Origin of the sequence: Falsihalocynthiibacter sp. CO-5D18, from assembly GCF_041205445.1 — a bacterium.
Taxonomy (GTDB): Bacteria; Pseudomonadota; Alphaproteobacteria; order Rhodobacterales; family Rhodobacteraceae; genus Falsihalocynthiibacter; species Falsihalocynthiibacter arcticus.
In genome coordinates this window covers 1-115,343 of sequence record NZ_JBGFCF010000014.1, presented here as the reverse complement: position 1 = coordinate 115,343, position 115,343 = coordinate 1, and the positions used below count along the sequence as shown (strand labels likewise).

The 115,343-nt window shown below is 52.5% G+C and carries 103 protein-coding genes and 1 pseudogene (1 of these 104 running past the window's edge); 55 read left to right on the top strand and 49 right to left on the bottom strand.

Translation table 11 applies throughout. The features are described from left to right. Window positions 1–613, bottom strand: the 5' portion of a protein-coding gene (locus tag AB9F27_RS17225) for a glycosyltransferase family 4 protein (RefSeq protein WP_335584560.1). It extends 440 nt beyond the left edge of the window; the window shows 613 of its 1,053 coding nt (coding positions 1–613); it begins with the start codon at window positions 611–613; its stop codon lies beyond the left edge, outside the window. A gap of 229 nt (window positions 614–842) precedes the next feature. Here AB9F27_RS17225 and AB9F27_RS17220 point away from each other — a divergent pair, with 229 nt between their 5' ends. Beyond that, entirely contained in the window at window positions 843–2,084 is a 1,242-nt protein-coding gene (locus AB9F27_RS17220; protein WP_335584561.1) for a hypothetical protein, read from the top strand. On the opposite strand, the gene AB9F27_RS17215 is transcribed toward AB9F27_RS17220, so the two are convergent. Both AB9F27_RS17215 and AB9F27_RS17210 read right to left on the bottom strand, forming a co-directional pair. Continuing rightward, window positions 2,081–3,244, bottom strand: a complete 1,164-nt coding sequence (locus AB9F27_RS17215; RefSeq protein WP_335584562.1) for a hypothetical protein — start codon at window positions 3,242–3,244, stop codon at window positions 2,081–2,083. The two genes, AB9F27_RS17220 and AB9F27_RS17215, sit on opposite strands and share 4 nt — an antisense overlap. After that, on the bottom strand, window positions 3,187–4,437 hold the full coding sequence (locus tag AB9F27_RS17210; protein WP_335584563.1) for a glycosyltransferase family 4 protein: 1,251 nt from the start codon (window positions 4,435–4,437) through the stop codon (window positions 3,187–3,189). Before AB9F27_RS17210 ends, AB9F27_RS17215 begins: the two co-directional genes overlap by 58 nt. A 184-nt stretch (window positions 4,438–4,621) precedes the next feature. On the opposite strand from AB9F27_RS17210, the gene AB9F27_RS17205 reads away from it, so the two are divergent. Then, window positions 4,622–6,544, top strand: coding sequence for an alginate lyase family protein (locus AB9F27_RS17205; protein WP_369757958.1), 1,923 nt, complete (start codon window positions 4,622–4,624; stop codon window positions 6,542–6,544). Next, window positions 6,534–7,520, top strand: coding sequence for a sulfotransferase (locus AB9F27_RS17200; RefSeq protein WP_335584565.1), 987 nt, complete (start codon window positions 6,534–6,536; stop codon window positions 7,518–7,520). Before AB9F27_RS17205 ends, AB9F27_RS17200 begins: the two co-directional genes overlap by 11 nt. A 32-nt stretch (window positions 7,521–7,552) precedes the next feature. Here the strand turns inward: AB9F27_RS17200 and AB9F27_RS17195 are convergent, their stop codons facing one another. Together AB9F27_RS17195 and AB9F27_RS17190 are read right to left on the bottom strand one after the other, a co-directional pair. Then, a complete protein-coding gene (locus tag AB9F27_RS17195) occupies window positions 7,553–8,500 on the bottom strand; it encodes a hypothetical protein (protein WP_335584566.1) in 948 nt (315 codons plus the stop codon). Further along, on the bottom strand, window positions 8,500–8,763 hold the full coding sequence (locus tag AB9F27_RS17190; protein WP_335584567.1) for a hypothetical protein: 264 nt from the start codon (window positions 8,761–8,763) through the stop codon (window positions 8,500–8,502). Before AB9F27_RS17190 ends, AB9F27_RS17195 begins: the two co-directional genes overlap by 1 nt. 207 nt (window positions 8,764–8,970) lie before the next feature. Between AB9F27_RS17190 and AB9F27_RS17185 the strand changes: the two genes are divergently transcribed. After that, window positions 8,971–10,239 carry a nucleotide sugar dehydrogenase gene (locus AB9F27_RS17185; protein WP_335584568.1) on the top strand — a complete coding sequence of 423 codons (1,269 nt, stop codon included), beginning with the start codon at window positions 8,971–8,973 and terminating at the stop codon, window positions 10,237–10,239. Between the two features lie 40 nt (window positions 10,240–10,279). On the opposite strand, the gene ilvD is transcribed toward AB9F27_RS17185, so the two are convergent. From ilvD to AB9F27_RS17160, 5 genes are all read right to left on the bottom strand, one after another. Beyond that, complete coding sequence (gene ilvD / locus AB9F27_RS17180; RefSeq protein WP_335584569.1) at window positions 10,280–12,112, bottom strand: dihydroxy-acid dehydratase; 1,833 nt, start codon at window positions 12,110–12,112, stop codon at window positions 10,280–10,282. A 122-nt stretch (window positions 12,113–12,234) separates the two neighbouring features. Then, window positions 12,235–13,056: a 3-deoxy-8-phosphooctulonate synthase gene (gene kdsA / locus AB9F27_RS17175; protein WP_335584570.1), complete on the bottom strand. Its 822-nt coding sequence runs from the start codon at window positions 13,054–13,056 to the stop codon at window positions 12,235–12,237. Next, window positions 13,053–13,844 (bottom strand): manno-octulosonate cytidylyltransferase, encoded by a 792-nt coding sequence (locus AB9F27_RS17170; protein ID WP_335584571.1) that lies wholly within the window; start codon window positions 13,842–13,844, stop codon window positions 13,053–13,055. Before AB9F27_RS17170 ends, kdsA begins: the two co-directional genes overlap by 4 nt. Next, window positions 13,841–14,812 (bottom strand): KpsF/GutQ family sugar-phosphate isomerase, encoded by a 972-nt coding sequence (locus AB9F27_RS17165; protein WP_335584572.1) that lies wholly within the window; start codon window positions 14,810–14,812, stop codon window positions 13,841–13,843. The genes AB9F27_RS17170 and AB9F27_RS17165 overlap by 4 nt, the downstream gene beginning before the upstream one ends. A gap of 86 nt (window positions 14,813–14,898) precedes the next feature. Then, window positions 14,899–15,837, bottom strand: coding sequence for a glycosyl transferase (locus AB9F27_RS17160; RefSeq protein ID WP_335584573.1), 939 nt, complete (start codon window positions 15,835–15,837; stop codon window positions 14,899–14,901). 255 nt (window positions 15,838–16,092) lie between these two features. Between AB9F27_RS17160 and AB9F27_RS17155 the strand changes: the two genes are divergently transcribed. Together AB9F27_RS17155 and AB9F27_RS17150 are read left to right on the top strand one after the other, a co-directional pair. Continuing rightward, complete coding sequence (locus AB9F27_RS17155; RefSeq protein WP_369757957.1) at window positions 16,093–19,530, top strand: calcium-binding protein; 3,438 nt, start codon at window positions 16,093–16,095, stop codon at window positions 19,528–19,530. Window positions 19,531–19,778: 248 nt separating this feature from the next. Next, window positions 19,779–22,052, top strand: coding sequence for a M10 family metallopeptidase C-terminal domain-containing protein (locus AB9F27_RS17150; protein ID WP_335584575.1), 2,274 nt, complete (start codon window positions 19,779–19,781; stop codon window positions 22,050–22,052). Here the strand turns inward: AB9F27_RS17150 and AB9F27_RS17145 are convergent. The 3 genes from AB9F27_RS17145 to AB9F27_RS17135 are packed head-to-tail and all read right to left on the bottom strand — an operon-like array spanning window position 22,049 to window position 25,019. Beyond that, on the bottom strand, window positions 22,049–23,767 hold the full coding sequence (locus tag AB9F27_RS17145; protein WP_369755850.1) for a SulP family inorganic anion transporter: 1,719 nt from the start codon (window positions 23,765–23,767) through the stop codon (window positions 22,049–22,051). The genes AB9F27_RS17150 and AB9F27_RS17145 overlap by 4 nt on opposite strands. Before the next feature lie 13 nt (window positions 23,768–23,780). Continuing rightward, window positions 23,781–24,116 carry a TIGR01244 family sulfur transferase gene (locus AB9F27_RS17140; RefSeq protein WP_335584577.1) on the bottom strand — a complete coding sequence of 112 codons (336 nt, stop codon included), beginning with the start codon at window positions 24,114–24,116 and terminating at the stop codon, window positions 23,781–23,783. 18 nt (window positions 24,117–24,134) lie between these two features. Next, complete coding sequence (locus tag AB9F27_RS17135) at window positions 24,135–25,019, bottom strand: MBL fold metallo-hydrolase (protein ID WP_335584578.1); 885 nt, start codon at window positions 25,017–25,019, stop codon at window positions 24,135–24,137. A gap of 201 nt (window positions 25,020–25,220) precedes the next feature. Between AB9F27_RS17135 and AB9F27_RS17130 the strand changes: the two genes are divergently transcribed. The 6 genes from AB9F27_RS17130 to AB9F27_RS17105 all read left to right on the top strand — a co-directional run bounded on the left by AB9F27_RS17130 (window position 25,221) and on the right by AB9F27_RS17105 (window position 30,144). Continuing rightward, window positions 25,221–25,535 (top strand): metalloregulator ArsR/SmtB family transcription factor, encoded by a 315-nt coding sequence (locus AB9F27_RS17130; RefSeq protein ID WP_335584579.1) that lies wholly within the window; start codon window positions 25,221–25,223, stop codon window positions 25,533–25,535. Between the two features lie 80 nt (window positions 25,536–25,615). Further along, the gene (locus tag AB9F27_RS17125; protein WP_039000327.1) at window positions 25,616–26,134 is read left to right on the top strand and encodes an HdeD family acid-resistance protein; all 519 of its coding nucleotides are present in this window, start codon (window positions 25,616–25,618) and stop codon (window positions 26,132–26,134) included. A 65-nt stretch (window positions 26,135–26,199) separates the two neighbouring features. Then, complete coding sequence (locus tag AB9F27_RS17120) at window positions 26,200–27,042, top strand: YihY/virulence factor BrkB family protein (RefSeq protein ID WP_335584580.1); 843 nt, start codon at window positions 26,200–26,202, stop codon at window positions 27,040–27,042. Window positions 27,043–27,065: 23 nt separating this feature from the next. Next, window positions 27,066–28,478, top strand: a complete 1,413-nt coding sequence (gene cls / locus AB9F27_RS17115) for a cardiolipin synthase (RefSeq protein WP_335584581.1) — start codon at window positions 27,066–27,068, stop codon at window positions 28,476–28,478. Between the two features lie 103 nt (window positions 28,479–28,581). Then, a complete protein-coding gene (locus tag AB9F27_RS17110; protein ID WP_335584582.1) occupies window positions 28,582–29,307 on the top strand; it encodes a DUF374 domain-containing protein in 726 nt (241 codons plus the stop codon). Window positions 29,308–29,355: 48 nt separating this feature from the next. Continuing rightward, window positions 29,356–30,144 (top strand): DUF2189 domain-containing protein, encoded by a 789-nt coding sequence (locus tag AB9F27_RS17105; protein WP_335584583.1) that lies wholly within the window; start codon window positions 29,356–29,358, stop codon window positions 30,142–30,144. A 4-nt stretch (window positions 30,145–30,148) separates the two neighbouring features. Here AB9F27_RS17105 and AB9F27_RS17100 read toward each other — a convergent pair whose 3' ends face one another. Further along, on the bottom strand, window positions 30,149–30,937 hold the full coding sequence (locus AB9F27_RS17100) for a GntR family transcriptional regulator (RefSeq protein ID WP_335584584.1): 789 nt from the start codon (window positions 30,935–30,937) through the stop codon (window positions 30,149–30,151). Window positions 30,938–31,127: 190 nt separating this feature from the next. Here AB9F27_RS17100 and AB9F27_RS17095 point away from each other — a divergent pair, with 190 nt between their 5' ends. Genes AB9F27_RS17095 through AB9F27_RS17080 form a run of 4 tightly spaced genes read left to right on the top strand, consistent with a single transcriptional unit; the run spans window position 31,128 to window position 34,815 of the window. Next, window positions 31,128–32,099: a sialic acid TRAP transporter substrate-binding protein SiaP gene (locus tag AB9F27_RS17095; RefSeq protein WP_335584585.1), complete on the top strand. Its 972-nt coding sequence runs from the start codon at window positions 31,128–31,130 to the stop codon at window positions 32,097–32,099. A gap of 24 nt (window positions 32,100–32,123) precedes the next feature. Then, the gene (locus AB9F27_RS17090) at window positions 32,124–32,699 is read left to right on the top strand and encodes a TRAP transporter small permease (RefSeq protein WP_335584586.1); all 576 of its coding nucleotides are present in this window, start codon (window positions 32,124–32,126) and stop codon (window positions 32,697–32,699) included. A gap of 15 nt (window positions 32,700–32,714) precedes the next feature. Further along, window positions 32,715–33,992: a TRAP transporter large permease gene (locus AB9F27_RS17085; RefSeq protein WP_335584587.1), complete on the top strand. Its 1,278-nt coding sequence runs from the start codon at window positions 32,715–32,717 to the stop codon at window positions 33,990–33,992. A 52-nt stretch (window positions 33,993–34,044) separates the two neighbouring features. Next, window positions 34,045–34,815, top strand: coding sequence for an SDR family oxidoreductase (locus tag AB9F27_RS17080; RefSeq protein WP_369757956.1), 771 nt, complete (start codon window positions 34,045–34,047; stop codon window positions 34,813–34,815). Between the two features lie 96 nt (window positions 34,816–34,911). Here AB9F27_RS17080 and AB9F27_RS17075 read toward each other — a convergent pair whose 3' ends face one another. The 4 genes from AB9F27_RS17075 to ltnD all read right to left on the bottom strand — a co-directional run bounded on the left by AB9F27_RS17075 (window position 34,912) and on the right by ltnD (window position 38,712). Next, window positions 34,912–35,661: an SDR family oxidoreductase gene (locus AB9F27_RS17075; protein ID WP_335584589.1), complete on the bottom strand. Its 750-nt coding sequence runs from the start codon at window positions 35,659–35,661 to the stop codon at window positions 34,912–34,914. Window positions 35,662–35,745: 84 nt separating this feature from the next. Continuing rightward, entirely contained in the window at window positions 35,746–36,513 is a 768-nt protein-coding gene (locus AB9F27_RS17070) for a hydroxypyruvate isomerase family protein (protein ID WP_369757955.1), read from the bottom strand. A 6-nt stretch (window positions 36,514–36,519) separates the two neighbouring features. Next, entirely contained in the window at window positions 36,520–37,794 is a 1,275-nt protein-coding gene (otnK, locus tag AB9F27_RS17065) for a 3-oxo-tetronate kinase (protein ID WP_335584591.1), read from the bottom strand. A gap of 9 nt (window positions 37,795–37,803) precedes the next feature. After that, a complete protein-coding gene (gene ltnD / locus AB9F27_RS17060; protein WP_335584592.1) occupies window positions 37,804–38,712 on the bottom strand; it encodes an L-threonate dehydrogenase in 909 nt (302 codons plus the stop codon). A 134-nt stretch (window positions 38,713–38,846) separates the two neighbouring features. Between ltnD and AB9F27_RS17055 the strand changes: the two genes are divergently transcribed. Continuing rightward, window positions 38,847–39,860 (top strand): LacI family DNA-binding transcriptional regulator, encoded by a 1,014-nt coding sequence (locus AB9F27_RS17055; RefSeq protein ID WP_335584593.1) that lies wholly within the window; start codon window positions 38,847–38,849, stop codon window positions 39,858–39,860. A 108-nt stretch (window positions 39,861–39,968) separates the two neighbouring features. Next, a complete protein-coding gene (locus AB9F27_RS17050) occupies window positions 39,969–41,096 on the top strand; it encodes a BamA/TamA family outer membrane protein (RefSeq protein ID WP_335584594.1) in 1,128 nt (375 codons plus the stop codon). A 13-nt stretch (window positions 41,097–41,109) separates the two neighbouring features. Here the strand turns inward: AB9F27_RS17050 and AB9F27_RS17045 are convergent, their stop codons facing one another. After that, complete coding sequence (locus tag AB9F27_RS17045) at window positions 41,110–42,018, bottom strand: rhodanese-related sulfurtransferase (RefSeq protein ID WP_335584595.1); 909 nt, start codon at window positions 42,016–42,018, stop codon at window positions 41,110–41,112. A 97-nt stretch (window positions 42,019–42,115) separates the two neighbouring features. Between AB9F27_RS17045 and pncA the strand changes: the two genes are divergently transcribed. The 3 genes from pncA (at window position 42,116) to pncB (ending at window position 46,389) form a co-directional block, all read left to right on the top strand. Beyond that, window positions 42,116–42,721, top strand: coding sequence for a bifunctional nicotinamidase/pyrazinamidase (pncA, locus tag AB9F27_RS17040; protein WP_335584596.1), 606 nt, complete (start codon window positions 42,116–42,118; stop codon window positions 42,719–42,721). A gap of 78 nt (window positions 42,722–42,799) precedes the next feature. Further along, on the top strand, window positions 42,800–45,034 hold the full coding sequence (locus AB9F27_RS17035) for an ATP-binding protein (RefSeq protein ID WP_335584597.1): 2,235 nt from the start codon (window positions 42,800–42,802) through the stop codon (window positions 45,032–45,034). Window positions 45,035–45,096: 62 nt separating this feature from the next. Continuing rightward, complete coding sequence (gene pncB / locus AB9F27_RS17030) at window positions 45,097–46,389, top strand: nicotinate phosphoribosyltransferase (RefSeq protein WP_335584598.1); 1,293 nt, start codon at window positions 45,097–45,099, stop codon at window positions 46,387–46,389. Window positions 46,390–46,395: 6 nt separating this feature from the next. Here the strand turns inward: pncB and arfB are convergent, their stop codons facing one another. The 6 genes from arfB to AB9F27_RS17000 form a co-directional block, all read right to left on the bottom strand. Continuing rightward, window positions 46,396–46,818: an alternative ribosome rescue aminoacyl-tRNA hydrolase ArfB gene (arfB, locus tag AB9F27_RS17025; RefSeq protein WP_039000309.1), complete on the bottom strand. Its 423-nt coding sequence runs from the start codon at window positions 46,816–46,818 to the stop codon at window positions 46,396–46,398. A 285-nt stretch (window positions 46,819–47,103) separates the two neighbouring features. After that, on the bottom strand, window positions 47,104–47,730 hold the full coding sequence (locus AB9F27_RS17020) for a queuosine precursor transporter (protein ID WP_335584599.1): 627 nt from the start codon (window positions 47,728–47,730) through the stop codon (window positions 47,104–47,106). A gap of 91 nt (window positions 47,731–47,821) precedes the next feature. Further along, on the bottom strand, window positions 47,822–48,718 hold the full coding sequence (locus tag AB9F27_RS17015; RefSeq protein WP_335584600.1) for an esterase-like activity of phytase family protein: 897 nt from the start codon (window positions 48,716–48,718) through the stop codon (window positions 47,822–47,824). Continuing rightward, window positions 48,691–49,563, bottom strand: coding sequence for a penicillin-insensitive murein endopeptidase (gene mepA, locus AB9F27_RS17010; protein WP_335584601.1), 873 nt, complete (start codon window positions 49,561–49,563; stop codon window positions 48,691–48,693). Before mepA ends, AB9F27_RS17015 begins: the two co-directional genes overlap by 28 nt. Then, entirely contained in the window at window positions 49,560–50,930 is a 1,371-nt protein-coding gene (locus AB9F27_RS17005) for an MFS transporter (RefSeq protein ID WP_335584602.1), read from the bottom strand. Before AB9F27_RS17005 ends, mepA begins: the two co-directional genes overlap by 4 nt. Window positions 50,931–50,991: 61 nt before the next feature. After that, the gene (locus tag AB9F27_RS17000) at window positions 50,992–51,531 is read right to left on the bottom strand and encodes a thioesterase family protein (RefSeq protein ID WP_335584603.1); all 540 of its coding nucleotides are present in this window, start codon (window positions 51,529–51,531) and stop codon (window positions 50,992–50,994) included. A gap of 137 nt (window positions 51,532–51,668) precedes the next feature. Here AB9F27_RS17000 and AB9F27_RS16995 point away from each other — a divergent pair, with 137 nt between their 5' ends. The 3 genes from AB9F27_RS16995 (at window position 51,669) to yaaA (ending at window position 54,845) form a co-directional block, all read left to right on the top strand. Further along, window positions 51,669–51,956 (top strand): YggT family protein, encoded by a 288-nt coding sequence (locus tag AB9F27_RS16995; RefSeq protein WP_335584604.1) that lies wholly within the window; start codon window positions 51,669–51,671, stop codon window positions 51,954–51,956. A 66-nt stretch (window positions 51,957–52,022) separates the two neighbouring features. Then, the gene (recQ, locus tag AB9F27_RS16990) at window positions 52,023–54,074 is read left to right on the top strand and encodes a DNA helicase RecQ (RefSeq protein ID WP_335584645.1); all 2,052 of its coding nucleotides are present in this window, start codon (window positions 52,023–52,025) and stop codon (window positions 54,072–54,074) included. A gap of 3 nt (window positions 54,075–54,077) precedes the next feature. Continuing rightward, window positions 54,078–54,845: a peroxide stress protein YaaA gene (gene yaaA, locus AB9F27_RS16985; protein ID WP_335584605.1), complete on the top strand. Its 768-nt coding sequence runs from the start codon at window positions 54,078–54,080 to the stop codon at window positions 54,843–54,845. Here the strand turns inward: yaaA and AB9F27_RS16980 are convergent. Then, window positions 54,829–57,111, bottom strand: a complete 2,283-nt coding sequence (locus tag AB9F27_RS16980) for an ATP-binding protein (protein ID WP_335584606.1) — start codon at window positions 57,109–57,111, stop codon at window positions 54,829–54,831. The two genes, yaaA and AB9F27_RS16980, sit on opposite strands and share 17 nt — an antisense overlap. Window positions 57,112–57,269: 158 nt before the next feature. Between AB9F27_RS16980 and AB9F27_RS16975 the strand changes: the two genes are divergently transcribed. Together AB9F27_RS16975 and pbpC are read left to right on the top strand one after the other, a co-directional pair. Next, window positions 57,270–62,714 (top strand): alpha-2-macroglobulin family protein, encoded by a 5,445-nt coding sequence (locus AB9F27_RS16975; protein ID WP_369757954.1) that lies wholly within the window; start codon window positions 57,270–57,272, stop codon window positions 62,712–62,714. Further along, entirely contained in the window at window positions 62,711–64,765 is a 2,055-nt protein-coding gene (gene pbpC / locus AB9F27_RS16970) for a penicillin-binding protein 1C (RefSeq protein ID WP_369757953.1), read from the top strand. Before AB9F27_RS16975 ends, pbpC begins: the two co-directional genes overlap by 4 nt. Before the next feature lie 11 nt (window positions 64,766–64,776). Here pbpC and AB9F27_RS16965 read toward each other — a convergent pair whose 3' ends face one another. The 4 genes from AB9F27_RS16965 to AB9F27_RS16950 form a co-directional block, all read right to left on the bottom strand. Further along, window positions 64,777–65,952, bottom strand: a complete 1,176-nt coding sequence (locus AB9F27_RS16965; protein WP_335584608.1) for an acetyl-CoA C-acyltransferase family protein — start codon at window positions 65,950–65,952, stop codon at window positions 64,777–64,779. A gap of 72 nt (window positions 65,953–66,024) precedes the next feature. Beyond that, a complete protein-coding gene (locus AB9F27_RS16960; protein ID WP_335584609.1) occupies window positions 66,025–66,804 on the bottom strand; it encodes a metallophosphoesterase in 780 nt (259 codons plus the stop codon). A 94-nt stretch (window positions 66,805–66,898) separates the two neighbouring features. Continuing rightward, complete coding sequence (serA, locus tag AB9F27_RS16955) at window positions 66,899–68,494, bottom strand: phosphoglycerate dehydrogenase (RefSeq protein WP_335584610.1); 1,596 nt, start codon at window positions 68,492–68,494, stop codon at window positions 66,899–66,901. A gap of 84 nt (window positions 68,495–68,578) precedes the next feature. Further along, the gene (locus AB9F27_RS16950; protein WP_335584611.1) at window positions 68,579–69,721 is read right to left on the bottom strand and encodes a phosphoserine transaminase; all 1,143 of its coding nucleotides are present in this window, start codon (window positions 69,719–69,721) and stop codon (window positions 68,579–68,581) included. Window positions 69,722–69,876: 155 nt separating this feature from the next. Here AB9F27_RS16950 and serB point away from each other — a divergent pair, with 155 nt between their 5' ends. Together serB and AB9F27_RS16940 are read left to right on the top strand one after the other, a co-directional pair. Then, entirely contained in the window at window positions 69,877–70,755 is an 879-nt protein-coding gene (serB, locus tag AB9F27_RS16945; protein ID WP_335584612.1) for a phosphoserine phosphatase SerB, read from the top strand. Continuing rightward, window positions 70,748–71,506 (top strand): TSUP family transporter, encoded by a 759-nt coding sequence (locus AB9F27_RS16940; protein WP_335584613.1) that lies wholly within the window; start codon window positions 70,748–70,750, stop codon window positions 71,504–71,506. Before serB ends, AB9F27_RS16940 begins: the two co-directional genes overlap by 8 nt. On the opposite strand, the gene AB9F27_RS16935 is transcribed toward AB9F27_RS16940, so the two are convergent. After that, window positions 71,503–72,498, bottom strand: coding sequence for an asparaginase (locus tag AB9F27_RS16935; protein ID WP_335584614.1), 996 nt, complete (start codon window positions 72,496–72,498; stop codon window positions 71,503–71,505). The two genes, AB9F27_RS16940 and AB9F27_RS16935, sit on opposite strands and share 4 nt — an antisense overlap. Before the next feature lie 201 nt (window positions 72,499–72,699). Between AB9F27_RS16935 and AB9F27_RS16930 the strand changes: the two genes are divergently transcribed. Together AB9F27_RS16930 and rlmN are read left to right on the top strand one after the other, a co-directional pair. Beyond that, on the top strand, window positions 72,700–73,239 hold the full coding sequence (locus AB9F27_RS16930) for an invasion associated locus B family protein (RefSeq protein WP_039000292.1): 540 nt from the start codon (window positions 72,700–72,702) through the stop codon (window positions 73,237–73,239). 124 nt (window positions 73,240–73,363) lie between these two features. Further along, window positions 73,364–74,563 carry a 23S rRNA (adenine(2503)-C(2))-methyltransferase RlmN gene (gene rlmN / locus AB9F27_RS16925; protein ID WP_335584615.1) on the top strand — a complete coding sequence of 400 codons (1,200 nt, stop codon included), beginning with the start codon at window positions 73,364–73,366 and terminating at the stop codon, window positions 74,561–74,563. A 35-nt stretch (window positions 74,564–74,598) separates the two neighbouring features. On the opposite strand, the gene AB9F27_RS16920 is transcribed toward rlmN, so the two are convergent. Then, window positions 74,599–75,444, bottom strand: a complete 846-nt coding sequence (locus tag AB9F27_RS16920) for a TIGR00730 family Rossman fold protein (RefSeq protein WP_039000289.1) — start codon at window positions 75,442–75,444, stop codon at window positions 74,599–74,601. A gap of 90 nt (window positions 75,445–75,534) precedes the next feature. Between AB9F27_RS16920 and dapD the strand changes: the two genes are divergently transcribed. Further along, window positions 75,535–76,362 (top strand): 2,3,4,5-tetrahydropyridine-2,6-dicarboxylate N-succinyltransferase, encoded by an 828-nt coding sequence (gene dapD, locus AB9F27_RS16915; RefSeq protein ID WP_039000288.1) that lies wholly within the window; start codon window positions 75,535–75,537, stop codon window positions 76,360–76,362. 60 nt (window positions 76,363–76,422) lie between these two features. Here the strand turns inward: dapD and AB9F27_RS16910 are convergent, their stop codons facing one another. Further along, on the bottom strand, window positions 76,423–76,713 hold the full coding sequence (locus tag AB9F27_RS16910; protein WP_039000287.1) for a DUF1330 domain-containing protein: 291 nt from the start codon (window positions 76,711–76,713) through the stop codon (window positions 76,423–76,425). 132 nt (window positions 76,714–76,845) lie between these two features. Between AB9F27_RS16910 and AB9F27_RS16905 the strand changes: the two genes are divergently transcribed. Beyond that, window positions 76,846–77,193, top strand: a complete 348-nt coding sequence (locus AB9F27_RS16905; protein ID WP_039000286.1) for a hypothetical protein — start codon at window positions 76,846–76,848, stop codon at window positions 77,191–77,193. Here AB9F27_RS16905 and AB9F27_RS16900 read toward each other — a convergent pair. Both AB9F27_RS16900 and AB9F27_RS16895 read right to left on the bottom strand, forming a co-directional pair. Further along, a complete protein-coding gene (locus tag AB9F27_RS16900; RefSeq protein ID WP_335584616.1) occupies window positions 77,190–78,293 on the bottom strand; it encodes a Hint domain-containing protein in 1,104 nt (367 codons plus the stop codon). The two genes, AB9F27_RS16905 and AB9F27_RS16900, sit on opposite strands and share 4 nt — an antisense overlap. 36 nt (window positions 78,294–78,329) lie before the next feature. Then, entirely contained in the window at window positions 78,330–79,907 is a 1,578-nt protein-coding gene (locus AB9F27_RS16895) for a Hint domain-containing protein (protein ID WP_335584617.1), read from the bottom strand. A gap of 308 nt (window positions 79,908–80,215) precedes the next feature. Between AB9F27_RS16895 and dapE the strand changes: the two genes are divergently transcribed. The 5 genes from dapE to AB9F27_RS16870 all read left to right on the top strand — a co-directional run bounded on the left by dapE (window position 80,216) and on the right by AB9F27_RS16870 (window position 85,981). Beyond that, a complete protein-coding gene (dapE, locus tag AB9F27_RS16890; RefSeq protein WP_335584618.1) occupies window positions 80,216–81,361 on the top strand; it encodes a succinyl-diaminopimelate desuccinylase in 1,146 nt (381 codons plus the stop codon). Then, the gene (locus AB9F27_RS16885) at window positions 81,358–81,780 is read left to right on the top strand and encodes a GNAT family N-acetyltransferase (RefSeq protein ID WP_335584619.1); all 423 of its coding nucleotides are present in this window, start codon (window positions 81,358–81,360) and stop codon (window positions 81,778–81,780) included. Before dapE ends, AB9F27_RS16885 begins: the two co-directional genes overlap by 4 nt. Then, window positions 81,777–82,361, top strand: coding sequence for a TIGR04282 family arsenosugar biosynthesis glycosyltransferase (locus AB9F27_RS16880; protein WP_335584620.1), 585 nt, complete (start codon window positions 81,777–81,779; stop codon window positions 82,359–82,361). The genes AB9F27_RS16885 and AB9F27_RS16880 overlap by 4 nt, the downstream gene beginning before the upstream one ends. Window positions 82,362–82,404: 43 nt before the next feature. Then, the gene (gene rnr, locus AB9F27_RS16875) at window positions 82,405–84,669 is read left to right on the top strand and encodes a ribonuclease R (RefSeq protein WP_335584621.1); all 2,265 of its coding nucleotides are present in this window, start codon (window positions 82,405–82,407) and stop codon (window positions 84,667–84,669) included. A 175-nt stretch (window positions 84,670–84,844) separates the two neighbouring features. Further along, window positions 84,845–85,981: a lytic murein transglycosylase gene (locus AB9F27_RS16870; RefSeq protein ID WP_335584622.1), complete on the top strand. Its 1,137-nt coding sequence runs from the start codon at window positions 84,845–84,847 to the stop codon at window positions 85,979–85,981. 31 nt (window positions 85,982–86,012) lie between these two features. On the opposite strand, the gene AB9F27_RS16865 is transcribed toward AB9F27_RS16870, so the two are convergent. Then, complete coding sequence (locus AB9F27_RS16865; protein ID WP_179946761.1) at window positions 86,013–87,053, bottom strand: LacI family DNA-binding transcriptional regulator; 1,041 nt, start codon at window positions 87,051–87,053, stop codon at window positions 86,013–86,015. Between the two features lie 296 nt (window positions 87,054–87,349). Continuing rightward, entirely contained in the window at window positions 87,350–88,684 is a 1,335-nt protein-coding gene (locus AB9F27_RS16860) for a FliI/YscN family ATPase (RefSeq protein WP_335584623.1), read from the bottom strand. Window positions 88,685–88,767: 83 nt separating this feature from the next. Between AB9F27_RS16860 and AB9F27_RS16855 the strand changes: the two genes are divergently transcribed. From AB9F27_RS16855 to AB9F27_RS16815, 9 genes are read left to right on the top strand one after another with little or no spacing between them, the layout of a single operon-like run. Continuing rightward, window positions 88,768–89,151, top strand: a complete 384-nt coding sequence (locus tag AB9F27_RS16855; RefSeq protein WP_335584624.1) for a FlgB family protein — start codon at window positions 88,768–88,770, stop codon at window positions 89,149–89,151. Between the two features lie 16 nt (window positions 89,152–89,167). Next, entirely contained in the window at window positions 89,168–89,560 is a 393-nt protein-coding gene (gene flgC / locus AB9F27_RS16850) for a flagellar basal body rod protein FlgC (RefSeq protein WP_039000275.1), read from the top strand. 11 nt (window positions 89,561–89,571) lie between these two features. Further along, on the top strand, window positions 89,572–89,859 hold the full coding sequence (fliE, locus tag AB9F27_RS16845; protein WP_039000274.1) for a flagellar hook-basal body complex protein FliE: 288 nt from the start codon (window positions 89,572–89,574) through the stop codon (window positions 89,857–89,859). Window positions 89,860–89,862: 3 nt separating this feature from the next. Continuing rightward, the gene (locus AB9F27_RS16840) at window positions 89,863–90,129 is read left to right on the top strand and encodes a flagellar biosynthetic protein FliQ (RefSeq protein WP_335584625.1); all 267 of its coding nucleotides are present in this window, start codon (window positions 89,863–89,865) and stop codon (window positions 90,127–90,129) included. Between the two features lie 3 nt (window positions 90,130–90,132). Then, the gene (locus tag AB9F27_RS16835) at window positions 90,133–90,846 is read left to right on the top strand and encodes a flagellar hook-basal body complex protein (protein WP_335584626.1); all 714 of its coding nucleotides are present in this window, start codon (window positions 90,133–90,135) and stop codon (window positions 90,844–90,846) included. 17 nt (window positions 90,847–90,863) lie between these two features. Next, window positions 90,864–91,649 (top strand): flagellar basal-body rod protein FlgG, encoded by a 786-nt coding sequence (gene flgG, locus AB9F27_RS16830; protein ID WP_039000270.1) that lies wholly within the window; start codon window positions 90,864–90,866, stop codon window positions 91,647–91,649. Beyond that, window positions 91,646–92,068, top strand: coding sequence for a flagellar basal body P-ring formation chaperone FlgA (gene flgA / locus AB9F27_RS16825; RefSeq protein ID WP_369757952.1), 423 nt, complete (start codon window positions 91,646–91,648; stop codon window positions 92,066–92,068). Before flgG ends, flgA begins: the two co-directional genes overlap by 4 nt. Before the next feature lie 10 nt (window positions 92,069–92,078). Next, window positions 92,079–92,807, top strand: coding sequence for a flagellar basal body L-ring protein FlgH (gene flgH / locus AB9F27_RS16820; protein ID WP_335584627.1), 729 nt, complete (start codon window positions 92,079–92,081; stop codon window positions 92,805–92,807). 15 nt (window positions 92,808–92,822) lie between these two features. Beyond that, entirely contained in the window at window positions 92,823–93,335 is a 513-nt protein-coding gene (locus AB9F27_RS16815) for a flagellar basal body-associated FliL family protein (RefSeq protein ID WP_335584628.1), read from the top strand. A 195-nt stretch (window positions 93,336–93,530) separates the two neighbouring features. On the opposite strand, the gene AB9F27_RS16810 is transcribed toward AB9F27_RS16815, so the two are convergent. The 6 genes from AB9F27_RS16810 to mgtE all read right to left on the bottom strand — a co-directional run bounded on the left by AB9F27_RS16810 (window position 93,531) and on the right by mgtE (window position 99,729). Further along, window positions 93,531–94,709, bottom strand: coding sequence for a DNA glycosylase AlkZ-like family protein (locus tag AB9F27_RS16810; RefSeq protein WP_335584629.1), 1,179 nt, complete (start codon window positions 94,707–94,709; stop codon window positions 93,531–93,533). Between the two features lie 178 nt (window positions 94,710–94,887). Further along, the gene (locus AB9F27_RS16805; RefSeq protein WP_369755812.1) at window positions 94,888–95,859 is read right to left on the bottom strand and encodes a zinc transporter ZntB; all 972 of its coding nucleotides are present in this window, start codon (window positions 95,857–95,859) and stop codon (window positions 94,888–94,890) included. A 52-nt stretch (window positions 95,860–95,911) separates the two neighbouring features. Then, window positions 95,912–96,955 (bottom strand): succinylglutamate desuccinylase/aspartoacylase family protein, encoded by a 1,044-nt coding sequence (locus AB9F27_RS16800; RefSeq protein WP_335584631.1) that lies wholly within the window; start codon window positions 96,953–96,955, stop codon window positions 95,912–95,914. Then, window positions 96,955–97,860, bottom strand: coding sequence for a 30S ribosomal protein S6--L-glutamate ligase (gene rimK / locus AB9F27_RS16795; RefSeq protein WP_335584632.1), 906 nt, complete (start codon window positions 97,858–97,860; stop codon window positions 96,955–96,957). Before rimK ends, AB9F27_RS16800 begins: the two co-directional genes overlap by 1 nt. Window positions 97,861–97,897: 37 nt before the next feature. Beyond that, window positions 97,898–98,332 carry a RimK/LysX family protein gene (locus tag AB9F27_RS16790; RefSeq protein WP_039000261.1) on the bottom strand — a complete coding sequence of 145 codons (435 nt, stop codon included), beginning with the start codon at window positions 98,330–98,332 and terminating at the stop codon, window positions 97,898–97,900. A 23-nt stretch (window positions 98,333–98,355) separates the two neighbouring features. Beyond that, the gene (gene mgtE, locus AB9F27_RS16785) at window positions 98,356–99,729 is read right to left on the bottom strand and encodes a magnesium transporter (protein ID WP_335584633.1); all 1,374 of its coding nucleotides are present in this window, start codon (window positions 99,727–99,729) and stop codon (window positions 98,356–98,358) included. A gap of 80 nt (window positions 99,730–99,809) precedes the next feature. Between mgtE and AB9F27_RS16780 the strand changes: the two genes are divergently transcribed. From AB9F27_RS16780 to AB9F27_RS16760, 5 genes are all read left to right on the top strand, one after another. Continuing rightward, window positions 99,810–100,091, top strand: a complete 282-nt coding sequence (locus tag AB9F27_RS16780) for a hypothetical protein (RefSeq protein ID WP_335584634.1) — start codon at window positions 99,810–99,812, stop codon at window positions 100,089–100,091. A gap of 92 nt (window positions 100,092–100,183) precedes the next feature. Continuing rightward, window positions 100,184–100,810 carry a paraquat-inducible protein A gene (locus AB9F27_RS16775; RefSeq protein WP_039000259.1) on the top strand — a complete coding sequence of 209 codons (627 nt, stop codon included), beginning with the start codon at window positions 100,184–100,186 and terminating at the stop codon, window positions 100,808–100,810. Further along, window positions 100,786–101,430, top strand: coding sequence for a paraquat-inducible protein A (locus AB9F27_RS16770; RefSeq protein WP_369757951.1), 645 nt, complete (start codon window positions 100,786–100,788; stop codon window positions 101,428–101,430). The genes AB9F27_RS16775 and AB9F27_RS16770 overlap by 25 nt, the downstream gene beginning before the upstream one ends. Then, on the top strand, window positions 101,427–103,511 hold the full coding sequence (locus tag AB9F27_RS16765) for an MlaD family protein (protein ID WP_335584636.1): 2,085 nt from the start codon (window positions 101,427–101,429) through the stop codon (window positions 103,509–103,511). Before AB9F27_RS16770 ends, AB9F27_RS16765 begins: the two co-directional genes overlap by 4 nt. A gap of 2 nt (window positions 103,512–103,513) precedes the next feature. Continuing rightward, on the top strand, window positions 103,514–104,077 hold the full coding sequence (locus AB9F27_RS16760; protein WP_335584637.1) for an ABC-type transport auxiliary lipoprotein family protein: 564 nt from the start codon (window positions 103,514–103,516) through the stop codon (window positions 104,075–104,077). A gap of 54 nt (window positions 104,078–104,131) precedes the next feature. Here AB9F27_RS16760 and AB9F27_RS16755 read toward each other — a convergent pair whose 3' ends face one another. From AB9F27_RS16755 to AB9F27_RS16730, 6 genes and pseudogenes are all read right to left on the bottom strand, one after another. Then, the gene (locus AB9F27_RS16755; RefSeq protein ID WP_335584638.1) at window positions 104,132–106,363 is read right to left on the bottom strand and encodes an NADP-dependent isocitrate dehydrogenase; all 2,232 of its coding nucleotides are present in this window, start codon (window positions 106,361–106,363) and stop codon (window positions 104,132–104,134) included. A 288-nt stretch (window positions 106,364–106,651) separates the two neighbouring features. Next, a complete protein-coding gene (locus AB9F27_RS16750) occupies window positions 106,652–107,029 on the bottom strand; it encodes a hypothetical protein (RefSeq protein WP_335584639.1) in 378 nt (125 codons plus the stop codon). Further along, window positions 107,022–108,119, bottom strand: coding sequence for a flagellar biosynthesis protein FlhB (locus AB9F27_RS16745; protein WP_039000254.1), 1,098 nt, complete (start codon window positions 108,117–108,119; stop codon window positions 107,022–107,024). The genes AB9F27_RS16750 and AB9F27_RS16745 overlap by 8 nt, the downstream gene beginning before the upstream one ends. Next, window positions 108,116–108,883, bottom strand: coding sequence for a flagellar biosynthetic protein FliR (locus tag AB9F27_RS16740; protein ID WP_335584640.1), 768 nt, complete (start codon window positions 108,881–108,883; stop codon window positions 108,116–108,118). The genes AB9F27_RS16745 and AB9F27_RS16740 overlap by 4 nt, the downstream gene beginning before the upstream one ends. 8 nt (window positions 108,884–108,891) lie before the next feature. Beyond that, window positions 108,892–110,922 (bottom strand): flagellar biosynthesis protein FlhA, encoded by a 2,031-nt coding sequence (gene flhA / locus AB9F27_RS16735; RefSeq protein ID WP_369757950.1) that lies wholly within the window; start codon window positions 110,920–110,922, stop codon window positions 108,892–108,894. A 434-nt stretch (window positions 110,923–111,356) separates the two neighbouring features. Then, window positions 111,357–111,600: pseudogene (locus AB9F27_RS16730) on the bottom strand (IS3 family transposase); the annotation flags it as partial. A 291-nt stretch (window positions 111,601–111,891) separates the two neighbouring features. Here AB9F27_RS16730 and AB9F27_RS16725 point away from each other — a divergent pair. The 4 genes from AB9F27_RS16725 (at window position 111,892) to AB9F27_RS16710 (ending at window position 115,110) form a co-directional block, all read left to right on the top strand. Beyond that, entirely contained in the window at window positions 111,892–113,427 is a 1,536-nt protein-coding gene (locus AB9F27_RS16725; protein WP_335584642.1) for a flagellin, read from the top strand. An 80-nt stretch (window positions 113,428–113,507) separates the two neighbouring features. After that, on the top strand, window positions 113,508–113,885 hold the full coding sequence (flaF, locus tag AB9F27_RS16720; RefSeq protein ID WP_039000250.1) for a flagellar biosynthesis regulator FlaF: 378 nt from the start codon (window positions 113,508–113,510) through the stop codon (window positions 113,883–113,885). After that, the gene (gene flbT / locus AB9F27_RS16715) at window positions 113,882–114,289 is read left to right on the top strand and encodes a flagellar biosynthesis repressor FlbT (RefSeq protein WP_335584643.1); all 408 of its coding nucleotides are present in this window, start codon (window positions 113,882–113,884) and stop codon (window positions 114,287–114,289) included. The genes flaF and flbT overlap by 4 nt, the downstream gene beginning before the upstream one ends. Beyond that, window positions 114,286–115,110 carry a DUF1217 domain-containing protein gene (locus AB9F27_RS16710; RefSeq protein ID WP_335584644.1) on the top strand — a complete coding sequence of 275 codons (825 nt, stop codon included), beginning with the start codon at window positions 114,286–114,288 and terminating at the stop codon, window positions 115,108–115,110. The genes flbT and AB9F27_RS16710 overlap by 4 nt, the downstream gene beginning before the upstream one ends. The last annotated feature ends 233 nt before the right edge of the window (window positions 115,111–115,343 follow it).

Genomic DNA, 115,343 nt, shown 5'->3' with positions numbered 1-115,343 from the left:
GCTGCACGGGCAGACCAATTTGCACCAGATGATCCGCGACATTGATAAGATCAGGCACGCCCTTTGCCTCTGATACGGTTCCCACATAAACGAGGCGACAAACCTCTGAACTCCGTGTCGGGGGGTTTTCCACGATGTTCTCCCCATCCACAAAGTTCGGAAGATAGGTGACCTCAATATCGGGAGCGATTGACCGAATAAGGGGAATATATTCCCGCCCCTCAACAGAAACCACGTCGGCCAATTTTATGCAGCCGTCAAAAAGTTTACGATATGTTTTCCCAAAACGTGCGCGATCGCTCGCTTTGTTTCCAGCTCGCAAATCCAAAACGATGCGCATTCCAAGGCGTTTTGCACGACGGATCAGAAGGAACTCTGGTAGAATAAACTGCTTAAATAAAGGGGTGATGTGAAAAGGTATTGCGTTGCCTTTGGCCTGCCGTTGGTTCAATTTTTTGCGCAGCGCTAGAAAATTCAGGAAGTAAGAAATTGCCCTTGGAAGGAAACCTTTCCCGAGAGTATCCGGATAGACATACTCATCCACGTGACAGCCCGCAGCTTCGAGGAGGGAAATTGTGCGACGATTTGCTGTCTCATATCCACCACGAGACACACCTTTTTTCGGCGCTATAGGACCGCAAAGTATGCTGTGCCCCGGGAGTCCAGAAGTATTCACTATTTACCAGTCCTAAATGTTTATACGCTCTCCCTCGCTTTGGTCTCAAATTCCCTCCATAATAAAGGGTTACTTTGGCGACAGGGCAGCATTGTTCTATCTCTTCTCCTTCTGGTTGTATATTGTTAATCCGTGAATGCGTAGCGTTGTTTGTAGTTAGGGCGAAATGAAGAATTCTTTGGTTATTTCGTCGATTACTCTCATGGGAATTCGTGCATTAGGTGTCGGGGTGCAGCTTGCGACGACAATCTTTTTAGCGCGAAACCTAACCCTCTTGGAAATGGGGCAGTTTGCTTTGATGTACGCCGCTCTCGGGCTAGTGCGCGCAATTGGGTCCTTTGGAGTTGATCAAGCATCAATGCGTCAAATCGCAGGGACCATGGATGGCAGACGAGTTTCCACGGTGGCGCAAAAGTTGAGCCTCGCTGGAATTGTGATTGCAATGGCTTCGGGTATCCTCATTTCCATTTGTGTCCTATGCGCGCAAAAGTTAGGTCTTCTGGGTGCCCAAAACGCTACTCTTTTTGCCATGGCGGCACCGGCCTATGTGTTGATTGGTCTTTTGGTAGGACAGGTAAGAGGGTTGGGGCACAATTTGGCTGCCCAAGTGCCAGAATCAATCGGGCTTCAGCTCTTTATTTTCTTGGCACTTATGCCTGCCTATTTGAATGGAACACTGAACGGAAACGACACGTTACATGCACTCTTGTGGGCAGGATGGCTCACATTGGCGATTCAAATTCTCATCCGTTTTTTCATTGGTGGCGGCCCGATCGGGAGTGTAGATCGTGCATCCATTAAGGTATTATTGAGCGATGGATGGAGCATTTTTCAAGCGCAAATATTTACGGTTTTGGCGATGCGTGCCCCCATATTTTTGGCGACAGCTATATTGGGTGCGGGTGGCACGGCCATCATCGAGGTTGCTCTTCGATTTGGCACCTTACCGTCCCTTCTGACAAGTTCCGTTGGCGCAACGTTCAGCCCTGCCTATGCGCGCTTGTCAAAAGATAACAATATTTTGGGTCTCAACAAGGCACGCAAACAAGCTGGATTATTGGCTGGAATTCCCTCCTTCGTTTATGTCCTTTTCTGCACGTTGGGAGGAGGCGTACTAATTGGGTGGGCTTTTCCAGCTTCCTATAGCGCTGCGGTTTTGCCAATTTCCCTCATCGCATTTGGCTCGTTTCTAAATGCGGCGTTTGGGCCCGCGAGCAATGTGTTTCTGATGTCTGGACAGGCAAAAATTGTCCGAAAATATTCAATTCTGCGACTTGTTTGCGTTGTCGTGGTATCGTTCTTGGCGGGGCCGATTTGGGGGAGTGCCGGAATTGCAATTGCAATACTTCTGGGCTTTGCCCTTCGGGATCTAGGGCTTAGTTTGGTGGCGCGCCGCAAAGGTTTTTAAACGGTTTTGCGCTCAAGGTACGCCTGTCGAGCCGCGCCAAATGCAAACAGCAAGAATGCCGAATTTGGGCGAGAAAGATACGCGTTAGAGACACATGACGCCGCAAGAAGCGCGAGGCTTAGAGCGAGAAATGCCCCCTGATTTCGCAAGCCCACTAGCAGCCAGAACCATAGGAATACTATCAGGCCGAGTACCCCGCCGCCCCAAAGAATCTTTAGAACGTCGCTGTGGGAGTCCTTCTCATCCCACCACCAAGTAGAGGTTTTTAAAAGGTCAGAACCAGGCCCCGTACCAAACAGAAGCGTTTGAAGGTCGCGCTGATTAAGTAAGTCGAACCGCTCGCCGTAATTGCTCAAGCGGCCACTAGAAAACTGGTTGAAAACGGACAGGTCAATTGTCATGGCGACTGCTGCAATGGCGACGAGCGTAACAGCACAGAGAACCAAAATTACAGAGCGGTTATGCCGCAAAAACGGGTTCGACAAAAGCATCTCAAAGCCGAGGTAGAAGAGCAAAAACAAGATGGGTGTACGCACACCATTCCCATTCAACAGGAACAAGCACACGAGCGCGAAGAGGATAAACCAAACGGGTTTGAGCCTCTCGGACTTATACAAAAACCAGAATAGGAGGAGCGTGCCAACGAGCGCATAGCCAGAGGCATGGAGGTTTGTCGAAAACGGTGCAAAACGTTGGCTATTGTTTAGGAAAACGTTTGGCAAGAAGACTGCGTGAAGCGCCGCCGACGCGAGTATGGAAAATGCACAAATGGCAAGAAGCGCAGGGGAGATTTCGCGGCGGCAAATAACGAGCGCAATGAGGGCAACATAGGGGGAAAGTTGCCGGACTGCCGCAAGGATGGATGCTTGGTTTTGTGTCTGCGATACTTGCTCAAGGGCAAGGCCGACAAGGCCCATGAATACAAAAATACCGACTGGTAGAAACAAAATAAGGTCTTTGCGATCGCCTGTGCGTTGGAGATAGGCGACAATCGCAAAAATGTAGAGCAGGTTAATTCCGCCTGCCAAAACCAGACGCAATGCTGCCGGAAAATAGTCAAAACCGAGCAGCAGGAAGAGCTGTGCGCCGATTGCGACGTTGATCATTTGTTCAAGACGCGAAGGTAGGCCGAAATGAGGGATGAAATTTGGTGCGGCCACGCAAATTTTCTCTCGACCCGTTCGCGCCCGATGACTCCCATTTCCGCCCGTCGGTCAGGATTATCCAAGAGGTCCTCGATCTTTTGCGCAAAATCTACGATGTCGTTTGAAAGCGCATAGAGCGAACTTTCACCCGCCGAAAAACGCCCTTCGGTCACATCGAATTGCACGATGGGTTTCCCAAAAGCCATGTACTCTAGAATTTTATTCATCGTGGATTTATCGTTCATCGGGTTCACGCGATCAGGGTTTACACAGATCGCGGATGTGGAAAGAACTTCGAACAACTCTTGATCCGGCGCGCGTCCGGCGAAGGTGACGTAATCCTGAAGCCCCATGTCGGCGCAGAGGTTTTTCAAATCATCAAGGGCAGGCCCGCCGCCAACAAGGACGAATTGGATATCGTGCCGCCGTCGATCGTGGACCAAATACCGCACGGATTCCAGCAACAGATCAATGCCTTCCTGTTCGCCCATAACGCCAACATAACCGACAACATAGTCACGCCCGTTTTTCCACGACTCCACGGGGTCGACAGATTTAACACGCGTGAGGTCAGGACCAGAGCGAACGACAAAAACGTCATCGGGGGGCATTTTCCCGCGCTCGATTGCGATGCGTCGATAGCTTTCGTTGGTGGCAATTGACACCGACGCGCTGGCAAATGTGACACGTTCGAACAAAACCATCAGCTTCCAAAAGAAACCGCGCTTGTTGAATTTCGCCTCATAGAGTTCAGGGTTAATATCATGGTGATCGAAAACAAATCGCCGCCCAAGCAGGCGAAATTGCCACGCGACCAAGAAGATGAGATCGGGGGGGTTGCATCCGTGAATGACATCAAAACCGTGCTTGAAAAGGATTTTCCACGCGAGGTAACTTTCCCAAAACAGCGCGGCCCCATATTCAACCAAATATCCTAGCGCCCCTTTTGCATCCAAAGGGAGGCTGTGGCGATAAACATGGATACCCTCAATCTCTTCGTACCGTTTGTCGAACCCTTTTCCAGTTGGGCAAATGACGCTTACAACCGCACCTGCTGCCTTAAGGGTGCGGGCTTCGAGCCAGACGCGTCGATCAAAGGGAACGGGGAGGTTCTCGACGATGATGAGAACTTTGCGCTCTTTGAGGGGCGCGCAAGCCTGCAACTCTTCGAAAGAGGTAAAAGCGGGGGATTGGGTGGGTTCTGGCATTTATGAGACGGTCACATATTTTTAGGGAACTCTACTTAAGGTATAGTCAATACATCTCTAGATTGATATTTATTCTTTTTCGTTTGACTGGATTTCTCAAGTTTTGCGGTAAAAGTATCTAGAGGTGCATGGGAATAGCGAATTGTCGTCAAAATTGAGGTGGTACTTTGACCGGTTAAAGTCGATGTCTCCCAGAGAAGTTGTGCATCGGATGAAAGAGCATTCTCTGCGCCGGCGTGGGCGCACTTTTACGCTTGAAGCCGGTGATTTTGGAACCCTCGCCCTTTTTGAGTTTTCCCAAGAAACGTTTGTAGAAGTCACTAAGAATTGTTGGCAAGAATGGCAAACAGAAGTCGAGCGTGCGCGGGTTGGTCGCTGGCACTATCTTGGGTGCACATGGGATCCTGTGCCTCTTGCCGACTTATGGCACTTTGACCCAGTAAGTGGCGAGTATTGGGAGCGCGAAAAATACTGTTTCGACGTCGCTTATCGGCATCGCCCTGATCGCGGCGACATTAAATACACATGGGAAATGAATCGGCTGCAAATTTTGCCCGTTGCTGCTGCGTTATTTCGAGCGAAAGGTCAGAAAGAAGACCTGCGGTTTTGCCTCGAAGTGATGGAAAGTTGGATCGACTCCAATCCGCCTTTTCTAGGGGTGAATTGGAATTCCGGCATCGAACTGGCCCTTCGAATTATGAGTTTTACGACGGCGGTTTCGCTTCTTGGACAAGAAAATATCCCCGAAAACCTAAAGTTAAAACTTGTCAAAACATTGAACGCTCATTTGGTTTGGCTCAACAGGTATCCGTCTAAATATTCCTCCGCGAATAACCATTTGATCGCCGAACTGTCAGCGACCTATATCCTTGGTCGACTGATGCCGCGTCTAAATAAGGCGAAACTCCTTGCGGACAGGGCTTTCGTTGAGCTCGGCGAGCAAATATTGTGCCAAATTCACGAGGATGGTGTCGGGGCCGAGCAATCCCCCACCTATTCCTGTTTTGCGCTAGAATGGGTGCTGCTTGCTCTAAACATGGCGCGCCATCAGGGTGAAAAGTTCGAACCTCAAGTTATGAACCGTTTAAAGTCTTCGGCCAAACATCTGCGCTGGATGATGGATGAGGGCGGAAATGTTCCGCGCATTGGGGATGATGATGAGGGGCGGGTCATTCTTTCAGGTGGTGCGCGGGAGGAGGATTATGTGCGAAACATCCTTTCTTCTTTGGCAGAAATTGCAGATTGTCCAGAGTATGCGCCACTCAAGGATCGCGCCCACTTACGTCAGATTTGGACGGGCCGAGCAGCATCGGCAGGACCATCACCTGAAGGAGCGGGTTTTTTCGACGAGGGTGGCTACAGTGTTTTCCGACATTCCGGGAAGGGGCTCAGAAGCCTAATCGCGCTTGACCATGGTCCCCTCGGGCATCTGTCGATTGCGGCGCACGGGCATGCCGATGCGCTTTCAGTTTGGTGGCATCTCAATGATCAACCCGTGTTTGTTGATGCGGGAACGTATCTATATCACTCGGGTGGTGAGGCGCGTGACATGTTCAGAGGGACCATGCAGCACAACACGCTCTGCCTGTCCTCCAAGGATCAAAGTAAAATTTCGGGTGCGTTCAATTGGTCCAATCCCGCGCGTGCAAAGCGTGTGCCAATGTCGCAGACGGCGGGCGGGTTGTGTGCTGTGGGGCGACATGATGGCTATAAAAAACCCTTCGGCGTCATCCATGAACGCAAATTAGCCCTTGATGCTCCATATGGTTATTCAATCCGCGACCAATTGCTGGGAACACCAAAAAAGGGTCTCAAAGAGGTGTGTTTGACTTATGTTTTACATCCCTCGATCGCTGTCAATTTAAGAGAAAATGGCAGTGTAGATTTGCTACGGGATGGGAAAAAAATTGCTGGTGTCGAGCTTTGGTTGCGACCTGATGATACGCTTCGGCGCTCCGGATCCCGCGTGCATTTTTTGATTGAGGAGGTTGCCTATTCGGGTAGCTTTGGCACACGAGAAACGACGTGTTCCCTTAGAGCGCGCTTCGCTCCAAACGACCTGAAAAGCGGCTGGCTGGAAACAAAGGTTTCTATTGATGCCGCCTAATTCCACATTCGTAAATGATCCCATCGTCATCGTCGGGCAACCGCGCAGTGGCTCGACAATTTTGACCCGCCTGCTCAATGAAGACCCTTCAGTGTTTATCGTTAATGATTTCTATGTCCTCCAAAAAATTGATGCAGAAAACCTATGGGAACCGTTGACCAGCGACGAGGCATTTCGGGTTGCGCAATGGGTTTACCGCATTTTGGAAATTCGCAGCACACAAGAAGTTGGTAAAACACTTGAGCAACCGATCCACCTTTCGCTGGATAACCTTGGCGAGGTTAAGCAACTTGTGTGTGCAGAATGGCCGGATTTTCTGTTGTGGAGCGACGTGCTCCACATGATATTTGAGCGTGCGGCGACTCTCGCGGGGGCGACGCGCTGGGGGTGGAACACGCCTCAGGACCACCAACATTTGGATCGTATTTACGCGGGCTTTCCGCAAGCTTTGGTCGTCTGTCAATTACGGCAACCAAATGCGGTCTTGGCGTCCTATAAAAATGTCGAGGGGTGGTGGCATGATCGGCGGCGCTATAACCCAGTGGTGTTGGCGTACGCATGGAAAAAAGCCGCAGCCAGCACGGAATTCTGGCTGAAAGAGAAGCCGGAACAGTTTCAGTTTATCCGCTACGAAGATTTGGTGGGTGATACACCCAAAACAAGTGAGGCCTTCGCAAGGTTTTTGCGATTGACAGCCCTGCCAAATTCTCTCGAAGGTTTGGGGGAAAATTCCTCAATGAGTGGCACAAAACCGAAGAAAAATGTAACTGGGTTGGAAAGCCGATTGGCGCAGAAAATATGTGCAGAGTCAGCGACACGCCTTGGATTTCCGGCGGCGGCAATAATTGGGATCAGAATGTCCGATTTTGGCGCGGCCCTCTACATCGTTAAAAACTCAACGTCTCTTCTGTTTTCAGAATACCTTTTTAACAACGATAGGCGGCGTCGTCTTTTGAATTTGGCCTTCAAAAAGTAGTTTCCAGCCCGCGTTTCTGCGAGCTGGAGTTATTAAGTTATCGATATTTTTCGTATGAATCCGTTTATGAATTCGCCACCCACGTTTCCACCGATATTCATCGATGAAACATGGGCTGCGCCCGGACCATTTTGCGACGTTACACTGCCCGCGCTTCCGTTCAAGCTTTCCGACCACTCGATCTTGAATTCAGAAGCGTTGCTCGTGAGCGTCATTGTGTGAATGCCCACGACTGTGCCGCCGCCAACTCCGGAATTCATGCCAAGGGTGCCAGCTTCGTTCCTGATTTGGGCAAAGGTGGCACTGCCCGCTCGAATACGCGAATAGCCAGCATTTCCGGACCACCTCGCAACATTCCCGACACCATTGCTCGCGAGAGAACCGTTTTGAAGCTGCTCCCATTCGATTGTGAAGGTCATGTTGTCAGGCGTAAACCAACCGAGATCATGGGGTTGGACGCGATCATAAGATCGCGTCACCGAAGTGGTTCCCGTGGCGATTGGTGAGGTGGAAAATGCGCCGTCTTCGAGTTGAACCCAAATGGGGCTTCCCGTCACCGCCAAGTCTACATTGCCCGATCCGGACAAAGTAAACGTGTCGCTTGAGCCTGCGGACGCAGAGGCTGACGCCGCTCCAGATAAGGAGGCTGATCCACCTGCGCCAACGGACAACGTATAGGTGCCCGCCGCCAATGTGACTGTTTGGTTGGTTGGCGCGAAGCTGGTTAGCAAGACGTTATTTCGGGCCTCTTCAATGAGGAGGCCTTGTGTGGAGAGGCGAAGGGTATTTGGAGCGAAAACGGTTCCGTCATTCAAACGGCCTTCAGTTGTACGCGTGCAGGCAAAAATATCCGAAATCTGAACGATGTTTTCGTTCAGAACGGCGAAACCTGTGGTGAAATCGCACAACATTTTCAACCCTTGAGTGTCGGGTTGTACGGCGGGCGCGTTCGGCCAAAGCGGAAGACCCAGACCGATCATTACACTAACCCCACCAAAGCAAGCGCGGTAGTGCCACTTGCCAATACCTTGGAAATACGCAGCGGTAAAATCGCACCGTTTGTGACGTTCTCAAACGTGACGGTTGTACCAGATTTCGTCACAGCAGTAATTGTGCCGCCTTGCCCCACAAAAAGGGCGCGGGTGACTTCGGGCAATTCGGATGTGTCATTGGGAACAATATCAAATGCATCAATTGCGGGGCCGTTTGAAACAGGTGCAATACCTTCGTAGCGGTCTAACATTTTGGAGTCTCCTGAGTTGAAAGGGATAGGTGTTTATATCCCGAGCGAGCCTAAGCGGTTGACAACGCAACGCTCGGTTGTGTTGCATTTGGCCTTCACTCTCGCAAAAGGAGAGTTAACAAGTTGCCACTAGCTCCTTTTTCGTATCCCTAATTCATCACCCACTGTACAAATTGAGGTGTTTTTACTGAACTTGGGGCCGTCACAATGCAGATTTCTATTTTCGGAATGGGATATGTCGGATTCACCGCAGCGTGTTGCATCGCAAGTGAGGGGCACACTGTCATCGGCGTCGATGTAAGCGACACCAAAATCACCGATGTTAACAATTGCATAGCGCCCTTTGAAGAGCCCGGGCTTCAGGACCTCATGGAGAAGTCCTTCATATCTGGGCGGTTATCGGCCACAAAATCGGTGGAAGACGCGCTGTTGGATGCGGATATGGCCATCGTATGTGTTGGTACGCCGAGCGGTATCGATGGCGCGCATGATATGCGATATATCGCGGATGTTTCCCGCCAAATCGCGACCAATATCGCCCGCACGGATCCTGTAAAAAAACTGACCGTAGTCTTTCGTTCGACCATGCGCCCCGGATCAATTCGCAAACTTGTGATACCGATTTTCAAAGCCAGCATGGGAGAAGCGTGGAGTGACAAGGTCGATCTTGTCTATAACCCCGAGTTTTTGCGCGAAGCGCAGGCAATTAACGATTACTTTAATCCGCCAAAAATTGTCATCGGTACGGCGGACGGACAACCGAATGCAGTCATGGACGAACTTAACAAAAACATTGAAGCGCAGGTTTTTGTTACGCAGTTTGAAGAGGCCGAGTTTACCAAGTTCGTGGACAATTCGTGGCACGCTGTGAAGGTTGCTTTTGCAAATGAGTTCGGGCGGGTTTGCCAGAAAATGGGCGTGTCCGCAAAGCAGGTGCATGAAATTTTTGTCTCGGACACTAAGCTCAACATCTCCCCGTATTACACCCGCCCGGGCGGCGCATTTGGCGGTTCATGCCTTCCAAAAGACGTGCGGGCGTTGCAATATATCGCAAGCGACGTTGGCGCGAATACACATTTAATCGACAGTCTCATTCGCTCTAACGACGCGCATAAAAACCATCAGTTTGACCACATCGTGCGCAACCTGACGCCCGAGTCCGAGGTGCTGATGGCAGGGTTGGCGTTCAAAGCGGGGACAGATGATTTACGCGAGAGTCCAAACGTTGATTTGGCGCGTAAACTCCTCGAGGCTGGGTTTCGTCTGCGAATTTTCGATCCCTGTCTTTCGCCTGAAAAATTACGCGGTCATAACTTGGGGTATCTTTATTCAACACTTCCCCAAATCGATTCACTCTTGATAAATTGCAAAGACGCAGAGGCGGGGAATTGGGAGCTTGTTATTGTTTCAAACGCAACAGGGCTTGCGATGGATTTGTCGAAATTTCAAACCGTGGAAACACATAGTATTGCATAAATAGGGTTGCGCTTCGACCGTCGAAGCGCAACCCGTTGTTTCATTTAACGACGCGAACAGCACCTTTTGCAGCACTGGATGTCAGAGCCGCATAGGCCCGCAGGGCTGTCGTGATCTTGCGTGGGCGTGGTTTGGACGGCACCCAGCCTTCAGCGTCCCGTTTGGCACGGCGTTCGGCCAAAACCTCATCCGAAACAGCAAGATTGACCGTCCGGTTTGGAATGTCGATCTCGATAAGATCGCCTTGCTCCACCAGTCCAATCGTTCCACCTTCGGCCGCTTCAGGAGAAACGTGCCCGATGGAAAGCCCAGAAGAGCCACCCGAGAAGCGTCCATCCGTCACAAGCGCACAGGCTTTGCCCAGGCCGCGGGATTTTAGATAGCTCGTGGGATAGAGCATCTCCTGCATCCCCGGCCCACCGCGTGGTCCCTCATAGCGGATCAAGACAATATCGCCCTTCGCCACTTTGCGGGTCAAAATGCCGGAAACCGCGTCATCTTGGCTTTCAAAAACATTCGCAGGGCCAGTGAATTTGAGGATCGAGTCGTCAACACCTGCCGTTTTCACGATACAGCCGTCTTCTGCGAGGTTCCCAAACAACACGGCCAAACCACCGTCTTGCGAGAATGCGTGCTCTGCTGAGCGCACAATGCCGGTTTCCCGATCATCATCCAACGCCTTGTAGCGCCGTGATTGCGAGAACGCGACCTGCGTGGGAACTCCGCCCGGTGCAGCACGGTAGAATTCGTGCACCGCTGCGTCGTCTGTGCGTTTGATGTCCCATTTATCCAAGGCCGCCCCAAGGGTGCCCGCGTGGATGTTGTTGACGGTTGTATCCAGCAATCCTGCGCGATCCAATTCGCCCAAAATGCCCATGATGCCACCCGCGCGATGGATGTCTTCCATGTGCACATTGGCAATCGAAGGCGCAACTTTGCACAAAACCGGAACGCCACGTGAAAGGCGGTCGATGTCGGACATGTCGAAATCGATTTCGCCTTCGTGCGCTGCGGCGAGCAAGTGCAAAACCGTATTGGTAGAGCCGCCCATGGCGATATCGAGCGTCATGGCGTTTTCAAACGCAGCTTTTGTGGCCACATTGCGCGGCAAAACGCTTTCGTCTTCTTCGTGGTAATAGCGGCGCGCAAGGTCAACGACCAAACGGCCCGCTTCGAGGAACAATTCTTTACGATCAGAGTGTGTCGCTAGTGCCGAACCATTCCCCGCAAGCGCCAATCCAAGCGCCTCGGTTAAACAGTTCATCGAGTTCGCGGTGAACATACCCGAGCAAGAACCGCAGGTTGGACAAGCAGAGCGTTCGATCGCAGCCACATCGTCGTCGCTCATGGTTTCGTCAGCTGCGGCAACCATTGCATCGACCAGATCAAGGGACCGTTCTTCGCCATCCAGCACCACTTTTCCGGCTTCCATTGGGCCACCGGAAACAAACACAACTGGGATATTCAACCGCAACGCGGCCATCAACATACCAGGAGTGATTTTATCGCAGTTTGAAATGCAAACCATGGCATCGGCGCAATGCGCGTTGACCATATACTCAACCGAGTCGGCAATGATTTCGCGTGAGGGCAGGGAATAAAGCATCCCGTCGTGACCCATCGCAATGCCATCATCCACCGCGATGGTGTTGAATTCTTTGGCAACACCACCCGAGGCTTCGACTTCGCGCGCAACCATTTGCCCCAAGTCTTTGAGGTGTACGTGTCCGGGAACAAACTGCGTGAAAGAGTTCACAATCGCAACAATCGGCTTGCCGAAATCGTCGTCTTTCATGCCGGTCGCACGCCAAAGGCCACGGGCCCCTGCCATGTTGCGACCATGTGTCGAGGTTTTTGATTTTAAGGGTGGCACAGCGCACCTGCCTTTCGAAATACTTGTTTGACGAACGGCAAATATCACTGCTCGCACCAGAAAACTAGGGGATTAGCAGTATTCGAGTTCACGGTTTAAGGAACACGCCCTCAGGACGGCAATTACTCTTTGGAAATCGCGTCGTAACGACGCAAGTTTGCAATCAGGGCGCCCATTTGATCAATCGGAATCATGTTCGGCCCGTCGCTTGGCGCGTTGTCCGGATCTTGGTGTGTTTCGATAAACAATCCAGCAACCCCGACCGCCACTGCCGCACGCGCCAAAACGGGCGCAAATTCGCGCTGACCGCCCGAAGACGTGCCCTTCCCGCCGGGTTGTTGAACCGAGTGAGTCGCATCGAAAATGACGGGGTAGCCCGTAGCGGCCATCGTTGGCAGGCCACGGAAATCGGTAACCAAAGTGTTGTACCCAAAGCTCGTGCCGCGCTCACACAGCATGATGTTATCATTGCCCGTACTTGCGATTTTTTCGGCGACATTGCCCATGTCCCAAGGCGCAAGGAACTGACCCTTTTTCACGTTGATCACCTTGCCAGTCTCGCCTGCTGCGAGGAGCAAGTCGGTTTGGCGGCACAAAAACGCAGGGATTTGCAAGACGTCGACAACTTCGGCGGCGATGGCGCAATGATCAGGAAGGTGCACATCGGTAATCACGGGAACATTAAACTCGCGGGCAATATCGTCCAAAATTTGCAAACCCTTGTCAACGCCAAGCCCGCGCTCTGTCCCGATGGAACTGCGATTGGCTTTGTCGTAGCTGGCCTTGAAAACGAACTTCGTTCCTGTCGGCTCGCATGCTTCAGCGATCTTCTCGGCCATCATGCGCGAATGCTCAAGGGACTCTAGCTGGCATGGTCCGGTGATGAGGAAAAACGGATTTTTACCACCAACTTCGATATCACCGATGTTTACGATCTTGCTCATAACTGGGCTCCTAGAACGGATTCAATGCGTGCGACATCTTGTGGATTGTTGAGTTCCCAAAATACCCGCCCCCTGCCGTCCACTTCAACACAGCGAATGGGGTGGCCGTTTTCCAAGAAACGGAGTTGCTCCAATCCTTCGAGTCTTTCAAGCGGGCCTGTTTCCCAACTGCCATAATCGGCGAGGGCATCGGGGCGATAGGCGTAGACGCCAACGTGATGGAAAACGGGGATTGGGTTTGGAATTTTATTAGGGTCGACATAAGGGACGACTTCCTTGGTGAAATACAGCGCGTCTTTGAATTTGTTAAAGATGGCTGTTGTTCCTCCAACGCGATTGTTGCGGCGGTCTTCGGTGAAAAGGGCATAGGTTTGGGCATCACAGCGCAGAACGGGCGTTGCCATACCCACGGAATTGTCACGCTCCAGCTCGTCGATGAGGGCCTCAACAAACCAAGGTGGGGTCAAGGGGGCATCGCCTTGCAAATTAACGATAATATCGGCTTCTAATCCTGCGTTTTGCATGGCTTCTGCGCAACGTTCTGTGCCGTTGGCGCAATTCTCGGAGGTCATGATAACATCGGCACCAAAGGCGCGTGCAGCCTCGGCGATCCGCTCGTCATCGGTTGTTACGAAAACTTCATCCGCTCCGCGTACTGATTTGGCGGCCTCATAGCTCATTTGAATAAGCGATTTTTGTGTGCCATCCGGCAATGTCAGTTTGACCAGTGGCTTACCTGGATAGCGCGTAGACGCGAACCGCGCCGGAATTAGAATAACTGTTTTCATGCAACCCCCGCCCGCAGGCAATCATGGATGTTTAGCACGCCGATTGGCGCATTCGTGTCGTCGACAACCAGAAGGGCGCCGATCTTTTTCGTATTCAAAACGCGCAGCGCTTCTTCTGCAAGGCTGTCGCCGCGGATCGTGACAGGATTGAGGGTCGCCACTTCCCGTGCGGTTTTCTCCATCAGCCCTACGAGGTTGCGGCGCAAATCCCCATCTGAAACCACCCCGATGAGGCGGCCGTTTTCTACAACGCCCGCAATCCCGAACCCTTTTGAAGTCATTGTCAAAATCGCTTCGGACATCGGGGTTTCGGCGGCGACAATCGGAACCGCTGTCCCACCGTGCATCAACTGGCTGACCTTGATGAGTTGTGCGCCAAGTTTGCCGCCGGGGTGATAGGTGCGAAAGTTCTCGGGCTTGAATTCCCGAAGTTCCATCAGGGCCACCGCGAGGGCATCCCCAAGGGCAAGTGACAGTGTTGTTGATGTTGTCGGCGCCATACCAATCAAGCAGGCTTCGGGCACATCGGGCAGGGTTAGGGTCACATCAGAGGCTGATCCGAGCGCACTCTCTGGCCGTTTTGTGATGGCAATCATTGGGATCGCGAAGCGGCGGGTGTGGGCGATTATGTCACCCAACTCAAAAGTTTCGCCCGAGTTCGAAATCAGGATGCAGACATCTTCGGGGCGGATCATTCCCAGATCGCCATGGCTTGCTTCCGAAGGGTGAACGTAAAACGAGGGCGTGCCTGTGCTCGCGAGTGTTGAACTTATTTTGCGCGCAACATGACCCGATTTTCCAATCCCAGAGAGAATAATGCGCCCCTCGCACTTGAGCATCTTTTCAACGGCAACATGGAATTCAGGCGTCAGGTTTTGGGCAAAATGAACCAGTGCTTCGCCCTCAGACAGCAAAACACGGGCGCCAATGGCATTGATTATTTCCGGAGAGAGGCGAGGTTGGGTCACGTTTGGTCCCTTGGTGCAATTTTTACCAGTTTGGCACGGTCTTAAACTCAAATGGGGGAAATCAACATAGGGTAAAAATTTCCCCGCTAGATTTTGCCAAGGGCGATGGCACTCCACATTGCGGCGTTGCTAAACTTAGTTTGCCGATAGACGCCAACTTTCTGCAGATCATTTAAGCGCGCAATCCCGCGCCGCCGTCGCGCCCGCGCAAACAGTGCAAGGCGACGTTGGTTTTCGGGGGTAAACCGATGCGCAGAGCGGCGCAGCGCGGCGATGTTGATATCGTTCCATTCGCTGAACCTGCCGTTGGCAACCATGCGCGTCCGCGTGAGGAGGGCAGCGGTGCCAACATTCGCGCCGATGAGATTGCCGCCATGTTGGCGATAATAAAGCGACGGTTCCTGATCAAAAATAACCTTTCCGCCCACACCTGTGATCATCTGATAAATCCACCAATCATGGGCCACAATTGCACCCGCTTCCAAGCTGGCGTCCTGCAGCAAATCAAGCGCGGCACGGTTCATCATGATCGTGTTTCCCGCCGCCACATTTTGGACCAACGCATGTGGAAACCCGAGGGTTCGGGCAGGCATCCGGGACAGTCGGAGCGACTTTAATTCGTTGTCACACCTTAGGGTCCGACTGCAGTAAATTGTTGGAATATCTGCGGGTTCGATTTCCAGCATATTACGGCTGCGTTCTATTTTTGCCGGAAACCAGACGTCGTCCTGATCCGAGAGGCAAGCGTAGGCGACATCGGGGCCAGCCAAGCGAATGAGCGAAAGGAAATTCTGAGCAAACCCCTCGCGAGGGCCACTTGCTAGCGTTACAGGGCCTTTGGAGAACCGCTCAAGTGTGAGACGCAAAAAAGCCGAAGGCTCCCCTTCAGAGTCGTCGCTGACGATCAAGGACAAGTCCTCAGCCACTTGCTCTTGAAAGCTCACCACTTGCTCCACGAGAGTCTCGCAAGGTTCATAAGTAGCCATCAAAATTGCGACCTGTTTATTTTCCGACTCTATCTTCAAGGACCGTTCCTGCGTTTGTAAAAATGAGCGGTATGCACGCTCGTTTCCGCTGTTCTAGCACAGGTTTTAAGCTTCAAAAAGGATTTGTAACACAGGGGGAACCGCCGACCTTAAAGGGCGTATTCAAAACGCATTTGTTAAGGATTGTTTGTAAATACCTTATGGGTGCCACATTTGGAAAACGTTTTGTTATCCATCTGGCCGCTATCTTCCCAGCATGCGTGTGGGCGCAGTATAACAAATGGGGTAGCCTGCGTGGCTTATTTCTCTTACAAAACAACGCTTTTGGGCGGCCATGAGAGCTATTGGTCGGGTATTTCCGACATGGCTGTTCAATGGAATGATGGGGTGGCATCGTTGTATGCGGCGTCCCAGGCTGGCAATGGCGTGACGTCTTATCAGTTGGGTTCTGGTTCGGATGCGCTTTTCCGAAGCCAGACTGCCTATAGTCAAATCGAAGTTCCTGGAGTTGCGACAGCACTTGAAACCTTCACAATGGAGGGCGTCACTTATGTTATTTCTTCGGGTTTGCAGGCTGATAATTTGCTGTCCTTCACTTATGCTTCATCGGGGGTTTTTTCGAAACTTGAGACTTTCGCTAGTGACGTTCCATTTGAGGCGAATTTGCGGGATGTAACTTGTGTCATGGTGGCAGATTCGATGTTTCTTTTCTCGTCGCACTCGGGCATTGCTGGCATCTCGATTTATGGAATTGATAGCGACAGAGTGATGACCCAAAGGGGGTCTGTAGCCTTGTCGAGCGGGCAGACGGGCGAAGATGTGGCGGGGATGACAACTCTCACCAATGCTTCCGCAACGTACCTTTTGGTCGGGTCCGCGTCGCTCGACAATGTCACCAGTTATCGTATTGGAGGCGACGGAACGCTTACATCCGTTGGAAGTATGGGCACAGAGCAAGGCCTTGGGATTAGCGACATTTCGGCGATCTCGACGGTCTCTAATAACAGTGGAGATTATGTCCTTGTCGCCGCAAGGGGGAGTTCGTCCATTTCCGTTCTGCGGATGTATGGCAGTGGAACTCTTGTGCCAGTCGATCATGTCATTGATGACCTCTCGACGCGGTTTCAGAATGTAACAACAATGGAAACCATCGTAAGTAATGGGCGCACCTATGTTCTGGTCGGGGGGGCGGATGATGGGTTGAGTCTGTTCACTCTTTTGCCTGATGGTCGGTTGCATCATTTAACCAGCATGGCTGACACCGTCCAAATGGCCTTGGAAAATATTTCAGCTGTGACGATGTCTGACCAGAACGGCGAGTTGCAAATTTTTGCGGCGAGTGGCGTGGAGGCCGGAATTACCCAGCTTACTGCGACAATTGGTGAGGTGGGAGAAACGCGAACTGGTACGGGTGGCAATGACACGATAACCGGTTCGGCCAGTGACGATATTCTGTTTGGCGCAAACGGAGATGACGAGATTTCGGGGGGTGCGGGCGACGATATTCTCATGGATGGATCAGGGGTGGATCAGCTGCGGGGCGGCGCAGGGCACGACACATTTATCCTGTCCGAAGATGGTCAACGCGACACAATCCTCGACTTTGATGCCACTTTGGACATTCTTGATCTCTCGGGATTTACGCTCTTCAGGAGCATCGAACAGCTTACGGTCACAATGACATCAAGTGGCGCACTGCTGACCTTTGGAGAAGAAGTGATCAGCCTTATGTCTGCCAATGGCCAGCCTATTTACCATTCCACACTCGCTGGAATGACGATCGTGAATGCGACCCATACTCCGGTCTCGTGGATTTTACCCGAAGGTGCGCGCAATGGCAGTGCAGATAACGACGTAATGGAAGGGTCTAGTGCTGTTGATATTCTCTATGGATTAGGAGGGGCTGATTTCTTGCGTGGCTACGGCGGCAACGACACTCTCGATGGAGGCGACGGGGATGACATTCTGGTCGGTCTCGCGGGGGCAGATTACCTCTTAGGGGGGCGCGGGGATGACACCGTGGCATATGTTTATGATGCCGCCAGCGGTGGCACATCTGGCGTATTGGTCAATTTGCATGTGGGCGTGGCATGGGATGGCTTTGGAAATAAAGACACAATTGAGGAGGTGGAAAACGTATCAGGAACCAATCAAGCCGATACGATTACGGGTAACAACGATGGAAATCGACTTTTTGGACTAGATGGCAACGACAAAATCTATGGCCTTGAAGGAGATGATCTTATTGCTGGCGGAGTTGGTGCTGATTATCTTCGTGGCGGCCTTGGAAACGACATGATCTATGGCGGAACTTGGGGTGACCAACTTTTTGGAGAAGCAGGGAATGATCTTCTCAATGGGTATTGGGGGAACGACTATCTTGACGGTGGAACCGGATATGACACCTTATTTGGGGGGGATGGCGACGACGTCCTTTCGGGAGGGTACCATCGCGATAAATTATACGGCGACGCTGGCAATGATCGGCTGTATGGCGGCGTTGGCAACGATGACGTTTTAGGAGGTTCTGGGAATGATCGATTGTATGGCGGCCAGGGGAACGACCTTTTGGGTGGCGGCTTGGGGAATGACACCCTGGTGGGCGAGGACGGAAATGACAGGCTCTATGGATCCCACGGGAACGATTACCTTCAGGGTGGCGACGGTTATGATTTCCTCTACGGTGGAGATGGCGACGACGCGCTTTCGGGAGGGTCCCTTCGCGACATAATGAACGGTGACGCTGGCAATGATCGCCTTTATGGCGGCCTTGGCAATGATGACCTCTTGGGCGGCACGGGTAATGACCAATTGTATGGCGGTCAGGGGAACGATCTCTTGGGTGGGGGAATAGGAGCCGACACCCTTCGGGGCGAGGATGGAAATGACAGGCTCTATGGGTCCCACGGGAACGACTATCTTCAGGGTGGCGACGGGTATGATTTCCTCTACGGGGGGAATGGCGACGACGCGCTTTCAGGTGGGTCCGATCGCGACATATTGAACGGTGACGCAGGCAACGATCGCCTTTATGGCGGCCTTGGCAACGATGACCTATTGGGCGGCGCGGGTAACGATCTAGTCCTCGGTGGCTATGGTTCTGACCTCATTGGAGGTGGCGCGGGCAACGACACTTTATACGGTGAAGCCGGAAATGACCGGATTTATGGCGGTGACGGGGTTGATCGGCTTTTTGGCAACGACGGGGATGATTTCCTTTTTGGCGGCGGCTCTCGAGCAGATGGAGGCGACGTGATCGACGGCGGCTCTGGCCATGATTATGTCAATGGCGGGTATGGAAATGACGTCATCATGGGTCGGGATGGCAACGACACGCTAAACGGCAGTGTAGGTTCGGACACGCTTTATGGCGGGGTCGGTAATGATCTTTTGGTTGGTGGGATCGGTAATGACAGGCTTCACGGCGGAATGGGTGCGGATAGGTTCTATCACAATAGCTATTGGGGGAACGGAACGGACACAGTCATGGATTATGATGGCAGGGAAGGTGATAGGTTGCTTTTCTCGCACGCGGCCTCAGAGAACGACTTTAGAGTTGTTCTGCAACACTCCAGTGAAACAAATGGGCAGCGCATGGGCAGCGATAATATTCGTGAGGCGCATATTGTTTATATTCCCACAGGGCAAACCGCTTGGATCTTAATTGATGGGGCCGCTCTGGATCAGATCAATATAAACTCCGCCGGTGCGACGTTTGACCTGATGAATTAACCTGCGAACGATGTTTAAAATGAGTGCCATAAAATGAGCAAACCTTTGACGTAATTTCGAAGGCAGAGAACTCTATCCTAAAAGTTGAACAATTTTGCTCAATTGGACAATGACTTACGTTTTTGCCAACGAAGGGCACTTACAGATCTTCGGAAACGTGTTTCGACTTCATTTTTTCGGAGAAATGCACGATAATAGGACCACCGCGGAACCAGTTTACGCACAACAAAGTATGAATGGGAATAGTTATGCCTGCGCTTCGCGTCGATCAGAATTCTGAGTTGGAAAGTGACATTGTCGATTTTGCAGCGCGATCTGAGAACGGTGATGCCGCGGGAAGCACTGCGACGACGGCTTTTCTGTCCGTCGGCGACACGTTCTCAGGGTCGTTGACCTCAGGTAGCGACAACTACGACTGGGTACGCGTTACATTGACCGCGGGGCAACGCTATACGGTTTCCCTTGATGGAAATACTTTGGACGACCCCTATTTGCGTGTTCATAATTCCTCGGGAACCGAAATCGCTGAAAATGATGATAGTAATGGCTACAATTCGGAACTCTCCTTCACAGCGACATCTTCGGGCACCTATTATCTTTCGGCAGGCAGTTATCAGAGTGCGTCATCAGGGTCGTATTCGCTGAATATAGAAGCCGAGGCCGCGCCGTCCATAGGGTCAATCAATGCGATGGCCGCCTATCTCACTGACGGGTATTGGAACGATACAGGGCGCAATCGGCATACGTTTGATACCAGCTCTTCCAATCAGATTTCAGTGGATATCACAGGGCTTTCTTCGGGGGCGCAGCAACTTGCGCGCTGGGCGTTTGAGGCTTGGGAAGCGGTTGCAAACATTGACTTTGTCGAAATTTCGGGTTCCGCAGATATTGAATTCGACGAACCCTCCTCAGGAGGGGCTTCTTCTGGTTATTCCGCCAGCGGGACAACAACGAACTCCGCGACTGTTTCCATAGACTCCTCTTGGATCGCGAGTTACGGCACATCCTTAGATAGCTATAGTTTCTCAACCTATCTTCATGAGATCGGGCACGCTCTTGGCCTTGGTCATCAAGGGAATTACAACGGCGACGCAGAATATGGCGCGGACGAAGAATTCAGCAATGACTCGTGGCAAATGTCAGTTATGTCGTATTTTGACCAAACGGAAAACACCGCCATTACGGCCAGTCGAGCTGGGGTGGTCACCGCCATGCGTTCGGATATCATAGCGATTCAAGACCTCTATGGAACGCCGGGTGCCAGTTCGGTGTCAGCTGGCAATACGACCTATGGGGTTGGCAACACGCACGGTGGATATATGGCGGACTTGTGGAATGCCACAGTTTCCCCCAACGCCTCAATCTATGGCGGAGATCCCATCACGTTCACGATCTATGACCGTGATGGGATCGACATAATTAACTTCTCAAACGATACAAACAATCAGCGTATAGAGTTGCGGGCTGGGTATGTTTCGGATGCCTTTGGGTTGATTGGGAATATAGCCATTTCAGCAGGGACGACGATTGAACACTACATAGCGGGGAGTGGCCAAGACAGAGTCACTGGGAACAGTGCTCGCAATTATATAGATGGACGCGACGGCAACGATGTCTTGATCGGTTACGGGGGCAATGACAGGCTCTTGGGTGGCAACGGAAACGATAGATTGGTTGGTGGCACCGGCAACGACCAACTGGAAGGCGGTAACGCCAACGATAGATTAGAAGGCGGCTATGGCGACGACAGGCTATTTGGCGGCTACGGTGAAGACACGCTTTTAGGTGACGATGGCAACGACCGGCTGGAGGGCGGGTATGCCAATGATCTTCTTGGCGGAGGAGAGGGGAATGATACCGTTCTCGGCGAGGCAGGTAATGACGACCTCTATGGCGCCAATGGTAACGACCTTCTTGGTGGCGGCGATGGCTCAGACGCTTTGCATGGAGGGAATGGAGCAGACCGACTTTATGGGGCTGATGGAAATGACGCAATCTACGGCGACGCTGGCAATGACCGCGTCTATGGTGGCGATGGGAATGACCTCATAGGTGGGGGCTCTGGCGACGATTTTGTATTTGGAGATGCCGGCGAAGATCGTCTCTATGGGGGCTATGGAAACGACACGTTGTATGGCGGCTCATACTCCGACCTCCTCGACGGCGGTCCCGGTAGTGACCTGTTTAATGGTGGCGGAAGCAGCGATGAAATCACTGGTGGATCAGGGGCAGATAAGTTTTACCACTCTGGAACTTCTGTCGACGGTCGCGATGTTATAACGGACTTCAACCACTCCCAAGGAGATCGTCTCTTTATGGGTGGAAGTGCGACACGCAGTGATTTTTCCGTTGTTTATGGCCATGCCAGCGACTCCAACGGCCGACTCGGCAATGACAACATTCAAGATGCCTACATCGTTTACTCTGGAACAGGGCGCGCCGTTTGGCTTCTTACCGACGGGGCACAAGTGGGTCACATGATTGTCACTTCAGACGGAGAGTCATTCGACCTCCTAGCTTAACCCATTTCTGCGGTGCGTAAAGTTAGCGTCGTTATCGCTTGATGTTGTGACAAAAATATTTGGCCGCTGAGTTTTTTCTGAAAATCAATGCGCAGAAGGCGATCCATAACGGGGCCTTTCACTTCGCTCAAGTGAAAGGTAACACCGGATGCTGCAAGCCGCTCGTTGATGGCCTCAAGTGAATGCAGGGCGCTCATGTCAATCGCGTTCACTGCGGAACAGAGCAATATCACATGCTTCAAATCTGGGCGCTGAGCGGCAAGGTCATAGATTTGATCCTCCAAGAAACGCGCGTTGGCAAAATACAGGCTTTCGTCCACTCGGAGCGTCAGGATTTCGGGGTGGATCTCAACTTCGTGACGCAAAATATTGCGAAAATGTTCGGTGTTCGGCACTTGTCCCACAATGGCCATATGGGGGCGTGAGGATTTGAACAGGTGTACCAATATGGACAGCACAACGCCTGAAGAAACGCCGATTTCAACGCCAGCTCCCAGTGTGATGACAATTGTCGTCAAAACGGCGGCAAAATCAGCTTTTGAGTAGGCCCATGTTTTTCTGAGGATCGAAAAGTCCACAAGACTCATCACAGCAACGATGATGGTGGCTGCAAGGGTCGCTTTAGGAAGAAAGAAAATAAGCGGCGTCAGGGCAAGGGCGGCAACGGCCAAGCCCATAGCGGTGAAAATCCCCGCGGCGGGCGTTTCGGCCCCAGCGTCATAGTTCACAACCGAGCGGGAAAAGCCGCCAGTCACGGGGAAACCACCGGTAAAAGCCGCTCCGAGATTGGCCGCGCCCAGCCCAATGAGTTCTTGGTTTGGGTCGATGCGTTGGCGCTTCTTTGCTGCCAGTGTTTGGGCCACGGAAATGCTTTCTACAAAACCAATCACCGAAATTAGAATCGCGGGTCCGATGAGGGCCGACAGTAGGTCTGGAGAGATATCGGGAAGGGTGAATGGCGGAAGGGATTGCGGGACCTCGCCCACAATTGCGACACCCATATCTTTAAGACCGAGCGCAAAGACCGCCACAGTGGTCAGGGCCACCGCGAAAACGGGTCCAGCTTTGGCGCCAAACTCCGCGCCCGTGGCCGACAGCCCTGCTTTCAACAGCAGAGGTTTAAGTCCCTTGCGGACCCAAAACAAAAATGCGGTGGCCAAAACGCCTAGGGTAAGGGTGATAAAGTTGGTTTGCGGCAGGCCATTGAAAAGGGAAGTGACAAGTTCAGGAAGGGTGTGTCCCTGCGCTGAAATGCCAAAGATATACTTGAGCTGGCTCGCGGCAATCAACACGCCTGAGGCTGTAATGAAACCGGAGATCACGGGATGCGACAGGAAATTGGCGAGGAAGCCGAGACGGAAGATCCCCATAAGCAGCAAGAAGCCGCCCGACAAAAAGGCGAGCGTCAGGGCTGCGATTGCATAGCCCGCCGTACCCGTCTCCGCGATGGCGCCAATGGACGCCGCGGTCATCAGGGAGACAACTGCAACTGGCCCTACGGCGAGCGCGCGGCTGGTCCCGAAAATGGCGTAAAGGATAATCGGGAGGATGGATGCATAGAGACCCGCTTCCGGTGGTAGCCCTGCTAGCAATGCGTAGGCCAACGATTGTGGGATCAACATGATCGTCACAATCAACGCGGCGACCATATCGTTGGAAAATGCCGTGCGGGAATAGGTCTTACCCCACGTGAGAATTGGCAGGTATCTATGCATGTTTTTGCCTAACTTAACTTTCCATTGCCTGTGTCCACAACGCCATCGACCGACCGCCAGAACGACAATAGGCGAGGACCGGAGTTGGCGTGTCGCCAAGTGCTGCTTTTAAATCTTTTGCCGCGGCCTCCGTGGGCTGACCGTTCACAATAGGGATATAGATCGCTTTAAGGCCAAGTTTTTGCGCGACGCGCTCAATCTCAACGAAGTTTGGTTGGTCAGAGCTTTCGCCATCGGGGCGATTATCTATGATTGTTTTAAACCCAAGTTCTGCAATTTTTTCCAGTTGGCTGGGCAACACTTGCTCACTCACAGAGAAAATCTCTGTGACTTTTCTGATGTTAGACACGTTTGGATCTCCTTGGATCTAGAGCTTGTTTACGGGCACTTTAAGCATGGGGTTGCCGTCTGGGTCGCGCGGAACTTCACCCGCCCGCATGTTCACTTGAAGCGACGGAATGATAAGTTTTGGAACTCCGAGCGTGGCGTCGCGTTCGGTCCGGAACTTCACGAATTCTTCCCGTGTTTTGCCTTTTCCGACGTGGATATTGTGTTCTTTTTCTTCGCCCACGGTTGTTTCCCAAGCGATATCGCGGCCATTTGGTCCGTAATCGTGACACATGAACAACCGCATATCGTCAGGCAGTTTCAATACTTTGAGGATGCTGTCATAGAGTTCGCCCGCATCTCCGCCTGGGAAATCAGCCCGTGCTGAGCCGCCGTCGGGCATGAACAACGTGTCGCCCACGAACGCAGCGTCGCCCACGACATGAACCATACAGGCTGGCGTGTGGCCCGGTGTGTACATCGCAAACGCGTTCAGGGATCCGATCTTATAGGTGTCGCCATCTTTGTATAGCGCATCAAATTGGCTACCATCTCGTTGGAATTCGGTGCCTTCATTGAAGATTTTTCCGAAGGTATCCTGAACCACCAAAATTTGGTCGCCAACGCCGATTTTCCCGCCAAGAATTCCTTGAATGTAAGGGGCGGCCGAGAGGTGATCGGCATGGACATGAGTCTCGATGATCCATTCAAGGTTAAGGCCGTTTTCGCGAATGAATGCGATGATTTTGTCCGCGTGCTCATAGGTTATGCGACCCGCAGCGTAATCAATATCCATCACGCTGTCGATGACGGCACAGGTTTTGGTGTCCGGATCTGAGACCACATAGCTGATGGTATTTGTCGCCTCATCAAAGAAGGCCTCAACATTTGTTTTTTGTTTCATATCAACGGGATAACCAGACATAGCGTCCTCCTAGTTCAGCATTGGCGCTTTTCCCAAATGGTCGAACCTCACGATAGTTTAGAAGTTCTAGTATTAAAGAGAGCGTTTTTGGGTAGAGACAACATTTGTTTTCTTACTTAGATACACAGAACGGCTTGCGTTTCGGCGTTTCTATTGATAAATACTTATATAAGCACTTGCGTATATACAAGGGGTAAATTCATGGATATCTCAATCAACGCGCTGGACGATCATTTGGACGCCGCAGCTCATTTAATGAATATGCTATCACAACCCGTACGACTCAAGGTTCTTTGTCATCTTTTAGGGAGCGAGAAATCGGTGCAAGTGCTCACCGAAATTTGCGGACTGTCTCAGCCTGCAATGTCTCACCATTTGGCAAAGCTACGCGCCGCAGAGCTGGTCAAAACACGCCGCGACGGGCAAACGATCTATTACAGCGTCGCCTCGAAGGAAGCTGAAGCCGTCTTATCTGTGTTGCACAAAATCTACTGTGCGCCGACTCAAATTACGTAAGCCTATTAGAATTGTCGCCTGACGAAGGTTATTATGCGCAGAGTCTGATTTAGGTTAAGTCCATCAAAAGGATATATAAAATGAAACATTGGTTATTGTGGTTTATAGCTGGTATCGTCCTCGTCGCTGGGGGCATTCTCGCACTTGCTAATCCCCTTGCCGCAACTCTCACGGCGACCGCAATCGCGGCGTGGTCGTTCCTGATCGGTGGCGTTGTGCAGCTCTATGCGGCGCTCAAACATGAGGGTACGGGTAGTAAAGTATGGCCAGCCCTTGCTGGTGGTGTGAGCATTGTGCTTGGCGTTGCCTTGTTAAATAATCCGTTCGCTGGGATTATCTCGCTTACCCTTTTGGTTGCGATTCTGTTTCTTGTGATCGGCATCACCAAGGTCGTCGTCTCATTCTCTCTCAAAGGAACGGGCGCTTTTTGGCCTGTCCTTATTTCGGGCGCGTTGTCGGTTATCTTGGCTTTGATGATTTTCTCAGACTTTCCTCAATCTGCCGTTACGATTCTTGGTGTGTTGTTGGCTATTGAGTTGATTTCAAGCGGCGTTTCCCTGATTATGATGTCTCTGAATAGCAAAGCCGCCACGGCTTAATACACTTCCCCCCTCGTAGCTCTGCTGCGAGGGGGGGGCGAAAGTTTTGACAATGGGCCCGACAAATGACAACTAATCAGGTCTTTCGAGCGTTCTTTATCGCTCTCAAAGATTTTGATGCTCGCGATGGTTGGATAATGTGCAGCCACGTTGCTATGGCCATTATGATGGCCATTTTTCCGTTTACGATCTTCCTGCTCGCATTGGCCAGTCAGTTAACCACAAGCTTGAATACCACTGAAATGATGGAATTGATTTTTGGCGGTTGGCCCGATGTCGTCGCCGAACCGATTATGCGTGAACTGCGTGCGGTTCTGGCCCAAGGCTCTGGGCAAACCCTCACATTGAACTTGCTCCTCACCGTTTTCTTCGCGTCGACGGGTGTTGATGCTATTCGCCGCGCGATTTCAAAGTCTTATCGTAGACCAGACCTCCGGCCCTATTGGCGCAAGCGGCTAACCTGCATATTGTTCGTTTTGTGTGGCACCATTACGTTGATTGGTGTGGCCGTCCTTCTTGTTGGCCTGCCGATCTACTTCTCGTACTTTCAGGATGTGATTCCAATTTTGCCGCTAGAAGTGCTCAATAACGAATTTTTGCGCGTGTTATTGGCTGCGACCCCCCTGATCTTCGGCGTTTTTGCATGCCATACCATTTTGACGGGCGCCAAGCGTTCGTTTCGGTCCGTATGGCCAGGTGTTTTGCTGACAATCGCGCTTTGGGCCGTTTTTGCAAAGCTGTTCACCTTTTATTTGGGGAATTTCGCGAACTATAGCGTGACCTATGCGGGCCTCGCGGGGGTGATGTCCGGGTTGATGTTTCTCTATCTCATTGCCGCCCTTCTGATTTTGGGGGCCTCTTTCAATGAAGCCCTCATTGAGCTTAAACAAAGCGAAAACCAAACTTAAACCGCAATAGGAAAGGGGTGGCGATGCTGGTGTTTCTCCTTCTAATCGGTACCATCGTTCTCTGGACGACGGCTATGCTTTTCGCCTATTTCGCGGTGGCGTCCGCGCGCACGCCGCAAGGGTCCGTGGCCTGGGTTTTTTTGCTCCTTGGTCTGCCAATGATCGGCATTCCAGCATATCTCTTTCTTGGGAATTTTCGCTTCAAAGGGTACATCGTTGCACGACGGGATTCCCAACGCGTTATTGCGAGGATCGCGGCATTCGCGAAGGAATTTGAGCCAGTTGGCGATGACGACAATGTCGGGTATCAAGCGTTTGAGAGTATCGCACAGGCCCCCATTGTTTCGGGCAATTCTGTGGAGATTCTTGTAAATGGGGCCGCATCATTTTCGAGTATGTTTGCCGCCATCGACAGTGCAAAAAGCTACATCCTCGTTCAGTTCTATATCATCAAAGACGATACCCTTGGCCGCGAGTTTAAACAGAAACTCATTGATGCCGCGCTTCGTGGTGTCCATGTGCGCCTCCTATTTGATGCGGTTGGAAGTTCAAAACTACCCACTGAATATTTGGCGGAACTCGAAGATAGTGGCATCGAGACTGTAAATGCCCATTCCCTTCACGGGCCACGCACACGGTTTCAAATCAACTTTAGAAATCATCGCAAAACTTTGGTGGTTGATGGTGTGATTGGGTTTACAGGCGGCCTCAATGTGGGGGACGAATACATGGGACGTGACCCCGCGTTTGGGCCATGGCGCGACACGCATTGCCGCCTGATCGGGCCTGTCGTGTTGCAACTCCAACTCGTGTTTTCCGAAGACTGGCACTGGGCGACAAAGCAGGTTTTGGGGGACAATCTGAATTGGTCACCCACACGTGCGCCCGAAAATATGGATGCGCTGCTTATGGCCACGGGCCCCGCGGATACCCTTGAAACAGGCAGTCTCTATTTCTGTGCCGCTATTTCCGCCGCGAAAAACCGGATTTGGACTGCCTCCCCCTATTTGGTTCCAGATGTTGATATTCTGACCGTCTTGAAGCTGGCAGCCCTGCGCGGAGTCGACGTTCGGATCATGGTACCCGAGAAGGCCGACCACTATCTTACATGGCTGGCGGCCTTTGCCTTTTTTGACGAATTGCGCGAGGTCGGAGTGAAGATCTTGAAGTATCAAGACGGGTTCATGCATCAGAAAGTTCTGGTCGTTGATGAGGCTATCGCATCAATTGGTACAACAAATATGGACAACCGCTCCTGTCGGTTAAACTTCGAGGCTACGGTTATGGTTTTTGATAAGCGAGCCGCGTGCGCCGTGGCGGCAATGTTGGAAGAAGATTTCACGCGTTGCAAAATGGTGGCCTATAACCTTAACGAGAAGTCGAGATTATTGCGCATCGGTGCGCCGATCGCACGTCTGTTCGCTCCGCTGCTTTAGGTGTGGCACGCCCATGAATGGCGTTCCCTTTCGCGGGTGTTTGACGTACCAACGAAGACTTCATAGGCACACCTTCCAGAAAACAAAAAACGCTCGGGGAAATATGTCGGGGAAAAAGAAGCAATCGCTTGGTAAAAAGATAGCAAACAGTCGGGTCTTCAACCGGATTGTTGCCAAAATTCTGGCTAACTATGTACGCTTTGTTTGGATCACGACCCGTTGGCAAAGCGAGGGGTTTGATGACATGCGCACGGCTCTTAAAAGCGGCCCGATCATCGTTGTTCTGTGGCATCAACGCCTCCTCATGGCGCCTTATCTGTTTGACCTCAAAGCGGGACGAATTTGCTCGCTAACGTCGGAAGCAAAGGGCGGGCGCATGGCTGGGCTCGTGCAAACCGAATTTGGATTTGAAACCATCGCGATGCCCAAGGGAGAGGGCGGTTTTTCTATGTCCCGCGAGGTTCTACGAAAAATGCGCGAAGGCGTTTCGGTAGGAATCGCGGTGGACGGAACAACTGGCCCCGCCCGCGTTGCCAAAACCGCGCCTTTGCTTTGGGCGCGCGCAACCGGTTGCCCGATTTTTGTTGCCGCATTTGCAACCAAGCGGCACAAGATTTTCGGAGCCTCATGGGATCAAGCGATGGTGGCGTGGCCGTTTAACAAAGGTGTTCGGTATTGCGAGCGGTGGCCGCACGATGTGCCGCGCAAAGTGTCAGAGGTCGAAATGGAACGTCTGCGGCTTCAACTGGAAGCCTCGCTAGACGACATAACTGAGCGTGTGGATGCAAAACTTGACATCAACGTGCCGCGAACGCGTCCTCACGATTGATTTGCGTCTAGTCGCAGGCTAGCCTTTCCCAAAGGGGATACGCTACGCATGCAGGATACACACGACAACCCACGGCTAGAGGCCTCGGACCCACCAGAAATTGGCAAAATTACCCTATTTGAGCTTCGGGCCTGTATTGCAATGGGCGCGAGTGATTTTAAACGGGCACCGCTTTTCGGTATATTTTTCAGTAGTTTTTACGTGATCTGCGGCATTATCCTCAGTGTCAGTGGCGCGGGGACATTTGCGTGGACTCTCATGCTTTCGCTTGGGTTTCCCCTCGTGGCGCCCTTTGCCGCGGTTGGCCTCTATGAGGTCAGTCGACGGCTTGAGGTTGGCGAGCCGTTGGGATGGTCGGATATTTTGGGCGTCGTTTGGCGCGAACGGGGGCGGCAAGTCCCATGGGTTGGCGCAATTCTGGTCATCATTTTCCTGTTTTGGAGCTTCTTTGCCCATATGTCGCTGGCCCTTTTTCTGGGCAATATGTCACTCACCAATATCTCGACCTCGTGGGAAATATTCGCGACACCCCAAGGACAGATGCTCATCGGATTTGAGTTTATCGTTGGCGGTTTGGTCGCGTTTCTGGTTTATGCCCTGACCGTGGTTTCCCTGCCGCTTCTTTTGGACCGGGAAATCGATTTTGTGACCGCAATGATTGTTTCCGTAAAAACCGTGGCCGAAAACAAGATCGTCATGTTGGTTTGGGCGGGGGTCATCGGCCTCTCGATGCTTGCGGCCATGCTGCCCTATTTCCTCGGGCTTTTTGTTGCGCTGCCGATCTTGGGGCACGCGACGTGGCACCTCTATCGTCGGGCGCTATATTTTCCCGTTTGAGGCCTTAAATATCGGCGAATTCATTCAAGTCGATGTCATGAATGAAATAATCGGGGTACAAATTTATCCCGACTGCGAAATGCAACTGTAGGCCCGTTAGGTGGGCTTCCATTGCTGCAACGGCGCCATCACCGTCGCCGCTTTCCATGGCTTCAATAATCGCCATATGTTCGTTCTCGACCATTTCGGCGCGTCGCTCTTTTGGAAGCTTTAGGGTTAAGCATCGATACCTGTCGATTTGCACTTTAACCTGTTGAATGAGCTTCCAAAGGCCGGGGAGGCGACCGATTGAGGCGATGGTCGCGTGAAACTCTTCGTCGACCAAATGAAGGGCGCTTATGTTCGCTCGGTCCGTAATTTCTCGGTGTCTCTCAACACAGGCCCGGAGACTCAAAATCTGGCTGCGTGTGGCCAAACGTGTGGCCGAGCGCACGGTCACCGCCTCAAGAGCGCGACGTGCAATAAGCGCTTCGGGGAGGGCGGAAACCGGTATCCTTGCGACGAAGGTTCCCGATTTCGGCACCACTTCAACCAGCTTCTCGTCCGATAAACGTAGGATCGCTTCGCGCACGGGTGTACGACTTACACCTTCGGTGAGCGCCGTTGCGTTTTCTGAAATTGGCGTGCCTGGAGGAAGCTCAAGGCTAATGATCTGAGCGTGCAGACGGTTGTAGATTGAATCCGAAATTGTGGAGGTTGAACGCTTGAGTAAGCCCATGCGGCCCTCTGGGGCAGAATTCGGCGCGCGACGGCGACGTTGGGCAGGCGAACTTGCAACAATTGGCTTTGCCATTTCTTCCCCTCCCAGGGTGATTCCTCAAAGCTTCTACACCAAGCCGCTCTTATTGAACAAAATTTTCCGCCTTGATTTCGTTAATAACTTGTATACTAATTATACTAGAAGCCGTCAAGAAACGCAGTAGCTCTGTTTTTTCTGGCGATTTGGATAGGCTTGGAGTTTTTCAAGCTAATGGGAGGATACAATGAAATTTACTAAAATCACGACGGCCTTGGCCGCAGGCGTACTTGCAATGACATCCGCGTCTGTTGCATTTGCGACGGAAACTCTAAAGTTTGCGCATGTTTATGAGATCGGTTCGCCGTATCATAAAAACGCGGAATGGGCCGCAGAAGAGATTGCTAAGAAGACTGATGGTCGCGTTGAAATGAAAGTCTTTCCAGCATCTTCGCTTGGGAAAGAAGTTGAAATCAACGAAGGTCTCGGCATCGGCGCTGTAGACGTTATCTATACGGGCCCAAGCTTTGTTGAGCGGTATTATGGCCCCATCGCAATTTCCGATTACCCATTCATCATGCGTGGATTTGATCACTGGGAATCCTATCGTGGAAGCGAACTCTTTGCTGAGCTGTCCGAAGGTTACCATGAAGCAACTGGAAACCAAGTTTTGGGCCTCGTCTATTATGGCCAGCGTCACGTGACATCCAACAAGCCAATCTTGGTGCCAGAAGACATGAAGGGTCTTAAGATCCGTGTGCCTAACTCACCGCTTATGTTGATGTTCCCGAATGCAGTTGGCGCAAACCCAACACCAATGGCGTTCTCCGAAGTTTATCTTGCCCTTCAGCAAGGTGTTGTTGACGCACAAGAAAACCCGCTTCCAACAATTCAGTTCAAGAAGTTCTATGAGGTTCAATCCAACATTAACCTTACAGGCCACATCCTAAACTCCCTTCTGATCATCGCTTCCGACGACGCTCTTGCGCGTTTGGGTGATGACGAAGCCGTGGTACGCGAAGTTCTTATTGAAGCTGCCAAGAGATCGTCGGACGAAATTTATCAAGCCGAGACAGATCTTATTTCTTGGTTCCGCGATCAAGGCATCACGGTCAATGAAATTGACAAAGCTCCTTTCCAAGCAGCTGTGAAACCATTGCTCACTGGCGACGGCGTTCCATACACTTTGGATCACTACAAGCGCCTCGGCGAGCTTTGATCTGAACGGATTGTGGGAACAGAAATGAACAATCCCAACGACAGTCAGGGCGCGCAAGACGCGCGCTCTGAATTCGTTTTCATGGACTCGGAAGTAGACATCTCGGATTTCGGCACTGCTGATTTGCCGGGTCTTATTGCCCTATGGGGTCTCTCAATTGTGGTTTTCGTACAGTTCTTCACGCGGTATGTGTTGAACGATAGCCTCGCTTGGACCGAAGAGCTTGCGCGTTATGTGCTTGTTGTTGTTGCCTTTTTCGGAGCAATTTCGGTAAGCCGTAAGGGCACGCATATTTTCCTCGAATTCTTCTATCGTTACCTCTCTCCTGTCGCGGGCAAATGGCTTACCGTCGCGATGGAGATACTGACGATGCTGTTTTGGGCCTTTATGTCGCTTCAGGCGTATAAGCTTGCTCTCAAAACAAAAACCAAAATGGCCTCGATGGAGTTTCCAAAGAACGCCCTTTATTACGCCGTCTCATTCAGCCTCGCTGTGATGGCATTGTATTCCCTTTGGTGGCTCATCCACAAAATCCGTCAGTCGCCAGAAGACGTCCTTCGTGAAATCGAAGAGAGCGCCTTGCATGACGTTCCAAAATAGATAGCGAGCAGCACTATGGCTTTGGCCCTTCTCTTTATTATTCTCTTTCTGCTCCTCATTGCAGGAGCCCCTGTGGCGGTTGCACTGGGTGTCGCGTCGCTTGCGTTCACACTCATTGATGGTGTGCCAAGCATGGTAGTTTTGCACCGTATGGTCGGGGGGATTGATAGCTTCCCGTTAATCGCAGTTCCGTTTTTTATCATGGCGGGTCACTTGATGAACTCCGCTGGTGTGACGACGAAAATTTTCGCCTTCGCACGGTCGGCTGTGGGCTGGATGTACGGGGGTCTCGGTCACGTAAACGTTGGTGCCAGCATCATTTTCGCTGGGATGTCGGGCGCAGCGGTTGCTGACGCGGGAGGCCTCGGGAACATCGAAATCAAAGCCATGCGTGAAGCAGGCTATGACACGGATTTCTCGGTTGGCATCACGGCCGCCTCCTCAACAATCGGGCCGATCATTCCGCCCTCACTTCCCCTCGTGGTGTACGGCGTTATTGCGGACACATCTATCGGACAGCTGTTCGCTGCGGGTCTTATCCCCGGTCTTCTGATGGCTTTTTCCCTGATGATCATGGTTGCGGTCTATGCGAAAATTCGCAACTACCCCCGCGATGACCGCTTTCGGTTGAACGTATTCCTGAAGGCATTTGTTCAAGCGATTTTGCCCTTGTTTACCCCGATCATCATTGTTGGCGGTATCCTCTTTGGCATCTTTACTCCAACCGAAGCCGCAATTGCCGCTGTTGCCTATTCCTTGTTCCTCGGGCTTGTTGTCTACCGGACGTTGAATTTCAAACGCATCCTGCGCGTTTCGATGGACACGGTTGAGACCACAGCTTCGATCATGATGATCGTCGCCGCCTCCACCATTTTCGCATGGATTTTGACGTCCGAACAGGTTGCTCAGTCCTTTGCAAACGAGTTGTTGGGCTTCACTGATAACAAAACCGCAATCTTGTTGATCATGATGCTGATTGTTCTGGTTGTAGGGTGTTTCATGGAAACAATTGCTGCCATTACAATTCTGACGCCCGTGCTTCTGCCCGTGGCGATGACGATCGGTGTTGATCCGGTGCACTTCGGGATTATCCTTATCCTGAACTTGATGATCGGCTTGCTCACCCCGCCCGTTGGTATGGTTCTCTATGTGCTCGCCAAAGTGTCGGATGTGCCGTTTGAGCGCTGCGTTGTGGCGACGGCTCCGTTCTTGGTTCCACTTATTTCGGTGCTCCTCTTGCTGACGTTCATTCCAGAATTGTCGATGTGGCTTCCAACCAAGCTTTATCGTTAAATCATTAGGTGGCGTGATCGTCGCCTCTTAAAATACCTCAGAAAGTTGCAAAATGTCTTCTCTACCTTCGTTCGACCTCACGGGCAAAACTGCCCTCGTCACTGGCTGTAAACGCGGCATTGGCAAAGGCATCACAGTCGCGCTCGCGGCGGCTGGCGCGAACATCATCGGGGTCAGTGCCTCGCTTGAAAAAACAGGCAGCGCTGTTGCCAAGGAAGTCGAAGCCCTTGGCCGCACCTTCTCGGCCTACCAATGTGACTTCAGCGATCGCAAAGCTGTCACCGCTTTTGCCGCAACCGTCCAAGCGGACCATCCCACAATTGATATTTTGGTGAATAACGCGGGCACAATAAAACGTGCCCCAGCCGCTGAACATCCCGACGAAATGTGGGACGAAGTCATAGAAGTTAATTTGAACGCCCAGTTTGTTCTTAGCCGCGAAATCGGGAAAAACATGGTTGCGCGCGGTTCTGGGAAAATCATCTTCACCGCTTCGCTTTTGACCTTCCAAGGCGGCATTACCGTTCCCGGTTATGCAGCATCCAAAGGCGCAATCGGGCAATTAACCAAAGCTCTGGCCAACGAATGGGCGGGCAGAGGCGTGAACGTCAACGCCATCGCACCCGGCTATATCGCCACCGACAACACCCAAGCCTTGCAGGACGATCCGGACCGCGCGCGCTCCATTCTTGAACGCATTCCCGCGGGCCGTTGGGGCCAGCCTGAAGACTTCGCTGGCCCTGCGGTCTTCCTCGCATCCGACGCTGCGAATTATGTGCATGGCACAGTCCTAACCGTTGATGGCGGTTGGATGGGTCGTTAAGCGCCCCTTCCTGACACATGCAAAAAGGGCCGCGATCAACTCGCGGCCCTTTTTGTTGAATATGTCTGCTTCACGGTTGTTTAAGCAGGTTTTCCCCTAGCAAGTATAGTTCATCCCAAGGCGTCCACCATCGACGTAGATCGTTTCGCCGGTGATATAGCTGGCCTTTTCGGAAGCCAAAAACGCCACCACATCGCCGATTTCACGTGCCGTACCGAGGCGCTTAAGCGGCGTCCGTGACAGCAGTGTTTCCATCGCTTTCGGATTGCCATTCACGCTTGACAACATTTCGGTGTCGATGGATCCGGGTCCAACCGCATTGACGCGAATGCCGTGAGGGGCCAACGCAAGCGACGTCGCTTTTGTCATCTGCATTACGCCACCTTTGGACGTGCAATACGCGACGATGGTTGGGATCGAGACCACCGCATTCACCGACGACATGTTTACAATCGCGCCTTTGATGCCATTCGCGACCATGGTTTTCGCTGCGCGCTGTGTGGCAAGGAAAACGCCAACCGTATTGATGCTCAGAACTTTCTGGAAATCCTCAAGCGAGGTTTCAAGGAAGTCGGAAGGGATCGACACGCCCGCGTTGTTTACAAGGATGGAAACGTTGCCAACTTCGGCTTCGATTTTATCAAACATCGCGGTGATTTGCGCGGGGTCGCTCATGTCGCAGGTAATTGCTACGGCGTCATTTCCCAATTCCTCGGCGGCTTTCTGCGCGCCTGCTCCGTTAATATCGGCGACAACAATCCGTGCACCATTCTCTGCAATCGCTTGGGCGCAAGCAAATCCGATGCCTTGGGCACCACCGGTAATAAGGGCAATAGGGCGTGACATATGAACTCCAGTTTTTGTGTTAGGGGGTATCGATGAACCCAACTTGTGCGCATGTCAATGTTTGTTAAGAGCGCGGGTGTGCGTCTAAAACAAAGTCCCGTTTTTGAGCCAACCAAGGCCCGCGTCGGTGGTCGCGACGGGCTTGTATTCCGCACCAATGGCACCGCCATAGCCTATCTTGCTCAAGTGCATAAAAATATGGGCATAGTTCACTTCGCCACAATCAGGTTCGGAGCGCGCGGGAACGGAGGCAATCTGAACATGGCCGATAAGCGGTAGAAGCTTGATCAAACGGCGGCTCAAATCCCCCTCCATTATTTGCACGTGATAGCAATCAAACATGAGTTTGAGATTAGGCGCATCAACCTCCGCGATAATGGCCGCAGCTTGAGACGTGGTTTGCAAAAAGTAATCTGGCGCATCATAGGCATTGAGGGGTTCAATCAGAATTGTGATCCCCCGCAAGGCGGCTTGGGTACAAGCATATTTCAAATTCTTAACGAAGCAATTATGCGCCGCATCTCCCCTCGCAAAACCCGCCATCGCATGCACATTCGGCGTTCCGATTGCCACGGCATACGAAAGCGCCTGATCAATCGAAGCGCGGGCTTCGACCTCCCGCCCAACCAATGCCAAAAGCCCATTCATGCCCGCACCGCCTCGTGAAGTATTCAGGCCGAGCATGCGCATGTCGACACTTTCAAGCGTGGCACGCACGTCCTTTGCGTCCGTATCATAGGGCCAGTGGCATTCAACGGCGTCAAAACCCGCTATTTTCGCGGCGCGGATGGCCTCAAGCAGGGGCAGCTCTTTCCATAAAAAGCCAAGGTTTGCCGAAATAGGAAGTGCCATTGAGCCTCAATTTTCGTTTAGTTTTTCCAGCGCATCTGCGAAAAAGGTTTCACTGCCAAAGTTACCCGATTTTAACGTCAGCGCAATCTCATGTCCGTCACTCTCGCAATATGTCCACGGAACTCCTGGTGCAATTTCGGATCCGATGGTCAGGCGCGATACTTTTAACGCTTTCGTTACGGCTCCAGAGGTCTCTCCACCTGCCACGACAAATCGGCGGGTACCAGCGTCGCGTGCATCAATCGCTAATTGCGCCAGTGCATCCTCGACAATCTGGCCTGCCTTGGCAGGACCAAGCTTGTCTTGTGCGGAGCGTACGCCATCGGGGTCGGTCGTGGCATAGATCAGTTTGCTCGCGAACGGATCTTGTTTGGCAAGCCACGCACGGGCCGCGTCCACGCCGTTTGCTGCCAGTTCCAGCGGATCAAGCTGATAACCCCCGACCGTTTCCAAACACGCCGCAACTTGGGCGCGGGTCATTTTTGAACAGCTTCCCGAGAGAATAATTGCCCCTTCCGGCAGCACAGGTTTCTGCACCTTTTCGGCGTATGGCGATAGCGTGCCGTCCGCTAAATAGAGCGCGGGCAGGGGCATCGCCACGGCACTTCCCCCCGTCATGAGCGGCATGTGGCGGCAAGCTTCGGCGATGGTGTAGAGGTCCTCGTTCGCCACCGCATCAACCACCACATGGGCAATCCCGTCCGCGCGCAATTCTGCGAGGCGTGTCTTGAGGGCCTCCGCTCCCATTGCCACACAAAGCCGATTGGCCAGCCCAACCTCGCCCTGCACTTGGTGGGCGAGCAGGCGTACCAAATTGCTGTCACGCATCGGAGTGAGGGGGTGGTCTTTCATCGGGCTTTCCGCCAATGGCTGCTCCCCAACAAAGAGGTTCCCCATGAAAATACTACGCCCGTTTTCGGGAAACGCAGGGCAGTAAATTGTCTGGTTCGTTTGCAAATCGGCCATAAGCGCCTCGGCCACCGGGCCAATATTTCCCTCGGGTGTGCTGTCGAAAGTTGAGCAATATTTCCAGAAAAACCGCTTCGCGCCCGCCCGTTTGAGCCAGTCAAGCGCGGCCCGCGTTTCCGCGATGGCCTCCGCGACAGGGGCCGTGCGTGATTTTAAGGCGATCACTTCAAAGGCCGAGGTTTCGCATGTTTCGGGGGCCTCCTCAGGTAGGCCCATCCGCAAGGAAACCTTCACGCCACTTCGCGCCAACAGGCCTGCAATATCCGTGGCACCTGTGAAATCATCGGCGACACAGCCCAAAACAACGCTCATAATCTTCTCCTAATTTTGCCGGACATTCGGCAAGGAAACCCCGCCTTTTGCCGCGAGTATTTTGGCAACTGCTGCGTCATCTTCGCGGCCTAAACCGGCTGCGCTGGCCTCTTTGAACAGGGCCAAAGATGTCGCCGTCAGGGGCGTTGTGCATCCAAGGGCTTCGGCTTCGGAGGCGACTATCCCAAGGTCTTTGACGAAAATATCGACTGCCGAATGCGGGGTGTAATCGCCGTTAACGATGTGCGGCCCGCGATTTTCAAACATCCAAGACGTCCCCGCGCATGAGGTGATCACGTCATACAAGGTTTTCAAATCGATCCCCGCCGCCGCACCAAGGGTCATGGCTTCAGCGGTTGCAGCGATATGAACGCCTGCGAGAAGCTGGTTAATCATTTTGACTTGCGAGCCCATTCCGGGGGTATCGCCAAGGCGGAAAATCTTGGTGGCAATCGCGTCAAGGGCGGGCGCTACGCGTTCGAAATCAACTGGATCGCCCGCTGCCATCAGGGTCATTTCGCCACTCAAGGCTTTGGCCGCACCGCCAGACACGGGTAGGTCCAGCGCGCGCATTCCAGCGTCGGTAATCCGTTCGCAAAGCTCGATGGCATCATTGGGTTGCATCGTGGCGCATAGGGCGAAAATCGTATTCGGGCGCGCTGCCGCAACGGCCCCGTTTTCTCCGAACAAAACCGCTTCTGTCTGGGCAGCATTTACCACAAAAATAAACACGATATCCGCGTTTTTAACCGCCTCTGCAGGGGAAGGGGAAGTCGTGCCGCCCTCTGCTTCAAACTTCGCCAAAACCTCGGACCGAATATCCACCCCGACGGTCGGAAGCTTCGCGCGCAAAAGCGAGATCGCCGCGCCCCAGCCCATCGAACCAAGGCCAATCACGGCTGTTTTGAGTTTTGCCATCCGACGTGCTCCAAATTTTGGTACCGATACCATTTAATGAATACATTGGGCGAGGGGGAACTGAAAGTCAAGGGTGTGTTCCGGTTGGTTTCTGGCTAAACTGCCTTAAAGTCGCTGTCGCATGAGGAGGTCTCGTGGCAAAAAAACGGCCAACACTCGCGGATGTCGCCTTGAAATCTGGGGTGAGCAAAATGACCGCGTCCCGTGCGCTGCGCTCGCCGCAAGGCGTTTCCAAGCAAAGCTATGAGTGCGTCCAAAAAGCCGCGCGCGCCCTTGGATATGTGGGCAACCCTTTGGCGACGTCCCTGTCCAATCGAGCGTCCGATTTGATCGGCGTGACCGTGCCCTCCATGACCAACGCCGTGTTTCCCGAAGTACTCAGTGGCATCGCGGAGGAAATCCAAGGCACGGGCTTGCAGCCGGTTTTTGGCGTGACAGAGTATGATGCCGAACGCGAATATCAAATCATCCGGCAAATGTTGTCGTGGCGTCCTGCGGGTCTGATTGTAACGGGTTTGGATCAACCTGAGGAAACGCGGACCTTGTTGCGAGAGGCCGAAATTCCGATTGTTCAGATCATGGATTTAGACGGCGATCCTGTGGATTGTTGCGTCGGGGTGTCAAATTTTGAGGCGGGAAAAGCGATGGCCGAGGCCATGATTGGCTGCGGGCGTCGAACATTTGGCTATGTGGGTGCGGTCGATGTTCGCGCACGCAAACGTTTGGAGGGATTTCGTCACGAACTTGCGGAACACGGCCTTGAGTTTATCGCTGAGAAAACCACCGACGCGGCCTCGTCCATGGTTTTGGGCCGCCGTTTAACCGACGAAATACTAAAAGAAAATCCAGCGCTCGACTGTCTCTATTTTTCGAACGACGACATGGCGGCGGGCGGGGGATTTTCCTGTATGGCGCAAGGCATTCCCATCCCCGACCAAGTGGCCATAGTGGGTTTTAACGGATTGGACTTTGTTCAGGCTTTGCCCTGCAGCATGGCAACTTCGATTTCCCCACGGCGCGGAATCGGCCAGCGTGCAGCAGCGTTAATCGTCGCCCGGTTGCGGGAAACCGAACGTCAACCCGCCGAAACTATACGGTTAACACCGCGTATTGATCTTGGTGCAATTTTATGGAAAAGCGGTGCTTAAGCCTAGAAATTCGACATAATTGTCCCTAGGGTCCGACCTAAAGAAATGAAGACCTGTGGACCTTGCAGGTGGCTTGTGACCGTTAGAGTAACTGAAAGACGACCGAAAATGCGTTTCAAAAATACTGCTTCAAGCATCTTGGCGACCGTGATCCTTGCGACCGGCGCACAAGCTCAGGATATTAGTTCATTAGGCGCGCCATCGACGGGCGCTGAAACGGATGTGGGTGACAAGGCAGAAACCTTCGGATTCACCCAGGGGAGTTTTGTCGCGGCGCCCATTCCTATTATGAACCCAACGCTTGGAACTGGTCTGGCGCTTGGGGCGGGTTATTTATTTTCTATGGACGAGGCATCTGCCGATTCCTATTTGGGGTTGGGCGGATTTAAAACGGACAATGGTAGCTATGGCTATGGCCTTTCTGGCGATATTGCATGGGACCAGAATCGTTGGAACCTAGGGCTTTCAATGGGGGAAGTGTCACTGAACTATAACTACTATCTCGATGGGAGCGACGGGCTTGTCATTCCTTTGAAACAAGATGGCAGATTGGTAAATTTGACCCTTAAATACGGGATCACCGATAAGGTGCTCATTGGTTTGAATACGGCCTATATCGAAACCGAAGTGGGCCTAAATAGTTCAGGTGATTTGCCGCCTATCTTGCAAGCAGACGCCAAAATGTCGATTTTAAAAATTGGCCCGACTTTCGAGATCGATAATCGTAATAATACCACCTACCCGACTGCAGGCTCGCATTTGTCGCTCAGCAGTACTTACAACACTCTTGATAGCGCGATCTTAGACAGGACCTACACCAAATCGATCGCAAAACTAGACAATTACACAAGCGTAAATGAGAATATGGTCGTCGCCTTACAAGGCACGGCGTGTAATGCCTCCGACGATGCCCCCTTCTTTGACCAATGCGGACTTGGCTCCGTTGATTCCTTCCGCGGGTTTGCGTTTGGCGAGGTTTTGAGCCACAGCTTATTGTCCCTTCAGGGCGAGCTTCGTGGCACCGTAACTGATCGACTTGGCTATGTTGTATTCGCGGGCCTAGGGAATGCAGCGTCTGATTTCTCAGGCATGTCGTCAGAAAACACGAGAGCTGCGGGCGGCGTTGGTTTGCGCATCCGTCTGTCTAAGAAGTTTCCAATGGATTTCTCAATGGATGCCGCGCGCAATGACGCGGGTGAGGATACGTATTACATCTATGTTGGTCAGCGTTTCTAGCGAAATCAATCGGCTAGCTATGGGCGCCGAAATGCCGTTCGCCACGTGCCGCCGATAGGGCAATCTGTTTTTGCCGTTCGCGGAACCGCGCTTTGCGATCATCTGAGGTGGTGTCGTAACACAAATGGCAACTCACCCCGTCTTCAAATTCTGGGCGCTTGGTATCTTCTGGCAAAACAGGTTGCCGACAGGCGTGGCACAAAACATGCGGCCCTTCGGTAAGCCCGTGCCCAATCGACACCCGCCCGTCAAAGACGAAACATTCGCCTTCCCACGTGCTATCATCGGCAGGGACTTCTTCGAGGTATTTCAGGATGCCACCCTTGAGGTGAAACACATCCTCAACCCCTTGCCCAATCAGGTAATTCGTCGATTTCTCACAGCGAATACCCCCCGTGCAAAACATCGCCACGCGCTTATTGTGAAAGCGATCCTTATTGGCTTCCCACCATGCGGGGAATTCGCCAAAACTCTTGGTTTCTGGGTCAATTGCGCCCTGAAACGTGCCAATGGCGACCTCGTAATCGTTGCGGGTGTCAATCACCACAACATCGTCTTGGGTGATCAGATCATTCCAATCCTTGGGCGCAACATAGTGCCCAACCGAGGCCGTAGGATCGACATCGGGTTGCCCCATCGTGACGATCTCTTTCTTAAGGCGCACTTTCATCCGCCCAAACGGCATCTCGGCCGCAGGGCTCTCTTTGTGCTCCAGCGTCGCACAGCCCGGAAGCGAGCGCAGATGCACCAGCAAACGGTCCACACCCGCGCGCGGTCCGGCAACCGTTCCGTTCACGCCTTCGGCGGCGATCAGAAGCGATCCTTTGATTCCCTCCTCGGCACAAAGCGCAAGAATAGGCGCGCGCAGGGCGTCGGGATCGGTGAATCGGGTGAAATGATATAAGGCGGCTACAACTGTCATGGGCGTTTAAATAAGCGCATGATGGCCCGCTCGCAAGGGCTACAGTTGACGCAGGCCAAATGGCCTCTTACCAATCCTAAAACGAAAGGTTTCCTCCATGCGCCCCGCCAATGAAGCTCTCCTTGTTATCGACGCCCAAAATGATTTCTGCCCTAAGGGTGCCTTGGCCGTCACGGATGGCGATACAATTGTCCCCCTCATCAATGACATGCTTGGCCAGTATCAAGCCCGCGTTTTCACCCAAGACTGGCACCCCGCAGGACACGCGTCCTTCGCAAGCTCTCACGCTGATAAAGCCCCGTTTGAGATGGTCGAAATGCCCTATGGTCCCCAAACCCTCTGGCCAGATCACTGTATTCAAGGCTCAAACGGCGCCGCATTCCACCCCGATCTACGGACGGACGCAGCCGACGTCATCATTCGCAAAGGCATGAACCCGTCCCTTGATAGCTATTCTGCGTTCTTTGAGAACGACCACGTAACCCCTACGGGCCTTGCGGGGTATTTGTCGGCGCGCGGCATTACCTTGGTGCGCCTTGTCGGATTGGCAACGGATTATTGCGTTTTCTACTCGGCCCTCGACGCGGCGGGCCTTGGGCTAGATGTCGAAGTGGACCGCGCAGCCTGTCGCGCCATTGATTTAGACGGGTCCCTGAAAGCCGCGGAGGCGCAGATGGTAAGTAAAGGTATAAAATTGCTTTGATTTTTCTACGAAAGATAAGTGATTTTTAAACTCTAGCTGGCAGGGTGCTCGTATATTGCGCATCGGAACCCAGCGGAAATGACCTCACCGGCTAAAACACCTACAGACGAACTCATGGAATTCGAGGCCCGCTATACGCCTGAAGGTCTCTTCCTTCGCTATGGCCGCGCGCGAGTGCGCGATTTTCGAAGCCGGCAAATTGTAACCCTTGGGGGATCTATTGCCCTTGCATGGCTCGTGTCCCCGTTCTTTGGGCTAGCCATGGCGGTTTTGGTTGTATGTGGCGAGGTGTTGGATTGCTTTTGTCTCTATCGCCTCACCAAGGCGGATTTAGCCCCAAAAGACCTTCCCCGGGCGCTAAAATTAAGCTCTGTGACGGCCTTTATTCAGGGATGTACGCTTGGGCTGTGTGTCCTTTCCACGTGGTATTCTGTTGCCGACGGGTCGACTCACTATTTTGCAATGATTTTCCTGACGAGCGCATCCATCAATGCTGGGCTTGTGTGGGAATATCACAAACGGGCGAGTAAAGCGCGGCTCTCGGTCTATGCCAGCGTCGCGATTTGGTTGAGTTTTTGGGACATTTTCGGGTCTTCAGGGATCGGAAATCCAAACCTATTGGACACGCTGGCAACGGGCATGCTGGCCTATATGACGTTCCTTTATATTAGCTATGCGAATTCCACCTTCAAACGGCGACTCGCGAATAGTAGGAATATTTTTGAACAAAAGAAAAAACTTGCAGAGATGCACGCGACCCTCATTTCAAAGGAATTGCATTCTCGGAATCTCGCATTGGTGGCGCAGTCTGCCAATGACAGCGTGATTATTTCGGGCCCTGACCGCCGGATTGAATGGGTGAACCCAGCTTTTACAAGAATTACCGGATACGATCGAGAAGAAGTTTTGGGCAGGAAGGTGGCCGATCTCCTGAACGGTCCAGAAACCGATCCGAAGACGTTAAAAGCCATCGCTGACGCGCTTGACCAACACAAATCAATTCGGGTTGAAATTCAGAGCCACACGAAATCGGGAGAGATCGTTTGGGTCGATGCGAATATTACGCCGATCATTGCCGAAAACGGGACTCTCGCCAAAGTGATTTCGGTGGAGCGTGACATCACACAGGCAAAAGAACGCGAGAAAGAGTTAGCTCTCGCAAAGGTCGCAGCCGAAGAGGGCGCGCGGACCAAGGCCAATTTTCTGGCAACCATGAGCCACGAAATACGGACACCCCTAAATGGGATCATTGGCATGGCCGATTTGCTTAAACAAACAAAGCTTGAAGGCGATCAAGGAAAGTATACGGATACGATCCTCAGTTCAGGCGAAGCGCTGCTGCGGATCATCAATGATATTCTCGATCTCTCCAAACTGGACGCTGGAGGCATTAAAATCCTGATGGAGCCGTTTTCCCTGTCTCGTTGTCTCACGGAGTCCGTCAATCTTCTGGCACCATTGGCGGAGGAAAAAGGCATTGGAATTAAAGTGGAGTTCCTCCCCGATACACCAGATTTCTTTGTCGGTGACGTTGGACATATCCGCCAAATCGTTATCAATCTTGTTGGCAACGCGATAAAATTCACGCCCCAAGGAGAGGTGGCCATTTGTGTCAAAACTCAACCCGTTGACGCAGGGAATTTAATTGAAATCGCCGTCAAGGATACAGGTATTGGGATTGCACCTGAGGCCCTGTCGCGGATTTTCGATGAATTTTCTCAGGCTGAAGAGGATACCACCCGCAATTACGGCGGTACGGGATTGGGGCTCACGATATCACGCAGATTTGCCCTTGAAATGGGGGGCGACATTCACGTCCAATCTACCATTGGAGTAGGGTCGTGTTTCACGCTGTCGCTCACGCTATCCGCGCACTCCGGTGTCGAAAACCTGCGGCCTCTGGAGGCCGCGCCCCTTTCGAATGTATTGGATCTACGCGATAAGCGTATCCTTGTCGCCGAAGATAACGGTACAAATCGCTTGTTAATCCGAAAAATGCTAGAGCGGCACGCGGGTGATCTTCAGTTCGCTCAAGACGGCATTGATGCCGTGGAGCAGTACAAAAAACACAGGCCAGAATTGGTGTTGATGGATGTTTCAATGCCTAAGCAGAACGGCTTACAGGCGACACGGTGCATTCGAAAATTTGAGGAAGAGGATGGATCGCGCGCAATTATTATTGCGCTTACGGCCAACGCTTTTAATAGTGACCGCGAAGAATGCCTAAATTCAGGCATGGACGGCTTCCTCACAAAACCGGTAAAAATGAAAGAATTGTTGGATTGCGTCAGCTTTCACATTGCACAACGCTAGTTCTAGCTTTTCGAATGGCGCCCTATGCCCTATCACAAAGGGAACTTAACGGGGGCTGAGCAATGGTCGATATCGCGTCACGTGTGTACAACCACAAATGGAAGATTGACCCGATCGTTCGGTCTTTGATTGACACAGATTTTTACAAACTGCTGATGTGCCAATCGGTTTTTCGAAATGAACCCACCGCAATTGTCACGTTTTCCCTTATCAATCGCAGCAAAAATATCCGTTTGGCGGATATCATTGATGAAGGCGAATTACGCGAGCAGCTCGACCATATGCGCAGCCTTTCCCTGAGCCGTGGAGAGAGCACCTGGCTGCGCGGGAATATGTTCTATGGGAAGCGGCAAATGTTTCGCTCCGATTTCATGGAGTGGTTCGAAAAACTCCGACTACCCGCCTATCATCTCGAAAAAACAGACGGGCAATATGAGCTGACTTTTGAGGGGACTTGGCCAGAGGTCATGCTCTGGGAGGTCCCCGCCCTTGCCATTTTAGTGGAATTGCGCAGTCGGGCCGTCACGGCGGATATGGGCCGGTTTGAACTTCAGGTTCTATACGCCCGCGCCATGACAAAAGTCTGGGAAAAAGTCGAGCGGTTGAGACATGTTGACGGCCTCAGGATCGCAGATTTTGGAACGCGCCGTCGCCATTCCTTTATGTGGCAGGATTGGTGCGTTCAAGCCATGCAGGAAGGTCTCTCGGAAAAATTTGTTGGCACCTCGAACTGCCTGATTGCCATGCGCCGCGAAGTTGAAGCGATTGGCACCAACGCACATGAGTTGCCGATGGTTTCCTCGGCTTTGGCTCCCGATGATGCGACGTTGCGCGAGGCTCCCTACAAAGTTCTTGCCGATTGGCATGAGGAGCATGAGGGAAATCTTCGCATTATTCTGCCCGACACATACGGCACAGAGGGATTTTTGCGTGAAGCTCCAGATTGGCTCGCCAGTTGGACGGGTATTCGGATCGACAGCGGCGATCCCGCAATAGGCGCAGAAATCGCGATCAATTGGTGGAAAGAACGCGGCGAAGATCCCACGAAAAAACTGGTCATTTTCTCTGACGGTCTCGACGTTGAGAAAATCATTGAACTGCAAGCAATGTTTGCGGGTCGCGTGCGCGTATCTTTTGGTTGGGGGACACTACTGACCAATGATTTTCGCGGTTTGGTTGAAAACGATGGCCTTGCGCCTTTCTCATTGGTCTGCAAAGCAGTCAGCGCCAACGGCCATCCCACGGTCAAACTCTCTGATAACCCTGCCAAGGCGATGGGGCCCCCCGAAGAGATCGCAAGATACAAACGGGTCTTCGACGTTGGTGAGCAAACAGCCTTTAATGTCGAAGTCTGAGGCAGGCTAGTCGTCTGTATTGACGCGCCCGCGTAGGGATTTCACCTGCCCACGCTGAACTTTTCCTTCAACCCGCCGCCGTTTGCTCGCGAGGGTTGGGCGTGTTTTGACGCGGTGTTTTGGGCGTTTTAGAGCCGCAAGAATAAGCTCTTTTAAGCGCTCTCTGGCGATCTCGCGATTGCGTGCTTGGCTCCTCGTGTCCTCAACGCGAAGGATGAGCGCGCCTTCCAGTGTCCATTTTCGACCTGCAAGGCGTTTTAGTCGGGTCTTGGCGTCCGCCGGAAGGTTGGGGCTGCGAGCCGCTTCAAAGCGTAACTCAACTGCCGTGGATACCTTATTAACGTTCTGTCCCCCAGGGCCGGAACTGCGGGTGAAACTCTCTGAAAGTTCCCAGTCTGCAAGAGTTATGGCTTCGTTGATAACTAACATGTGTTAAGGATTTCCTGCTCGGCCCTTTAGAGAGTTAACATGCACGTCGTTCAACGGAAAGAGCCCTAGTGAAACTCACTAGGGCTCCCCTCGAGAAGTGGAGGTGGCTAAAAGGGCGAAACAGAGCCCTAGAGCTGGATTATATTTAGAAGGACTGCCTCCTAAACATTTCCCCGCTCGTGACCTTAGCCATCTGCTCCTGTTTCCCAATAATCATAGGCACCTCCTTTCAAGTTGTTACGATAACTAGAAGCCTGCCACATATTTAGGGATTGTCAAAATGTTTTACGCTACATTTGGATGAAGTTTTGTAACAATGACCCGAAATGGCACCAAAGCGATTAATGCGAGGGCGAGTTTTACCGCCCAATCGGCGCAGGCCAACGACACCCACAAAGGCGCCGCCGCCCCAAATCCAAGGAAGGGGATGCTCTCCCATGCCCAACTGATCGCGGCATCAGATTCGGCGCCAAAAATCGTAATACTCGCTGCAAAAGCAATGGTGAAAAACAGTGCGGTATCCACCACGGATCCGACGAAGGTTGAAGCGAGGGGCGCTTTCCACCATTTCCCATCCCGAAGGCGATTGAAAATAGAGATGTCCAATAACTGGGCGACAAGAAAGGCAACCGCGGAGGCAACAGCAATTCTGAGGGCAACGAGGGGGCCGTATTCGCCGATGATTTGGGTTCCGATAAGCGAGCAAATAATGCCAACGAAGAAGCCCACGAGGACAACACGCCGCGCGGCGGAAACACCATAAACGCGGTTCATGATATCCGTCACAAGGAACGCAAGAGGATAGGTAAGGGCGCCCCACGTGAGCCAGTCGCCCAGCAAAAATTGCACTAGAATGTTACTGGTCACAACAATGGCAGCCATGGCGAGGACGCCAGGAAGAATTTTCTTCATGTTTTGATTCCGTTTTTTCAAGGTAGCGGAGACTCGGCCCCACACCTTGCGGGACGGGAGGCGTTTAACCAACGGAACCACAACTTGCAAGCTATTCCGTCAACGAATACTCGACAATTTCGCTGCGCAGAAAGAACTTGAAATTGTTGTCTGCGATCATGGTCAGGCGGGTATTTCCCAAAGCGTCGCGCCAAACGGACAAGCCTTCGAGGTTTCCGTGTTGCCCGAACGTGCTTTCCAAAATGACGTCTTCTTGTCCAAAATCATTCCCAACTATATCAAATCGACGGACACGGGATTGGAAACCCGCGAGCACGCTGAAGTTCCTTTCCAGCAAATAGAATTTTCCATCAGGCCCAAATTCAGCGTCCACAGGCAGGTATTTCCCACGCCTTTCTATGGTGTCGAATAATTTCCATTCGCCGTTGAAATAGCGAAAGACCGAATGCGGGTTTGTGTGTTTGGAAACCCCTTCTGCGAGGGTGAACAGCGCGCCGTTAGGGGCAACAGCCAGTGCCTCAAGCGCGCCGTTTTTTGGCAATTTCATAAAGCTTGGGGGCACGGGAATGTCGACGGCTTTACTCAACGTATTGCGATAGGACAACACGCGGGCTGGGCCCTCAAACGAAACAAAAATTTGCCCGTCTTTTCGCACGGACAACCCTTCGGAGTCATTTTCGGGCTTGAGAACGGGAAGCCCCTCCGTACTCAATAGGGGGGTGGATCGCTCGAGGACGACCTTTCGTATGACGTTGTTTTCGCGCAATAAATGACCAGAGAAGAAAGTACCGTGGTCCGTAATTGTCAAGAATTTGTCGCCAGATGTATCCAGCGAAAGTCCCGAAAAACCACCATTCTCAGGGCTGGTTTGCGGTACCAGAATAGAGCCGACATAGCGGGCTTTTGACGTGATACCGGTTGCTAAACCTTGAGAAAACAGGCCGACTAAGGCCAAAACCGCTATTGCGACGATAAAACTTGAGCGCATTGGCTGGGAAGGTCCGATAAAATGAGTTCACGACGTTTTTTAGGGGGCGGTGCGTTTGGATCGCGGGGCTCTGGCGCGGGAGGATTTAAAATGTTCGCAACCCATTTTTCGGCTTCCGCACAACCGTCCCCCTTTGGAGGAGGTGCTTGATCGACGCAGTTTTTCTCGCCTTTGGGGCAGGCAAGTCGTACGTGGAAATGATAGTGATGGCCGCCCAAGGGGCGAATTTTTCGCAACCAGTTGCGGTTGCCTTTTTCATCCTTACACATTTGCACTTTAGCTCCGGGAAACAAGAAAATCCGTGCAACCCTTTTGTCTTTTGCGGCTGCTTTTAGGATGTTGTGATGCGCTTGTGTCCAGCTCGAATTCACATAAGCACCTTTGTTTTTGCGCATCGAAGCCGGCGAAAGACTTTCGCGATCCTTGCGCGAGAGAGTCAAGTTTGCAGCGGGCAGCATCCATATATCCGCATCCAAACCAAGTTGATGGCTGACGTGCCCCGACGTCATTGGCCCCCCGCGCGGCTGGGACATATCGCCAACATAAAGGCCATTCCAGCCCGGTTGTTTTGCTGCAGTTTTTGACAGGTTCTCGACAAATTCAATCATATCCGCATGCGCCCAGTTGCGGTTCCGCGACAGGCGGATCGCTTGCCACGTTGGGCCAGTTTCGGGCAATTGCTGCGCGCCCGCAATGCATCCCTTGGAATATTCGCCAAAGGACATGGACTGATGATTTGTACCCGTTTTCTTGGCCCCAAAGAGGGCGCGCGCTTCGGGTTCGGCCGCCATACTCGGCGCAGAAGCGAGGGCGAGGATAACAGTCAATATGCCGCGCAATTTCATGCGGTTTGATCTCCTTGGGGTTTCACCCAGACTAACAGGACGAGGCCGATAATGAATAGCGCAATTAAGGGCGTTATCCCTATCCGCGCGTTTCCGCTTATGTCCGACGTCAATGCCACCAAAGCGGGCGCAAGGAAAGAGGTGGCTTTGCCCGACAGCGCATAAAGGCCGAAAGCTTCGGTGGCATGCAACGGGTTTGCATGGCGGACCATCATTGTCCGCGAACTCGCTTGCAACACGCCGCCCATGCCGCCAATGAGGCCGCCGCAAATGAAGAAAATAATGTCAGGTGCGCTGGAACCCTGCAAAAATTGGATGCCGAAAAGGCTCTCGCGCGTCATCGAAACCACAACAATACAAACGCCAATCAGGACGAGGATCGCGACTTTTAAAATGGGTTTTGGCCCCGTCCTTTGATCGATATGCCCGCCGAAATACGCGAAAATTGCCGCCGTGATGGCCCCCACAATTCCGAATATCCCGATCTGAATGATTGACCAATCCAGCACCGCTTTCGCATAGAGCGCCCCAAAGCCATAAAGCCCGTTCAGCGCGTCGCGATAAAACAGACTGCTGGTGAGAAAGGCAAAAAGGCTACTGCGTTGGGGCAAGGATTTAATGGTTTTCCATAGGGACCCAAGAGCGGTTTTTACGCCGCCCTCTGTTGCATTTTCGCGGGGTGTTTCACGTACCCAAAGGAAAAACGGGATCATCCCGATGATAAACCAAAGGGCGGTAAAAGGGCCGACAAACCGAGTGCCTTCACGCGCTCCGCTCTCAAGTCCGAACAGAGGTGAAATGCCCAAAAGAGTCACCCCCGCCGCATTCTCGGCAAAGAACAAAAGCATGATAAAAAGCGATATTACCCCGCCCCAATACCCAAGCGCAAACCCCGATCCAGAGATACGTCCGATGTCCTCGGGGGGCGCGAGGGTCGGCAGGATTGAATTGGTGAAAATCGTGGTGAACTCCGCCCCGATAAGGCCAATACCAAAAAACATCAGGACAATCGCGATGTTGAAATTGCCAGGATCGGCGAACCATAAGCCTCCAGCCCCCAAAACATACAGCACCGAAAACGTTTTAATCCAGAGCGTTCGCCGCCCCGAACTATCGGCAAACGCGCCCAAAACGGGGGCAGAAAAAGCGATAATAAGGCCAGTGATCGAAAGCCCGTATCCCCAATAGGCCTGCGCTTGGGCTTTTGCGGCATCGGGCGTCATGCCCGAAGTCATCAGCGAGTTAGCGACGATTTCCGCAAAATAAGGTCCGAAAATAAAGGTCAAAAGCAACGTATGATAAGGTTGGCTAGCCCAATCAAACATCATCCATCCCCAGATGCGTTTCTTCGCGGAAACCTCTGTCATGCCTATTCCTCTACGTCTTTTTCAAACAACTGAATAGAGAAGTGGCTCTTTGCGCAAGGTTTTAGAGGGCGTCCTGCATTGGTGGCCACGGGCGTTGACCTTCGGCACCCACCCAAGCGGCGACCCATTCTGGCATCGCGGGAGCAGCCGTTTCCACACCCATCGCCGTCATAACGCGATCTGTCGCAACAATCCCGTTGCGATCCGTTATCGCCATTCTGAACAGCGCATGGCTCGTACATTCGCCCTTATACCACATCGATTGCTCCAGAAAGATGAACCGCGCATCCCACGTTACAAGGCGACTGTGCATTTCGAGGCGGTCAAATGCGCGCACGCGGCGTCGGTACCGAACGCTCGATCCGGCAACCGTTAGGCCCCATTTCTGCGCCTTCAGCGTTTTCATAACGCCAGTACGTGTGGCCAATGGAATACGCCCAAGGTCATAAATCGAAAGGGTGCGACCATTGTTAAGCTCGAACCAAAAATCCAGATCCCAAGGCCAGCAGATGTGGTGCGAGACATGCGTTTCCCCAAGTTCGAGCGCGGGGGCATTTCGGAACTTAACGACTTCTTTGCCCATTCGGAAAAACGGATACATTGGGAACTCCTTTTTGCATTGGCTTGGCGCGTAACTGACCTATCGTCAATACCTACGTCGCGGCAAATCCACCTAAACTCTTGTCAGCGCGCGCTACGACCTTTACTTGAGGGAAACAAAGCAAAAAGGTTCGGTTCATGTCTTCACTCTATCAAATTCTAAATCTGCTCATCAGTGTCGCGTGGTACATCATGATTGCGCACATCATCATGAGTTGGCTGATTAACTTTCAGGTTCTGAATTTGCGCCAACCGCTTGTCGCGCAACTTTGGTTTGGGTTGAACAAATTACTTGAGCCGATTTACAGTCGAATTCGCCGTTTTCTGCCCGAAATGGGGGGGCTTGATCTCGCGCCGCTGGTTACCTTTCTCGCGCTGATCATCGTCCGCATTCTTCTTCAAAATAACGCAGCGCTTTTCTTCTAGGATCGCTTGCCCTTGCGCACAGCCTGTGGGATTGTGGTGACAACCAAAAAAGCAGCACCACAGGCCATGACCACCGCGCAATCGCTCCTCTCTTCTGTCTTCGGGTTTGATGAATTTCGACCCGGCCAAGAGGAGATCGTTGATGCCGTTACCAACGGCAAAAACACTCTCGCGATCATGCCAACTGGGGGCGGAAAATCGCTGTGTTTCCAACTTCCCGCATTGGTGCGTAGCGGTGTAACGGTTGTTATTTCCCCGCTGATCGCCCTTATGCGCGATCAAGTGCGTGCTCTCAAAGAGGCGGGGGTCGAAGCCGGAGCCTTAACCTCTGGAAACACCGAAGAAGAAACCGCACTGGTGTTTGAAGCACTGGATGCAGGCCGCTTAAAGCTGTTATATCTGGCGCCCGAACGGCTTGCGAATGGCGGCACGATGAACATGTTGCGCCGCATCGGCGTCAGTCTCATTGCCGTGGACGAGGCCCATTGCGTCTCAGCTTGGGGCCATGATTTCCGTCCCGACTACCTCAAAATCGGCGAGTTGCGGGAGCTTCTTGGCGTACCCCTCGCGGCGTTCACGGCAACTGCCGATCAAGAAACCCGCGATGAAATTGTCGAGCGCCTCTTTAATAATGTGCAGCCAGAAACCTTCCTGCACGGGTTTGACAGGCCCAATATCCACCTGAAATTTGAAGCAAAAGATGGCCCGCGCGGGCAAATTCTGGCCTTCGCCGCCGCACGCAAAGGCCAGCCGGGGATCGTTTATTGCGCCAGTCGTGCGAAAACCGAGGCCCTCGCCAGCGCCTTGCGCGATGCTGGCCACCACGCATTACATTACCATGGTGGAATGCAGGCCGATGATCGCCGCATTGTGGAAAGCCGGTTTCAGCGGGAAGATGGCTTGATCGTCACCGCGACCGTGGCCTTTGGTATGGGCATCGATAAACCCGATATTCGATGGGTCGCCCACGCAGATTTGCCCAAATCCATCGAAACGTATTATCAGGAAATCGGCCGTGCGGGTCGTGACGGGGCCCCAGCGGAAACCCTGACGTTGTTCGGTTCCGAAGATGTTCGCCTGCGCAGGACCCAAATCGACGAAGGGCTCGCTCCACCTGATCGGCGGATGGCGGATCATGCGCGTCTCAATGCGTTACTCGGATTGGCCGAAGCGCTGCGGTGTCGCCGTCAAAACCTGCTGTCCTATTTTGACGAGGAAAGCCAGCCTTGCGGAAATTGCGACCTATGTGAAACGCCCGCGGATATTTTTGACGGCACCATCGCGGTGCGAAAAGCCCTCTCCGCGATTTTGCGCACGAATGAATATTTTGGCGCGGGCCACCTCATCGACATCCTCATCGGGAATGTGTCGCCAAAAGTCCGCGAACGCGGCCACGACGCTTTGCCAACTTTTGGCGTTGGAAAAGAGTTCAATAAGCGCGAGTGGCAAGCGATTTTCCGGCAAATGATGGGGCATGATTTGGTGCGCCCCGACGCCGAGCGATACGGCGCCCTCCGGATGACCCAAGCGGCGCGCCCCCTCTTGCGCGACGAAACAACGATTGAGTTGCGGCGCGATCTGATCAAAAAGGCATCCGAAACGCGGACGCCTGCGATCAAACGCATGGTTTCCGATGAGGATGAACCGCTCCTCAGCGCGCTAAAAGCCAAACGCCGCGCCCTCGCCGAAACGGCGCGCGTACCCGCCTATGTTGTTTTTAACGACAAAACGCTTATCGAAATGGCGGAAACGCGCCCGAAAAATCTCGACGATATGGCGCGTATTGGCGGCGTCGGTGCGAAAAAGCTCGAAACCTACGGCGCTGTTTTTCTGGAGGTCATCGTTGGGGCGGCATCCGAAAATATGCACCCCTTGCGCCGAAAAATAGCGGGCAGGGCCTCGGGGGATGTTTTTGACAAGCTTGCCGAAACACAGGTTCGACTGGCGCGCGGCGAGTCTGGATTGGATAAATACCTAAGTTGCAGCACGTCCACGCTGCGCCATATAGCTGAGCGAAAACCGGCGTCGTTGGATAATTTAGAACGTGTGTCCGGTATGGGGGCGGTAAAAGCTGAGCGCTTTGGCCCCGCGTTTCTTGAAGTTTTGAAAGAAGATTGAAAAATGCTAACCGTAATCTCCCCCGCAAAACGTTTAAATTTTGATCCCATTGACAGCCCCGTGTCCTTTCCGAAGTTTCAGGAGGACGCTACCTCGCTCGCGGCCACCGCGAGTCGCCTTTCCGTCAAAAAGCTTCAAGAACTAATGTCTATTAGTTCAGATCTCGCCAAACTCAACGCGCAAAGGTTTCGCGATTTTGAACCGGAATCAACATTGGAAAACGCTAAACAAGCGGCCTACGCCTTTGCGGGTGACACCTATTTGGGTCTCGAAGCTTCGAGCCTAGATGCCGACGAGATGGATTTCGCACGTGGGCATTTGCGGATATTGTCGGGCCTGTACGGCGTGCTGGCACCTCACGATCTCATTCAACCCTATCGTTTGGAAATGGGCAGCCGATTAAAAACGCGCCAGGGAAAAACGCTGTATGCATATTGGGGGAGCCGAATTGCTAGGGCCCTCAATGATACCGCCCAAGCCAGTGGCAGCGATATCCTCGTAAATTGCGCGTCCAAGGAGTATTTCACGGCCGTTGATCAATCGGTGCTCAACTTGAAAATCGTGACACCCCAGTTTTTGGAAGATCGTCCTGGCGGGCCGAAAATAATTAGTTTTAGCGCCAAGAAAGCACGCGGGGCGATGGCGAGATTTGTTATTCAAAACCGTATTGAAGATCCCCAAGGCCTTCGCGATTTTGAAAGTGGCGGGTTTCTGTTTGCTCCTGAGCGCTCGACCCCTGAGCAACCCGTGTTTATTAAGCCAATGGCGTAGCTTCCAACGCCTCGGTTGGTAGTCGAATTGGCAAAGCACCATGAGGGAGGTGTTTCTCTATTTTTTCGAAAATAATGGCTTTTCGAAGGGGTTTGGTGGAATATTCATCCAAGCCAGCTTTCAAAATTTCGTCCTTATCCTCGGGCATAGCATGGGCCGTGAGCGCGATGATGGGCGTGTGCTTTAATCCATCTTGAGTTTCGATTTTCCGAATCGATCGTGTGGCTTCCTTGCCGTCAACTTCTGGCATGGAAATGTCCATAAAAATAACGTCGGGTCGAAAACTCTGGAACAATTCAATGGCCTCACGGCCGTTGTTCGCAAACTTGAGGTCGATATCGAGATTTTTAACCATCTTTCGAAAAACCAATTGATTGGTTTTATTGTCCTCTGCAGTAAGCACGCGCATTCTGCGAGGCGACCCGTCAATGACCTCATCTTCGGGGGGGGTAGGATTGGGCGCAACAATGTTTGTCTGAGCGGCTGTCGAGGAATCGGTTGGCAGGGCCGGAATGAGTTGCGCCGGATCGGATAGAATGGTGGAAATACGTCGCAGAGCGCTATGGAGGTCGCACTTGCGAATGGGGTATTGCAGGCATTGAGCCGTTTTCGCGTTAGCGGGAAGCACCGTTTTTCCAGAAGCAACCAAAAGGATCGGTTTGTTCGCCCCTGCCTCAGTGATTTTTTCAATAATTTCATGCGCCCCTAATCCATGAAAACTCACACCGACGACAAAAAAATCAGCAGCGTTTTCCGCCAGAGCCAGTGAGAGCGAGGGAGGTGCGATGGTTTCAATCCCCATAGGATTCAACTGTGTGGCAATGATATGGGCAAGTTCCGATTGGTCTTCGAACACATAGGCGCTCGATAGATTCTCGAAGTGTTCAGCGCTAATATGGGCGGGCCCCGTAGTCGTCTGTAGTTGAAGTCTGAAGCTGAAACATGACCCAACGCGATATTGCGACGTCACCCAGATTTTGCCGCCCATTAACTCAACCAGTTGTTTAGAAATTGCGAGGCCCAGTCCGGTGCCCTCAAACTTCCTGTTCCGGTCATCCTCAACCTGGTTGAATTCCCCAAAAATATAGTCGACCATATCTTCGGGAATGCCAATGCCCGTATCCGTAATCGAGACTTGGATATTAGCCACGTTTCGTTGCTCGGAAGGCAACTCTAAAACTTGCACAAGGACGTGGCCTTTGGGGGTGAACTTGACGGCGTTTCCTATTAAATTGGTTAATATCTGGCGAATACGTCCTGGGTCCCCCAAATAGTTCGAAGGCAAGTGCGGAGCATAATCGATAATGAGGTCGATACCCTTGTCATGGGCCGATGGTTGCAAAAGCATGAGTATTTCATGGAGATTCTTCTCTAGATCAAATGGTTCTGGCTGAAGGATTAGTTTTTCCGCTTCGATCTTGGAGTAGTCAAGAATGTCATTAATAATGACAAGGAGCGCTTCGCCCGAGTGTTTGATGGTATCAATATACAGCTTTTGCTCGTCGTTCAGCGGGGTGTCCGAAAGGATGTCGGCCATGCCTACGACACCGTTCATGGGCGTGCGGATTTCGTGGCTCATATTGGCCAAAAAGGCAGATTTTGCGCGATTGGCGGCCTCGGCCTTGGTGCGTTCTTCTTTCAACTCCGCTTCATACCGAATTGTTTCGGTAATATTGATCGCCAAAGACACGGTATCGCCGGCGTCCGCCCGCCGATCAATGAGCTTGATAAACTGGTTGTTCCACATTTTTAGGGTACGAGGTTCAATCTCGGGGGATTGCCATCGGTCAAGCATAGACTCCCGCCACTCGGCGCGCGTCTCGCCCTCGGTATCAACAATGCCTTCATCGCTAAAAAACTCAAGGATTTGGGAATAGTTGATCCCCGTTCGCACATCTTCAAGTTCGTCGAAAATGGCCAAATACGCGCGATTAGCAGAAATTAGATTATTGTCTTTGTCAAAAACGGCAAACCCGTCCGGAATTGTTTCAATGGAATCCCAAAGACGTCGTTCCGCAATTTGAACTTTGGTTTCCGCATTCCGAAGGTCAGATAATACTTGGTGCTTTTCGTTTTTTAGCGTTGCAGCAGCGCTTCGAACATCCTTCACTTCTTTGCGTTTTTCGACAATTTGATTGGATAGCGCTCGGGCATGATCCCCCAGCCGCGAATTCGCGTTGAACAACTCCGATTGTTTTTGCTCTAGCAATCGCTCCGCCGCAAGACGTGCGCGCCGTTCTTGAGCTAGCTTGTTGGCGATGTTCATTCCAAAATTATGCCCCGAAGAATGCTTAAGAAAGCGAGTTTGGGCGATTCTGGTAAAAAGATTCTTAAGGACATCTAAATTGGCCTGATAAAAGGCAGTTGGTGGATTTTTAACAAAATTTGTGCAAGGCTTCGAACGATTCATTTTGAGGGTTTCCCATGCGCATTATTTTTGCCGTTTTCGCTTTTCTCTTGCTCCTGCCAATAAGCGTCGCCGCGCAGGATGGTATGCCGGACCGGCGGTTCTCGATTTCCCGTGATTTGGATTTTTACGGCGCTGATTTACAGTCCATTTTTGATACAACTTTCGAGGTTTGTCAGCGTACCTGTTTGGCCGATACTCAGTGCAAAGCCTTTACCTTCAATAAGCGCTCTAATGCCTGTTTCACCAAGAAAAGTGTCGAAGATACAGTCGCTTATGAAGGGGCGCTTTCGGGCCGTGTCTGGGATAATGACCCTCGATTGGTTGCTTCTGCTGAACAGCGATTGTCTGAAATTTCCTTTGTCGGCCAACCGCTACGGGATGGGGCTTATACCTTGGCGGCAAACCTTGGTCAGTATCACTATAGTGGCGAATGGGGTGCCGAAGACCTGTTGAATTCCGCCAGTGATCGTGAGGCCAATGGCGATCTGATGAATGCGCTGCACTTTGTTGGCGGCGCACTGTCCCTAACGGATACGTCGGATTTATGGGTTGAATATGCGCGTCTTGCACTGGCCGTGAAGTTTGAGAACAGCGCCACGCAAAACACCTATCGCCAACGCGCGATGTGGGCCGCGATAAACGGATATATTCGCGCAGTTAACAATCCGCAAAAATCCAACGCGCTTTTCCAACTCGCGCTCGCGTATGAAGCAAACAACCGTGGTCGCCAGATGATTCCCGCCCTCAACAAAGTCGCAGAAATCGCGCCGCGGGCCGATGCGGATGCCCTCCTAGAAAGCGCCATTGCCAAATACGGATTCCGCATTACGGGCAACGAAATCGAGAGCGATTTGGCCGCTCCGCGCATCTGTGCAACCTTCTCCGAAAATCTGGTTGCCGCTGGGGTTGATTATACATCCTACATGCAGTTTCCAAGTGCCTCGCTTGCCGTAGAAGTCGAGAATGATCGCCTCTGTATTTCGGGTCTATCCCACGGCGAACGCGCCAAATTCACCTTCCGCCAAGGGCTACCTGCTGCCAGTGGCGAGACCCTCGCAAAAGACGTCGAAATCACTGGATATGTCCGCGATAGAACCCCCAGCGTCAGCTTCCCAAGTCGCGCTTATGTCCTTCCCAAAACCCCCAATGCCGCCCTGCCGATTGAATCGGTTAATGCGAGCGAGATCGACCTAACCCTGCGCCGCGTTTCGGACCGCAATCTGTTGCGCGCCATTCAGGACAACTACTTCGGTCGCCCCATGTCCACATGGACCGAGCAAACCTTCGCCAGTGAAATTGCCGAAGATATCTGGACGGGCACGGCGACCCTCACGCAAGACCTTAACCAAGACGTCACCACGCGCCTGCCGCTTGATGAAGCACTTGCGGGGCAGCCTGCGGGAATCTATGCGCTCAAAGCCAGCATTCCGGGCACCGACCCCTATGATAATCCGCCCGCAACCCAGTGGTTTGTGCTCTCTGATCTTGGGGTCGCTACGGCGAGTGGCATTGATGGGTTGCACGTGTTTGTGCGCAGCCTTGCGAGTGCCGACGTAAAGTCCGGCGTGACGGTCACCTTGCTTTCTGAGGCGAACTCCGTGCTGGCCGAGGGGCTAACCGATGCAAAGGGTTATGTTCATTTTGATGCGGGGCTCACTTTGGGCACTGGCGGCCGCGCGCCCGCGCTTGTGACGGTCACGGATGGCGAAACCGATATCGCCTTTCTCTCGCTCAAGGATGCCGAATTTGATCTCTCGGATCGCGGTGTTGAGGGGCGGCCTCCCGCGCCTCCGATTGACGTTTTCATGACCACGGATCGCGGTGCGTATCGTGCGGGCGAGACAGTAAATGTGACCGCTCTTTTGCGTGACCAAGCCTCCCAAGCGCTGCAAAATGTGCCTGTAACTGCCATTTTGCGCCGCCCCGATGGGGTTGAATATACGCGGCAAGTTTCCACCTCCTCCGAGATGGGCGGTCACGTACTTTCGCTGCCAATTGCCGCCACGGCGCCGCGTGGAAAATGGACGCTTGCCCTATATGCCGACCCTGAGGTCGCGGCTCTCGCAACCCAAACCTTCCTTGTTGAAGATTTTCTCCCCGAACGTATTGATTTCACATGGGACTTTGCCGACACCCCTCTGCGCCCGGGACAGGATATGTCCGTGGCTTTTGATGTGAAATACCTCTTTGGTGCCCCCGCCGAGGGGATGGGGGTATCTGGTTCGGTGTCCTTGCGCGCATCTGAAGGCCTAAGCGCCTATCCTGGGTATCAATTCGGCCGCTACGACGAGAGTTTCTATGCCGAGCGCACGTATTTTGACGGCGGCGATACCGACGCCCAAGGGCTGGCAAACGCTGTGCTCACACTCCCCGAAAGCGACGGTGCAAACCGCCCTCTGAGCGCTGATTTCACCTTTTCGGTCACCGAAGGGTCGGGTCGTCCTGTTGAGCGCCGCGAAACCCGCGATCTTGATCTTGTGGGATCGGTCATCGGGATCAAACCCCAGTTTGACGACGTGGTCGCCGAGGGCACAGCTGCCGAGTTCCTAATTCTAGCCTTGGACAAGACCCAAACCCCCGTTTCGATGGACTTGGTCTATGCGGTCAATCGCGTGGAAACCACCTATCAATGGTACCAACAATACGGCAATTGGGACTATGAACCGATCACCCGCCGCACCCGCGTTGATAGCGGTTCCCTCACCTTTACCGGCGACCCAATCACCGTAAGCACCCCCGTTGAGTGGGGCCATTATGAACTGGTCGTGGAGCGCGCAGGCGGTGAAGCCCTCTCAAGTTCGCTGGACTTCTACGCCGGTTGGTATGTCGCCGCCGATGTGACCACCACGCCCGACGTGCTCGACGTTTCCTTGGACAAAGCGAGCTACGTTCCGGGCGAAACCGCGACCCTGCGTTTTGTGCCGCGCTATGCTGGCAAGGCCTTGATTACGGTAATGTCAAACCACCTGATTGATATGCAAGTGATCGACGTGGTTGAGGGCGAAAACACCATCTCCCTCCCCGTCACCGAGGCTTGGGGCGGCGGCGCATATGTGACAGCCACGGTCATCCGGCCCATGGATGCGGCGACCAAACATAATCCCGCCCGCGCGCTGGGTCTGTCCTATGCGCCCGTCGATCCGGGGGCGCGTGTTTTGACCGCAACTTTCCTAACACCAGAGGAGGTCGCCCCGCGCGGCCCGCTCGATGTTTCGCTCAAAGTCGACGGAATAGAGCCACATGAAGACACTTACGTCACCATCGCCGCCGTCGATGTTGGCATTCTCAATCTCACAGGATTTGAGGCCCCCGATGTGTCTGGTCACTACTTTGGCCAGCGCCGCCTCGGCGTCGGTCTGCGCGATATTTACGGCCGTCTTCTGGATGGCATGAACGGCGCGATGGGCGAAGTACGCTCGGGTGGCGACGCGGCCCAAAGCGGAAGTTTTGACGCACCGCCCCCCACCGAAGAACTGGTCGCGTATTTCTCGGGTCCGCTCAAAGTTGCCGCCGATGGCACGGTCCAAACCACCTTCGACCTACCCTCCTTCAACGGCACCGTCCGCTTGATGGCCGTGGTCTGGTCGGACACCGCCGTGGGCGAAGCACAGGCCGATATCCTCGTGCGCGATCCCATCGTTGTCACGGCTTCTGTACCGCGCTTTATGGCCCCCAACGACACCTCGCGCCTACTGCTCGAAATCGTGCATGCAAAAGGCCCCGCTGGTCACATGGACATCGCGGTTTCCTCCGCGGGTCTTGATCTCGACATCACCGCTTTGGCCACAGGGTTCGAGTTGGCCGAGAAAGGCACCGCGCGCCTGACGGTTCCCATTCGTGCCACGCATACGGGCCTTCAGGAAATCGCAATTACCCTGATCACGCCCGACGGAAAAATCTTGGAAAAGACCCTAACGCTCCCCGTGCAAAACAACGATCCCGCCGTGATGCGCACCAGTCGCTTTGACCTCGCGAACGACAAAAGCCTGCTCTTTAACAACGACGTTTTCGCGGGCCTCCTTCCGGGAACGGGCGAAGCCACTTTGGCAATAGGCACCCTCGCACAGTTTGATGCCCCCGGCCTTCTGTCCGCGCTGGATCGATACCCCTATGGCTGCACCGAGCAAGTCACCTCCCGCGCGATGCCGTTGCTCTATCTAAGTTCCGTTGCCGAGGCGATGGACCTCGATACCCCCGAGGGCCTCAACCTGCGGATCGATCAGGCCATAATCGAGGTTTTGGCCAATCAATCTTCCAGCGGAGCCTTCGGTCTGTGGCGTCCGGAATCCGGCTCTCTTTGGCTTGATGCCTATGTGACCGATTTCCTGTCGCGTGCACGCGTCACGGGGCATGACGTGCCCGATCTCGCTCTGCGCTCTGCCTTGGACAACCTGCGCAACCAAGTGAACTACAACGCCGATTTTGACTCTGGTGGCGAGGGTCTTGCCTACGCGCTCCTCGTTCTTGCCCGCGAAGGGGCGGCGGCGATGGGCGATTTGCGTTACTATGCCGATGTAAAAGGCGACGCTTTCGCAACGCCCCTTGCCCAAGCCCAAATAGGCGCGGCACTGGCGAGTTATGGCGATCAAACCCGCGCGGATCGGATGTTTAAGAAAGCCGCCGTTTCCCTCTCGCAGATGGAATCTGACCGTGATCGTCAATACTGGCGCGCTGATTTCGGCACGAACCTGCGCGATACTGCCGCGGTTATCACCCTTGCTGTGGAATCTGGTTCCACCGCGCTGGATATCGACGCCCTCACGCAATTGGTCACTCAAAACGGCGAAACCACGCGCTCTACCCAAGAAAATATGTGGACGCTCATGGCCGCGAATGCCCTGCTTGAGGATCCCTCCGTCGCAGGCTTCACGGTGGATGGCGTCCCCGCAACTGGGCCACTTGTGCGCGTGCTTGACGCCCAAACCAATGCGGGACAATCGCTCGATATTCGCAACCAATCGGGAAAATCCCAGCAAGTCACCGTCACCACCTATGGCGTCCCCGAAGTGCCCGAACCCGCGCGCGGCAACGGCATGAGCATCACCCGCAGCTATTTCACCATGGATGGCGATGCTGTAACTTTGGACAGCGTTAGTGCCGGAACCCGACTGGTCACCGTCCTTGAAATTGCCCCCTTCCGCAATCTCGAGGCCCGCCTGATGGTCGCCGATCCCCTCCCTGCAGGCTTTGAAATCGACAACCCATCCTTGCTGCAAGCGGGCGATATCAAATCCCTCGAATGGCTCGATTTGGATATCTACGTCGAAAACGCCGAATACCGTCAGGATCGCTTCCTCGCGGCCGTAAATCATCGGTCCGACAAAGCGTTCAATCTGGCCTATATCGTACGTGCGGTTTCTCCCGGCGACTATCATCACCCCGCCGCCAGTGTTGAAGATATGTACCGGCCTCAATTCCGCGCCCATACCGATTCTGGCCGCGTTTCTGTCGTGGAATGATACTCAGACACATCACATGGCGGGGGCTCGTTTTCCTCGCCGTGTTCCTCCTCATGCTGGCAACTTTGCGCGACCGGTTCGACCAATGGGTGCGCGACACAGAGCTGCCCCCGATCGTTCAGGAAACCTCGGTCGAAGTGCGGGATCGCAGCGGCGCACTGCTTCGGGCCTATACCACTTCGGGCGGGTATTGGCGCCTTGCGACAACCTTGGATCACGTCGATCCGCGCTATGTCGATATGTTGATTGCCTTCGAAGATAAACGCTTTTTCACCCACAATGGGGTCGATTTGCGCGCCATGAGTCGTGCCGCCAGCCAAGCGATTTGGAACGGTCACATCATCTCTGGCGCGTCCACTCTTACCATGCAAGTCGCGCGTCTGCTTGAGGGCGGAAGCACGGGGAGTTGGCAAGGGAAAATCCGCCAAATCCGACTGGCCTTGGCGCTCGAACGCACCCTCACCAAAGACGAAATCCTCACGCTCTATCTCAACCGTGCGCCGTTTGGCGGCAATATCGAAGGGGTGCGCGCCGCGTCTCGCGCCTATTTCGCTAAGTCCGCCCGACGCCTGACCGCCGCCGAGGCCGCGCTGCTCGTGGCGCTCCCCCAATCGCCAGAAGGGCGTCGTCCTGACCTGAATTCCGAAAATGCACATCTTGCCCGTGACCGTATTTTAGACCGCCTCGCGTTGGCAAATGTACTGCCCCCCGACGAGATTGTTGCCGCAAAAACAGAGCCTATTCCTAGGAATAGACACGAATTTCCCCGTCTCGCGCCGCATCTCTCTGACCGCGCAATCGGTCAAGCTCCGCTGCGCAGCGAGCACTATCTTACGGTTGATGCGCGGCTTCAGGAATCCCTTGAGGCCCTCGCCATTACCGCCCTCAGAAACCAAAACGAGTCGATGCAGGTCGCAATTCTTCTCGCCGATCACACAACGGGCGAAATCCTCGCAAGTGTCGGATCGGCGGGGTACAAAAACACGCGTCGCCGTGGGTTTGTCGATATGACCAACGCCGTGCGCTCCCCCGGTTCAACCCTTAAGCCGCTCATCTATGGCCTCGCGTTTGACCAAGGGCTCGCGCATCCCGAGACCCTGATCCAAGACCGCCCCACTGCTTTTGGCTCCTACGTGCCGCAAAATTTCGACGGTCAGTTTCGCGGCCTTTTACCGGTGCGAAAAGCGCTCCAACTCTCGCTCAATATCCCCGTGGTTTCCCTCACCCAAGCGCTTGGCCCCGCACGCCTCGTTGCGGCTCTAAAACAGGCCGGCGTGACCCCCATCATTCCCGGTGGCAAGGCGGGCCTTGCGGTCGCCTTGGGCGGGGTTGGGGTCACATTGACCGATCTTGTCACCCTCTATGGCGGCCTCGCCGAAGGCGGTCTAACGCGTCCCCTCTATTGGCGCCAAGAGGAAGAACCTACCCGCACAGGACGCCGTTTTCTGGCCCCGATTCCCGCGTGGTACGTCAACGATATCCTCGCAGGAGTCGCCCCGCCCAAAAACGCTCCCAAAGGCCGCATCGCCTATAAAACCGGAACCAGCTATGGCCACCGCGACGCTTGGGCGATTGGCTTTGACGGCAAATACGTGACGGGCGTTTGGATGGGCCGCGCCGATGGGACGTCCTTACCCGGCATTTTTGGCGGCGAACTCGCAGCGCCGATTTTGTTCGAAGCCTTCGCCCGCCTTAATCAACCAACCTATCCCCTTGCCCCGCCACCCGCCGCCGCCCTCACGGTGGCAAACGCCGACCTCCCTCAGCCCCTAAAAGAATTCCGCCCCCGCGACGCCGCCTTTAGCGCACCAATGGGCGGACCCGAACTGGCCTTCCCCCCCGATGGGGCAATCCTCGAAAAAATGGATGTGTTCGTCGCCAAAGTCCGCGACGGAGAAGCGCCATTCACATGGCTTTTGAACGGAGCGTTGGTGGAATCTGGCACGCGCTCTCGCGAGGTCTCGCTGCCCTATCCGGGGCGCGGATTTGTCTCGCTTTCGGTGATCGATGCGCAGGGCCGTTCCGCGCGCACCGATGTGTTTGTGAACTGAATTCAGGCGAGTTAGAGCCTTTCGATGGCCAGCGCGATCCCCTGACCGCCGCCAATGCACATGGTTATCAAGGCGCGTTTTCCGGCCGTGCGTTCCAATTCATACAGCGCCTTCACTGTCAAAATCGCCCCCGTCGCGCCCACGGGATGTCCAAGCGCAATCGCCCCGCCGTTTGGGTTAATCACGGCGGGATCCATCCCCAATTCCTTCGCTACGGCCAAGGCCTGAGAGGCAAACGCTTCGTTGCTTTCAATCACATCAAAGTCGCTCATTTTGAGGCCCGTTCTCGCCAATAGGTCACGAACCGCTGGCACAGGCCCGATCCCCATAACCTCGGGTCGCACCCCCGCGATCCCATAGCCCAAGACCCGCGCACGCGGCGTTAGACCCGCTTTTTCCGCCGCCGACGCCGTGGCATAAACCAAGGCCGCCGCCCCGTCGTTGATCCCCGATGCATTGCCCGCTGTAACGGTCCCGTCCTTTTGAAACGCTGGGCGCAACCCCGCCAAGGCCTCAAGCGTCGTTGCACGCGGATGCTCGTCGGTATCAAACTGAACCGTCTCGCGCTTCACCTTGATTTCAACCGGTACGATTTGGCTCGTGAAATATCCGTTCTCAATTGCTGCAATTGCCTTCTCTTGGCTCGCAAGCGCAAAGGCGTCTTGCTGCGCCCGCGTGATTTCATGTTCCTGTGCCACGTTCTCGGCGGTAACACCCATGTGCCCAGAGCCGAACGGACAGTTCAGGGTGCCCAGCATCATGTCCTGTGCCACGGCATCGCCCATTTTCGCGCCCCAACGCGCCGCAGGGAGGATATACGGCGAACGGCTCATATTCTCCGCCCCTCCGGCCAGCCCAAAGTCACAATCTCCCAGCATTAGAGACTGAATCACCGAAATTTGTGCCTGAACTCCTGACCCGCAAAGTCGGTTCACATTCATCGCGGGAACCCCGTCTGGCACACCTGCCTGCCGCGCGCAAACGCGTGAGAGATACATGTCTTGTGGTTCAGTATTGATCACGGTTCCAAAAACCGCTGTGCCAATTTGCGCCGGTTCAACACCCGCGCGCAACATGGCTTCTTTGGCGACGATTGTACCCAATTCCGTCGGAGCAACGCCGACCAAACTCTTGCCAAAACTGCCAACGGCCGTCCGCGCGCCGCCTAGAATTACGATGTCTGTCATGGCTCTCTCCAATGTCATTTTGGAAAAGCCTAGCATTCTGACGGCGCACGCAAAGAATTACGTCACGTCGGTCTAACGCTTGAAAAAATGCGCCTCTGGCAGGGTTGTTGGAACCTCGTGCCGCGTAATTTCCTCGCGCTCAGTTGACGATAGTTGCCAAACATCCCGCCCCTCAAAAACGGCGGCTGTCAGGTGGTTTCCATAGGCCGCAGAACTGTCCAAATTAACGCGGTTAGGATAGCGCGTTGCATGGGTTAACGCGGTATGCCCGTGCACAATAAGCGCCCCGTGGTCCACATCGCTGTCCAAAAAACCTTCGCGAATCCAAACCAGATCATCCTCATCTTGGGCATTCAAAGGCACTGTCGGGCGAATCCCCGCATGTACAAAATGCACATCGCCGCGTGTAAAGGACGTCGGCCGTTGGCTCAGGAAATTGATGTGGGATTGCGGAACACTGCTGCGCGCCTCGGCATGAACTTCGCCATAGCGCCGCTTCGCGTCAACCTCGACACCATAGGACGCCAGCGTTTCCGTGCCGCCAATCCGCGCATTCAGCCAGTCGAGACCGATAAATAAATGCGGGTCGTTTTTGGACACTTCTTCCAAATACCACAGGAACATCCGGTCGTGATTTCCCATCAGGACGACCCAGTTTTCACCAGCATCAATCCCGTCGAGAAGATATTGCACCACTGCTTTGCACGCGGGCCCTCGGTCCACCAAATCACCCAAATGCACAATCGGCGCTTCAGTATCCTGCACACGCTTTTTGTCCTGTGCGATACGGTCGTGCGCATCATGCAGCATGTCGAGTTGTCCGTGGATATCACCGATTGCATACGTGCGCATATTGTGTTCCTTCAAGATTATTTTGCGATAAAACCACAAAAGACCCGCCAGCAAAACCGGCGGATCTTCTGTGAAATTCTCAGTACCCGTGGGCCTAGGTAGCGTCGAATTCCAAAGGCTTCACGGATTGGAACAAGCCCGTATCCGTGAGTTTTTTCAGGACGGTGTCTGATACTTTTCCGTCCACATACAACAGTGCAATCGCGTCGCCGCCTTGATCTGCACGACCCAAAGTGAAGTTGGCGATATTGACGCCGTTTTCACCCATGATGCCGCCCAATGTCCCGATAATGCCCGGAACATCTTTGTTGGTGGTATAGAGCATATGCGCGCCGACTTCGGCGTCGATGTTGATGCCTTTGATCTGGATGAAACGTGGCTTGCCGTCGTTGAAAACAGTTCCCGCAATCGAGCGTTCCCGTTTCGCCGTGGCGATCGTTACCTTGATATAAGCATCAAACGCACCCGATTTTTCCTGCGTGGTTTTGCTGATTTTAATGCCACGGTCCTTGGCGATAACTGGCGCTGAAACCATGTTAACGTCGGGGTTTGTCGACTGCATGATGCCAGCAATCGCTGCACATTCGAGGGCGGCCAAGTTCATTTCGGCAACCGTGCCATCATAGGTGATGTTGATGGCCTTGATGGGTTCGTCGGTCAATTGGCCGATGAACGCGCCAAGGTGCTCGGCAAGTTTGATCCAAGGGCCCATGATTTTGGCTTCTTCGGCAGTGACCGATGGCATGTTGAGTGCATTTGTGACGGCTCCAGTGAGGAGGTAGTCGGACATTTGCTCGGCAACTTGCACCGCGACATTTTCTTGGGCTTCAGTGGTGGATGCGCCAAGGTGCGGCGTGCAAACCACGTTGGGAAGGTTGAACAATGGGCTGTCCGTCGCAGGCTCAACTTCGAAAACATCAAAGGCAGCGCCAGCGACATGGCCGGATTTTAGGGCTTCGGCAAGGTCCGTTTCGATCACCAGACCGCCGCGCGCACAGTTGATAATGCGCACACCTTTTTTCATTTTCGCAATTGTCTCGGCGTTGATCATGCCGCGTGTCGCGTCGGTTGCAGGCACGTGCAGCGTGATGAAATCGGAACGTTCAAGCAACTCGTCGAGTTCTACTTTTGTAACGCCAAGTTTCGCTGCGCGTTCTTCCGAAAGGAAGGGATCATAGGCGATCACTTTCATTTTCAGACCAACGGCCCGGTCACAAACGATGCCACCAATGTTGCCCGCGCCGATCACGCCGAGGGTTTTATGCGTAAGCTCAACACCCATGAATTTGGATTTTTCCCATTTGCCCGCATGTGTGCTGGCGCTCGCTTCTGGGATTTGACGGGCCACCGCAAACATCATCGCAATCGCATGCTCGGCCGTTGTGATCATGTTGCCAAACGGCGTGTTCATGACGATCACACCTTTTTTAGACGCCGCCGGGATATCAACATTGTCCACCCCGATGCCAGCGCGCGCGATGACTTTGAGGTTGTCGGCAGCAGCGAGGATTTTTTCGGTGACTTTGGTCGCCGAGCGAATGGCCAAGCCGTCATAGTCTTTGATTTTCGCGAGTAACGCGTCCTTGTCTTTGCCAAGGTTGGGTTCGAAATCTACGTCGATTCCACGGTCGCGGAAAATTTGAACAGCAGCGTCGCTGAGTTTGTCGGAAACGAGAACTTTAGGTGCCATGGTGGCCTCCTCAGAAGTTTAAAAAGTTTAAAAAAGGGGGGGCCTGAAGGTTTAAAAACTTTAAAGTTTCAACCTTCAGACAGATTATTGTGCGGCGATCTCGGCGTTGAACGCCCAGTCGAGCCACGGCATCAAGGCCGCCACATCGGAGGCTTCAATCGTGCCACCACACCAGATCCGAAGACCCGCTGGTGCATCGCGATACGCACCGATATCCAGCGCAACGCCTTCGTTTTCGAGGCGCTTTGCAACGGCCTTGGCAAACACTGCACCGTCCTTGATCCGCGCATCCGTGAACTTCACGCAAACCGAAGTTGTGGAGCGAATAGCAGGGTCCGCAGCGAGAAATTCGATCCAGTCATGTGTCTCGACAAACTTGGAAATCTCAGCAGTATTTGCGTCCGCACGAGCGATCAAACCCTTAAGGCCACCTTGTTTTTTGGACCATTCAAGCGCCACAAGATAGTCTTCAACACAGAGCATCGAAGGCGTGTTAATTGTTTCGCCGCTAAAGATGCCGTCGATCAATTTGCCACCTTTGGTAAGGCGGAAAATCTTGGGCAGGGGCCAAGAAGGTGTATAGTTTTCAAGGCGTTCCACGGCACGTGGGCTTAGGATCAACATCCCGTGCGCCGCTTCGCCGCCCAGCACTTTTTGCCAGCTAAAGGTTGTAACGTCGAGTTTGTCCCATGGCAGGTCCATCGCGAATGCCGCCGATGTGGCGTCGCAAATGGTCAGGCCTTCGCGGTTCGCGGGGATCGCGTCGCCGTTGGGCATCCGCACACCAGACGTCGTTCCGTTCCATGTGAAAACAACGTCCTTGTTGTAATCAACGGCGGTCATATCGACGATTTCGCCATAGTCCGCGGTGCGCACATTGGCTTCGATTTTCAGCTGCTTTACAACATCCGTGACCCAACCTGCGCCGAAGGATTCCCATGCAACCATCTCTGCGGGACGTTCGCCCAAAAGCGACCACATCGCCATTTCCATCGCGCCAGTATCAGAGGCGGGAACAATGCCAATTTTATAATCTGTAGGGATTCCAAGGATTTCGCGGGTGTTTTCGATCGCGGCCTTGAGTTTTGCTTTGCCGACAGCTGCACGATGCGAGCGGCCCAAAGACGCGTCAGCGAGATCGTTTAATGTCCAGGAAGCAGGTTTGGCACATGGGCCAGAAGAAAAACGCGGATTGGCCGGGCGCGTTGCCGGAGTCGTGGTAGCCATTGATGGTATCCTCACAGATATAAGCCCTTCGTTGGGGAAGGGTGTCCCACGGATCGAGATAGAGGGCTTCAATGACTGGCGCAAGCCGCTAAATTGCGCTAATTCGCGGTTAGTCACACAAATTTACCGCGCAATATCCACTATCGGAAACTTCCATGTATATAGCCACGCTCCTTACCAGCCCCACTTCTTCCACGCTTACCCGCGAGACCGTTGAATCCCTGCGAAATGCTTGGGGTGGTGGCGATGCGATTTGGCTTTCAGTTGGCGAAGCGGCGGAGTTTGTCCTTGCGGATGTGCCTGTAAATCGTTGGGACGTATGGGAAAACCTTCAGTCCATGGGGGTGGATTTGATCGTGCAGCCGCGCGAAAATCGCGTCAAGAAAATGCTGCTCGCCGATATGGACAGCACGATGATCGAGCAAGAATGCATCGACGAATTGGCCGATGAAGCGGGCGTTGGCCCGCGTGTTGCGGACATTACGGCGCGCGCAATGAACGGTGAGTTGGACTTTGACGGCGCTTTGCGCGAACGCGTGGGTTTGCTTAAGGGACTCGACGAATCCGTCATCGATCAGGTTTTGGAAACACGCATTACCTTGATGCCCGGTGGCCCCGTTCTTCTCGCAACCATGAAGGCAAACGGCGCTTACGCTGCCCTCGTTTCAGGTGGTTTTACCGCCTTTACCGCCAAGGTCGCGGCCACGCTAGGGTTCGACGAAAATCGCGCGAACACCCTTATTATCAAGGACGGAAAGCTTAGTGGCGAGGTGAGAATACCCATTCTTGGACGGCAGGCAAAAGTCGACGCACTTGAACAAATCACTACCCGTCTGGGGATTTCGGAAGCGGATGTCCTTGCTGTTGGGGATGGTGCGAACGATCTTGGGATGCTGGGCCGCGCGGGTTCTGGGGTTGCTCTGCATGCCAAACCGACGGTTGCAGCCCAATGTGATATTCGAATTAACCACGGCGATTTGACGGCTCTACTTTACTTACAAGGCTATGCCAAAACTGATTTTGTAGATGTTTGAAGTCACCTATGAGGTCCTTGCACTCCTGATCCTCGCGGGTTTCTTCGCAGGGTTCATCGACGCGATTGCAGGCGGTGGCGGCCTGATCACAGTGCCGGTTCTATTGATTGCTGGAGCCTCGCCAATTGAGGCGCTTTCAACCAACAAAGTGCAGGGCGTATTTGGCGCAGCGACCGCCGCCTTGTCCTATGCGCGGGCGGGCCAAGTCTCGCTGCGGGAGCAGATTTTTCCAGCAATCATTGCCTTTTTCGCCTCTGCTGCGGGCGCGTTCATGGTCTCGTTTCTACCGGTTCATTTGATCCGTTTTATCCTGCCTATCCTCATGGTTGGCATCGCCCTTTTCTTTGCGTTCAAGCCCGGTCTGGATGATTTTGACCGCACAAGGCGCATGTCAGTTCCAGTTTTTACGGCCACGATGATTCCGCTTGTTGCGGCATATGACGGGTTGCTTGGGCCTGGGACAGGATCGTTTTTTATGATCGCCTTTGTGACTTTGGGAGGCTACGGAATTCTTAAAGCAACGGCGCATACGAAGTTGCTAAATTTCGCTTCAAACCTTGGCGCGATCGTGGCGTTTTCCATGGTGGCAACGCCGTGGTGGTTTACCGGATTGGCCATGGGCGCGGCGCAAATTGCGGGCGCAACCTGCGGCGCGGCGCTCGCGGTGAAGATCGGAGCGCGGGTCATAAAACCCCTTTTGGTCATCACATCAGCGACGTTGGCAGCCAAATTGCTTTGGGATTTACTCTAGGCGAAAGCTGCGCTCGGCCGAATCCACGCCGCCTCAATGCCACGCCTGTTTAACTGAGGCGCATTCATCCGCTTTAGCGTTGCAGGGTGGTTGGCCTCCAACACACCAAGCTTCACCAGAATCGCGGCAATGGCACATTCACTTGCACGGGTTGCACCATCGGTAATTTTTAGCGCGATCCCAAGTTTCTGCTCGGGAAGAATAGCAACAAAAACACCGTCCGCGCCGGTTTTTACGGCGACTTTATGGTCCATCGCCCGCATCAATTCGGTACAAGCCCGCGTTTCCCCCGCCACGAGTTCGGGGTAGGTGCGCACGGCTGTGACGAGTTTGGCGGCCGCTGTTTCGCGAGTGCCTTGGCCTTCGCGTGCGGTTGCGAAAAAGGCCATCGCGCGGGCTAATCCGTGAACCGATGTTGCGTAATTAGGCGCGCTGCATCCGTCGATGCCATATCCGGGACTGGTCACGCCTGTAACTTCTTCAAAAGCGGTCTTAATTGAGGTTTGGACGGGATGGTTTGGATCGATATATTCCGCATCCCCGCCGATATGTTTGTTCAACGTCAAGAAGCCCGCGTGTTTTCCTGAGCAATTGTTATGTAGCTGACATGGGGATTCATGTTCCAGAATTAAACGTGTTCGTTCGGCGTCATCCTGTGACGGCTGGGGGCCACAGCGCAAATCATCGTCGCCAAGGCCCAAATCGGACAACCACTTTTTAATACGTGTTGTGTGAATCGCGGCACCTTGGTGGCTGGCACAGGAGAGCGCAAGTTGTTCTTGGGTAAGGTTTGCGGCTTCGGCGGCGCCACTTTCCATCAAGGGAAGCGCTTGGATCATTTTGCAAGAACTGCGCGGGAAAATAATCTGCTCGGGGTCGCCCCACGCGTTCACAATCGCACCAGATTCGTCGCAAATTACGGCGTGTCCCATGTGATAAGATTCGAGAATTCCGCCACGCCAGAGTTCGGCCATTTGGATTGGGGATGTCATATTTAGCTTCCTTGAATTCCGTCATCTGGTCGCGCGGGCAGTTTTAAGCAATTTTCCGCCAACGGGGCTTTTAAAATCCGTTCGCTTTACGCTAAAGTACGCTTATCGAGAATAAAAACTCAGGACCAGTGCAAAAGTCATCCTATAGAGTGACGACAGTCTTGGAAAATTGAGGCAAAACAGCTGGAGGCTGTGAACAGTATGAAATCACTATTTACAAAAACACACGGCATTGTTTTTGGACTACTTGCGTGTGTTGCTTTTGGAACAAGTGCAGGTGCCCAAGAATCCACGAATCGTGTGGCGGCAAACACCGATTGGAGTGTGTTTGTTGAGGATGACCCCACCGAATGTTGGGCCGTGTCCGCGCCTAAGAGCACCAAAAACACCAAAGATGGTCGGGATGTGGCCGTTCGTAGAAGCGACATTTTGCTTTATGTAACGTATCGTCCGGGGTCTGCGGTAACTTCGGAAATATCGTTCACGGGCGGCTATCCCTTCGCGGATGGCTCGATTGTGACTGTCAAAGTTGGCGAAACGACATTTGATTTCTTCACCACCAAAGAGAACGCATGGCCCGCAACCTCTGGAGATGACGCGAAAATTATCGGTGCCATGAAGCGCGGTGCCGATGCTGTTGTGACAGGGCGCTCCTCGCGTGGAACGCAAACCCAAGACACGTTTAGCCTGCTTGGATTTACTGCGGCCATTGATGAAGCTGAAAAACGGTGTGGCTCCTAACTCGAGATTATCGAGAGGATTTTACAACTGGACGTAATTGCGGATTCGCTCGTTTGAGCGAATCCTTTGGCATTCCGATAGATTCCCTGTATAGACCCGCCTTCGTCCCCGTCTGGAGAGTGAAATGACCGATCCAATTGTGCCTGTCTCAAAAGCTGTAACACCCGATATTCTGACCTTGCCGCGCAAAGACGCGCCGAGCGAGAAGGTGAATCTTGTAGGCTTAACGCGACCTGCTTTGCAGGACGCGCTGATTGCCATCGGGACCAAGGAAAAACAGGCCAAAATGCGGGCTGGTCAGGTCTGGCAGTGGATCTATCAAAAAGGCGTGCGTGATTTTGCTCTGATGAGCAATTTGGCCAAGGACTATCGCGAACTTTTGGCGGCCACTTGCGAAATTCGGATACCCGAAGTTGTGACCAAACAGGTTTCCGAGGATGGAACGCGCAAATACCTCGTGCGGATTGCGGGCGGCCATGAAGTCGAGATCGTTTATATTCCCGAGGAAAATCGCGGCACCCTTTGTGTGAGTTCGCAGGTCGGGTGTACCTTGACCTGTACGTTCTGTCACACGGGGACGCAGAAATTGGTGCGCAATCTGTCGCCCGCTGAAATTATTGGCCAAGTTTTGGTTGCGCGGGACGATTTGGGCGAATGGCCCAAACTCGGCGTGCCAAACCCGCCTGAAGCACGGCTTTTGTCGAACCTCGTTTTGATGGGCATGGGCGAGCCGCTTTATAATTTTGAAAACGTGCGCGATGCGATGAAAATTGCGATGGATCCCGAGGGTATTTCCCTGTCGCGCCGTCGTATCACGCTGTCCACTTCTGGAGTGGTTCCCGAAATTTGGCGCACGGCCGAGGAAATTGGCTGCCAACTTGCGGTGTCTTTCCACGCGACAACCGATGAGGTGCGCGACGTTTTGGTGCCGATCAACAAACGCTGGAATATTGAAGCCTTGCTAGATGCGCTGCGGGCCTATCCCAAGGTCAGTAATTCCGAGCGCATTACTTTTGAATATGTGATGCTCAAAGGGGTGAATGATTCCGACGAAGACGCCCATCGTTTGACGAAGCTGATCGAGGGTATTCCTGCGAAAATCAACCTCATCCCCTTCAATCCATGGCCCGGTGCCCCCTATGAACGCAGCTCGAACAACCGCATTCACGCCTTTGCGGATATTGTTCACAACGCGGGATATTCATCGCCCATTCGTCGTCCCCGTGGCGAAGACATCATGGCCGCTTGTGGTCAGTTGAAGTCGGAAACCGAACGCGTGCGTAAAAACAAAAAGCAGATCGCAAGAGAAGCTGGTTTAAGCTGAAAATAGGGCGACCTGAGGGCCGCCCTAACTTGGAACTAGCGCCCCGGAACGCTCTTGCGTTTCGCGGTCTTTTCCCAGCCTTCCATTACTTCAATGGCTTCTGCCGCCGTATCCACAAACTGGAACAGCTTTAGATCTTGCTCGGAAATAGTTCCCGCCTCGGCAAGGGCTTCCCAATTGATGATTTTTTGCCAGAACGCTTTGCCAAACAACAGGAACGGGACGGGTTCCATCCGTCCCGTTTGAATGAGTGTCAGGGCCTCAAAAGTTTCATCCAGAGTACCAAACCCACCCGGAAAAACCACGATCGCACTGGCACGCATCAGGAAGTGCATTTTGCGAATGCCGAAATAGTGGAAGTTGAAGCAAAGCTCGGGCGTGACATATTCGTTGGGGGCTTGCTCAAACGGTAAAACAATATTGAGGCCAATCGAGCGCCCGCCAGCATCAGCGGCACCACGGTTTCCGGCTTCCATCACACCAGGACCACCGCCTGTGACCACGACATTATCGCGGCCCCCAGTTTCCATAGATTTCAACGTCAATATCCGCGCAAATTCGCGCGCTTCGTCGTAGAATTCCGAAAGATCGGCGAGCGTTTTGGTGCGCGCCGTGTGTTTTTTGGCGGGTTCAGGAATCCGCGCGCCGCCAAACATGACGACGGTGGAGTCGATGCCCTGCTCATCTAGCATCATTTCGGGTTTGAGTAATTCAAGCTGTAATCGAACGGGCCGAAGCTCTTCGCGGCACATGAAATCATGGTCGTCAAAGGCCAACCGATACGAGGGCGAGAGCGACTGCGGCGTGTCTGGCGTGTGGTGCGATTGCTCGCGGTCTTGATGGCTGTCGCGAAACGGGTGGCGGCGGCTGTCTTCATTCATGTTCCGTATCCTTTAACCTGCATTGCGCGTTTGTCCTTCTAGGTTTATATCCTTCGACCAACCAACGCCATACAGGAAGACGAAAACGCTATGTCAAACGCACAATTAGAGAACGCCATCGAAGCCGCTTGGGAAGCTCGCGACACGATCACCCCCGCCACAAAGGGTGAGCAACGCGACGCCATCGAAGACACATTGAATGCGCTAGATAGCGGTAAATTGCGGGTCGCAGAGCGTCAAGAGAATGGCGATTGGCACGTCAATCAATGGGCCAAGAAGGCCGTATTGTTGGGCTTTCGCATCAAAGATATGGAAGAACAATCCGGCGGCCCACAAGGCGCAAGCTGGTGGGATAAAGTTGATAGCAAGTTTTTAGGCTGGGGTGAAAGCGAATGGAAAACAGCTGGATTTCGCGCCGTACCAAACGCGATTGTGCGCAAATCTGCCTATATCGCGCCGGGCGTGGTTTTGATGCCATCGTTTGTAAATCTTGGGGCACACGTCGGCGAAGGCACCATGGTTGATACATGGGCCACCGTTGGCTCCTGTGCGCAAATCGGCAAAAACGTGCACCTTTCTGGCGGTGTAGGCATCGGCGGCGTACTTGAGCCCATGCAAGCAGGTCCTACAATCATCGAAGATAATTGCTTTATCGGCGCGCGTTCTGAGGTGGTTGAAGGCTGTATCGTGCGCGAAGGCGCGGTTCTTGGCATGGGGGTTTTCATCGGCCAATCTACCAAAATCGTTGACCGCGAAACGGGCGAAATTATGTACGGCGAAGTGCCCCCTTATTCGGTCGTTGTTTCAGGCTCCTTGCCAAGCAAAAATGGCGTGAACCTCTATTGCGCCGTGATCGTGAAAACAGTGGATGAGCGCACGCGTTCCAAAACGGGCATCAACGAATTGCTCCGCGATTGATCCATACGGTTCAATGAAAGTTAGCGGTGGCGACCATTTATTGGGCTGCCACCGCACAATTTATTCAATACCTTCGACACTCACCAAGCGCGCGGAACTGCACCCATCTCGTATGTGCTTCAAGTTTTGATAGGTCTCGCCGTAGTAAAATTCTTCCCATGCTTTGTGCGACGGAAACTCCAGCAAGACAATCCTGCGTGGCTGCCAATCGCCTTCATAGGTTTTGAGATCGCCACCCCGCGCCAGATACTTTGCGCCAACACGTTCAAGTTCTGGCGAAACCCCCTTCATAAATACCTGATATTGTTCAATGTCCGAGATTTCGACGTCGAAAATTACATAGGCCGCCATATGTCTGATCCCCGCGTCGGTCCGTTTCTGAAAATCGATAAGATGAGCTTAAGCGCTCAAGGCCAAATCGCGGAACTATAAATTTAAAAGGGAGAAGATTGACCGCATGCGCTGCGATTGTTAAGCGGAGGCATGACACAAGACTCACAGCCCAAAAAACCAAAAACGCCTTCCCGCCAACAGGTCTATACTTTGCTCGTCGAAGTTGGGCGCAGCGATAACGATGGTTTGCCCGCAAAGTCTACGGGGGCCGCATTAATGATCTATGCGAGTGGCGTAGATGAGGCCGAAGCCGTGCGCGAAACCGTCGCGATTTTGAAGCAGGCAGATATGGCACCGCTGGATGTGTCGGGCTATGGCACGCTTGATGAGCGCCTTGCCGAAGGGCATGATATATCCGACGATGAGCGCGCGTTGATGGCCCGAGCGAAGGCAGAAAACAGCGTTATTGTCGTTCAATCAACACCTTTTTATGACTAGCCCATAAGCGCCGATCTCAGGCTTAGCGCTTCGTATGAACGCAACAGCGGGCGGGCAAGGTTTAGATGGCGTGGCAATGTTCCGGCGGGCATTTTGGCCAGAAGAGTGGTTTGCAACAATTCGGGATCATCGCAAATTGATCCTGTGTACAGGCTTTCGAGAGACCCGCCAGACACATCAATCACCTCGTGGTTATCCAAGAGCACTTGATAGTATCGGATAGCCGAGAACCTCGATTCCTTAAACGCTGTGCGGCCATTCACAAGATGGCGGGCTTCGACCAAAATTTCCTCTTCGCCAAACAAGTATTCCACCTCTGCGCCACCAACGAGGAGGCGCTGCTCTGGCGCCACAAGGAGATCATGCGTGAGGCCAAAATACGGAGCAGACAGGCGCACGGGCTGAAAACTACCCTTGGTTGGTACGTGTCTACTCCCCACCCAGCGCACGATCTGTGGCCCATTATCGCGCGTGAGAATTTCATCGCCCACCCGCAGTCTTTCAATGGCTTTGGGACCACGCGGCGTCATGACGGGCGCACCCGCGGCGATCGTCGCGGCGAACCCGACGGGTTCCACGCGGTCCGATATGCCAAAAAAAACGGTCGCCGAATCCGCACGAGTTGTTTGGCGCAAAACGGTTAGCCGTTCGACGATATGAATTGGGAATTCGATGGCTGTGCGCTTCTCGGCCTGAACTAGAACCCCTTCGAGGAGGTTCTCAATCGTTAAGAGAGATCGTTGGTGCGTCATGTCCCAAGAGTAGGTGATGCGCATATTGCGGTCGCGCATTGACGTCCCCGTTGCGACCGACATTGTTTGTCTATTCTGGCCGTTAACCATTTCCAGAACAGTTTGGCCCGTAGGGTCCAATCGAAGCGAAAATCTCTGGTTCCAGTCGCCGACTGCGGAGTATTCAAGGAGCACGATTTGCCCCGTGCGTTCCGCGCTAATTTCGACCTCAACAATAAGACTTCCAGTCGCTATTCCAGTTGGCGGGGACGTGCGGGCGAACACATTGTTGGTCCCCTGATCGCCCTTGGAAAGCTTGGGATCCATGAAGGCACTATTGGTGAAATCGCAAAGGGCGAGCCAAGTCATTTGGGGGCCTCGCTGAGGGAATAGGACCTTCGCATTCTAAGCGGCCGCCTTGCCATTAACCAGAAGATGGGCTTCAAAACCACGCAATGTGCGCCGTGCAGAGGGGCTGTAACCGATGCCAGTATTAGGGTCTATTTCGGGGAAAATAGCGCAAATCTCATCTATGATTTCGCGCTCAAAGTTTTGAGCCATTTGCGGTCCGGGAAGGAAGCTTTCGGTTGCAAGACCCGCTGAATAGACAACTTCATGCGTATCAAAAAGGATGTGCACGTATTCAACGGTTCCACCTTCGAGCCGCGTCACGGAGTGGTCGTTCACGAGGTCTTTGGCGGAAACCAAAACTTCAGTATCGCCAAAAAGAAGCTCGGCTAGACTGTCGCGAACCAGAACGCGGTGTTGAGGTGAGACCATAAGGTCCTCGTGGTCGCCAAAGGTTTTTGCGCGAATGTGAATTGGGGCCATGACCCCAAGGGCAGGAACAACACGACGGCCAATCCAGCGCACAGGTTGTGCCCCGTTGTCGTGGGTGACCACAAGATCGCCGGGCAGGAGCGTTTCGACCGCAACTTCGCCGTGGGGCGTAAGAATACCGGTCCCTGCGACAAAGCAGGGTATCGTTGAAACGGTGACATAGCCGGTGTCAGTAACGCCGTCGGAGTTTTGAATGCCATAGGTGAAGTTGATGGTTTCCGGATCGGAATCAACGAGGATCGAAAAGGTTGAGTCGGCATTCAGGGTAACCGTTTGGCCAGTGGCTAACGTGATTGTATCGCCTGCGGAAACAGCATGGCCATTGATGTGGGTGACAGTAAGGACGCCACCCGATGAATCGTAGTCGTTTGCCAAAACGTCCACTCTCCGCGATCCGTCCACGTACATTTCGACTTCATCATGGTGGGCAATCAAAACCGTTTGAACGGAATTTCCCGCGATCAAGATTGACGAGTCATACTGGCTATCGGAAACATCGGCGATGCCTATCTGGATCGAGTTAACCTCCCCAGGGATTACTGTCATCGTTAGGGTTAGGGTGACAGTAAAGCCATCCATTTCTGTATTGTATTCGCTGCTGACGTTGCTGGTGAAAAGGTTAATATTATTGGCTTGATTGACGGTATTCACCGTGGCGTTTGCGTCCCCTATAACCGTTGGCGCAACGTCGCCGTTGATCCAAACTCCGATTGCATCGTTGTAGATTGAGTTCGAATATTCGGGAAATTCATCCGAGGCGAACACGAATTGCATCGTGAGGGTGTCCGTTGTCGGGATAAAGTCGATGTTCATATAGCTCGCGTCATAGGTCCGTGCGCCTGCGAGATCATCAAAGTCGTCGTTGCCGTTTTCCCCATCACTTGACGAGGTGTAATTGCTGGATTGGTTGGCGTTTCCTGAGGAGCGCGTTATCCCGCTAGCTCGTCCAGTCGAAAGTATAACGCCTGTATCAGAGGGGGTTACGCCGTCGGCGGTCGCGTCGCCCCCAGTATAAATACCTGAGGAACGAGAGTCGCCAGAATAGCTTGCGCCAACGACGGTTACGCCGTCGCCGAAAATTTCTTCAGCCATTTGTATCGCGCTCGCATTGGTGTCAATTGCGAGTTCTGATGCTGCTACCATGCCTGTCCCCAATCATTGGAAACAGCGCAAACGCCGGGGCGGACTGCTCCGCCTATCTTGAAACTGTTTTACTACTTACTGCTCGAAGTGGACCATTTTAGGTCCGCGTTTGCCCTGCCTCGGGTCAATTATTATTGATTTTACAGAAGCAGATTTTTGCTGCTGTGTTAACCTAATTCTGCCTTCTTTCTGATAGTTACCCAGATTTCTGTTTCCCAGATGCAACAAGTTCCTCTCTCTCGATCGGGCATCAGGCTTGCGAAGGCGCAAACGAGCAGGTACCGAATGATCGCAAAAAGGAGAATGTAATGCCCCCCATCGACGCCGTTTCCCTAACCGCCGACCTTATTCGATGCCCGTCAGTTACCCCAGTTGAGGGTGGTGCGCTCGTGTTGCTTGAGACGCTTTTGAACGAGGCTGGATTTGAATGTACGCGCGTGGATCGGGCAGGGGTCAGCAACCTTTTTGCACGTTGGGGACGGCGTGGTGCCAACCAAACTTTCGGTTTCAATGGGCACACAGATGTTGTTCCCGTTGGGGACTTGGCGGCTTGGACGGTGGACCCATTTGGCGGAGAAATCCGCGATGGATGGCTCTTTGGTCGCGGGGCGACGGATATGAAGTCGGGGGTTGCGGCCTTTGTGGCTGCTGCGATTGATTTTGTGAAAACGACTCCGCCTAGCGGAGCAATTATCCTGACAATCACGGGCGACGAAGAAGGCGATGCGCTTGATGGCACGACGGCGCTTCTCGATTATATGCAGCAGGCTGGCGAAGCGATGTCGGTTTGCCTTGTTGGGGAGCCAACCTGTCCCGATACCATGGGCGAAATGATGAAAATTGGCCGCCGTGGGAGCATGACGGCCTTTTTTACAGCCAAGGGTGTTCAGGGGCATTCGGCCTATCCGCACCGCGCCAAAAACCCATTACCAGCTTTGGCTCGCCTGATGGATCGTTTGGCGAGCCATGAGCTGGATGCGGGCACCGATCATTTCGATGCGTCGACCTTGGCAATTACGACGATTGATACGGGTAATCCCGCGAATAATGTTATCCCTGCGGTTTGCAAAGGCACGGTGAATATCCGCTTCAATGACACCCATTCAGGCGAGAGCTTAAGCGCTTGGTTGCACCAAGAGGTGGCAAAAGTTTCCGAGGAAATGAACGTCGAAATCGATGTTGTGATCAAGGTTTCCGGCGAAAGTTTTGTGACCCCTCCGGGCGAATTGTCCGCGATGATTTCCAAAGCGGTGACTGCTGTTACAGGGGTGGTCCCTGTCGCCTCCACTACGGGCGGAACTTCGGATGCGCGGTTCGTAAAAAACCATTGCCCCGTTGTTGAATTCGGACTCGTTGGCAAAACGATGCATCAAGTTGACGAGCGCGTAGAGGTCGCCCACATCGAACAACTCAAAAGCATTTACGCGCGCATTCTGGCGGATTATTTTCAATGACCGTCGCTATAGAGGTAACGGAAGACGTGGCAATATGCATTGGTTTGCGCATGGAAGTTTTTGTCGGGGAACAAGGCATCCCTGTTGAGGAAGAAATCGACGCCTATGATGATGACGCCGTGCATCTTTTGGCCGTCGATGAAAATGTGCCTGTCGGAACGGCGCGGCTTCTCCTTTTAGGAGATACTGGCCGGATTGGGCGCGTTTGTGTGGTGAAATCACATCGTGGAACGGGCCTTGGCGCGGCACTAATTACAGCGGGGCTTACGCATTTTTCAACACTTGAGGGTGTGCGTCGGGCCTATCTCTCGGCCCAAGTTCAAGCACTTGGTTTCTATGAAAAACTCGGCTTTGTACCCTATGGTCGCGAGTATGACGACGCAGGGATTTCACACCGAGACATGGAACGCCTTTTGTGAGGAAGCAGCTCGTTGTGATGCTTAAGGTCCCGCATGCTGGCCGTGTGAAAACGCGCTTAGGTGCGGATATGGGAATGGTTGGGGCCGCATGGTGGTTTCGTCATCAAGTGCGCAATTTACTGCGACGCTTAGAAGACCCAAAGTGGGATTTATTCCTCGCCGTTTCTCCCGATATTGAGGGTCTCAAAAGTCGCGTTTGGCCGGCGCATCTTCCCCGCATTTCGCAGGGGCAGGGCAATCTTGGCGATCGAATGGCGCGGGTTTTTCGCGACCTGCCTGCAGGGCCGGTACTCATTATTGGTGGGGATATTCCGGGCATTCAAAAACGTCATATTACCGAAGCGTTTGCCGCGCTGGGCAATCATCAGGCGGTTTTTGGTCCGGCACCCGATGGCGGGTATTGGCTGGTTGGGATGAAGCGTGTGGCCGCCATTCCCGCGGCGATATTTCGGAATGTGCGATGGTCGTCGGAAACCGCCCTCGCAGATTCACGCGCCAGTCTATCGGGCCTGTCCATCGCCGAAATTTCCGTGCTACAAGATGTTGATACAGTTTCGGACCTAGAACTTTTGGCCGAATAACCAGAGCATGGACGGGGTTAACGCCGCGTGATAGGGCAATCGAATGGTACATATTCCTTCAAAACAAGAGATCCTGAATTGGATTTCTGAGAATCCGACAAAAACCAACAAGCGCGATATTGCGAAGGCATTTGGCCTTAAAGGTGCGGCGCGGATCGACCTTAAGCGCATGTTGCGTGAGCTTGAGGCCGATGGGGATTTGCAAAAACGCCAACGCAGTTATGGCGATCCGGAAAGCTTGACGCCGGTCAGCATGTTGGAAATTGTGGGACCAAATAGTGACGGAGACCTCCTTGCACGGCCATTGGAATGGCAAGGGCAGGGGGAGGAACCGACAATTCTTATGGTTGATAAGGATGGCGATCCCGCGCTTGGTGCTGGCAATCGAATTTTAGCGCGCCTTCGGAAACTAGAGAATGAAGAGCATGGCTATGAAGGGCGATTGATCCGTCAAATAGGGTCTAATCCACTCAAACTCGTCGGTATTTTCCGCACCGGCCACGAAGGTGGGCGGCTGGTTCCCATTGATAAAGGTAGCGATAAAGAGTGGCAGATTGCAGCGGGCGCAACCCTTGAGGCGCGCGATGGTGAACTGGTTGAAGCACAGCAGGTCGGCCCGAAATCGCGTATGGGTTTGCCTCGCGCGAAAATCGTGGCGCGCCTTGGCGATCCTTCTTCCCCCAAGGCGGTTTCCCTCATTGCTATTCATCAGCACGGAATTCCCGACAGCTTTCCCGACGAAGTGATTGGCGAAGCCGATAATGCGAAGCCCGCGGGTTTGGGCAAACGTCTTGACCTGCGCGAGATGCCGCTGGTGACAATTGATCCGCCAGACGCGCGGGATCATGATGATGCGTGTTTTGCACAAGCGGATGATGATGCCACTAATCCCAACGGCCATATTGTGTGGGTGGCGATTGCCGATGTTGCGTTTTATGTGACGCCAGGCAGTGCGCTCGATCGCGAAGCGCGCAAGCGCGGCAACTCAAGTTATTTTCCCGATCGTGTCGTGCCCATGCTTCCTGACCGGCTTTCTGGTGACCTTTGTTCGTTACACGAGGGTGTTGAGCGGGCCTGTATCGCGGTGCGTATGGTCTTGGATAAAGACGGCAATAAACTTGGCCACACGTTCCATCGGGCCATGATGAAGTCTCATGCTTCGCTGGCTTACACTGATGTTCAGTCGGCGATGGATGGCGATGTAAACGAAAAATGCGCGCCCCTGTTGGATGAGGTTATTCGCCCTCTTTATGCGGCCTACGACGTTTTGGTTAAGGCACGCGAGCGGCGCCAACCACTTGAATTGAACCTTCCCGAACGGCGTATTGAGCTTTCCGACGAGGGCAAAGTCACCTCTATTTCGTTCCGTGATCGCCTTGATGCGCACCGTCTGATAGAAGAGTTTATGGTGTTGGCAAATGTTGCCGCCGCTGAAACCTTGATCGAGAAAGAACAGCCGCTACTCTTTCGCGTGCACGAGGAACCAAGCGTTGAAAAGCTAGAGGCCTTGCGCGAGACTGCCATCTCTGCGGGCCTTGCTTTGGCAAAAGGGCAGGTGCTTAAAACCCGCCATTTGAACCAGCTCTTGGCACAAGCCGCAAAGACAGAACATGATGAGTTGATCAATATTTCAACCCTTCGTTCAATGACGCAGGCCTACTATAGCCCCGAAAACTTTTCGCATTTTGGCCTCGCTTTGAAAAACTACGGGCATTTCACGTCGCCCATTCGCCGTTACGCGGATCTCATTGTGCACCGTGCTTTGATTACGGCGCATGGGTGGGGTAAAGACGGACTTTCCCCCGAAGATGTCGCGCAATTGGACGATACAGCAAAACAAATTTCGGATACCGAACGGCGCAGTATGGTTGCCGAACGCGACACAACGGATCGGTATCTTGCGAGCTATCTTTCGGAGCGCGTAGGGAATGAATTTCAGGGGCGTGTCGCAGGAATCGCACGGTTTGGCGCGTTCATTAAGCTGGACGAAACCGGTGCGGACGGGCTTGTACCTGTGGCCACGATTGGGCGCGAATATTTTGTGCACGATCCGGAAGCCAATACTTTGACAGGCGAGCATTCGGGCCTCAAAATTTCGTTGGGCCAACGCGCCCTCGTGCGATTGGCGGAGGCCACGCCCGTTACTGGTGGCATCACTCTTGAGTTACTGGAATTGGACGGCAAGGCGCTACCCAAAGGCGGCGGATCGCGCGGCGGAAACAGCCATAAAGGCCGACGTGTTGGCCAAGCGCGCGCCAAGAATGCCAAGATGAACCGCAAGGTGGCCCGCAAACGCACAAAGAAATAGACGAGACAAACCCATTTCACACGGTGTTTCTATTTGCTAATCTAGGCCAAATTTCGCGGGGTATCGAATGCGCTTCATGTTTATATCCGCTTTGTGGATCGTTATGCTTTTTCCAACGCTGGGAATGGCCGCAAATGATATTGCACAACCCACGCCCGTTTTAGGAGACGTTCAAATGACTGCACCACAGGGTGCCGAGGGTTTTAACGCGTGGCTAGTGGAGTTTCGCAAGAGGGCACAGTCGGCGGGTATTTCAACCAGCGTGTTAGACGCAAGTTTGGCGGGTATTTCTTACAATCCCGATGTTGTTAAAAAAGACCGTAACCAATCCGAATTTACCAAACAAATCTGGGAATATTTGGACAGTGCAACCTCAAATGCGCGTGTCACAAACGGGAAGAAAGCTCTCGCTGAAAACGACGGCATCCTTTCGCAAATTGAAGCCAAGTTCGGTGTGGAAAAGGAGATTGTGGCGGCCATTTGGGGACTCGAAAGTGCTTATGGAACTTTCCGAGGAAATGTCCCGATCATCGAATCCCTCGCGACCCTTTCCTATGATGGTCGGCGCGGAGATTTTTTTGAGGCGCAAATCATTGATGCGTTAAAAATCATTCAATCCGGCGACGTGGCACCTGCGAATATGACGGGTTCATGGGCTGGAGCCATGGGGCATACACAGTTTATGCCCTCGTCATATTTGTCCTATGCCGTTGATTTCACAGGCGACGGCAAGCGCGATATTTGGGGGGACAGCCCCGCCGATGCGCTGGCTTCAACGGCGGCCTATTTGAAAGGCTATGGTTGGACATTTGGTCAGCCGTGGGGTGTTGAGGTTATTCTGCCGAAAGGTTTTGATTTCCTCCTGTCGAGCGAGCGAGTCAAGAAGCCTGCAACTGTTTGGGCGCAAATGGGCGTGCGGGATACCAAAGGGAAAATCGTTCCGAATTATGGCCCGTCTTCAGTACTCCTCCCCGCCGGGGCACAGGGGGCGGCCTTCATTATTTTCAACAATTTCCATGTGATCGAGCGTTATAATACCGCAGATGCCTATGTCATTGGGGTCGGGCATTTGGCCGATCGGATTGCGGGAGGGACGGAGATTCAAGCGGATTGGCCTCGAGAGGATCAGGCGCTTCGATTTATCGAGAAGATACAAATGCAGGAACGTTTGACGCAGGCGGGATTCGATACACTGGGAACGGACGGTATTATTGGTCCGAATACAATCGCGGCGATCAAGGCCTTTCAAGCGAGTGTTGGGATGATACCGGATGGGTACGCCAGTTCGCGGGTGCTCTCAAGACTCAAGTAGGTGAGATCTCACCGCGATTAACGGCGAGTGTCTAGCTGTTTCTACGTTTGAGCGTGTCGCCAAATTGGAGTTTTGGCGAGAGTTCAATTGAATCATCTGGGCTGGCCTCTGCGCCGGCCGCACGGCGAGCGATGATTTGGGCAGCAAGGCGTCCGATTTCATTTCGCTCCGACCCCATTGACGCCAACATGCGCGGCAGCCCTTCCAAGAGTTCAACGCCATTGAAACCCGCAAGACCAATCGTTTGCGGAACTTTTATACCTTGATCCAAACAATACAATAGACCACCAGCGCCAATCATATCGTTGGAATAATAGAGAAAATCCAGATCTGGCGTACGTTTGAGCATGGCTTCCGTCATCTCGCGCCCCTTACGCAAGGCCGACCCCCCCGAATAAAATTCTTGATCGGCAACCTCTAGCCCTTCTTTTGCCAGAGCTTCCGTGAACCCTTCAAAGCGTTTGCGCGCGCGGTGATCCAGCGGCATTTTTGTACCCATGAAACCGATGCGTTTGTAGCCTTGCTTGATGATCGCTTGGGCCATTTTGCGACCCGCTCGCCGGTGCGAAATCCCGACCATGGCGTCGATGGGTTCACCGTCAACATCCATTATTTCAACGATGGGAATGCCCGCATTTCGCATCATGGCCTTGGAGGCTTCTGTGTGCTCAAGACCGGCAATAATCACGCCCGAAGGACGCCACGAGAGCATTTCATACAGCACGGATTCTTCTTTTTCAGGACGATAGTTGGTAACGCCCACAACAGGTTGCAAAGGCGTATCATCCAAAACATCGGAAATGCCGGTCAACACCTCTGGAAACACCATATTTGAAAGTGAGGGGATGATCACGGCAACCAAATTGACGCGCTGGCTTGCAAGTGCACCCGCGATTTTGTTGGGGACATACCCCAAGCGCTTTGCTGCGGCCTGAACTTTCTCGCGGGTGTCTACGGAAACATCGCCCCGATTCCGCAACACCCTTGAGACGGTCATTTCACTTACACCCGAAGCCTCGGAAACATCACGTAATGTTAGGGTACGCTTCGGCGGAATTCTGAGCTGGGTCAATTGCTGAAACCTTGTTAAATTCTGTGTAAACCAACATAGCGCAAAAATCCCTCTTGTCCACGGCGCGATGGATCGCTATGTTATCGCTAACAGTAAGTTCAACGCGTCCTGCAAGCTCTCTATCTCAGGCGTTGTTGGATAAGGGGGAGTGGTGGGCCAAATTCACTCCCCCTTCACTGCTTATTCTCAATTACTTTAGAAATATTCCTTTTTAAGCGATCACACGATTGTTGCTATTGCAGATGGTCATGATTCACGCGCAATAACGGCTTAGATTTATGGATTTATATGAATTTTTACCCGGCTTCTTCAGTGTCCATCGCCAAAATCGCAGTGAGTCGTTCAAAACTTGAGGACACATTGTTTGGCTCGTCTTGCGCAAGAAAGGCGTCCAAACCTGGCCAAGTTCTAATTGAGGCATCTACGAGCGGATCAGAACCCGTAGAATAAAGTCCTGCCTGAATCATCATTTCGGCACGATCAAACGCCCCTAAAAGCTGCCTACTACGCTTGATAAGTTCATTTTCTTCAAAAGACGCAGCCAGAGGGAGACTTCTGGAAACTGATCTTAGAAGGTCAATTGCAGGAAACCTCCCCCTTTCAGCAATGGTGCGATCCAAGACGATATGCCCATCCAATACACCACGCAAAATATCCGCAATAGGCTCTTCCATATCTGATCCCGCGACCAACACGGTTAAAATTGCGGTAATATCGCCAGAAGTTCCCGCGCCTGGCCCCGCGCGTTCGCACAGACCCATAATCATTGAGGAGGTCGACGGAGGGAAGCCGCGCAAGTTGGCCTGCTCGCCGGATGACAGAGCAACTTCGCGGTGCGCTTCGGCAAATCTTGTGATGGAGTCCGCGAGCAGAAGGACATGCAGTCCTTGGTCCCGAAAGAATTCGGCAACGGCCATCGCGGTAAACGCGCACCTCCTTCGTACAAGGGGGGATTGATCGGACGTGGCGGCAATAACCACGGCACGCTTCATGCCTTCAGGCCCCAAAACCGTATCCACAAATTCGCGAACTTCTCGGCCCCGTTCTCCGATGAGGGCCACCACCACAACATCCGCCTGCACGTTTTTGGCGAGCTTTGACAGAAGGGTGGATTTGCCTACTCCTGACCCTGAAAACAACCCTAATCTTTGTCCACGGACAATGGGCAAGAGTGTGTTGAAGACAGCAAGGCCTGTCTCTAGGCGCGTACCCATGGCGCGCCTTTGCGTGGGGTTTGGCGGCGGCGCCTTCAAGGCTTTCTCATGTGCCCCTTTGGATAGTTTGCGACCATCCATCGGCATCCCTGACGGGTCGATAACGCGGCCAATCCAATTATTGTGCGGGAAAATTGAGTTCTTGCCCAGAAGCGCGACGCGATCCCCCATGACGACACCTTCGGTCGTCCCGTCGAGTAATACGGTCATGGAGCCAACGGACAAATTCAAAACGTCGCCAGAGATAAGTCTTCCTTCGCGACTTTGAACTTGGACCTGATCCCCGACACTTGCCTTATCCGAAAGACCTCGAACGATGACCGTGCCCTGTGAAACACCACTCACACGCCCAATCGCACGTGTTAGCGGAGTCGCATTAATTCCTGCGGACAACTCTTTGAATTTCGAGTCGGACATTCTGTGCTCCTTCTGATCACTAAACCCTTTTTAAAGGAATCAGGGTTAAGAGTTAGTTGAAACCGGTCGAGGGAGAAGCCCCGATGTTTGATAAACTAGATATTATGCGCATGTCGCAAGCGATGGCATCGCACGCAAGTACCCGTCAGGCGACAATCGCCCAGAACGTGGCCAATGCAGATACGCCCGGGTACAAAGCCCGTGATGTTGTCGCCTTTTCGGATGCCTATGAGGGCACCAATGAGAAACCTTTGCGAGCATCTCGTGAAGGCCATCTTTCTGAGGCCGACCGAGGCTTCACCCCTACCATTGTAACCGACACAACGCGCGGCGCGCTGTCCCCTAACGGTAACTCTGTTTCCTTAGAAACGGAACTTATGCGGGCCAGCGAGACACGGCATCAATTTGATACCGCAATTTCAATCTACAAGTCTTCGCTGAATATTCTGCGAACAAGCATCCGTTAAAAGGGAGATTCCAAGAATGAGTGATTTAATGAAAACTCTCGCGCTATCCGCGAGCGGTATGCAGGCCCAAGCCACACGGCTTCGCCACGTTTCCGAGAATATCGCGAATACCGACACCCCCGGCTATCATCGTAAAACGGCCTCTTTTGAAGAGGTGATTTCCGAAGGGCTCCGCACAGGGGAGGTCAAAGCCGGCGATGTAAAGCTGGACCGTTCTGAATTGAAGCGGATGTTTGACCCCGCAAACCCCTTGGCGGATGAAACCGGCCACTATGATGGATCGAATGTCGATCTAGTGGTCGAAATTGCTGACGCGCGCGAAGCGCAGCGCAGCTACGAGGCGAATCTCAAAATGTTCGATCAGGCGCGACAAATGTCGTCTGCTCTGCTCGAACTCCTTCGCCGTTAGAGGAGATCAGAATGGATTTCAAATCCTCAATAGCTGCCCAACAATACGCAGCAACCAGACCCGCGACAGCGCCGAAGCCTGACGCGGGCGGCGGGGAGGCCTTCGCTAAAGTTGCTCAGGATTTTGCCAGCACGCTCGCCAACGGCGAGAATCAAGCGAAAGCGGCAATGATTGGTGGCGCCGATCCCAATGCCCTTGTGCAGGCTCTGGCGCAAACTGAGCTTGCCGTGGAAACGGCAGTGACGGTCCGCGACAAGGTTGTCGAAGCGTATTTAGAAATTTTACGGATGCCGGTGTAAGGTATGGATGACATCGTTTTCTACGACACACTTCGGCAGGCCCTGTGGATTGCAGTTTTAGTTTCCACCCCAATTTTAACCGTCGCCCTTGTTGCTGGCGTTGCGGTTGGGTTGTTTCAAGCTCTGACATCAGTTCAAGAAATGACGCTCACTTTCGTCCCTAAATTGGCGGCCATTTTGATTGTGTTTTGGATGACCATGGGCTTCATGACAGAGACATTGGTTGCGTTTTTTACGGACCAAATCGTCCCATTGATCGTGGGGGTATAGCGCATGGATAATGCAAGTTATACCACCCTCACCCGTCAATCTGGCTTGATGCGTGAAATGCAAACCGTCGCCAATAACTTAGCCAATTTGGCCACAACGGGATTTCGCAAAGAAGGGGTCATTTTCGCAGAACACGTGAAGGCCTTGGGCCGCGATGATCCCAGTCTCTCCATGGCTACAGCTTCGGTGGCCAACACGGACTTACGGCAAGGCTCATTGAGCCAAACCAACGGTACATTCGACTTCGCCATCGAAGGTGAAGGCTTCTTCATGGTTGAAACTCAAGACGGTAACCGTCTGACCCGAGCAGGTGCTTTTACTCCAAACGGGGAGGGAGATCTCGTTACGCATGATGGTAATCGACTTCTGGATGCTGGCGGTGCTCCAATATTTGTACCCGCGGGGGTCGCAGACTTGCAGGTTTCCGCAGACGGAACCTTGAGTGCGGATGGTCAACCTCTCTCACAGATCGGGTTATTTCAGCCTGAAAACCCATTCGATTTGCGCCGTGAGAACGGTGTCCGTTTTGAATTTACTGGCGAAGTTACACCCGTAGAGAACCCAACAATTCTGCAAGGTTTTGTCGAAGATTCGAATGTGAACCCAGTCGGCGAAGTCGCTCGAATGATTGAGGTCCAAAGGGCTTACGAGCAAGGGCAAGGGTTTCTTGAGAAAGAAGATGAACGCATCCGTGCCGTAATTAGGGCTCTTGGTTAAATGAGAAAGGATTTTTCATGCGCGCGCTACAAATAGCAGCCACCGGAATGGCGGCCCAGCAAATGCGGGTTGAAACGATTTCGAACAATCTCGCGAATATGAACACAACGGGGTATAACGCTCGACGAGCCGAGTTCGCCGACTTGCATTATCAACAGCAGACGCGGGCCGGTACGATTAATGCGGCAGATGGAACGATTGTTCCAACTGGGGTGCAACTCGGCCTTGGTGTTCGTCCATCGTCCGTAACGGTTGAATTATCCCAAGGTAGCTTAGGCGCGACAGGCGGCGACCTTGATCTCGCGATTGAGGGTCTCGGTTATATTGAAGTGACACTCCCTTCAGGGCAGTCGGCGTTCACGCGAGATGGCGGCCTAAAGCGATCTGCTGACGGCCTAATTGTCACATCAGACGGGTATCCCGTCGTTCCAGAAATTACGATTCCCTCCGACGCTCGCAGTATTTCCATCAATGCCGAAGGTGAGACCTATGCCTATTTTAACGACCGAGTGGAACCCGAGTTGCTGGGGCAATTGTCCATCGCCGGGTTTTCGAACTCAAAAGGGCTTGAAGCGATTGGATCAAATTTGTTCCTAGAGTCCGCTGCGTCCGGTGCTCCTACGGTCAGTACCCCCGGTGAAAACGGGCTGGGAACACTGCGCCAAGGATATCTTGAGAATTCGTCTGTCGATGCCGTTCGAGAGATCACAGAATTGATCGAAGCTCAAAGAGGATACGAGCTAAATGCGAAAGTGTTGACCGCAGCAGATCAGATGCTCGGCGCAACAACGCAAATCCGATGATGAAGTATCTATTGTTCATATGCGCGCTGACTGCCGCAAACGTATCGTATGGAGAAACCCTTGTGGCGGCTCGAACTATCCCAAGTCACACAATCATCTCGCCCGCAGATGTAGCAATAAAAGACGGCAATACCCTTGGCGCGCTAACGCTTTTGGAAGAGGTCATCGGACAAGAAGCTCGCGTGGCAATTTACGCTGGCCGACCAATTCGAAGGAACGACATCGGCGCGCCTGCACTCGTTGAGCGCAATCAAATCGTCAAACTCGCCTATTCCAGCGGCGTCCTGAACATATCAGTCGAAGCACGGGCATTGGGACGCGGGTCGGCAGGGGATGTGCTCCGCTTTATGAATCTAGACTCACGCACAACAATTTCAGGGACTGTTCAAGATGATGGCTCAATTCTCGTCACAAAATAGAGGAAAAAAAATGAAGAAAATCTCGATTGCTTTTCTATCCGTCGCTTTTTTGTCCGGCTGTCAGTCGTTGAGTGAAGTAGGGCAAGCGCCCGAATTTACGGAAACCAGAGGCTCGCTTGAATATTCGTCGATGATGTCACCCGGTTTTCCCGTTTCGCTTGAACCAACGAGCAGGAAAGATGCGGCCTCATTGTGGAGTGGAGAAGATCAGTCGCTTTTTAGCGATCGCAGAGCACTGCGCCGTGGGGACATCTTGACCGTCGTCATCGAAATCGATGAAAAAGCTGAAATTTCGAACACCTCATCTCGTGATCGAACGGGCAATACTTCGATGGGAATTCCTCAGTTTTTTGGAATTCCTCAGCGCCTAGATGAAATGCTTCCTCCTGGGGCTTCCATGGCCGATGCTGTTGAAACAAATTCGTCTACGTCCCACCAAGGCAGTGGTTCCGTTCGAAGAAATGAAAAGCTTACGTTGAAGGTGGCAGCGACAGTCGTTGATGTTCTCCAAAATGGGGTTTTTGCGATCAAAGGCTCCCAAGAAGTCCGTGTAAACTTTGAAATAAGAGAGCTGTTGGTTTCAGGATATGTGCGACCAGAAGACATTTCACGCCAAAATCAGATCACGTATGACAAGATTGCCTCGGCTCGGATTTCATATGGCGGCCGCGGGCAGATTACCCAGGTTCAACAGCCATCTTACGGTCAGCAAATCAATGATATTATTCTTCCATTCTAATCTAGAAAGCTCCAGATGAAGAAAATACTACCTATTCTTATGGCTGTAATAGGTATCTGTGCCGGTATTGGCGCCGGTGTCGCGATTAAGCAAGAGCCAGAGGAGCCAAGTATCGTGTGTGAACCTGATTTGCAGGAGACTTCCGGCCTTGAGGTTGCTGACGCAGCACCAATTCCTGCTGACGAAATGGATTCGTCAACTCATGAATATGTGAAGTTGAGCAACCAATTCGTTATCCCCATCGTGGAGGATGGGAGGGTGAAAGCTTTGGTTGTACTTGCTCTAAATTTGGAGGTGGTTTCAGGGTACAGCCAAGCTGTATTTGCACTCGAACCTAAGCTAAGGAACGCATTCCTTCTTGTTCTTTTCGATCACGCAAATGCTGGAGGTTTTGAGGGCTCCTTCACTAGCAGCAACAATATGATGATTTTGCAAAATGCCCTTCTGGAGTCTGCTCGCAAAGCACTAGGCAATTCGGTTTCGGACGTCCTAATAACGGATGTTGTTCGGCAGGAGTCCTTTGGATAATTGTCCGCGACTTGGAGTTTTCTCCTACCGAGACTACAGCTTTCGCCTCTTGCGACTCTGCTCCCTATGAAGGGCCAGTCGTTCCTGCGGCTTAATCTCGCGGGCAAGATCAAGAAACTGGAGCGTGGTTAGATTTGCTTTAAAAACTTGAACTGAGTTACTGCATGTAAATTGGTGTTTCGCCCGAAGGGCTACTTAGCTCCATGAAACCGTATGGGTTCCGACAAAACGTGCCAAACGATCTAATTCGGCTTCGAGTTTTACGCGTCTGCTCGTCGGCCAATTAGTGTTACCCTGCGGCCAAAAATTAAGAACGTGTAGCACTAAATTTTTTCGATCGGCCTTCAATTCGATCCGCCCAACAAAACGGTCGCCCTCCAAAATCGGGAATACATAATAGCCCCAAATACGTTTTGCGGCAGGAACGAACATTTCCACTCGATAATCAAAACCAAAAAGTCGACTCAATCGGCTCCGGTCGCGGATCACTGGATCAAATGGATTCAATATCCGCAACCGTGAAGTAGGTGGCTTAAGATTCGCAATGCGGTCCTCTATGTCCGCCGGAGCAAGAGCTTCGAGGAGCGTTCCTTGCGCGGTCACGATTTCAACCCGCCGCACATCACTTTTCGCCTCGACCCAGTTGCGGACTTCGGTTCTATCCACGGCTTCCCAAAATTTTTGTACCTCGGCAATCGTACCAAATCCCATTCGGTCAAGTGCCGCATGGCAAAGCCAATCAATTTGTTGTTGGTCCGACAGGTGCGGTGCTGTGGTCTGCTCGGGGTAAATCCGCTCCGCTAGATCGTAATATTTGGTAAAGTTAACGCGGTGGGACGTGGCAAGTTCGCCAGTGTACCACATATAATCCAATGCCAACTTATGCGGCGGGCGTGACCACATTTTCTTTGGGCCAGTGATCTTTGTGTCAAATGCGTGGGTAGAAAGCGGGCCTTCAGCAGCGATACGTGATTTGATAGCTTTCCGCGCAACCGTGTTGGGCAATCCGTTGAACCAGCTAGATTTATCCAGATATTCTCGTTTGCGGCGGAACTGACGGCGCCACATGGGAAGAAATTCCATTGGAATTATCGAAGCGTCATGGGTGAAATGCTCAAAAACGCTTCGATGTTTTGCCAACATCTCGTCCAACAAATGCTCGCGGTATTTCTGGTTGCGACTCCATAATATATGGTGGTGGGCGCGTGAAACAATTTGGATTGAATCTAATTGCACAAAACCCATTTTGCGGATGATGCCAAGCACATCAAGTGGCCCCGTCGGAGCTTTACCCAGCCCCTGAGAATGCAGCCAAAGCCTGCGCGCGGTTCGGTTGTCGATCCTAAGAGGCGTCTCTTTTGTTGTCCTAATCACCGAGACCCACTTTAAACATCTGCAGGGCTTTCTGTTTCAAGGTGCCCGCAAAAATGAAATATAGCCGAATATGGGTTTGGAAATCCAACTCTTTCAGCGCTAAAATGAAATTCGGTTTCGGACGCGGCACCCGCAGAAACACTCGCCTGCATTACCGTTTGAGCGGAACTATTTTGATTTAGAGCCACTTTAAGCGCCTAAATACCGCATAGAGCACGAGGCCGAGAAATGCTGATCCGCCTGTTACTGCCAAAAAGCCGTACCTCGAATCAAGCCCTGGCATTCCGCCAACATTGATCCCGAACAGGCCTGTTAAAAACCCTAGCGGGAGGAATATTGCAGCAACGACAGACAACACATAACTGTTCCGGCCTAGGGTTGTTGCGTGGAGCATGTCTAAATGCTCTTGAATGACGTGCAAGCGATCTGATGTCGCATCAAGTTCTTCCATCGTGCGGACAGCACGGTTCGCAACTTCCTTGAGGACGTCGCGCTGGTGGGGTTCGAAAGTCCAAGTTGAGCCGCTGGATAGATCAGCGATTGCCTCGGTTTGTGGGCGAACGAATCGTCTTATTTTTATGACGCTGTGACGCAGCGCTGAAAGCTCACCGCTTACGCGTTGTACTTGGCTCATTGCGCTATCTTCAACCGCATCAGTGCCTTCTACTAAATCCAGCGACACTTTTTCAATGCGTTTGGTAAGGCCATATGTCAATTCAGCGAGAAATGCGCCAATACTTTCCGGCCCGACCCCAGTCTCCATTTTCTGACGAATAGCATCGACAGCCCATATTTTTCGGGCGCGTGCGCTTACAATAAGCCCCTCCTGAATCCACAATCGTACGGAAACCATGTCATTTGGGTCCGCGCCGGGATTGAGGTTTACGCCACGCAACGTAAGGATCATCCCATCCTCCAATCGGTCGCACCGTGGACGTGTTTCTGGCTGAAGCAATGCTCTTGCGGCTGTGCGTGGGAGGACCTGTTCAATCCAAGCCTCCAAATTGGCATCATTCAAGTCAAAATGTAGCCACAGATATCCCGTCGCAGGAAGTTCAATCTTGGGGCCGAGCGGAGCCACAATGCGCTCGCACCCCCCCTCAGAGGACACATTAAAGGCACATATGGGTTTGGGGCTCGTCTTCAACATCAAGGGCCCTTTCAAAATGGCTTCGGCAAAGATTGGTGCGACTCAAAATCCGCTAAATAATTTCGTCCTCATCAAAGAGAGGATCATCGGCTAGTTGCTCGCTCAAATCCTCAACGTTTTCGGTTGTCTTTGCAACCGACGTCACGCGCGCCAAGTGAAAAACAGCGTCCCCTTCGTTGACGATTGGCATAACGGCTCGTCCAATAACAATGCCATTAAAGGGCGCAATAATTTCTTCATCCACTTGTCCAAACGGATCCGATACAGAAGCGATGACCTCGCCCTTTTTTACAACGTCGCCATCGCCACGGAAATTCCGCAACAACCCACCCATGGGGGCTCGAAGCCATTTGCTAGATGCACAGTATTGCGAGGGGGCCTTGGGTTTTGCCACTCCCTTTGCCGAAATCATCCCCATGTGGCGCAAAATTCGCAAAATGCCCGCAACACCGGACCGCACTGACATTTCGTCAAAGCGGAGCCCTTCTCCCGCTTCAAACAAAAGCACATCCTTGCCAAGGGCCTTAGCCGCTCCCCGCATGGAACCTTCCCGCAAAGGTGACTGCAAAATCACGGGCGCACCGAAAACCTCGGCCAATTCCGCAGTGCGTGGCACATCAGGGGAAATCCGGATCTGTGGCAAATTAGTGCGGTGTATTGCTGCTGAATGTAGATCGATCCCAAGGTCACTTCGGGCGACCACTTCAGTTAAAAACAGATAGGCCAACCGCGCCGCCAAGGAGCCGCTTGGGCTTCCAGGGAACGAGCGATTCAAGTCGCGCCGATCTGGCAAGTATCTGGAATGATTTATGAACCCGAACGCATTTACGATCGGAACCACAATCAATGTGCCGCGCAAAGTTTTCACATTTGACGTCCGCAACAGACGGCGCACAATCTCAACGCCAATCACTTCGTCTCCGTGCACGCCCGCGCTAATGAATACCACAGGTCCGCTGAGTTTTCCGTGAATAACGTGCGCCGACATTGAAACGGGTGTGTGATCGGACATGACGCTTACGGGTAGATCAACGGTTCTTCTGGTGCCCGGTAGAATTTCTTGCCCTGCAATTATAAAACTTTTGCGCGTTGGCATTAACCCTTACCTTTTGTTTTGGTCGCATAGGGTTTTGCCGATTTTTCAATATATTCAATGATTTTTCCGGCCACATCCAAACCTGTTGCTTTTTCTACACCCTCAAGTCCCGGAGAGGAGTTAACTTCCATCACAACGGGGCCGTGGTTGGCGCGTAGCATATCAACACCACAGACATTGAGGCCCATGGATTTGGCCGCACGGGATGCTGTCAATCGTTCCTCAGGCGACAGCTTGATCAACTTTGCCGAGCCACCGCGATGCAAGTTTGAACGGAAATCGTCGCCTGCGCCCGTGCGTTTCATCGCCGCAATTACCTTGCCGCCAACGACGATCGCGCGGATATCGGTGCCACCGGACTCCTTGATGAATTCCTGCAAAAGGATGTTCACCTTCGCGCCGCGAAACGCTTCTACCACAGATATGGCGGAACGATCCGTATCGGCCAGAACCACGCCAATCCCTTGCGTGCCTTCAAGCAATTTAATGACCACAGGCGCCCCGCCCGCGAGTTTCAGAACTTCCTTGGTTTGCTTGGGGTCGTGGGCGAATGTTGTCACCGGAAGGCCAATGCCGTCGCGCGCCAAAAGTTGCATAGAGCGCAGTTTGTCGCGTGAGCGCCCGATGGCGACACTTTCGTTGAGAGGGTAAACGCCCATCATCTCGAACTGGCGCAAAACGGCGAGGCCATAAAACGTAATAGAGGACCCAATGCGTGGAATGACCGCGTCAAAACCCTCAAGTTTTTCGCCGTTGTAGTACATTTCTGGACGGCGAGACGCGATGTTCATGTAACAACTCAGGGTGTTAATGATGCGAAACTCATGTCCGCGCTCTTCGGCAGCTTCTTTGAGGCGTTTATGGGAATATAGGTCTGGATTCCGAGCCATCATTGCGATTTTCATTTTGTGGTCCTTCCGCTTAAAGAGCGCCGCTGTTAGGTCAGTTGGCTGTTAAGTTTGTTCTGTGTGTGTGGACGGCAATATTGTGCTTTTTCAACGCGGTCCTACCCACGATCATTGGAAACCGCATCTTACTTCGATCGGTTAAAGATACTGAAATCGGCCAAGATTGTCCCGCAATATGGAGTGCGGCACGGATTACGATGCGCTCTTCCGGTATACCACCCGTGTTTTTAATATGGCGAATGTCATAAATTGGTGTTTCCACTCGGACGTTCGGTGCTTCGTCATGGAGTTGAGCCACAAACCGCACCCAGAGTTCGCCGTCCTTTTGAAACGGAGTAATCTCAGTTGCATGCAGGGCAGACGTTCGCGCGCCGGTATCTATTTTGGCCCGAATATTTGGCAGGGAAAGCTCAGGCAGCGAGACATGCTCAATCCATCCGATAACCAAAGGGGCTTTTTTCATAGGCATAGTTTTTCTCAATCAGCGCTAAATTATATCAGCCAAGGCATCATGAGTGATGCGAGACTCAAAACAAAGAAGAAACCGGCCATATCGGTCACGGTTGTGAGCAAAGGGCCGCTTGCGGCAGCAGGGTCTTGTCCCAAGCGTTTGAGCAAAAGTGGGACCACGCCCCCAATCGATACGGCGAGCATGGTGTTAAGCGCAAGCGCGAGGCCAATGACGAGGCCAAGAGCCGGATTGCCCTTCCAGACCCAAGCCACGATTCCAATGAGAAGACCAAGTGCAATACCGTTAATCACACCCACGGTGATTTCTTTCATCCAGACTCGCGCGGCATCTTTGGGGCGGACCAAACCGAGGCTCAACTCACGCATACTGACACCGACCGCCTGATTTCCCGAACACCCTGACATGTCCGAGACCATCGGTAGGAAAATTGCGATGGCGATCACGGCGGTAAGGGTTTCCTCATAAGCAGATATAACAGAAGCCGCTAGGATATTGAGGACGATATTGGCCGAGAGCCACGCCAAACGCCGCTTCGATCGCAACCACGTCGGCATTGAGCGCAACTCATCCCCAACAACACCCTGCAATTTCATTGTCTCGGATTCAGATCGTTCGAGCAAAGCTTGACTCACAGCTGCGCGCGAAACCACGCCCACGAGCTTTCCGTCCTCTTCAACAACCGGCATTCCTAGGAAGGGATGCTTATTGAAAATATCTTCGAGCTCAGAAAGGCTGGCCGTCACTGGTATCGTTAACGGCTGCACCATAATCTCAGTCAAACGATCAGAACGTTTTGACGTCAAAAGGCCACGCAGAGACACAACACCAATGGGCTCGGACGCCGCGTTCAAGACATAGGGGTGTTGCCCTCGATAGCGATCCACGTCGTTGTCGTCACTGGCCAATTGCCGAAGTACGGCCCCTACGGTTTGGGTGTCCGAAAAGACAAAAACCTCAGCCATCATTAGACCACCGGCAGTGTCATCTTCGTAATCGACTAGGCGACGAACATCCGCAGCGTCTTCAGCATCCATCTGCTGCAAGATCGCTTCGGCATCTTCGTATTGCATGTCACCAATAAGGTCGGCCTGAATGTCGGAGTCCAACTCCTCCATAATCTCGTAGGCGCGCAGAACCTCAAGGGTCTCCATGAGGTCGGCACCCGTTTCGTGGGGCGCTTCCTCAATGATTGCCGCCGCAAGCTCTGCGGAGATAAGGGACAGAACAGTCGCACGCCCAGCGGAATCCATTTGTAAAATTTCGCGCAAGGCTTCCGCGAGAGACAATGGTTCTAGGAGGTTTTGCAACGCAATAGCATCACCGCTTTCGACCGCACTATACAGTGCGTCTGAAACTTCGATGGGTTGGTCGATCTGTTCTGGGTTCATAGTCATGGAAAATCTCCTTGCCTCCCTATAAATGGATGTATTTATTTGTCTATAGACAAAATTTATTTACCTTATATAAATTCGATATGAATAATTTTGAACACACAGCCAAACAGCTCAGCGCACTTTACCTTACCAGTTTTGGCGGTAAAGACTCTGGGCGTTATCGAATTGCCTCAAAAGTTTTGCGCGATATGCTAGACCGTAAGCGATTGTATCCCGAAGATATTCAGAGCCTTTCGCGGGCACTTTTAGAAGAAGGCTATATACTTATCGATATGGATACGTTTTTTGTTGTTTTGAGTGCGAAAACGTTTGTGAATTACCGTCGTGCAAATGCGGATTCAGTTTTGGGTCTTGAGGACTAGGGCGGCATCCAAACACCGAAGCATTTGCGGTGGAATTTAGAAATAGAATGGGCGCTCTGTAGTCTGCACTCGAATTAGGATAATTATGTTTGATGTCTGAAGCGCCTGCGATTCCCCTTAGCGACTTGATTGTTTGCCCGCATTGTGATGCGGTTTATACGTTGCGCCGTCCGGAGAATGGGGAAAAGGCGTCGTGCGGCCGCTGCGGAGCTGACCTGATTACACCCCGCCGCAAAGCAGGGCTGCAAATTATTGCTGTTTCGCTTGCGATTGCCATCCTGATTATCGCAGCAACTGTTTTTCCATTCCTGACGATAGATGCGGCTGGAACGACTAACTCGATGTCGATCCTAGATGCGGTTTTTGCGTTTAATCACGGGTTGCTCATTGCGCTGTCTCTCGCCATGGCTTCGCTTATTATTGTCATTCCCCTGACGCGCGCCTTGTTGGGAATCTATGTGCTTGTACCAATTGTGCTAGACCGCCCGCCCGCCCGCGGAGCAGTCCACGCCTTTCGCCTGTCGGAAGCCCTACGGCCATGGTCGATGGCAGAAATATTTGCAATCGGGTGTGCAGTTGCGTTGGTCAAGATAAGTGGTATTGCGGACGTTTCATTTGGGCCCGCGTTTTGGATGTTTGTAGCTTTGGTGATATTAACAATATTCCAAGATAATTTTGTATGTAGGTGGTCGGTATGGAACTCGCTGGACAAGGCCTAGACATCGTGAGCGCGCACGACCTTGGAGTTGTGGCGTGTACGCGCTGTACGCAGGTTTGGCCTGTGGGCACACCTGCGTGCGGCCGATGTGGCAAAAAAATTGTCTCGCGTGACGTGAAAAGTATGCAGCGGGTTTGGGCGCTCTGGCTGGTTGGGCTTATGTGCTATGTACCAGCAAACGTGTATCCGATGCTGCAAACCCGCACTTTGGTTTTTACGCAAGAAAATACGATTGTTGATGGGGCGGTTGAACTAATGCACCACGGTTCCTTTGCTGTCGCTTTCATCATCCTTTTCGCCAGTGTGGTCATCCCCGTTGGAAAATTCATGGCCATTGCCTTTTTGGCTCTCTCTGTGAATCGCACGTCCAACGTCACGAAACACCAACGCCAATTTGTCTACGAGATGGTGGAGTATATTGGTCGATGGTCAATGATCGACATCTTTGTCGTTGCGATTATGTCCTCTCTGGTGCAACTCAATACGATCGCGTCTATTAATCCTGGTCGTGCCAGCCTATTTTTTGCCCTCTCGGTTATTTTTACAATGCTATCCGCGCAAGCTTTTGACAGCAGAATGATCTGGGATGTCCAAGCCAAACAGAAAGCCATCAAAACATGAATGATCGCCCACCTCCCGTTGCTATCAAGCCGGCTCGGAAATCCTTTTTTGATCGCGCTTCAATTGTCTGGGTGATCCCCTTGGCGGCGCTAGTGGTCTCGCTCGGCGTGGCATGGCAGGCCTATGACAGCCGTGGACCATTGATTGAAATTGCGTTTCAAAACGGTGCGGGCATTGCTGCAAAGAAAACAGAGCTTCGGTATCGCGATGTTACAGTTGGTGTTGTTGAAGGTATTGAATTCGCACCCGACCTTGCTGCGGTCATCGTTTCTGTGCGCTTACACAAAGAAATCGCGCCTTTTGTGGATGTCGCCTCAAACTTCTGGGTCGTGAGGCCCGAAGTGAGCGCCAGTGGCGTTACCGGCTTGGATACGGTTTTGTCCGGAGTTTATATTGAAGGATCATGGGACAGCACGATCAGTGCCAGGGGGACAAAATTCAAAGGGTTAGTAGATCCGCCGCTTTCCCAGCAAGGGAAAGAAGGTCTTGAAATCGCAGTACGCTCCACGTCTGGCGGTAGTTTGACCGACAACAGCCCGATCACATTTCGCGGGATAGAAGTTGGGCGCATCGGAAAAGCACGCATTTCGGTCGAGGGAAGTTATGCAATTGCCGAGGCCATCATTTATGACCCGCACAGCCAGTTGATTACGCCGTCAACACGGTTCTGGGACACCTCCGGATTTACATTTTCGGTTGGTGCGTCGGGCGCCAAGATTGATTTCTCCTCGCTTGCGACCCTCTTAGGCGGTGGTGTGACCTTTGATACTTTTGTTTCCGATGGCTCACCCGTCGCCAGCGGGACCGTCTTCGAAGTTTTCACCGACAAAGCAACGGCACGCAACAATCTCTTCGTTGGGGCCGAAGTCGAGACCGTCGAAATGCGTGTGGTCTTTGAAGAGAATATCTCGGGGCTCGCCGTAGATGCGCCTGTCGAAATCAATGGCCTGAAAATCGGCAAAGTGCAGAGCGTTTCGGGGATCATTGATGCAAAAACTTTTGGTGATAATCGCGTACGACTGAATGCCGTGCTGTCGATCCAACCCGCGCGCCTTGGGTTGCAGGGCGAGGCGTCGCCCAAGACCGCGCTAGAGTTCTTATCGCGACGGGTTCAGGAGGGTTTGCGCGCGCGTCTAGCTTCCACCAGTATCTTGACGGGAGGCCTTAAAATCGAACTTTTACAGGTCGATAACGCGCCAAAAGCTGTCATGTTGACTGGTGAGGGCATCGTGCCTGTTATTCCGGCAACGAAAAGCGAAATCACAGATGCTGCAGGTACTGTCGAGGGTGTGCTAGACCGCATTAACAAACTGCCCATCGAGCAGCTCCTCCACAGCGCCATTGATTTCCTCGATAGTGCCGAGGCCGTGGCTTCCGATGGAAACTTGCGCGAAATACCAAAAGAGGTGAGTGATACATTGATTGAGGTTAGAAATTTTGTGTCATCGAAAGATATTCAGAATATTCCAGTCTCCCTCAACGCCGCGATTGTCCGCTTTGAAACGTTACTCGCTGAAGTGGAAAAAGAGAAACTCGCAACTCAGCTCGTTGCGGCTGTCGATGCCGCTGCGGCTGCGGCAAACAGCGTGACGGAATCTGTCAAAGGTGTACCAGCGTTGGTTGCACAAATAGAGGCCGTCGCGGTAAGGGCCGAAGAACTGCCCCTTGAAGACTTAACAATCCAACTTACCCGCCTCACTGAGTCAGCCGATGAGTTCATCAGCTCGGACGCCACTCGTGCGCTACCGCAAGAATTAGGTGCTGCTCTGACTGAAATAAGCACGATCCTAAATGAGTTGCGCGAAGGCGGAAGCGTCACCAATGTCAACGCAACGTTAGACTCCGCTCGCCAAGCAGCGGATGCGGTTGCAACCTCCACCAAAGATCTTCCGGCATTGGTGGACAGTATCAAACGCATTCTGAATGAAGCCAGCGCAACAATCGCAGGGTATAACAGCGGAAAAGTATTAAGTCGCGACGCCCAAGAGACCCTGCGCGACATTTCAAAAGCCGCAGCGGCGATGACGTCTCTGGCCCGCATGCTGGAACGCAATCCCAGCGCCCTAATCCGAGGACGATAACCATGAGTTTTTTCAGAACTTCCCTTGCCATAACCGCTTTAACGCTTGCTGCCTGCTCAGGCCCTGCTGATCGATATTCCGTCGCCCCGCCCGCTGTTACAGAATCGATACGCATCGGGTTTCGCTCCATAGAAGTGCGTGAAATATCTCTGCCAACCTATGCCGCAGCCGATGAAATCGCACTTCAGGACGCGAGCGGTAAATTGGTAACTGAGAGTGGGGCACTCTGGGCTGATAGCCCCGAACGTGCCGTTGCTATGGAACTCTCTCGCGCGCTTTCGAAGCTAACAGGTGCGCGGGTGGCATCGTCGCCATGGCCGCTTGAGGCTTTTCCCGATGCTCGACTAGAAGTTCGCTTTGAAAGCCTAATTGCACGGGGTGACGGGCAATATCATGCAGCGGGTCAGTATTTCGTCGGGGTGAGTGATGGTGGCCGCGAACGCTCAGGTCTCTTTGAACTGGCCGTTTCTTTTGACCCAAACGGGGGACCGCAAGCCATCGCATTGGCACGTGGTCAGCTCATCCTCGACTTGGCTAAATACATTGCCCGCAGCGGACTAAGCTGAGTCAAACAGGAACAAGGATCGGTTGGCCAATGAGATGGCCAACCGAATTTTCACTTATCCAACAATCGCGTTAAATGTCGCGCTTGGGCGCATTACGGCCACAGTCTTTTCAAGTTCCGTGTGATAGTAGCCGCCTAGATCAGCAGCCTGACCCTGTGTTGCGGACAGCTCAGCCAGAATCACATCCTGTTTTGCCGCCAATTCCGCCGCGATTGGCGCGAAATGCGCAGCAAGGTCGGCATCGTCGGTTTGAGCAGCCAAAGCTTCTGCCCAATATAAGGCAAAGAAGTAATGGCTATCGCGGTTGTCAAGTTGACCCACTTTACGGCCAGGAGATTTGCCCGTGTCCAAAAGTTTTTCAGTTGCGTCATCTACAGCGCGGCCCAAAACAGCAACTCTAGGATCGCCCTTACTCTCGGCAAGGAACGTCAAAGATTCACCAAGTGCGCAGAATTCGCCAAGAGAATCCCAACGTAAGTGCCCTTCAGACACCAGTTGCTGAACGTGTTTCGGAGCAGAACCGCCAGCACCCGTTTCGAACATACCGCCACCGTTCATCAACTTAACGATCGAGAGCATTTTTGCTGACGTTCCCAACTCTAGGATTGGGAAAAGGTCGGTGAGATAGTCGCGCAAGACGTTCCCCGTGATCGAAATCACGTCCTTACCCTGACGAATAAGCTCAAGGCTATAACGCGTTGCTTCGCGTGGGGCCATGATCTGAAGGCCTAAATCATTGGCGCCCTCTTCGGTTAGGATTGCTTTGACCGCTTGGATCAACTGAGCATCATGAGCTCGGTTTTCATCTAACCAAAACACAGCTGCAGAACCCGTTGCTTTCTGACGGCTAATGCCCAGTTTTACCCAATCTTTGATCGGAGCGGCATTCGCAGAAGACGAACGCCAAATGTCGCCGGCCCCTACGTCATGGGAATGCAAGACTTCCCCGTTGGCCAAAACATAGCGAATTGTACCATTAGAAGGCGCTTCGAATGTTGTTGGATGCGAGCCGTATTCCTCGGCTTTCTGGGCCATGAGACCGACGTTGGAAACGCTACCCGATGTGGTCGGGTCTAAGGCGCCCGTCTCTTTGAAATAGTTGATCGTTTCGTCATAAATACTGGCATAGCAATTGTCGGGAACCACGCATTTAGTGTCTGCGGCCTTGCCATCAGGACCCCAGCCTTTGCCTCCCGCACGGATGAGTGCCGGAAGCGATGCGTCGATGATCACGTCAGAGGAAACGTGAAGGTTGGTGATGCCTTTATCGGAATCCACCATGTAAAGCGGTGGTTTCGCAGCCATACTCGCCTCAATATCAGCAGCAATCTCGGCCTTTTTGTCGGCGGGGAGGCCGTCGATTTTTGCCAATAGATCACCGATTCCATTATTCGGATTTGCACCCAATTCCGCCAAAACATCAGCGTGCTTGGTGAATACATCTTCAAGGTAAACGTAAACAAAATGACCGAAAATGATAGGGTCCGAAACCTTCATCATCGTTGCTTTGAGATGAACGGAGAACAGGACGCCTTGCGCCGCCGCGTCGACTATTTCATTGCGGATAAAGGCACGCAATGCAGTTGCGCTCATGAAAGTCGCGTCTACGACCGTGCCTTCGAGAAGATTGAGATCACCTTTCAGCAGGGACACTTTACCTGCGTTATCAACAAATTCTATTTTCGCCTTGCCAGCTTGAGCCGCTGAAATCGTTGCCGATTTTTCATTGGCGTAGAAATCATTCCCGGGCATTGAAGCGACGTGGGTTTTGGATGTGGAGGCCCATGCACCCATCGAATGTGGATTTTTCATCGCATAGTTTTTTACAGCCCGTGCGGACCGACGATCAGAGTTGCCTTCCCGCAAAACAGGATTAACCGCACTCCCTTTAATCGCGTCATAGCGCGCCTGAAGGGATTTTTCCGCTTCAGTTTGGGGGTTTTCAGGGTAATTTGGAACGGCAAAACCTTGCGCTTGCAACTCGGAAATCGCAGCAGACAGTTGGGGAATAGATGCCGAAACGTTGGGTAGTTTGATCACATTGGCTTCGGGAGTTTTTACAAGTTCACCTAATACGGCAAGGTCGTCAGACTGGCGTTGCTCCTCGGTAAGAAACTCAGGAACCGTCGCCAAAATTCTACCCGCCAGGGAAATATCTCGGGTACCGACGGTGACGCCGACTGCCGAAGCAAAGGATTGAATGATGGGCAGGAGTGAGACGCTAGCGAGCTGGGGAGCTTCGTCTACAATGGTATACAATATGTCGAGGCGTTTTTTATCTGACATCGATTTAAACCTTTTTGCGTTTTTCGGAGATGAGCGCACCAAACGATTGAGTGCCACAAGTTTTTGAAATGCTCATGACACTCCAAAAACGATTTTGAGAATGCCACCAAGCGCTGCTTATTAGGGCATAAATCAAGATGGTAGGAATTTCAATCCGAACGAGAATATATCGACGATAATAACAGTACTATTTGTTTATCCAACAGGCTTCGCTACGGTAGAACGTTCCAAAATCCCCGTACTTCCCTATATCATTAGACAAACTATAGCCGAGGTTTTGTGATAATATCAGAGCCTCATTTTCTTCTTGGCCATATTTGTGTCGCGCTTCATAAGTTCCTTCACGGCTTCGGACCTGCCAAACATCTCCTGTGTTTTCTTTCGTTGTTTTTCCATCTCCACCCGCAAAACTGCTTGCTCTTGGTTTAGGCTCATTGATTTTTGAGTACACCACTCCTCCCATTTGGAAAAAGCGCCCGCAAGCAGGGACGGATCCATTCCGTTTGCCTCTGTCAAAGTAACCGCTTGTTGGCTTTTAGACTCTCGAATTCTAAGGATTTCATCCGAAAGCCGCTGCTGATCTGCCGAAATTTTTTTTAGCTTGAACAATTCGATATCCAGCAGGGTCGCTGAAAGGTTTTTCAGGTTTTTAAGGCGTTTATCCAAACGGTTTCACCCCGTAACCGCGTGCCTTCTTGCGTATTTTTTCGGCGAAGCGGATTGCAGCGGCGACGGCTTGATAATGTGTTGCATGAATTTCATGGCCAATTTCCACAACTGCAAAAATGGCACGTGCCGTGGGGGGATCACTGTGAATGGGGACGCCATGCTCGCTCGCTAGTTCCCTTATGGTTGCGGCAACTTCATCAACCCCTTTTGCAACACAAATTGGGGCGCCGCCATTGGCACGATCCCACTTTAAAGCAACCGCATAATGGGTCGGGTTAACAATGATGACATCAGCTTTCCCAACGTCCGACATCATTTGGCTCATGGCAATTTCATAGCCCTTTTGGCGCCGCTTCTGCTTCACATGCGGGTCGCCTTCGCTGTTTTTGTGTTCGTCTTTCATATCCTTGTGCGACATTCGGTTTTTGCGCATGTGCTCTTGATACTGAAACAGAAAATCCAAAACCCCAAGGGTTGTAGCAATAATGAGGACGATGAAGAAGAACTTCATCACCAGTTCCAGTAATACCGTTGTGGCCATTGCGGGTGTCATATGGACCGTGGCAACAATGGTGAGAACATTTTGATATAGAAACACACCCAGAACGACGCCATATATTCCAAGTTTTACAAAGCTTTTAAAGAACTCAAAAATACCCGCGCGCCCGAACTTATTTTTGGCGTTAGAGATGGGCGAAATTCGCGACAATTTCGGTGCAAGTTTGTCGGGGGCCACGACAAAACTTTTCTGGGCTACAATCATTACAATTACAAGCAAGCTAGGTAGTGCGAACCACGGCGACATAATTTTAAGGGTCGACATCATAATGCTTCCCGTCACAGGAAGGCCATTGCCTTCAAAAAGCGTCGGGGCAATTCTATCTGATTGGCCGATAATACTCGCCAACAATTGCCCCATGTCCTTCATGCTGCTGCTTCCAACCGCATAGGCGGCGACGAGAAATCCACCATAGCCTGCGGCAGTCATGAGGTCGGTCGATTTTGGTACCTCACCCTTTTTGCGCGCATCATCCAATTTCTTTTGCGTCGGTTCGTGTTGCTTGTCGTCGTCATCGTCGTCACTCATTTCATCACACCAAATGGTGCTTGAAGAAATACCGACAGTTCGTCCCACCACACCGCCAATAGAACCGGAGCAACAATCAAAAGAAGGGCCATGCCTCCAAGGGTGATCGCGGGTGCGCCGACCATTGCAACCATCAACTGAGGCATGGCGCGGTTGATAACCCCGAGCGCGACATTATAAACAAGAGAAGCAATGACAAACGGCGCGGCGAGGGAAAACGCGAGGGAAAAGGCGCTTGCAATTCGGGCGACGCCCCATTGAGAAACATCGCTTGCTTGGGGAACGTCCCCAGGACCGAAGACGTTATAGGAAAGGATGAAAGCCTCGGCAATTCTGATGTGGAGCCCATTCATCACGGCCAGCGCGAGGCCCGCCATAAGTAGCAATTGTCCGATTGCGGCCGTTGGCTCAGCCTGTGCAGATCCCAATATTTGCGACAGCGAAGTTGCCTGCGCTGCAATTGATCCCGCCATTTGCAAAGAAAAAACAAACAATCTTAGCCCCAAGCCCAGTATCAAACCGACGAGAATCTCACTCGCATATCCTCCCCAAGCTTGGCCTTCAGCCATAGTATACGCACGAATTTCCACTGAAACCGCGGGATAGACAACGGCTGTAAAAGCAATGGCTAGGCCTAGGCGAACACGCTGTGGAATGGATTGTTCACCGAACGCTGGAAGAAGGGAAAGTGCTGCTCCTACACGCAGAAAAACGAAAAAGAAGGACGTGAGTTCGTCTTTTCCCCAGCCACTGATGAGTTCCATTGCTTCATTCATAAAGGCACGAAACCTACGAGTGCAGGGCGCGCATCCGTCCCAATTTCTTCGAACGACAGGACAGGATTGCTGATCCCCTTGGCCGACAGCACAGTGCGGATAAAGCGTCTCCTGAGCCGAGAGGTTACGATTGCGGGATAGGTTCCCGCCTCCGCAGCCCGCGCAATGCGATCAGCAACGCCGTCCGCCAATTTATTGAACTCAAGCGGGGGGAGCGCCACATCCACCTGACCGCGATCCCCAACCATTTGGTACAGATTGAAAGACGCTTCCCACTCAGGCGCCAATTGAATCAATGGGATTGTGCCATCGGCTCGCTTGATATCAGCGACCAGTTGGAAGCCTAACCGCTGTCGAACATGTTCGCATATTCCTTCGGCGCTTGGATAAATTGGTCTTGCCTCGGCAGTCGCCTCAAGAATAAGCGGTAAATTTCGCACGGAAACTTGCTCCTCCAAGAGGAGCCGCATGACATTTAAAAGCAGATCTACTGGAACCTTCTCAGGAACAAGTTCATCTAACATTTGCCGATTGGCAGCAGCGCGGTTTTCGTCGGACAAGTTTGTCAAAGCAGCTAGAATTTTGCGCAAAGCCTTCAACGTTAAGAGCCGCGGGAAGTTTCGCTTAATGACTTCAAGCAAGTGCGTTGCAAGAACCTCGCTTGAGTTCACAATTGTGGACCCAGATAGAGCCGCCTCGTCTTGGTCCTCTTGTGCGATCCATCGCGCGGGAGCCCCGTAAACAGGCTCGCTAACATCCTCCCCCGATGGAAGAGAATCCCCACCATCAAGCATCAGCGCCAAAACTTTTTCAGGGTGCAGCACGTCTCTTGCCTGCTCGACTCCTTGGACGCGAATGATATACGAGCCAGCTGGCAATGAAGCCTCGTCTGTCAAACGGATTTCGGGCAGAATCAGCCCGTATTCGGTGGCCACATGCGTGCGCATATTCTCAATTCTGGCATCCAAACCTGTCGCCGGATCCAAAATCATATTAATGAGATCGGGCGAAAATTCGACGTGGATGTCGTCCAGATCCAAAGTGTCTCCGATGGGTTTCTTTTCCGTTTTGGGAAGCGCATTTTCGGTAACTGCCGTCTCGGTTTTCTTCTCTTTGGCCAAACGTTTATGAACCAGCCAAGAGCAGTACCCCAAAGTAAGAGCGCCGGCGATAAACGGTAAAAACGGAAGTCCTGGAACGAGCGCGAAAAGCGCCATCAATACGGCCACGGTTCCCAAGGCAGCAGGGTGCCTTCCGAGTTGCGCGACCATCGCCAAATCCGTCGAACCTGTTGTGCCTCCACGTGCCAAAAGCAACGCGGATGCGATCGATATAATTACCGCTGGAATCTGAGAAACGAGGCCGTCCCCAATGGTTAGGATGGCATATGTTTCAAAGGCCCGACCAATTGGCATGTCGTGAATTGCGACGCCGATAATCAAACCCATAACCAAATTGAGGAGGGTAATAAGAAGCCCAGCGATTGCGTCGCCTTTTACAAACTTTGAGGCACCGTCTAGGGACCCGAAGAACGTCATTTCAGCCTGATCTTTTTCGCGCCGCTCCTTAGCTTCATTGTGGTCGATGGCTCCGGCGGACATGTCGGCATCAATTGCGAGTTGTTTTCCGGGCATCGCATCAAGGGCAAAACGCGCTCCAACTTCCGCCATCCTCCCAGCACCCTTGGTGATCACGACAAAATTTACAATGAGAAGTACGCCAAAGACCACGAGGCCCAAAAAAACACTTCCACCCATAACGAAACTAGCGAAGCCCTGAATAACATCTCCCGCGGCACCTGGTCCCGTATGCCCCTGTCCAATGATCAGTTTGGTTGACGAAACATTTAGTGACAATCGCAACATCAGCGACGCGAGCAACACGGTGGGGAATGCCGAGAAATCTAACGGGCGTTCAATAAATAGCGTGACCGTGAACATGAGAATAGCGAGTGCAAAGGACGTCGCAAGGCCTATGTCCAGAATCCATGCTGGCACCGGTAAAATCATCATGACGATGATAGCCATCAGCACCAATGCTAGTAATACAGTGGGGCTAAATAGGTTCGAAACTGATAGCTTTGTTTCCATTCTGGAACTAACTTTCTTCAATTTTATTAGGTAGTTTTCGACAGACCAATCGAGAAAGTGTGCTCAGCTTTTTTCAAGCAGAAATAAATCGGCTTGATTTGGTGTATCGATAAAAAATGCGTTGCAGTGACGCCTGTAGACTTAAGATTGGAGTCTATTTTAAGTACTGGAGTTGCAAAGCAATTGGTGAGATCTTCTATCCCAAACAGCCGTTGCACTCGCATTCTCCGAGTTGAAAAAATCAGGGACGTCATGATCATCATTGAGACAGCACTTCCAGAAATTGTTTAATGAAAATTATCCGGAAACCGTTTATAAAGTGTAAGGAATACGGTGATCTTCCTATTTTTAATGAAGCTCAGCCGTAGATTTTATTTGGCTGCTTTCAGTTTTATTGCGGGGGTTATGCCACCGATGCCCAGTTGGGGAGCTCGTTGTTGTAAGTCCAGAGCGATTGTAACACTCAATATGAGCGTTTTATGGGTCATTGTCGGCGCGTATGCTTCGAGGTTTTCCACGCCACTCAATGATTTGGTTTAAGCTCTGGACGACGCGCTCTGTGGGTAATGAGAAATCCACGTCAATTCACAGACCTTCGAAATTGAAGTTTTCCAGCAAGTTCCAGGTTCGGATTGCCTGCCGTACGCAAGCTGATGCGCCCGATAGAATCTGTTGCGCTCGTGTCAGATGATGAAACTCCAAATTTTAGTAAAATTCTACAAAACTTAGACTGCACACTTAGGGTTCTCTTAGGTTTTGTCCTTCAGTTTGGATGAACATCTCCAAGCGGGATGATGCGGCGAGAAATAATATGACCGTCGTAAATGTCAGAATGACATCAGCTGCGCCTTAGTCGGTGCGAAATGAAAACCGGCGCAAAAGCGTCTTAGGAATTAGGAAAACACGATGTCCAGCATTCTGACAAACACAGGCGCGATGGTCGCGCTTCAAACGCTAAAAGGTGTAAACGCCAGCATGGCGACTACGCAAAACGAAATTTCCACTGGTAAATCCGTGTCTTCGGCCAAGGATAATTCTGCAGTTTGGGCAATTTCAAAAGTGATGGAGGCGGATGTGAGTGGGTTTAAGGCGATTTCCGACAGTCTATCGCTAGGTGAATCGACTGTGGCAGTTGCGAGACAAGCCTCTGAGACCGTGACGGACCTCCTAACAGACATCAAAGGTAAAATTGTTGCCGCTCAAGAAGAGAATGTAGACCGAACAAAAATCCAAACGGATATCTCGGCTCTTCGTGATCAGATTACGGCAGTTGTTGGGGCGGCCCAGTTTAATGGTTTGAATTTGGTTCAAGGTACTGAGGACGTCAACGTTTTGTCTTCACTTGATCGATCGAGCGATGGTTCAGTAACAGCCACAAATATTAAAGTTTCACGTCAAGATCAAACTACGACTGCGGGTACATTTGGAACGGGTACTTCAATTGCCGCCAATGCCGTTGTTGCAGATAGCGCTACTGCAGTAGCTTCCGCAGCAAACACTGCAGTTGTTACCTATGCGGATACGTGGGCAGCTGCTGACACAGCGCAATTAACTGTTGCGGGGGTTGATCTTAGCTTTACGGCAACAGGAACAGACGTCACAGACGTTGCGTCGTATTTTGCCGGTGCAATTAATGGTCTAGGTCTAGAGGGCGTTACGGCTTCAAACACCGCGGGTGTACTAACGATTAGCTCAACGCGGGCGTTTGAAGGTATGAATGTTAAGTCGACAGCGACTACGGCAGGAGACGGTTCTTCAGACATTACAGCTGTAAATGGAGCTGGTCCGACCGGCACCAACACAGCCTCGGACAGTACGATTGCTCAACGTTCAGAGAAAATTGACTTATCGACTGTGGCCGCTGTCGCAGATGGCGATGGATACAAAGTAACTGTAGGTTCCAATTCTTACAACTATATCGCCGGAAAAGACGAGTCGATGGAAGACGTAGCCAAAGGGCTTAAAACCGCGATTGATGGCGGCAGTATTGCTGGCGTAACGACCAAAGTTGTCCAGGATGCAACGACCAAGGCTTGGAGTCTTCAAGTTGACAATGACGGAACTGGATCGGCGTCTCTTGCATTTTCGACCGCTGGCAATGCTGGTGGCAAAGCCTCGGGTGGCCTTTTCGGCTTGGACAAAATTGATGTTCGTACGAATGCAGGCGCTAATGCAGCGTTAGATAGCATTGAAAACTTGATCCAATCCTCGATCGACGCCGGAGCTAATTTTGGTTCTACACAGTCACGAATTGAAAACCAAAGCGACTTCATCGGAAAGCTGACCGATTCTTTAAAATCGGGCATTGGCACACTAGTTGATGCGGATATGGAGGAAGTGTCTGCACGTCTGACGGCACTTCAAACACAGCAACAATTGGCTGTTCAGTCTTTGTCCATCGCAAACCAGGCACCTCAATCGATCCTCTCACTCTTCCGCTAAGCCGATAAAAACCGGAGCGCCGGAAAGGCGCTCCGGACACAAATTTAATTTTATTGTGCTATTTCCTGGAAGGACTCACAGTGAACGCATTACATCAGGCCAAGACGGCTTACGGCTCAACCCAAAAGACAACTCGAACTTCACGTGGAATTGAATACGAGGCGTTTGCTCGCATAACCCACGCCTTAAAGGTTGCAGAAGCCAAAGGTAAACAGGGTTTTAGGGAGCTCGCCATGGCTTTGCATCAAAATCGACAGCTTTGGACAATTCTCGCCTCAGACGTTTCTGAGGAAAGTAATGCACTACCAGAAGAGTTGCGCGCCCGAATTTTCTATTTAGCAGAGTTCACGAATTTCCACACCCGCCGAATTCTTAAAGACGAGGCGTCGGCCGAAGTCTTGGTAGACGTCAACTCCTCAATAATGCGTGGGTTAAGAGCCGGGGCGGTGGCGAAATGAGTGGTCTGGTATTGAAATTGGGTCCAAAAGAGCGTGTCTTAATTAATGGAGCGGTAATCGAAAACGGAGATCGGCGCTCGCGCCTTTCAATTGTTACACCAAACGCTAATATTTTACGCTTACGAGACGCAATACATCCAGAGGAAGTAAACACACCTGTCCGTCGTGTGTGCTATATTGCACAACTGGTTTTGTCCGGTGATGCGGACAAAAGCGAAGCCAAAATCCAAATGCTGCGGGGGATCGAGCAATTGAGCCAAGTCCTTGTGGATTTAGATAGTCGAGATCAACTAACAGCAGCGACTGATGCAGTGATAGAAGAGCAATACTACCAAGCATTAAAGCTACTTCGCACACTTCTTCCGCGCGAAGAGCGGTTGATGGCCGCCGCAGAACTATTATGACCTTCCAAGCTCTTATTCCTCTCTCGGGATATGCTGGATGGACATTCTTGACTCGCACAAGAGAATCTCAACAAGAAGTGCATGATAATTCCCAACTGATTTCAAGAGAAGTAGAATACTTCAAGGAAAATATTTCGAAAATTTCAACGGCCAAAGAATTGGTCAAAGACCGGACTCTTTTGAAGGTTGCCCTCGGAGCGTTTGGACTCGATGCTGATTTGCCAAATAAAGCATTTGTTGAGAAAGTACTGGTGGAAGGTTCACTTTTGGAAGACGCTTTTGCGCATCGCCTTAGCGACAAGCGCTATTTAGAAATGACGGTAGCCTTTGGCTTTGATCTTGGAACTCCTAGGTCAAAACTCTCCGACTTTGGAGACAAAATTGTTAAGGCGTATAAAGGACGCCAGTTTGAAGTGGCCGTTGGGCAGGCAAACGATAGTATGCGTTTAGCTTTAACGGTTCAAAGAGATCTGACCGACATAGCCAATGATGACATGACCTCAAACAGTAAATGGTTTACCGTAATGGGAAATCCGCCTTTGCGCAGCGTTTTTGACACTGTGTTCAACTTACCGTCTTCGTTTGGTGCTTTGGATCTTGATAGGCAGCTTGAAGTTTTTCAAGATAGAGCGGAAAGATTATTTGGTTCCAGTGACCTAACACAATTTTCCGACCCGGAGAAACAAGAAGATTTAATTCAACAGTTTCTAGTCCGCTCTCAACTTAATAGCATTAATATCGGTGTTCAATCTGGGCGGGCAGCACTGTCCTTGCTTCAAAATTCGCGCTCATATTTCTCCAATTCCCAACAATTCTTCTAGTCTGGCTGTGAACCTAGTAAACCTCTCCCTAAGTTTCAGACACTAATGTACACAACTATTTTTTATTTTGCTGGATTTCAACTTGAAGTAGATCGGATGTGACGGGCTGGGCTGGTAATCCCCCCTAAAATTAGTGGTGTTCAAAAGTAGAATTTTCTCGGCAAGATATCTGAGGAGATTTTTGATGAAGATGACGAGATATAGTGAACCCCAAATTCTTGCGATCCTACGCC

What these genes read in the sequence shown, in the direction of transcription:
- AB9F27_RS17005 (WP_335584602.1), bottom strand. Translation starts at nt 50,930, where the DNA reads ATGACAGAGGTTTCCGCGAAGAAACGCATCTGGGGATGGATGATGTTT.
- flgA (WP_369757952.1), top strand. Translation starts at nt 91,646, where the DNA reads ATGATGAAGTATCTATTGTTCATATGCGCGCTGACTGCCGCAAACGTA.
- AB9F27_RS16790 (WP_039000261.1), bottom strand. Translation starts at nt 98,332, where the DNA reads ATGCCTATGAAAAAAGCCCCTTTGGTTATCGGATGGATTGAGCATGTC.
- AB9F27_RS16780 (WP_335584634.1), top strand. Translation starts at nt 99,810, where the DNA reads ATGAATAATTTTGAACACACAGCCAAACAGCTCAGCGCACTTTACCTT.
- AB9F27_RS17095 (WP_335584585.1), top strand. Translation starts at nt 31,128, where the DNA reads ATGAAATTTACTAAAATCACGACGGCCTTGGCCGCAGGCGTACTTGCA.
- AB9F27_RS16870 (WP_335584622.1), top strand. Translation starts at nt 84,845, where the DNA reads ATGACTGCACCACAGGGTGCCGAGGGTTTTAACGCGTGGCTAGTGGAG.
- flbT (WP_335584643.1), top strand. Translation starts at nt 113,882, where the DNA reads ATGAGTGGTCTGGTATTGAAATTGGGTCCAAAAGAGCGTGTCTTAATT.
- AB9F27_RS17105 (WP_335584583.1), top strand. Translation starts at nt 29,356, where the DNA reads ATGCAGGATACACACGACAACCCACGGCTAGAGGCCTCGGACCCACCA.
- AB9F27_RS16885 (WP_335584619.1), top strand. Translation starts at nt 81,358, where the DNA reads ATGACCGTCGCTATAGAGGTAACGGAAGACGTGGCAATATGCATTGGT.
- AB9F27_RS16940 (WP_335584613.1), top strand. Translation starts at nt 70,748, where the DNA reads ATGTTTGAAGTCACCTATGAGGTCCTTGCACTCCTGATCCTCGCGGGT.
- AB9F27_RS16910 (WP_039000287.1), bottom strand. Translation starts at nt 76,713, where the DNA reads ATGGCGGCCTATGTAATTTTCGACGTCGAAATCTCGGACATTGAACAA.
- serB (WP_335584612.1), top strand. Translation starts at nt 69,877, where the DNA reads ATGTATATAGCCACGCTCCTTACCAGCCCCACTTCTTCCACGCTTACC.
- AB9F27_RS16725 (WP_335584642.1), top strand. Translation starts at nt 111,892, where the DNA reads ATGTCCAGCATTCTGACAAACACAGGCGCGATGGTCGCGCTTCAAACG.
- AB9F27_RS17185 (WP_335584568.1), top strand. Translation starts at nt 8,971, where the DNA reads ATGCAGATTTCTATTTTCGGAATGGGATATGTCGGATTCACCGCAGCG.
- kdsA (WP_335584570.1), bottom strand. Translation starts at nt 13,056, where the DNA reads ATGAGCAAGATCGTAAACATCGGTGATATCGAAGTTGGTGGTAAAAAT.
- flgG (WP_039000270.1), top strand. Translation starts at nt 90,864, where the DNA reads ATGCGCGCGCTACAAATAGCAGCCACCGGAATGGCGGCCCAGCAAATG.
- AB9F27_RS16900 (WP_335584616.1), bottom strand. Translation starts at nt 78,293, where the DNA reads ATGACTTGGCTCGCCCTTTGCGATTTCACCAATAGTGCCTTCATGGAT.
- AB9F27_RS17000 (WP_335584603.1), bottom strand. Translation starts at nt 51,531, where the DNA reads ATGTATCCGTTTTTCCGAATGGGCAAAGAAGTCGTTAAGTTCCGAAAT.
- AB9F27_RS17200 (WP_335584565.1), top strand. Translation starts at nt 6,534, where the DNA reads ATGCCGCCTAATTCCACATTCGTAAATGATCCCATCGTCATCGTCGGG.
- AB9F27_RS17130 (WP_335584579.1), top strand. Translation starts at nt 25,221, where the DNA reads ATGGATATCTCAATCAACGCGCTGGACGATCATTTGGACGCCGCAGCT.
- pncA (WP_335584596.1), top strand. Translation starts at nt 42,116, where the DNA reads ATGCGCCCCGCCAATGAAGCTCTCCTTGTTATCGACGCCCAAAATGAT.
- AB9F27_RS17220 (WP_335584561.1), top strand. Translation starts at nt 843, where the DNA reads ATGAAGAATTCTTTGGTTATTTCGTCGATTACTCTCATGGGAATTCGT.
- AB9F27_RS17100 (WP_335584584.1), bottom strand. Translation starts at nt 30,937, where the DNA reads ATGGCAAAGCCAATTGTTGCAAGTTCGCCTGCCCAACGTCGCCGTCGC.
- rlmN (WP_335584615.1), top strand. Translation starts at nt 73,364, where the DNA reads ATGACCGATCCAATTGTGCCTGTCTCAAAAGCTGTAACACCCGATATT.
- mepA (WP_335584601.1), bottom strand. Translation starts at nt 49,563, where the DNA reads ATGAAATTGCGCGGCATATTGACTGTTATCCTCGCCCTCGCTTCTGCG.
- AB9F27_RS16965 (WP_335584608.1), bottom strand. Translation starts at nt 65,952, where the DNA reads ATGACAGACATCGTAATTCTAGGCGGCGCGCGGACGGCCGTTGGCAGT.
- dapD (WP_039000288.1), top strand. Translation starts at nt 75,535, where the DNA reads ATGTCAAACGCACAATTAGAGAACGCCATCGAAGCCGCTTGGGAAGCT.
- mgtE (WP_335584633.1), bottom strand. Translation starts at nt 99,729, where the DNA reads ATGACTATGAACCCAGAACAGATCGACCAACCCATCGAAGTTTCAGAC.
- AB9F27_RS17020 (WP_335584599.1), bottom strand. Translation starts at nt 47,730, where the DNA reads ATGAAGAAAATTCTTCCTGGCGTCCTCGCCATGGCTGCCATTGTTGTG.
- AB9F27_RS17085 (WP_335584587.1), top strand. Translation starts at nt 32,715, where the DNA reads ATGGCTTTGGCCCTTCTCTTTATTATTCTCTTTCTGCTCCTCATTGCA.
- AB9F27_RS17135 (WP_335584578.1), bottom strand. Translation starts at nt 25,019, where the DNA reads ATGTCTGGTTATCCCGTTGATATGAAACAAAAAACAAATGTTGAGGCC.
- AB9F27_RS17050 (WP_335584594.1), top strand. Translation starts at nt 39,969, where the DNA reads ATGCGTTTCAAAAATACTGCTTCAAGCATCTTGGCGACCGTGATCCTT.
- AB9F27_RS16960 (WP_335584609.1), bottom strand. Translation starts at nt 66,804, where the DNA reads ATGCGCACGTATGCAATCGGTGATATCCACGGACAACTCGACATGCTG.
- AB9F27_RS16745 (WP_039000254.1), bottom strand. Translation starts at nt 108,119, where the DNA reads ATGAGTGACGACGATGACGACGACAAGCAACACGAACCGACGCAAAAG.
- AB9F27_RS17125 (WP_039000327.1), top strand. Translation starts at nt 25,616, where the DNA reads ATGAAACATTGGTTATTGTGGTTTATAGCTGGTATCGTCCTCGTCGCT.
- flgC (WP_039000275.1), top strand. Translation starts at nt 89,168, where the DNA reads ATGAGTGATTTAATGAAAACTCTCGCGCTATCCGCGAGCGGTATGCAG.
- AB9F27_RS16855 (WP_335584624.1), top strand. Translation starts at nt 88,768, where the DNA reads ATGTTTGATAAACTAGATATTATGCGCATGTCGCAAGCGATGGCATCG.
- recQ (WP_335584645.1), top strand. Translation starts at nt 52,023, where the DNA reads ATGACCACCGCGCAATCGCTCCTCTCTTCTGTCTTCGGGTTTGATGAA.
- AB9F27_RS16905 (WP_039000286.1), top strand. Translation starts at nt 76,846, where the DNA reads ATGACACAAGACTCACAGCCCAAAAAACCAAAAACGCCTTCCCGCCAA.
- AB9F27_RS17205 (WP_369757958.1), top strand. Translation starts at nt 4,622, where the DNA reads ATGTCTCCCAGAGAAGTTGTGCATCGGATGAAAGAGCATTCTCTGCGC.
- pncB (WP_335584598.1), top strand. Translation starts at nt 45,097, where the DNA reads ATGGTCGATATCGCGTCACGTGTGTACAACCACAAATGGAAGATTGAC.
- AB9F27_RS16895 (WP_335584617.1), bottom strand. Translation starts at nt 79,907, where the DNA reads ATGGTAGCAGCATCAGAACTCGCAATTGACACCAATGCGAGCGCGATA.
- AB9F27_RS16755 (WP_335584638.1), bottom strand. Translation starts at nt 106,363, where the DNA reads ATGTCAGATAAAAAACGCCTCGACATATTGTATACCATTGTAGACGAA.
- rimK (WP_335584632.1), bottom strand. Translation starts at nt 97,860, where the DNA reads ATGAAAATCGCAATGATGGCTCGGAATCCAGACCTATATTCCCATAAA.
- flgH (WP_335584627.1), top strand. Translation starts at nt 92,079, where the DNA reads ATGAAGAAAATCTCGATTGCTTTTCTATCCGTCGCTTTTTTGTCCGGC.
- AB9F27_RS16835 (WP_335584626.1), top strand. Translation starts at nt 90,133, where the DNA reads ATGGATAATGCAAGTTATACCACCCTCACCCGTCAATCTGGCTTGATG.
- AB9F27_RS16980 (WP_335584606.1), bottom strand. Translation starts at nt 57,111, where the DNA reads ATGAACATCGCCAACAAGCTAGCTCAAGAACGGCGCGCACGTCTTGCG.
- AB9F27_RS17190 (WP_335584567.1), bottom strand. Translation starts at nt 8,763, where the DNA reads ATGTTAGACCGCTACGAAGGTATTGCACCTGTTTCAAACGGCCCCGCA.
- AB9F27_RS16840 (WP_335584625.1), top strand. Translation starts at nt 89,863, where the DNA reads ATGGATGACATCGTTTTCTACGACACACTTCGGCAGGCCCTGTGGATT.
- AB9F27_RS16935 (WP_335584614.1), bottom strand. Translation starts at nt 72,498, where the DNA reads ATGACATCCCCAATCCAAATGGCCGAACTCTGGCGTGGCGGAATTCTC.
- pbpC (WP_369757953.1), top strand. Translation starts at nt 62,711, where the DNA reads ATGATACTCAGACACATCACATGGCGGGGGCTCGTTTTCCTCGCCGTG.
- AB9F27_RS16770 (WP_369757951.1), top strand. Translation starts at nt 100,786, where the DNA reads ATGGAACTCGCTGGACAAGGCCTAGACATCGTGAGCGCGCACGACCTT.
- AB9F27_RS17170 (WP_335584571.1), bottom strand. Translation starts at nt 13,844, where the DNA reads ATGAAAACAGTTATTCTAATTCCGGCGCGGTTCGCGTCTACGCGCTAT.
- dapE (WP_335584618.1), top strand. Translation starts at nt 80,216, where the DNA reads ATGCCCCCCATCGACGCCGTTTCCCTAACCGCCGACCTTATTCGATGC.
- fliE (WP_039000274.1), top strand. Translation starts at nt 89,572, where the DNA reads ATGGATTTCAAATCCTCAATAGCTGCCCAACAATACGCAGCAACCAGA.
- AB9F27_RS16920 (WP_039000289.1), bottom strand. Translation starts at nt 75,444, where the DNA reads ATGAATGAAGACAGCCGCCGCCACCCGTTTCGCGACAGCCATCAAGAC.
- AB9F27_RS16930 (WP_039000292.1), top strand. Translation starts at nt 72,700, where the DNA reads ATGAAATCACTATTTACAAAAACACACGGCATTGTTTTTGGACTACTT.
- yaaA (WP_335584605.1), top strand. Translation starts at nt 54,078, where the DNA reads ATGCTAACCGTAATCTCCCCCGCAAAACGTTTAAATTTTGATCCCATT.
- rnr (WP_335584621.1), top strand. Translation starts at nt 82,405, where the DNA reads ATGGTACATATTCCTTCAAAACAAGAGATCCTGAATTGGATTTCTGAG.
- cls (WP_335584581.1), top strand. Translation starts at nt 27,066, where the DNA reads ATGCTGGTGTTTCTCCTTCTAATCGGTACCATCGTTCTCTGGACGACG.
- AB9F27_RS16800 (WP_335584631.1), bottom strand. Translation starts at nt 96,955, where the DNA reads ATGCCAACGCGCAAAAGTTTTATAATTGCAGGGCAAGAAATTCTACCG.
- AB9F27_RS17070 (WP_369757955.1), bottom strand. Translation starts at nt 36,513, where the DNA reads ATGGCACTTCCTATTTCGGCAAACCTTGGCTTTTTATGGAAAGAGCTG.
- ltnD (WP_335584592.1), bottom strand. Translation starts at nt 38,712, where the DNA reads ATGGCAAAACTCAAAACAGCCGTGATTGGCCTTGGTTCGATGGGCTGG.
- AB9F27_RS17035 (WP_335584597.1), top strand. Translation starts at nt 42,800, where the DNA reads ATGACCTCACCGGCTAAAACACCTACAGACGAACTCATGGAATTCGAG.
- AB9F27_RS17120 (WP_335584580.1), top strand. Translation starts at nt 26,200, where the DNA reads ATGACAACTAATCAGGTCTTTCGAGCGTTCTTTATCGCTCTCAAAGAT.
- AB9F27_RS17110 (WP_335584582.1), top strand. Translation starts at nt 28,582, where the DNA reads ATGTCGGGGAAAAAGAAGCAATCGCTTGGTAAAAAGATAGCAAACAGT.
- AB9F27_RS17075 (WP_335584589.1), bottom strand. Translation starts at nt 35,661, where the DNA reads ATGTCACGCCCTATTGCCCTTATTACCGGTGGTGCCCAAGGCATCGGA.
- AB9F27_RS17090 (WP_335584586.1), top strand. Translation starts at nt 32,124, where the DNA reads ATGAACAATCCCAACGACAGTCAGGGCGCGCAAGACGCGCGCTCTGAA.
- AB9F27_RS16860 (WP_335584623.1), bottom strand. Translation starts at nt 88,684, where the DNA reads ATGTCCGACTCGAAATTCAAAGAGTTGTCCGCAGGAATTAATGCGACT.
- AB9F27_RS16760 (WP_335584637.1), top strand. Translation starts at nt 103,514, where the DNA reads ATGAGTTTTTTCAGAACTTCCCTTGCCATAACCGCTTTAACGCTTGCT.
- AB9F27_RS17015 (WP_335584600.1), bottom strand. Translation starts at nt 48,718, where the DNA reads ATGCGCTCAAGTTTTATCGTCGCAATAGCGGTTTTGGCCTTAGTCGGC.
- AB9F27_RS16950 (WP_335584611.1), bottom strand. Translation starts at nt 69,721, where the DNA reads ATGGCTACCACGACTCCGGCAACGCGCCCGGCCAATCCGCGTTTTTCT.
- AB9F27_RS16815 (WP_335584628.1), top strand. Translation starts at nt 92,823, where the DNA reads ATGAAGAAAATACTACCTATTCTTATGGCTGTAATAGGTATCTGTGCC.
- AB9F27_RS16995 (WP_335584604.1), top strand. Translation starts at nt 51,669, where the DNA reads ATGTCTTCACTCTATCAAATTCTAAATCTGCTCATCAGTGTCGCGTGG.
- serA (WP_335584610.1), bottom strand. Translation starts at nt 68,494, where the DNA reads ATGGCACCTAAAGTTCTCGTTTCCGACAAACTCAGCGACGCTGCTGTT.
- AB9F27_RS16740 (WP_335584640.1), bottom strand. Translation starts at nt 108,883, where the DNA reads ATGGAACTCATCAGTGGCTGGGGAAAAGACGAACTCACGTCCTTCTTT.
- AB9F27_RS17195 (WP_335584566.1), bottom strand. Translation starts at nt 8,500, where the DNA reads ATGATCGGTCTGGGTCTTCCGCTTTGGCCGAACGCGCCCGCCGTACAA.
- AB9F27_RS17145 (WP_369755850.1), bottom strand. Translation starts at nt 23,767, where the DNA reads ATGCATAGATACCTGCCAATTCTCACGTGGGGTAAGACCTATTCCCGC.
- AB9F27_RS17150 (WP_335584575.1), top strand. Translation starts at nt 19,779, where the DNA reads ATGCCTGCGCTTCGCGTCGATCAGAATTCTGAGTTGGAAAGTGACATT.
- AB9F27_RS16710 (WP_335584644.1), top strand. Translation starts at nt 114,286, where the DNA reads ATGACCTTCCAAGCTCTTATTCCTCTCTCGGGATATGCTGGATGGACA.
- AB9F27_RS16805 (WP_369755812.1), bottom strand. Translation starts at nt 95,859, where the DNA reads ATGTTGAAGACGAGCCCCAAACCCATATGTGCCTTTAATGTGTCCTCT.
- AB9F27_RS17210 (WP_335584563.1), bottom strand. Translation starts at nt 4,437, where the DNA reads ATGCCAGAACCCACCCAATCCCCCGCTTTTACCTCTTTCGAAGAGTTG.
- AB9F27_RS17045 (WP_335584595.1), bottom strand. Translation starts at nt 42,018, where the DNA reads ATGACAGTTGTAGCCGCCTTATATCATTTCACCCGATTCACCGATCCC.
- AB9F27_RS16975 (WP_369757954.1), top strand. Translation starts at nt 57,270, where the DNA reads ATGCGCATTATTTTTGCCGTTTTCGCTTTTCTCTTGCTCCTGCCAATA.
- AB9F27_RS16775 (WP_039000259.1), top strand. Translation starts at nt 100,184, where the DNA reads ATGTCTGAAGCGCCTGCGATTCCCCTTAGCGACTTGATTGTTTGCCCG.
- flhA (WP_369757950.1), bottom strand. Translation starts at nt 110,922, where the DNA reads ATGGCTATCATCGTCATGATGATTTTACCGGTGCCAGCATGGATTCTG.
- otnK (WP_335584591.1), bottom strand. Translation starts at nt 37,794, where the DNA reads ATGAGCGTTGTTTTGGGCTGTGTCGCCGATGATTTCACAGGTGCCACG.
- AB9F27_RS16765 (WP_335584636.1), top strand. Translation starts at nt 101,427, where the DNA reads ATGAATGATCGCCCACCTCCCGTTGCTATCAAGCCGGCTCGGAAATCC.
- AB9F27_RS17080 (WP_369757956.1), top strand. Translation starts at nt 34,045, where the DNA reads ATGTCTTCTCTACCTTCGTTCGACCTCACGGGCAAAACTGCCCTCGTC.
- arfB (WP_039000309.1), bottom strand. Translation starts at nt 46,818, where the DNA reads ATGTTAGTTATCAACGAAGCCATAACTCTTGCAGACTGGGAACTTTCA.